The following is a 114,400-nucleotide window of genomic DNA, read 5'->3' as shown; positions in this document are numbered from 1 at the left end:
CCGGAAATACGCGCCCGCCTGACGGAGCTCGGCCTGCAACCCTACGATTGCTTGTCTCCAGCCCTCATGGATGCAATCGCGACGCATATCGCCAAACAGACCGGCGCACTGCCGGCCTGACAAAGAGCTGAACGCCTCCTCCCTCGGACCCCGCCCGTTTGCCTCCCTCCAGGAGGCGCCCCCAACGGGCGGGGACTGAGGCGTTTACGACCAGCGCCCAGCCTTTGATACCCCCTCTGCCCTGCCGGGCAGAGGGGGTGAGTAATCCGCCGGCGAAAGAACGGCAACTGATTCAGGCCTGGCAGGCCGATGCTTTCCATTTTATGGCACAGCCTATGGAAGGCTGTTGTTCCGACGGGCCTTTGCCAAACAATGCGACCATGACCATGGCCTCGTAAAGGTCGCGCCTCAGGTCGGCAGGGCCGATCTCCTTGCGCGAGGCGTCCAGTCGCCCGCGATATTGCAGCTTCATGTCCTTGTTGAAGCCGAAGAAGTCGGGCGTGCAGACGGCGCCATAGGCTTTGGCGACGGACTGGTCCTCGTCGTAGAGATAGGGAAAGGGCAGGGCGTTTTGCGAAGCGAAACGCTTCATGTTGTCGAACGAGTCCTGCGGATAGGCCTCTGCATCATTGGCGCTGATCGCCACGAAGCCGATGCCGTGAGCTTTCAGGCCGATCGCGTCCCGAACGATCCGCGCGATGACCGCTTTGACATAGGGGCAGTGATTGCAGATGAAGGCCACGACCAGCCCCTTCGGCCCGGCCTGATCGAATATGGAGCAGGCGAGACCGTCGACGCCGGGGAGTCTCGCGTCGACCGCCGGCCAGCCGAAGTCACAGACGGGAGGGGCGGCGGCCATGGCTCACGCAGCTTTCTTCATGGCGCCGTCGGAGGCCGCGCGGATCGCCGCGATGTTTCTCGCGTAGGCCTCCTCGCTGCCGCCCTTGAACACCGCCGAGCCGGCGACCAGCACGTCCGCGCCGGCTGCGGCAACGAGCGGCGCCGTTTCCGGCGTAACGCCGCCGTCGATCTCGATGTGGATCGGACGGCTGCCGATCATGGACTTCACGCGTCGCACCTTCTCGACGACGGATGGAATAAAGGCTTGGCCGCCGAAACCTGGATTGACCGTCATCAGGAGGATGAGGTCGAGCCGGTCCAGCACGTATTCGACAACGCTCTCCGGCGTCGAGGGATTGAGCGACACGCCGGCCTTGCAGCCGAGGTCGCGGATCGCCTGCAGCGACCGGTCGAGGTGGGTGGTTGCTTCCGCATGCACGGTGATGATGTCAGAGCCCGCATCGGCGAAGGCACCAAGAAACGGGTCGGCCGGCGCGATCATCAGGTGGCAGTCGAACACCTTGTCCGTTCGGCTCCGGATCGCTTTGACGACCGGCGGGCCGAAGGTGATGTTTGGCACGAAATGGCCGTCCATCACGTCAAGGTGGATCCAGTCGGCACCCGCCCGGCAGACGGTCTCGACCTCTTCGCCGAGTCTTGCAAAATCGGCCGACAGAACCGAAGGGGCTATGATGGTCTTCTCGCTCATGACGATGTCTCCGGATGATTGGGTTCACCCATGCTGAACACGCGGCTTGCGGAAATGTCCCGAGCCGTGATGGTTGAGAGCTGCTCGGCGTCGACGGGGCCGACGGTTTCCTCGAACAGTCGGTTCGCCTGCCGCAGCCGCGCCCGGTCCAGCGCGTTGCGGATCGAGCGGGCATTGGCGAAATGCGGCTGGCGTCGACGCCGGGCGATGTAGTCGCCCATCACCGCTGTCGCCTTAGCGTCGAAGCGATAGCCCTGACGGCTAAGCATGCTCTCGGCGATCGACAGCAGCTCCCCGTCGTCGTAATCGGGAAAATCGATATGGTGGGCAATGCGCGAGCGGAAGCCCGGGTTGCTCTCGAAAAATCGATCCATGCGGTCGGCGTAGCCGGCGAGAATGACGACCAGATCGTCGCGGTTGTTCTCCATCACCTGCAGCAGGATCTCGATCGCTTCCTGGCCGTAATCGCGCTCGTTGTCCGGACGGTAGAGGTAATAGGCCTCATCGATGAACAGCACACCACCCATTGCCTTCTTCAGGATCTCCTTGGTCTTGGGCGCCGTATGGCCGATATATTGCCCGACCAGGTCGTCGCGCGTCACCGACACCAGATGCCCCTTGCGGATATAGCCGAGCCGGTGCAGCAGATTGGCCATGCGCAAGGCGACCGTTGTCTTGCCAGTACCGGGATTGCCCGTGAAGCTCATGTGCAGCGACGGTGCCTCGTGGGTCAGGCCCATCGCCCGGCGGGCCCGCTCGACGAGCAGCAGGGCTGCCGTCTCGCGGATCCGCCGCTTCACTGGTTTCAATCCAACGAGTTCTCGATCCAGTTCGTCGAGGACTTCGGCGACGCCGGAGGCCCTGTATTCCTCGGCGAGATCGACCGATGTCGGCAGGCTTTCGGTGCTCGATTGGGCTTGCGGCATCGCCATCTGCCTGCTCCTTCTACCGTTGCGTTTCCCAGGCATAGCGCTGGTTGCGACCGCGGCTTTCCGTCCGGCTCATCCTGAGGTTCGGCTCGTTGTCGGGACGGTTGACGATGAAGGACATCGTCACGGTCTCGAGGCCGCGGCTGGAATCGAAGGCATTCAGGCGGATGTAATCCTGTGGATAAGCCTTGCGGCAATCCTCCAACTCCATCATGACGCCCTTGGCATCCTTCAGGTCGAACATCGGATTGCCCCACATTTCCCAATAGGTATTGCGGGGGTGCGGGTCATCGGTATGCTCGACGCCGATCGCCCATCCCTTGCCGAGACAATACTCCACCTGTGCAGTTATCTGTTCGTCTGTCAGGTCCGGCAGGAACGAGAAGCATCCTTGGGTGATACGCATGTGGATTCTCCTTCTCTTTGCGTTCCGTCAGGCGACGCTTACGCTCGGCACGAAATCCGAGGTGTCCGTCGGGGTGTAGTTGAAGCTGATGTTGCCCCAGGTATCGAGGGCCGCTTCGAGCGGCTTGCACCACTTGGCCGCTGCCCTGAGGATCTCGGGACCTTCGTGCGCGATGTCGCGGCCTTCGTTGCGGGCCAGCACCATGGCTTCCAGCGCGACGCGATTGGCGGTGGCTCCTGCCTGGATGCCCATCGGATGACCGATCGTGCCGCCGCCGAATTGCAACACGACGTCATCGCCGAAAAGATCGAGCAACTGGTGCATCTGGCCGGCGTGAATGCCGCCCGACGCCACCGGCATAACCTTTTTGAGGTCGGCCCAGTCCTGCTCGAAGAAGATGCCGCGCTGCAGGTCGACTTCGTTTTTCATCTCGCGGCAGACATTGTAATAGCCCTGAACGGTCATCGGGTCGCCCTCAAGCTTGCCGACGGCAGTGCCCGCATGCAGGTGGTCGACGCCGGCGAGCCGTAACCACTTGGCGATGACGCGGAACGAGATGCCGTGGTTCTTCTGCCGCGTGTAGGTGCCGTGGCCGGCGCGGTGCATGTGCAGGATCATGTCGTTCTGCCGGCACCATTCCGAGATCGACTGAATTGCCGTCCAGCCGATGATGAGGTCCACCATGACGATGACGGAGCCGAGTTCCTTGGCGAATTCGGCGCGACGGTACATCTCTTCCATCGTGCCGGCGGTAATGTTGAGATAGTGCCCCTTGACCTCGCCGGTGACGGCGGATGCGTGGTTGACCGCCTCCATGCAGTAAAGATAGCGGTCGCGCCAATGCATGAAGGGCTGCGAGTTGATGTTCTCGTCGTCTTTCATGAAGTCGAGACCACCTTTCAGGCCCTCATAGACGACACGGCCATAGTTCTTGCCTGAGAGTCCGAGCTTCGGCTTGGTGGTGGCGCCGAGCAGGGGCTTGCCGAACTTGTCCAGCCGTTCGCGTTCCACGACTATGCCGGTCGGTGGGCCCCTGAAGGTCTTCACGTAGGCGACGGGGAAGCGCATGTCCTCGAGCCTTGCCGCCTTCAGCGGCTTGAACGAGAAGACGTTGCCGATGATCGACGCCGTGAGATTGGCGATTGATCCTTCCTCGAACAGGATGAGGTCGTAGGCGACATAGCAGAAATATTGCCCAGGCGTTCCGGGGACCGGGTCGACGCGGTAGGCCTTCGCCCGGTACTGGTCACAGGCCGTCAGGCGATCGGTCCAGACGACCGTCCAGGTGGCCGTCGAGCTTTCGCCGGCAACGGCGGCAGCGGCTTCGATCGGATCAACCCCTTCCTGCGGCGTGATCCGGAACAGTGCGATCAGATCGGTGTCCTTCGGCTCGTAGTCGCCGTTCCAATAGCCCATCTGCGCATATTTGAGCACGCCGGCCTTGTAGCGTTCCTTGCCCTTGATCTCTGTCTTTGCGTCGGCGTTCATGACACAGTCCTTTCCTCTGGATATGGTCAGGCGGCTTGCGACCGCGCCGTCTGGGGTTTGAGCGATCCGCTCGCGTAGCGGCGGGCCATGTCCGACATCGGCACGACCTTGATGCGGGAGGCGTTGCCCGCGGTTCCGAAGGCCTCGAAACGGGCCTTGCAGACGGCCGACATGGCGTCCATGGCGGGCTTCAGGAACTTGCGTGGATCGAATTCTGTGCGGCTCGTGTCGGCGACGCGGCGAAAGGCAGCGGCGGCCGCCAGGCGCAGATCGGTATCGATATTCACCTTCCTCACGCCGAAACGGATACCCCGCACGATCTCCTCGACCGGCACGCCGTAGGTCTCGCGCATTTCGCCGCCATGGGCATTGAAGACATCCTGCCACTCCTGCGGCACCGAGGAGGAGCCGTGCATGACGATATGGGTGTCCGGCAGCCGGTGATGGATCTTCTCGATCACGTCCATGGCGAGCACTTCTCCGGTCGGCTTGCGGCTGAATTTGTAGGCGCCGTGCGAGGTGCCGATGGCGACTGCCAGCGCATCGACCCCGGTCTCGGCGACAAAACGGGCGGCCTCGTCCGAATCGGTCAAGAGCTGCGAACGATCGAGCGCGCCTTCGAAACCGTGGCCGTCCTCGGCTTCGCCATGGCCGGTTTCGAGCGAGCCGAGGCAGCCGAGTTCGCCCTCGACCGAAGCGCCGACCATATGGGCGAGGCGGCTGACTTCCGCAGTGATCGCGACGTTATAGGCGTAGTCGGCGGGGGTCTTCGCGTCCTCCCGCAGCGACCCGTCCATCATCACCGAGGTGAAGCCATGCTGGATTGCGGTCAGGCAGGTCGCGACATTGTTGCCATGGTCCTGGTGGATGCAGAGCGGGATGTCGGGATACATCTGTTCGAGTGCTTCCATCATCTTGGCGAGCATGATGTCGTTGGCGTAGGAGCGGGCGCCGCGCGAGACCTGGAGGATGACGGGAGCATCGCAGGCGCGCGCCGCTTCCATGATCGCCAGTCCCTGTTCCATGTTGTTGATGTTGAAAGCCGGTACGCCATAGGCGCGTTCGGCGGCGTGATCGAGCAACTGGCGGAGCGTGATACGAGCCATGGTCAAGCCTCCTTCGATGATCTGGCGAGGTCTTTGCCCGCCTGCGGGCCTGTCACGGCAGCCATGAGCGGCGACCCCGCGAAATCCCGGCCGACAAGGTTCAAGGCTTCGGCGACGATGTGGTCGGCGGTGATGCCGAAATGGCGGTAGAGGTCTCCGGCCGGCGCCGAGGCACCGAAGCCGAGCATACCGACGAAGGCCCCATCAGGGCCCATCCAGCGGTCCCAGCCGAGGCGGCCGGCCGCTTCGACGGCAATGCGCGGGGCATCGCCGAGGACCTGCCTCTGATAGGCTGCGCCCTGTGCCTCGAACTTCTCCCAGCAAGGCATGGAGACCACCGCCGCTTCGATACCTTCCTCGGCCTGCAGGCGTTCCGCCGCAACGACGGCGATCTCGACCTCGGACCCGGTGGCAAGGAGCGTGACGTCGCGGGGGCCGCGCGCTTCCTTCAGCACATAAGCCCCGCGCGCCGACAAGTTTTCATCCCCATCCGTCTGGCGCAGCATGGGCAGAGCCTGTCGCGAGAGGGCAAGGACGCTCGGCGTCTTCTTCTCGCCAAGCGCAATCTCCCAGCATTCGGCAGTTTCGATGATGTCGGCGGGCCGGAAGACATTGAGGTTGGGAGTGGCCCGCAGCATCGCCAGATGTTCGACCGGCTGGTGGGTCGGCCCGTCCTCGCCGAGCCCGATGGAATCATGGGTCAGCACATAGATGACGGGCAGCCCCATCAGTGCCGAGAGACGGATCGCGCCGCGCGCATAGTCGGAAAACACAAGGAAGGTACCGCCATAGGGGATGAAGCCGCCATGAAGCGCGATGCCGTTCATGGCGGCCGCCATGCCGTGCTCGCGGATGCCGTAATGCAGGTAGCGGCCCTTGAAGTTGCCGGGCACAATGGGTTGAGTCTGGGACGTCATCGTCAGGTTCGAGCCGGTCAGGTCGGCGGAGCCACCAACCGTCAAGCCGGTCGCGCCATTGACGACTTCCAGCGTCATCTGCGAGGCCTGCCGTGTGGCGACCTTGGAGCCTCTCTTGCGGTGCGCGACTCGGAATTTTGCCAGCAGATCCGCTACACCCCCGCCCAGGTCCCGAGCGATGGTCTGTTCGTAGCGCCTCTTCGAGCGCGAAGCGTCCAGCCGGATTTCCCATGCCTCGCGGGCCACCCGACCTCTGACCGCCACCCTTTGCCAGGCGGACTTGATCTCGGGCGGCACGAAGAAGGGCGGGTGCGGCCAGGCGAGCTTCTCCCGCGTTGCGGCGATTTCCTTGTCGCCGAGCGCGGCTCCATGGGTCTTGTGCGAGCCTTCCATGCTGGCTGCGCCCTTGCCGATCCGGGTGCGGCAGGCAATCAGCGATGGCTTGCGGGTCCGGTGCGCTCGCTCGATCGCCTTCGCCACCGCGTCGGGATCATGGCCGTCGACGCTCTGCGCGTCCCAGCCGGCGGCGCGGAAACGCGCAAGCTGGTTCATGGAGGTGGAGAGTTCGGTCGACCCGTCGATCGATATCCGGTTGTCGTCCCAGAGCACGATGAGCTTGCGCAGCCTCAGATGTCCGGCAAGGTCGATCGCCTCGTGGCTGATGCCCTCCTGCAGGCAGCCGTCGCCGGCCACGACATAGGTGAAGTGGTTGCAGAGCGAACTCGCAAAGCGGGCGGCCATCATCTGTTCGGCAATCGCCATGCCCACGGCTGTGGCAATTCCCTGGCCGAGCGGACCGGTGGTGGTCTCGATCCCGAGGGCATGGCCGTATTCGGGATGGCCGGCCGTTTTCGAGCCGAGCTGGCGGAAGGCCGAGAGCTCGGCCATCGGCATGTCGGCAAAGCCGAGCAGGTGATGGATGGCATAAAGGAGCATCGACCCATGGCCGGCCGAAAGCACGAAACGATCGCGATCCGGCCAGTCGGGCAGGGAGGGATCGATCTTGATGTAGCGATTGAAGAGGACGGTCACCGCGTCGGCCATGCCCATCGGCATCCCGGGGTGGCCGGAGTTGGCTTTCTGAACGGCATCCATGGCGAGAAACCGGATGGCATCGGCCATGTTGCGTTCCGATGCGGCGGCTCGGGTTTCGATCTGCTGCGAAACATTCATGATGTCCTCCTCACGACATGCGGTGCTTGCGCTCGAGCAGCTTGTGGATGAGCGGAGTGAAGATCAGCTGCATGGCGAGATCGAGCTTGTCGCCCGGCACCACGATGGAATTGGCGCGTGACATGAAGCTGTTGTTGAGCATCGACAGCAGGTAGGGGAAATCGATGCTTTGCGGTCTGGCGAAGCGGATGACCAGGATGGATTCGGCGTGCGTCGGTATCCAGCGGGCGATGAAGGGGTTGGACGTGTCGACGATCGGCACGCGCTGGAAATTGATATCTGTCAGGGAAAACTGCGGGCAGATGTAGTGCACGTAGTCGGGCATGCGCCGCAGGATCGTGTCGGTCACGGCCTCGGTGGAGTACCCGCGCGTCGCCTTGTCGCGATGGATCTTCTGAATCCATTCGAGGTTGATCACCGGAACGACGCCAATCTTCAGATCGCAATGCTGGGCCAGATTGACCGTGTCGGTGACCGCACAGCCATGCAATCCCTCGTAGAAAAGGAGATCGCTGTCGCCAAACTCTTCCCAGTTCGTGAATGTACCGGGTTCCGCCCCGTATTTCACGGCCTCGCCTTCGTCATGCACGTAGTGACGGGTGCGCCCGACGCCGCGCCGGCCATAGTCGGCAAAGACGCTTTCCAGGATTTCCAGCTCGTTCGCCTCGGCGGAGAAATGGGTGAAATCGACACCTCGCGCTTTCTCGTCCGCTATCTTGCGGCGCATGGTTTCGCGGTCGTAGCGGTGAAAAGCATCACCTTCGATGAAGGACGCCGAGATGTTCTCGCGCTTGAAGATCTTCTCGAAGGTGTCTTTTACCGTCGTGGTGCCGGCGCCGGAGGAGCCGGTAATCGATATGATTGGGTATTTGGCTGACATACCGGTCTCCTTTAGGCCCGAAACAGACCGCGCTTGCCGAAAAGCGGTGCGCGTTCGCCGATCATGTTCGGGTCGACGTGATAGCGGGCGACCCGCTCCACTTCGCGGCGCGAGCCGAAAGCCAGCGGTACGCGCTGGTGCAGGCTTTTCGGAACGAGATCGAGAACGCGCGTGATCGAGTTTGTGGCCGCGCCGCCGGCATTCTCGATGATGAAGGCGATCGGGTTGGCCTCGTAAACCAGCCGCAGCCGGCCCTGGCCGTAGCCTTTTCGGCCGTCGGCGGGGTACAGGAATATCCCGCCGCAGACCAGGATCCGATAGGCCTCGGCGAGCAGCGAGGCGATCCACCGCATGTTGAAGTCCCGCTCGCGCGGGCCTTCCGAGCCTGCCAGGCAATCGTCGACATAGAGCCGGATCGCTTCTTCCCAGTGCCGATAGTTCGACATGTTGATGGCGAATTCGCTGGTGCGCTCCGGGATGTCGACCGACTTGTAGGCCTCTACGAAGCATCCGAGCCGGTTGGAGAAGATGAAAATCTCCGTGCCCTTGCCAAGTGACAGTACAAGCGTGGTTTGTGGTCCGTAGACGAAGAAGCCGGCCGCCAGTTGCTGGTTTCCGGGCTGCAGAAAGGACTGCGTGGGGTCCAAGTCTGGTCCCTTGAGAGCGGGCAGCACGGAGAAAACCGTGCCGATGGAGACGTTGTTGTCGATGTTCGACGAGCCGTCGAGCGGATCGATGGCAACCGCGAGGCGCGCCGTCGGATCGAGCGCGACAGGCTTTTCCAGCTCTTCCGAGGCGTAGTATGCGACCGGTGCGCCCTGCAGGCACGACAGGAAGAGCTCGTTGCACAGGACATCCAGATTCCTCTGCAGGTCGCCGTCGGGATTGCTGTCGCCGCGGCTACCGTTGAACGCGGTGTCGAGCGCCCCCTGATTGATGATTTTACGGACGACGAGGGCGGCCGTTGCCAGCCTCTGGATCACTGCGGCCACGTCCGGCGCCAGATCGTCGCCGTTCGCCGTACGTGAGGCGAGATAAGCCTCGAGAGTTGCACCTGACATGATCTCTCCTCCCACGATGTCCAGGAAAGGATGGCGCAAAAGGACGATTTGTAAAATTTATTCGATTGACTATCGAAGTTAGCTTTACTTACTCTATCATCTCATGCGCAACGTGACCCTTCGCCAACTCCGCATCGTCGAGGCCATTTGCAGGCTGGGCAGGATCAACCTCGCGGCGGAGGCCTTGCGTGTGACCGGACCGGCACTCACCCTGCAAATTCAGCAGCTGGAACGGGACGCCGGCGTCCCGCTGTTCGACAGAACGCGCAACGGCATGGTTCCGACTGCTTACGGTATTGCTTTCCTGGAGGCGGCGCGGGCGGTTGAGGACAGCCTCGTCGGGCTCGAGGATTCGATCAGTGCCATCAAGGGGCTCAGAACCGGGCGGTTGCGTCTCGGTGTCGTGTCGACCGGAAAATACTTCGCGCCGCAACTGATTGCCGCCTTTCGCGATCAGGTTCCGGGCATCGAGATCAACCTCTTCATCGGCAACCGCGCCGAGATCATCGCCAAGTTGAGGGATCACGAAATCGATATCGCCCTCATGGGGCGGCCACCGCGTGACGTCGAGGTGCGCGCTGAGGTGTTCGGCGACCACCCGCTGGTCTTCATCGCCTCCGCCGGTCACGCGCTCGCGGGCGTCCTGGAAATTTCGCGGGAGCGGATTGCCCAGGAGCAGTTCCTGGTGCGTGAGAAGGGTTCGGGGACCCGCATCTCGCTTGAGATCTTTCTGAGCGACACGCCGCACAAGCTGGAGGAACTCGGCACGGAGATCGCCTCGAACGAGACAATCAAGCAGGCTGTCATCGCTGGTCTGGGAATTGCCTTTATCTCGGCTCATACTATCGAGCAGGAGGTGAGGCTCGGCCGGTTGGTCATACTCGACGTGGTCGAGACGCCGATCCGCCGGCAGTGGTTCAGCGTATCACGCTCGGACCGCGTCACGACCCCGGCGATGCAGGCCTTCGAGCGGTTCCTGCTGGCGCAGGGTGCGCGATATCTGCCGGTGGTCAGCAAGCCCTATCCGGCGAACGCGTTCCGTTGAGCCGGGCGGCGACGGAAGGTCGCAAAGCTGGCGCTCCCGTCGCAGGAAAACGTGGTGTCGACCGCCACCTTGGTCTTAATTGTGAGGCCCCTGAACGATTGATACCATTCAACATTGAGGGTGGAGGACCCTCGCACGAGATCACCGATTGTGGTCGCCGTCAGGTTCCGTCTACGGCGATAGCGGTTTCAAAACCCGGCGGTGGCGACGCCGGGAATGCCGGTGCGGCGGCAGGCCGTTCCGGTTCTTCACCCAAGCGGCGCTCGTCAAGAGCGAAGCTTGTTTCGTGTTCGGCCCGGTTGCGAGGCGCCGGCAATCCAGGGCGACACACCATCTGGACGAATGGAGGAGACATGTCCTGGCATAAACCGAAATTCATTGAAGTCAGCTGCGCGATGGAAATCACCCGCTACGCTCCTGCGGACGGGGATGAACCGATCCTGTTCTAGATCGCGATGGTTCCGGTCGGCTCGACGCAAAATCGCGACCGTGATCCATTCCAAGAAATTAGAGCGGGATGCCGGCAGAAGAGCGACGCATTTCATCCCGCTCTAAGACACGGCCATAGGAGGATCGGGTTAATCCGGTGAAGAAATCGTCCGATCTTCGCATCATTGTTCTGGGGGCGGCCGCCGGCGGCGGTCTTCCACAATGGAATTGCGGGTGCCTGAACTGCACGATGGCGCGCGATCCGGGCTCCGCCGTCAGGCCGCAAAGCCAATCATCCCTTGCTGTCAGCCTCGATGGCGAAGCCTGGGCTGTCTTCAACGCCTCGCCGGACATCCGCCAGCAGATTGAGGACAATCGTCTCCTGCAGCCGCGCCGCCTGCGTCACACGCCGATCAAAAGCGTGGTGCTGACCAACGGCGACATCGATCATCTGGCCGGGCTTCTCGTTCTGCGGGAGAAACAGCCGTTGACGGTGTTTTCCACCAGCTCGGTCGGCGAGATCATCGCCGACAATCCGGTCTTCGGCGTCCTCGATCCGGACCTGGTTGCAAGGAGGAGCGTCGTGATCGAGGAAGCCTTCTCTCCACTTCCCGACCTCGAGGCGCGGCTCTTCGCCGTTCCGGGCAAGGTTCCGCTGTTTCTCGAAGAAGGCGAACCGGATCTGAACGTCGAGGGCGAAAACACGGTCGGGATCGAGCTCAGGGCCGGGAACGAACGCGTCTATTACATTCCGGGCTGCGCCATGATCAATGATGCCCTGGCTGCGCGCCTCCGGGATGCCGACGCGCTGTTCTTCGACGGCACGCTCTTTACCGACCGTGAGATGATCGCGACCGGTACGGGGCGCAAGACGGGCCGCCGCATGGGCCACATGCCGATCAGCGGCGACGGCGGCAGCCTAGACGCACTCGAGGGCCTCAACATTCGCCGAAAGGTCTATATTCACATCAACAACACGAACCCGATCTGGCGGGCTGGTCCCGAGCGCGCCGCGGTGGAAAACCGCGGCTTTGAAGTCGGATTCGACGGCATGGAGATCCGGCTGTGACGACGGCAAGCGACAGGCAAGATTTTCACGCGCGCCTTCTGGCTATCGGCAAGGAACGCTATCACGATAAGCATCCCTTCCATGCGATGCTCCACGGCGGCCGCGCAACGATGACGCAGGTCCGGGCATGGGTCATCAACCGCTACTACTACCAGAGCCGCATTCCGATGAAGGACGCGGCCTTCCTGTCGCGTTGCGACGACCCGGACCTGCGTCGTGCCTGGCGCTCGCGGATCGAAGACCATGACGGCAGCGTCGACGAGGGCGGCGGCATCCGCCGCTGGCTGCGTCTCGCGGAAGCGGTAGGCCTCGATCCCGCTTATGTCGCTTCGACCAGAGGCGTCCTGCCTGCGACCCGATTTGCTGTCGACGCCTATGTGTCGTTCGTGCGCGAGAAGCCGCTCATCGAAGCGGTGGCCTCCTCGCTGACCGAGCTTTTTGCGCCCAAGATCCATTCGGAGCGCATCGCCGGGCTGCTTGAGCACTATGCGTTCGCGGACGATGCGGCACTCGCCTACTTTCGGCAAAGACTGACGGAGGCGCCGCACGACGTCGAATTCGGCCTGGCCTATGTGCTCGACCACGCCGATACGGCCGAAAAACAGGATGCCGCCGCCGCGGCGCTCACCTTCAAGACGGATGTTCTGTGGTCGCAGCTCGACGCACTTTACTCCGCTTATGTGATGCCTGGCCGGATTCCGCCGGGCGGCTGGGACGGCGAGCAAGGTGTCGTCGGCGATCCGACGGCGAAGGAGGCGGCGGAATGAGCGCCGACACGCCGGCGATTTCTGGGGCGAGCGTCGTCAAGTTGGCACGCGGCGTGCGGATGCACGAGGATCCGGTTCGCGGCCAGATGGTCCTGTTGGCGCCGGAGCGGGCGATGGCGCTCGACGATATTGCCGTCGCAATCGTGCAAGCGCTTGACGGCAAGCGGAGCCTCGACCGGATCGCCGAAGACTTTGCCGCCAAGTTCGACGCCCCCGCCGCGGAGATCGCCGGCGACGTCAGGGCTTTCGCCCAGGAGCTTGCCATCCGCCGTCTGCTGGAGATCGTCGAATGAGCAGCACCATCATCTCAACCGCCCGTTCCGCCGCGCCTGTTCAGCGCGTGCCGCCGCCGATGGCGATGCTGGCGGAGCTGACGCATCGCTGTCCGCTGGCCTGCCCCTATTGCTCCAACCCGACCGCCCTGACGCCGGGGAACGAGGAGCTGTCGACCGAAGAATGGATCGGCGTCTTCAGCCAGGCGGCCGACCTCGGCGTGCTGCATCTGCACTTGTCCGGCGGGGAGCCGGCGGCGCGACGGGATCTTGTCGAACTGACGCGGGCGGCGGTTTCGCTGGGGCTTTACACCAATCTGATCACATCGGGCGTGGGTTTGACGGAGACCAGGATCAACGATCTGGCCGAGGCCGGTCTCGACCACATCCAGTTGTCGATCCAGGGTGTTTCGCCCGAAAGCGCCGACCGGATCGGTGGCTACAAGGGTGGCCATGAACGAAAGATGGCGGTCGCAAACTGGGTGGCGGGCGCCGGCATCCCGTTGACGGTCAACGCTGTCTGCCACAGGCAGAACATGGGCGAGATCGACGCCATGATCGAGCTTGCGATCCGGCTTGGCGCGCGGCGGGTGGAGATCGCGACGGTGCAGTTTCACGGCTGGGCCGAGCGCAACAAGGCGGCTCTCATGCCGACGCGCGAACAAGTCGAGCACGCCACGCGAACCGTCGCCGCGGCACGGGAAAAATATCAGGGTATCCTGGTGATCGACTATGTGCCGGCCGACTATTATTCCAAATATCCGAAGGCGTGCATGGGCGGCTGGGGCCGTGTCGGCCTGAACGTCACGCCGTCCGGCCGGGTGCTTCCGTGCCACGCGGCCGAAACGATCCCGACCCTCACCTTCAAGACCGTCCGCGAAGACACACTCTCCGGGATCTGGTACGAGAGCGACGCCTTCAACGCCTATCGCGGCGAGGACTGGATGCCGGAACTTTGCCGCAGCTGCGAGCGCAAGCAAATCGACTTCGGCGGCTGCCGTTGCCAGGCGATGGCGCTTGCCGGCGACGCGAGCACAACGGATCCGGTGTGCATCCGATCGCCGCTGCGCGAGCGTTTGACGCGGGAGACGGAACGGCTTTCGGCGATGTCGCCGGCCACTTTGACCTACCGCGGACGGTAGAGCTCGTTCAGCTCTCGAATGGCCACATAATTTGCCGCTGCTGGCCAATGTCCGGAAGGCCGGCCAATCCGTAGGCTGCGGGCTCGCTCGCTTGTTTGTGATGCCTGAATGTGGTGCACTGCCCTGGGGCGAAGTTGACCTTTGCCACAAGCGCTCACCTTCACGGGAATGGTTGCATGCGCAAGCTGGCCGCGGTTCTCTGCATTGATGTCGCCGGATACAGCAAGCTGATGGGGCGCGACGAGGCTGGCACACTTGCCCGCGTCAAGGCAGCTTTTGCTGCATTCGGTCCCGCCCTGGAACGACACCATGGTCGCGTGGTCAAGCTGATGGGCGACGGCGCGCTGATCGAGTTCGCAAGCGCAGTTGATGCGGCGGTGTGCGCCATTGCGCTGCAAGGCGTTGCCTCAGCAACCGACCCGACGCTTCGCTTCCGTATGGGCCTCAACCTGGGAGATGTGATCGTCGACGAGGGAGATCTCTACGGGGAAGGGGTCAACATCGCAGCACGGCTGCAGGCCCTCGCCCAGCCGGGCGGTATCATACTCTCCGAGACGGTGCGCGAGCACGTAGCCGGAAAATTGAACGTTGCCCTCGAAGACCTCGGGCCGATGTCGCTGAAGAACATCGAGCGCCCTATCCGTGCCTTCGCCGTCCAGGGTGAGGCACCGACGGAAGCAGGAGCCGGCCGCGAGCCGGTCGGAGTCTGCGTCTTGCCCTTCGCCAATATCAGCGGCGATCCGGAGCAGGACTATTTCAGCGCGGGCGTTACCGAGGACATCATCATCGATCTGAGCAAGCTGTCTTCTCTGACCGTCGTTTCCCGCGCGACATCCTTTGGCATGAAGGGCCAGGGTGCCCGGGCCATCGCCCAGCAGCTCAACGTGGCCTATGTACTGGAAGGCAACGTACGCAAGGCCGGTGAACGAATGCGCCTTTCTGCGAAGCTGATCGACGGGACAAACGACGCGACCGTCTGGGCTGAGCGTTTCGACCGAGACATCAAGGACGTGCTGGCGCTGCAGTCGGACCTGGCAAAAGCCGTCGTCGAGGCGCTTCGACTTCGACTGCTGCCTTCGGAACGCCAGGCGCTGGAGCGTTACGCGCCGACTGATCCCGAGGCATACAAACTGTTCCTTCTGGCACGGGAATACAACATCACGGGGTCGGAGCGGCACTTGCCACTGATCATCCGGCTCTGCCGCCGCGTGACCGACCTGGAACCGGGCCACGCGCGTGCCTGGGCCCTGCTTGGCGAAACGCTCCATCGCCTCCGACGCAGCGTCGGCGGTGCCGATACGGGCGAAGCCGAAATTGATCGCGCCCTCGAACTCGATGCCTGCATTGCCAGCGCCCATGCCGCGAAGGCGTTGCAGTTTCTTTACAGGGGTGAGTTCGAGGAGGCCGAGCGTCACTGCGGGATCGCGCTCGAGCTCGAGCCGGACGACTACGCCGCCAACCTGGCCGCCGGGCGGACCTTCCTCATGCAGCGTCGGTTCGACGAAGCCATCCGCCACTTTGAGCGGGCCGCAGAGCTGGCGCCGGGAGACTACAATGCTGCCGCCATGGTCATCCAATGCTACCAGGGCAAGGGCGACGAGCAGGCCGCGCTCGACGCCTGCCGCCGTGCGCTGGTACGCATCGAGCGCATCGTGGCTGCCGAACCCGATCATAGCGGCGCGATCGGACATGGCGCCGGTATCCTTGCGCTTCTCGGCGATCATGAGCGGGCCCGCGAATGGGCGTCACGGGCCAGTCTGCTCGAGCCCGATAACATTCAGCTCCAGGTAAACCTTGTTTGTGCCTGGGCGATCAGCGGTGATACCGCCGCCGCATTGGACGCCCTCGATCGCATCGTCCCCAAGATGAGTCCTGAACTGCTGGTGTGGATGGAAAACGACAATGACCTGGACAGCTTGCGCTCGCTGTCACGGTTCGGTCAAATCATGCTTGCCGCAAGAGCCCGCTTCCAAGATGCAGCTACGGCTGTCGGTGATTAATGCACATGGCCAAGGTTGCAGAGAGCCGATCGGCGCGATGCCGCTCAGGGACCGGGAGGTTAGGTCAACGTTCAGGCTCTAGATCATTTCAATGTTTCATCGAAACAGTGAAATGATCTAACTCTTTGAAACTACGTAATTCCGGACGGACAACCGTTACACACTTTTTCTGGAATTGCTCTAGTGCCGCTTGTTCCTTCAACAGTCGGCTGTCGGGTGTTGCTGTCAGGAGCTCCTGCCGTTCGAAGCCAGGCGCATGCCGGCAGCGCGTCCGCCGCTCGGCACCACGACGATCTGCTTGACCTTGCCTTGTTTGAAGGCAGTGAGGAAACGCGGGTAGTCCCTGAAGGCGACGCAGCCATGCGATTCCGCCCGATTGCCGCGCAGCAGGTAGCTGTGCGTCAGGAAGCCGTCGCGGCCATGCTTGTTCTTTCCGTCGACCGGCAGCATGCGGATTGCCTCGACGCCATGGAAGCGTGTTTCGCGCATCCTGAGATTGTAGGTATGCGGTGGCGTCGGTCCGGTCATCTTGACATTCACGTAACGCGGATTGTCGGCCATCTTGCCGATACCGGAATGGGCCTCGAGCACGCTGCCGTCGGGCATATATACCTTGGCGGCCGTGATATCGTAGACGGCGACGCCATCTCCGGCCCTGGCTCCGCTGCCAAAGATGTTGCGCAGGGCCTGTCCGAAGCCGCTGCCGGAACTGCTTTCCGCCGGATCGTCCGGCCGCGCATAGGCGAGCTTCTGCTTTCTTGGCGTTTCGCGTTCGTCGGCTTTCCCGGTCTCCTCGGCCTTTGGTTCTGCTCCGTCCTCGGTCTGCCCGGTCTCGGGTTTCTCCGTTTCGACTGCAGGCTTTTGGGCCTGATCGCCACGCGGACGGAACTGCGGCAGCGGGCCGGAGGAGGGCGTATCCTCATAGCCTGGCAGGGCGTCATCCTCGGCCATGTCGGGATCCTGCGAAGCTGCGAGGTTGTCCTCCAGCAACGCCGAGAAGGCAGCGCCGGTCGTTCCGCTCTGCGTGTGAGCGGCATAGGCCAGCAAGGGCAGGGGCTTGTCGGTCGACTTGGCGGGCAATGGCCCGATTGGGCCCGAAGCAGGTGCGTCAACCTTTGCAGGTGGGCGGGGCGACCCGGCGGATCCGGGGCGCTCGAAATGACCGGCGAGTTTCCCAGATGCCAATGCGGCCTGCTTCAGCAAGGCATCGAAAAGCGCCGTTTTGCCGCGGCTCTCGGCATCTTCCGGAACATCCGGACTGCGGGCGGATCGGCTGATGGTAAGGCTTGCGAACACGACGGGCTGCGCCGCCGCGGCGACGAGCCGCGTCGCCTGGCTGATCCTGGCGTGCTTGTCCCATGCGCGCTCCTTTGTCCTCTCCGCCAAATAAAGCTGCGGCTTTGGCAGGTGGTGGCCTGAACCATGAGCGAAGGGACTGCCCATAGCGGCCAGGCTGACGGCGGACCACACAGCCGCGCCGGCAAGGGCGGTGCCGCAGCAGGTGATCAACAGTGGGCGCAACAGACGGTGCAAAGACTGTGGGCGAACGATCTTACTCAACAACGCAAATCAAGCCAAAAAATCACGCAAAAGGCCCTCAGGCCGGCGAGCGACCACCGCTGCGCGACTTCCGGATTGTCCCCTCATGACGACTGATGGAGATAAGATGGACAACTATGGTTAAATTTTGCTTTCCAGAAACCCAGATTGATCCGAACCGGCATTCTTGTGAGCGCTCACCTCGGGGTGCCCGGTATCGGCATTATTTTGGTCCGGCGCGTCCTGCGTCCAGTCAGAGCTACCGGGACGTGCCGAAGCCGCGCTGCCGGAATGCCGCCGAGCCGCCCTTTCGGAGGGGAGCCTGCAAGTCGTCGAGCGGCGTTTTTCTAGCGGCGAACGCGCTCCAGCACGCCTTCGAGGGCGCCGATCAATGCTTGGCTCCCGCCGCTACGATGGAAGTCTTCGAACATCTGCTCGTTCAAACCGCCCGGCGTCGAAAACTCGCGTCTGAGAATGTCGAGCGGCGTTTGACCGGTCCTGACAGCTGTCTGCGCGAGATTGGCAAAGAGCGGCGCCAGATAGGCACGTGCCTTCTCGCTCGCCATGCCCTTTTCCGCCATCCAGGTGGTCGCCCGGTCGAGGATCCCGAAATAGGTGCCCATCAGCGCGCTGGCGACGGCGAGCAGGTCGTATTCCTCTTTCGTCTCGCATTCGACGGCGCTGCCGAGCGCGGCGAAGATTTGGGCGATCTCGGGGTGGGGCGGGTAGATTGCGGTCACGCCTTCCCGTTCGGCCACGAAGGGCAGCGGGATCGCCTGCGTGAGGTTCACGTCCTCCTTGATCCAGCTCAGGAGCGTGGAACGATCCGTCGCCGCGACGACGCTGACGACCGCCTGGCCCTTCCGGAATGCGAGCCCGCCGATCACCTCTTCCGCGATCTGCGGCCGAATCGCGAGAAACAGGATGTTCGCCGCATCGACCACTTCCTGATTGTCCGTGGCGATCCGCACCGAAGGAAACCGGCTCGCGAGCCGGGCGGCAATCTCCCGATTGCGAGGCGAGACGTGGATCTCCGTGATACCGAGCCCGGCGCCGACGATGCCTGTCACCATCGCCTCGGTAATCGCACCTGTGCCGACGAAACCGATACGCATCTATTCTGCTGCCTTCCGCCGCCCGAGCGATACATCCGTCGTGTAGTTCTCGCGCATGAAATTGATGAAGTTCTGCTGGAACTGGCGCGTGTGGGCATGTGCCAGCTCGTCTGCGAGATCGACATTCTTCGCCCGGATCGCCTCGAGCATCAGATTGTGCTCGTCCGTCAACAGGTAACCTTCGTGCGTCCGCTCCAGATACTCGAAATGGAGATGGAGCATTCGCTGGCCCTGGTTGAGGAGCCGTTCGTAGAAGGACGCGAGATACGGATTCTTGCCGGCCCTGGCGATCGCCATATGGAACTGCTTGTTCGCCTCGGACATCTGAAGGTGATTTCCGGTTTTCACGGCCGCCTCGAATTCCTTCTGACGCTTGGCGATGGCCTTCAGGTCGATATCGGTCCTGAGCTCCGCCGCAAGACGGGTGTTCATGCGCTGCGCGATGTCGAGCGCCTCCACATATTTCGGAAACGTTGCGACCTCGATCGGGGCCACGATCGTGCTGCGGTTCGATAGTGTGACCACCAGTTCCTCGCCCGCGAGCCTGATCAAGGCTTCACGGACGGGTGAGCGGGACATATCGAACCGTTCGGCCAGCGTATTCTCGTCAAGAAGCTGGCCGGGGGGGAGTGTGAGCGCCAGGATCTCGTTTCTCAACGTCTCGTAGACGCTTTTCCAGCCCGTCCCTTTGGCTCGCTTGGTTTCTGCTTCGTCAGACACTTAGGTCCCTTTCCGTCGTCCGGACGCATAAGGCCAGATTGCTCCTGCGCTGACAATGTAATTTTTCCGCTTGACTTTGTCGACACGAAGACGACATTAATTGTCGTGTCGACACGAAGACGACACAAAAGCGAAGATCGGCTGAAGCCGACGAGAGGAACCGCGCGTTACGCGCACGTCAAACAGAGGAACTGACGATGCTGTCGAAGATGCTTTCGCCCGTGCTGCGGGCGCTGCCTGCGCTTGCCCTAATCACTGGTCTTTCAACCACCGCTGCTTCCGCCCAAACGGCCGATGGCTATTGGCAAGGCGTGCAGAATGCAGGTGTCCTTCGTTGCGGCGCGGCCGTCGCCCCGCCCTATGTCATGCGTGACCCGGCAACGGGCGAATATTCGGGCTTCTTCGCCGACCTGTGCCGCGAATTCGCCGACGCCCTCAAGGTCAAGCCGGAATTCGTCGATACGACCTGGGACAACATAGTCGCCGGTCTGCAGGCGGGAAAATGGGATGTCTCGCTCGCGCTGAACAGGACACCGGCCCGCGCCATGGCCGTGCAGTTCTCCGTTCCGGCAATGGAGTACCAGATCTCGCTTGCCTACAATAAGGAGAACCCGAAGGTTCCGGGCGGCGCGACCTCGGTCGCCGACATCGACAAGAAAGACGTAACGCTGGCGGTCATGTCCGGCACCGCCCAGGACAAGGCGATCACCGCCGCCGTGAAAAACGCAACCATCCTGCGTTTGCCGGGCAATGACGAAACGCGCCTCGCCGTCGTATCGCGACGCGCCGACATTCTCGTCGATGCCTCCGACACCAACCAGCTCTTCACGCAATCGAACCCTGACTGGGCGGTCGCGCTCAATCCGAAGCCGGCGCTGGCGAAGCAGGGCGTCGCCTTCGGTCTGCCACATCAGTTGTCAGGCGCTGATATCGAGGTGGTGAACATCTTCCTCGAGGAGAAGGTCGCGACCGGTCACGTGGACGAACTGATCCGCAAGGCTGTCGATCAGGTGCTGAAGAGCACGCAGTGACGACACGGCGTGTCTCTCCTTAGCTCGTAGCCGACTTAAGGAAAAATATGCAGCAATTCAAAGTGCTACAGCGACCTTTGCGCGTCGAGTGAAACACGCGGCGCTGTAGGGGCCGGGCGCGGCCACCGTTTGCCCGGCCACTCTCATCCCTTCTTTTGACCAGTGAGATCGGCAATGACCATGTCCTTCAGTGCCCCCCTTGTCAAAATCCAGTCCCTTCACAAGAGCTATGGACCGCATATCCAGGTTCTCAAGGGTCTCGACATCGAAATGAAGCCCGGTGAAAGGGTCGTCGTCATCGGCCCGAGCGGCGGCGGCAAAAGCACGCTGCTGCGGGTCATGATGGGACTCGAGAAAATCGACAGCGGCTCGATCAGCTTCGGCGGCAAGCCCTATATCTCGTCCGCGGGAACCGACAGGAAAACGGTGATCGACACCGAGGTACGGCGCTCGATCGGCATGGTGTTTCAGCACTACACGCTATTTCCGCATCTCAACGTCGTCCAGAACCTGATCCTCGCACCGTGCAAGGTCAGGGGTGAAAACAAGGCGAGTGCCACCAAACGTGCCCAGGCGCTGCTCGAGCGTTTCGGTCTTGGTGCGAAAGCGGGCGCTTACCCGGCGCAGCTTTCCGGCGGGCAGAAACAGCGCGTGGCGATCGCCCGCGCACTGATGCTCGATCCGAAGCTGATGCTGTTCGACGAGGTGACCTCGGCTCTCGATCCCGAGCTCGTGGCCGAAGTCGAGCAGGTCATCCTGCAGCTTGCCGCGCAGGACATGCCGATGATGATTGTCACCCACGACATGTGGTTTGCGAAGAACATCGCCTCACGCGTCATCTTCTGCGCCGGCGGTGTCGTCGTCGAAGACGGCCCACCGGAGCAGGTTCTCGGCTCGCCCAAGGAAGAGCGGACGAAAGAATTCATCGATCGCGTCTTCCATATCCGGCACTAGGAGGGTGAGATGGGTTACTCCTTCGATTTCCAGTCCATCGCCTTCGGACCGCTCTGGGATGGACTGATCGTCACCCTTGAGCTGACGGTCGCCGCCAATCTAATCGGCGTGGTGCTCGGCTTTCCGCTGGCGCTCCTTATCATGAGCCGTTTCGCCCCGATCCGGCTGCCGGCGATGCTCTTCGTCGAATTCTTCCGCTGCACGCCGGCGATCGTGCAGATCGTCTGGTTCTTCTACTGCGTGCCGATGCTGTTCAACGTCTTTCTCGGCTCGATGACGATGGGCATCCTGGCGCTCGGCCTCAACCTGATGGCGTTCAACGCCGAGGCCTATCGTGCAGCGATCCAGGCCGTTCCGCGCGAACAGCTCGACGCCGGTATCGCGCTCGGTCTCAATCCGCTGCAGCGCACCCTTTATATCGTCCTGCCGACCGCGGTTCGGGCGTCGATACCGGTCCTGCTCACCAATGGCATCGGCATCTTCCAGCAAACCGCCCTGGTCGCCATCGTCGCCGTGCAGGACCTCATGTACCAGGCGAAGACGCTTGCGACCGAGACCTATCGGCCGATCGAGACCTTCACCATCGTCGCGCTCGTCTACTTCGCCGTCTCGTTCCCTGTCTCGCAGATCGTCGGCTACCTCGAACGTCGCCGCCAACTGATGATGAGCTGAGGAGAAGACCCATGGCTCTCGACTTCTCCATTGTCCTTCGTTTCCAGGAAGCGCTCGCGCTCGGTCTCTGGATGACGATCAAGCTGACGCTGATCTGTGTCGTTCTCGGCTGCAGCCTCGGTTTTTTCATCGGCCTTGCCCGCACATCGCGCAGCGCCATCCTGCGCGCGGTCTCCAGTATCTATGTCGAGTTCTTCCGCGGCACGCCGGTGCTCGTCCAGCTCTTCTGGATCTTCTTCTGCCTGCCGCTGATCCTCGGCGTCGAACTCTCCAATCTCACCTCCGGTGTGATCGCACTGACGCTCTACATGGGCGCGATCACCAGCGAGACCTTTCGGGCCTCGCTGAAATCAATCGGGCCGGAGCAACTCGACGCCTGCGTCGCGCTCGGTCTTTCGCGCCGCGTCCAGGTGACGAGCGTCATCCTGCCCCAGGCGGTGCTCCGCGCCGTTCCGACGCTGCTGTCGAACTGCGTCAGCCTGTTCAAGGAAAGCGCGCTCGTCTCCGCCGTCGGCATGGCCGACCTAATGTTCGTCGGCCAGAACATTTCCAACAATACGGCGCGGCCTATCGAGGTGCTGACCGTCGTCGCTCTCATCTACTTCGTGATCGCGTTTCCGCTGACCCGTGCCGTCACGCTCGTCGAGCGGCGCGTGCTCGCCAAACTCGCGATCTGAACCGAATTCTTTCGAAAGGAGATACTTCATGAAACTCTCTGGCGTCATGCCCGCCCTCATCACCCCGTTCGACGCGAACAACAGGATAGACTTCAAGGCTTTCGAAAAGCTTCTGGCACATCTGCGTGATGCCGGCGTTACCGGCTGGGTTCCGAACGGATCGACCGGCGAGTATTTCAGCCAGTCCACGGAAGAGCGCCGCGACGTGCTGCAATTCGTCAAGGACTTTGCCAAACCGGGCGAAATTCTGATCGCCGGCACCAATGCGCCCGCCACCCGCGAGGTTATCGAGCAGACGGCGATCGCCAAGGAGATCGGCTACGACACTGTGCTGCTCGCGCCACCGTTCTACACTCGCCCCACGCAAGCAGAACTGATCCGGCATTATGAAACCGTGCTCGATGCCGTGGACGTGAACTTGGTCCTCTATTCCTATCCGGCCAAGGATGGCTCGGACATCGGTTTCGAGCTGATGGACCACTTCGCCGACAATCCGCGCGTGATCGGCATCAAGGAAAGCTCGGGGGTCTTGCAGCGCGCAATCGACATCGCCAGCCGCTACGACGGCCGCATTCAACTGGTTTCCGGCTCGGATGATATCGCACTCGACTTCATGTTCTGGGGCGCAGAGAGCTGGATCTGCGGGCCGGCGAACTGCATGGCCAAGGCGTGCTGCGATCTCGACCGAACATTCAAATCCGGTGATCTCGACAAGGCGCGTGCCCAGATGAAAACGCTCTACCGCGCGATGAACATCCTCGAAAGCGGCAAGTTCGTGCAGAAGATCAAGTATGGCTGCGAGCTTCAGGGCCTGCCCATGGGTGAGTGCCGCGCGCCGCTCGGACCGCTGACTGACGATGAAAAGGCCGAATTCCGCACGGCTATGGAGCCGATCCTGAACTGGTAATCCCTTGCCAAGGCGCCGGGTCCCGGCCGTTCGGCATTCAGGGAAGCGGCGCCTCGACAACTGTGCAAGGCCAAGGAGCTAGAGAGATGCGCTTCAGCAAAGTCCTTTCTGTCGTTGACTGCCATGCCGAAGGCGAAAGCGGCAAGGTCATCGTCGGCGGCGTCGGTCAGGTTCCCGGCGAGACCATGTTCGACAAGCGGGTTCATCTCGAAACACACATGGACGCCATCCGCAAGATGGTGCTGTTCGAGCCGCGCGGGGCTGTCTGGCACAATGCCAATATCGTGCTCCCGTCCAACCACCGCGAAGCCGACATGGGCTATGTGATCCTGGAGACCACCGAATACCCGGCGATGTCGGGTTCGAACACGATGTGCGTAGCGACGGCGCTGCTCGAGACCGGGATCCTGCCGATGCACGAGCCGGTCACCGAGTTGACGCTCGAGTCTCCCGCAGGCCTGATCAAGGTGCGTTGCGAATGCGCCGATGGCAAGGTGACGAGCGTCCGGCTCGTGAACCAGCCGGCCTTCTGCTACCACCTCGACGCCAAGATCGAGGTTCCCGGTTTGGGCGCCGTCCGGATCGACGTCGTCTATGGCGGGATGACCTACACGATGGTCAACGCCGCCGATCTCGGCTTCTCGATCGACCCCTCGGAAGCCCGCGAGCTCTGCGAAATCGGGCAGAAGCTCAAATTCGCGGCCGCCGAGCAGTTGGCTGTCGAGCATCCGGAGAACCCGGCCATATCGGGCATCACCAACACACAGTTCATGGGGCCGCTTCGGCGGGAGGATGGCCAGCTCATCTCGAAGAACTGCGTCGTCGTCTCGCCGGGGCGTTGCGATCGCTCGCCCTGTGGCACCGGCTCGTCGGCGAGGCTGGCGCTCCTTCACGCCAAGGGGCTGATCCAGCCCGGCGAAACACTCATCCATGAATCGATCACCGGCAGCCGCTTCACCTGCACGATCGACGGCCTGACGACTGTCGGGAGGTACGACGCCGTCATACCGGCGATCGCCGGCCAGGCCTGGATCACCGGGCTCTGCCAGATGGGCATGGACCCGACCGATCCGTATCCCCAGGGCTTCACGGTGGCCGACACCTGGATGACCACAGTATGACGACCGCACCAGTCCGAGAGCAGAAAACATGACGAGCAATAACGAGGGTCCTGTCGTCGTCGTAGGTGCCGGTATCATCGGCACGACGATCGCCCATGAACTTCGACGCCGCGGAAAAGACGTCGTTCTCATCGAGCGAGATTTCGATGGCAAGGGCGCCTCCTACGGCAACATGGCATCGATCGCGGTCACCGAGTTCATGCCCGCCTCCCGCCCTTCGGTCTGGGCGCAGATGCCGAAATGGCTGATCGATCCGGAGGGGCCGGTGCGGGTCCGTCCCTTCTATGTGCCGAAGCTCGCCCCGTGGTTTCTCCGGTTTCTGGAAGCGAGCCGTCCGTCGCGGGTGAAGGAACTGGAGGCTGCAGGCGCAGTACTTTGTCGTCGTGTCTACGAAGACCTGACGCCTCTGCTGCAGACGACCGGCCTATCCGACATGCTGACCGAGGAAGGGTGCCTGAGCCTCTATGCGGATGAGGCCGAGTTCAGGGCGGACAGGGAGCATATCGAGGTGCTCGAACGTTTCGGCTTGCGCCATGAAGTCCTCGACGGCAACGCCATCCGCGACCTCGAACCGGCGCTGACGTCGAAGATCGCGAAGGCGATCCTCTTTCCCGATAACCGTTCGATCCGCGACCCGCATCGGCTTCTCCTGAAACTGAGGGAGGCGTTCCGGGCGCTCGGCGGCAGGATCGAGCAAGACGAGGTCGTCGGCTTCGATCACGGTGATGGCGTCAAGGCCGTTCGCCTGAAGGATAGTCGCTCGATCGCCGCGTCTCAAATCGTGCTTTGCGCCGGCGCCTATACCGGCAGGCTGGCGCGGCTTCTCGGCGAACCGATCCCGCTCGAGACCGAGCGCGGCTATCACACCCAGATCATGGCGCCCGGCATTTCGATGCGTCACTCGATCATCTGGCCGGCGCGCGCCTTCATGGTCACGCCGACCGCCGGCGGCATCCGAGTCGGCGGCACGGTGGAAATGGCCGGGCTCGACGCCGCGCCGGACTACCGGCGGGCGAAGGTGCTGGTCAAGCGGGCGCAGGAGGCCCTGCCGGGTCTCCGGGCGGAGAAAACCACGGAGTGGATGGGCCATCGCCCGGCACTTCCCGATACGGTGCCGATCATCGGCGCTTCCGCGAAACATCGCGGCCTCTTCTACGCGACCGGCCACGGGCATCTGGGCCTCACCTATGCGGCGACGACCGGGAGGCTCATCGCCGATCTTGTGACGGGCGTCCAACCCCCGATCGATCTCAAACCATACCGCGTCGACCGATTCTGACGGCCCGCGTGGGAATCAATGGAGCGAACAATGCGCAGCAAACTCTACATCGACGGAAAATGGATGGCGGCCGCAAACGGCAGGACGTTCGACGTCGTCAATCCGGCGACAGAAGAAGTGATCCACAAGGTCGCCGCGGCAACGGCGAAGGACGTCGATGTTGCCGTGAAGGCGGCACGCCGCGCCTTCGACAAGGATGGCTGGCCGAAGCTGTCCGGTGCACAAAGAGCCAAATACCTGCGCGCCATCGCCGACGGTATCCGCGCCCGTCAGGCGGAAATCGCCCGTCTCGAAGTGATCGATAACGGCAAGCCGTTTGCGGAGGCGGACTGGGATATCGCCGATGCGGCCGGTTGCTTCGACTTCTATGCGGGGCTCGCCGATGAGCTCGACAACAATCCGGAAGAGCCGATCACGTTGCCTGATGCCCGGTTCACGTCGAAGGCGGTCAAGGAGCCGATCGGCGTCGCCGGTGCGATCATCCCGTGGAACTACCCGCTTCTCATGGCGGCCTGGAAGGTTGCGCCTGCGCTTGCCGCCGGCTGCACGGTCGTGCTGAAGCCGGCGGAAGTCACCTCGTTGACGGCGCTCGAACTCGCAGCGATCGCCGACGAGGCAGGCCTGCCGCCCGGCGTCCTCAACGTCGTCACCGGGGCCGGCTCGGTCGCCGGGCAGGCGATCATCGACCACAGGCAAGTCGACAAGCTCGCCTTCACCGGCTCCGGTGCGGTCGGCTCGAAGATCATGGCGGCGGCGGCCCGCGACATCAAGCGTGTCAGCCTCGAACTCGGCGGCAAGTCGCCCTTCGTCGTATTCGACGACGCAGACATCGATGAGGCGGTCGAATGGATCATGTTCGGTATCTTCTGGAACCAGGGTCAGGTCTGCTCCGCGACGTCGCGGGTCCTCGTCCACGAAGGGATCTATGACCGCCTGCTGGCACGGCTCGTCGAGGAAACGAAGAAGATCAGGATCGGCAACGGTCTTGAAGAGGGCGTGCTTCTCGGGCCACTCGTCTCGGGACGCCACTACGAACAAGTTCTCGCGGCGATCGAGGCGGCAAAAGCTGCCGGTGCGACGGTCGCCTGCGGCGGCAACCGTCCGGAGGGTTTCGACAAGGGCTATTATCTTGAGCCGACGATCCTGACCGACGTGGCCTTGGACAGCGACGCCTGGCGCGAGGAGATCTTTGGACCCGTCGTCTGCATCCGGCCCTTCTCGACGGAAGAAGAGGCAATCGCGCTTGCGAACGACTCCCGCTTCGGGCTCGCCGCGGCGGTGATGTCGAAGGACGATGTCCGCGCCGAGCGGATTGCCGCCGGCTTCCGCGCCGGCATCGTCTGGATCAACTGCTCGCAGCCGACCTTCACCGAGGCGCCCTGGGGCGGCTACAAGGAGTCGGGCATCGGCCGCGAACTCGGCCGCTGGGGCCTCGAGAACTATCTTGAGACCAAGCAGATCACCCGCTTTGCCACCGGCGAGAAATGGCGATGGTACATCAAATGAAGGGGCCCATCTCCATGAACTGGGACCGTTCGCTTGACCTGCTATTGGTCCATTGCCAGGGCGAGATCGGCAAGGTGATTGTCGGCGGCGCGCCGGAAATCTCCGGCGCGACCATGCTCGACAAGATGAACTACATCAACACCGTCGACGACAGTCTCCGCCGCTTCGTCACCTTCGAGCCGCGCGCGAGCGTCGCCATGTCGGTCAACCTCGTCGTCGCGCCGACAAGGCCCGGCGCCGATGCCGGCTTCATCGTGCTGCAGGCGGACCGTGCCCATCCGATGTCCGGAAGCAATTGCATCTGTGTCGTCACCGCGCTGCTTGAGGGTGGCAGGGTTGCTATGCGGGAGCCGGAAACGATCGTCCGGCTCGACACGCCCGCGGGGCTGATCGTCGCGCGGGCCATCTGCCGGGAGGGGCGTTGCCTTTCCGTCAGTCTGGACAATGTGCCGAGTTTCGCCGAGGCGCTGGACCGCGTGATCGAGACGCCGCGCTGGGGCCGCATCAAGGCTGATATCGCCTTCGGCGGCGTCTATTACGCAATCGTCGACGTCGATCAGATCGGCGTCGAAATCGCGCCCGCCAATGCACGCTATCTGGCCGAAGCGGGGATCGAGCTGAAGTCGCTTCTGGCGGACCAGGTCGCCGTCAGACATCCGCAGCTGACCGGTGTCGACGAGATTGCCTATGTGATGTTCCGGGGCAGCGAGCCGGATGGCGCCGTGCGCACCTGCACGACGCTGAAGCCGGGCCGGGTCGACCGGTCGCCGTGTGGAACCGGAAGCTCGGCGAACCTCGCGACGCTGTTTGCGCGCAACCAGGTCTCAGCCGGAGACCGGCGGGTGTCGCGCTCGATCATTGGCGGCGAGTTCATAGCGGAAGCCATAGGTGAGACCGAGGTTTGCGGCAGGCCCGCCCTGTTGCCACGGATTACCGGGCGCGGCTGGATCTATGGCCGCGAACAGCTTCGGCTTTCGAATGACGATCCATTCAGGAATGGCTTTGCGCTCTCCGACAGTTGGGGGCCGCGGGTCGATCAGCTGGGATGAGAAAGGAGAAAGCGATGCCGATGAAACCTCTCGCTGGGCAGAATGTACTGGTCACCGGTGCGTCGGGCGGTATTGGTGCGGCCATCGTGACGGGTCTCGCGGAGGCCGGCGCACGTCCCATCATCCACTTCGGCCGGGACAGGACCGGCGCCGAAGCCCTGCTTGCTCGGATCTCCGGCGAAGGATTCCTGGTACAGGCGGACCTTTCTGAGCCAGGCGGTGCATTCCAGCTCTGGCGGCAGGCCGAGACGCTGGCGGGGCGGATCCACGCGGTGGTCAATAACGCCGGCATCCGCACAGAGGTCACGATCGATGCGGATCCGCAAGCCTGGGTCGATGCGTGGAAGAAGGAGTTCCAGGTGAATTTCTTTGCGGCGGCCGACCTTTGCAAGGAGGCGATTAGGCATTTCAAGGCGCACGGCGGCGGCCGCGTCATCAACATGGCGAGCCGCGCCGGGCAGCGTGGTTACGCCGCCGATGCCTTGCCCTACGGAGCAACCAAGGCGGCGCTCATCAATCTTACGAAGTCCATCGCGCGCAGCTTCGCCGGCGACGGCGTCGTGGCGATCGCGATTGCCCCAGGCTGGGTTCAGACGGACATGGCAGACAACTTCGTTGAGAAATTCGGCAAGCAGGCCGCCGTCGCCGACATTCCGCTCGGCGAGATGGCCCAACCTTCGGAAATCGCCGAACTCGTCGCCTTCGCATTGCGTCCGTCGCAGCGCTCGCTGAACGGCGCGACGCTCGACGTGAATGGCGGCAGCTACATTCGATAAACCAGAGGAGGGATCATGAAGAGATTCGACGGCAAGGTTGCAGTTGTGACGGGCGGCGGCGGCGGTATTGGTTCCGCCATATCGCGGCGGCTGGCGGACGAGGGCGCGCTTGTCGTCGTTTCCGACGGAAATGGTGAGGCGGCCAACATAGTGGCGTCCGAAATCGAGGCCGCCGGCGGTTCGGCCGTCGCGATCGCCGCTGACATTTCGCAGAAGGAGGCCTGCTTTCGGCTTGTTTCCGAGGCCTTCGCCCTTCGTCGGCGTATCGACGTCCTCGTCAACAATGCCGGCGTCAATCGACGGGGCAATCTGCTGTCGTTGACCGACGACGAGTGGCAGGTGAGCTTCGCCGTCAACCTCGACTCCATGTTCCACCTCTGCCGTGCCGCGTTGCCGCACATGATCGAGGCGGGCGGCGGCGCGATCGTCAACACCGCATCGCAATGGGGTCTTCATCCCGCTCCGAACCACATTGCCTACAATACGACCAAGGCTGCAGTTGCCGCCTTCACGCAGAATCTTGCGCGCGACTACGCCCCCCAGAAAGTCCGCGTGAATGCTGTCTGCCCCGGCGAGATCCATACGCCCATGCTGGAGGCGGGCGTGAAGCGCTCGGGTCGCACGATCGCGGATCTCGACGAGCTGGTGCCATTTGGGCGCATCGGAAAACCCGAGGAAGTGGCCGCCCTCGTCGCGTTCCTCGCCTCGGATGAGGCCGCCTTCATGTGCGGCAGCCTGGTCGAGATTACCGGTGCTCAGGCGGTGGCGTAACGCTGCGGTGCGAGCGCTCTGGATGATGCAGGCTGACGGATTCCGTCCGACGCTACCGCAGGCGGGAGGCCGGGAGAACCCGCCCCTTCATCATGATGACTTCTGGCTTGATGCGCCCGGCTTTCGAACATCCTGAGCGCGTTGAGCGGCGGGAACTTGTCCCGGGCTCTTTCCATCAGCCATCCAACAGTTTTCCTACAGGCTCGTGCGTGTATTTCTATTTAGTTGCCGCGCAGCGTTTATGTCAAAATTCGCGGGACTCTTGAACGAACTTCATGAAAGGAAATGACATGGCTACAGAAAAGGTCGCGCTGGTTACGGCAGGTGGGAGCGGCATGGGAGCGGAGGCGGCACGCAGGCTCGCGGCCGATGGCTACAAGGTTGCCATCCTTTCTTCCTCGGGGAAGGGCGAAGCGCTGGCAAAGGAGCTCGGCGGGCTGGGGGTCACGGGCTCGAACCAGTCGAATGAGGACCTGAAACGGCTTGTCGACCTCGCTTTTAGCACGTGGGGCCGCATCGACGTGCTGGTCAACAGCGCCGGTCATGGCCCGCGCGCTCCGGTCCTCGAAATCACCGACGAAGACTGGCACCGCGGGATGGACACGTATCTTCTGAACGTAATCCGGCCGACCCGCCTCGTCATGCCGGTGATGCAGAAGCAGAAGTCCGGAGCGATCATCAATATTTCCACCGCATGGGCGTTCGAACCGAGCGCCATGTTCCCGACGTCAGCGGTGTTCCGTGCCGGGCTCGCCGCCTACACCAAGATTTTCGCGGACACCTATGCGGGTGAGAATATCCGGATGAACAACGTTCTGCCCGGCTGGATCGACAGCCTGCCTGCGACCGAGGAGCGTCGCGACAGCGTGCCCATGAAGCGCTACGGAACGAGCGCGGAGATTGCCGCGACCGTTGCGTTCCTTGCCTCCGAGGGCGCGGCCTATATCACCGGACAGAACATCCGCGTCGACGGCGGCCTCACGCGCTCAGTCTAGACCGGGCCGGATCATGTGGCCGCGAGAATTGGAGAGTGGGTGTGACACCCCCCTCTGCCCTGCCGGGCATCTCCCCCACAAGGGGGGAGATTGGCCAGAAGCAAGGCCCCCTGGCCGACAGCGAAATCGCAAATGCCGATGTGACCCAATTCAATGCCACCTGCACAGGGGCATTGAACGCCCCCGCAGACAGTCGTGAGCGCATCGGCCCGAAAATCGCAATCGATTTTCGGAAAGCACGATGCGCAGATTCAAAGACCTACAGCGTCCTTTGTGCGGCCCGCTTGCCATTCCCCTTGTGGGGGAGATGCCCGGCAGGGCAGAGGGGGGTGCTGCCCTGGCAGCTCAGGGGCAACTCTGTCATCCGTGGTCCCCCGACTGCGATTCCCTCGGATCATGTCTTGCGCAAGTCGAGGCCTTCCAGTTCTTGAAACGGCGCAGCGGTTTTAGCGCATGCAGTGCCGCTTTACCTGGGCACACGGCGGACTCCCGCGTGTTCCGCGAAAAGTCCGCGGCTCACCTGCCGCCAAGATGGCCGCAAACAGGCGCCGTATCATGGCAAACTCTTCCCCTCTGGCGACGCGGAATAGAACTCCGTTGCTATAATTCACAAAAATTATAGATTTAGACGATGACATCTGAAACGGCTTCGACGGAGGTCTACGATGCCGGATAAAAGAGTGGTCGGAATCTCGGGAAACATTACGCGCCCGTCCAAAACAAGGACTTTCGTAGATCATATCGTTCATCGGCTTGCGCTGAGTGTCGGAGCCTCGGCACAGACATTCGACATAGAAGACTTCGGCCATTCTCTGCCACATGCAAGGCGGTTGGACGATCTCGCTCCGGAAGCGCGATACATCGTCAACCAGGCGATCACGGCCGACGTGCTGGTCGTTGGCTCTCCGACGTTCAAAGGCAGCTATACCGGACTGTTCAAGCACTGCTTCGACCTCTTCGATCCCTCGTCGCTACGCGGCAAGCCGGTCATCCTTGCGGCAACCGGCGGCGGCGAGCGTCATTCGCTGATCGTCGAGCACCAGCTGCGCCCGCTGTTCGGCTTCTTTGAAGCACTGGCAATGCCGACGGCAATCTACGCGTCGGACAAGGATTTCGAGGAGGGCGCCCTGATCTCGGAAGCGATCCATGCGCGGGTCGGGCTGGCGGTCGACGAAACAACGCGCGTGCTGGGACGCTCCGACCGGCGGAGCATCGCCGCTTAGCGCGCCGCGCTGGACACAGGACATCGTGAATCAAAACGCCATTCATGGCCGATCGGCTGAAAACCCTCGGAGGGCTCAATGACCAGAAAGATCAAACTCGGCGCCTTTCTGCCCGGCGGCGGCCAGCATATCGCCGCCTGGAGACACCCGGAGGCTCCGGCTGACGGGGCGACAAGTTTCGAGTTCCACAAGAAGCTCGCGCAGACGACCGAACGTGGCCTGTTCGACGCCTATTTTCTAGCGGACAATCTCTCCGTCGGGCTCGGGGGGCGTGAAGGCGGGAACGCCAAGATTGCGGGGTTCGAGCCGGTCACGCTGTTTGCCGCACTCGCACCGTTCACGACGCATCTCGGCTTCATCGCGACCGCGTCGACAACCTACGAGGAGCCCTATACGCTCGCCCGCAAATTCGCGTCTCTCGACCTTCTCTCCAACGGCCGGGCGGGGTGGAACGTGGTGACTTCGGCGGGTGATGAGACGGCTCGCAACTTCAACAGGGAAACGCAACCGACCCATGCCGAGCGCTATGAGCGCGCCCATGAGCATGTCGAAACGGTGAAAGCCCTCTGGGACAGCTGGGAGGACGACGCCTTCATCCGTGACAAGGCGACCGGCCGCTTCTTCGACGCCGGACGTGTCCACGATATCAATCACAGGGGCAAGCATTTCTCGGTGAAGGGGCCGCTCAACGCACCTCGCCCGATACAAGGACACCCCGTCGTCGTCCAGGCGGGACAATCCGAAGACGGACGCGGGCTCGCGGCTGCGACGGCGGAAGTGATCTTCACCGCCCATCAGAATCTCACTTCCGCCCAGGAGTTCTACCGGGACATCAAGGCGCGTGTCCGACGCGCAGGACGCAACCCCGAGTACGTGCTGATCATGCCAGGGGTCGCACCCTTCGTCGGCCGCACGGAGGAAGAGGCGCGCAGCAAGTACGAGCGGCTGAACGAGCTCATCGTTCCAGAGGACGGCGTCGCCCTGCTCAATGGGTTGACCGGCGGAACGCTCGACCTGACGGGATATCCGCTCGACGGTCCGCTGCCCGTCAGCCAGGAGACCGAAGGCATGAAGAGCCGCCAGGCGCTGATCCGCAAGATTGCCGACGAGCACGGCTTCACGATCCGGCAGCTCTACCAGTGGATCGCGACGGCGAGAGGTCACTACACCGTCGTCGGCAGCGCCGAGCAGGTCGCCGACCAACTCGAGGAATGGTTCCGCAACGAAGCGGCGGACGGGTTCAACATCCTGCCGCCGTGGCTTCCCGGGGCGCTTGACGACTTTGTCGACCTGGTGATCCCCGAACTGCAGCGCCGGGGGCTGTTCCGGACCGCATACGAGGGCCGCACGCTTCGCGAAAACCTCGGCCTCCCCAGACCGGAGAATCCATGGACGCAATCGCGCGGAGCCGTTCAGGCCGCGGAATAAAACGCCAAAGGAGGGCAGGCAGATGAGCTTGCAGGACGTCGACAGATCAATCCTCGCCAACCGCGGCGCCGGTGGCGTCAAAGCGGAAGAATATCTCCAGCGGGCCAGCGTAAAACTTCGAAACTGGCTGTCGCGCTACGGACTTCTGGCTGCCTTTCTCGTCTTCTGGCAAGCCGCCAGCAGCAGCGGTTGGATCAATCCGGCCGTTTTCCCGCCGATCGACGCGATCCTTTCTGCCATGTGGAGAGGCGTCTTCGGCGGAGCCCTGCTCGACGATATCGCCATCAGCCTTCAACGATCCGGCCTGGCATTCGTTGCTGCCGTCGCGGTGGCGATACCGCTCGGCCTGTTCATGGGGCAGGTGCGCCCGATCGAACAGGCGCTCGATCCGATCCTTCAGCTCTTCAGGCAGACATCGGCGCTGGCGCTTTATCCGGTGTTCATCCTGCTGCTCGGGCTCGGCGAGGCATCCAAGGTTTTCGTGATCTTCTGGGCGACATTGTTCCCGCTGCTCTTGAACACGATCAGCGGGGTCAAGGAAGTCGATTCGAAGCTGATCGAAATGGCGCGTGTCTACGGAGCGTCCCGTCCGACCGTCTTCCGGCGGGTCGTCCTGCCCGGAGCCATTCCCGCCATCTTCGTCGGCCTGCGGCTGAGCGCCACCACCGCGCTGCTGTTGCTGATCGCCTCAGAGATGATCGGCGCCAACAAGGGCGTCGGCTTCCAGGTCATGAACGCTCAGTACAACTTCCAGATACCGCTGATGTTCGCGGCGATCTTCATCCTCGCCGGGCTCGGGCTCATCGCCAACTACGCGCTTGTCTTCGCGCAGCGCCGCCTCTGCCGCTGGAGTGATGTTTCGATCTAGCGGAGTGCTCGACATAAACTCTCCAACCAGGAAAGACGAACAAATGACCATCTCCATTCGCTCTCTCGGGCTTGGCACCCTGTTTGCCATCGGTCTCTCCGGATCTGCGACGGCGCAGTCGCCCGACCAAGTGACCTTGCGCTACCTTGCCAGCCATGGCAGCATATCGGCGCACGAGCTCGCAGCCGAACTTGGCTACTTCGACGGCACGGGCATCAAGCTCGAGAACGTCGGCTATGCGAGCGGCGGTCCGGAGTCGCTCTTCGGGCTCGCATCCGGCAGCGTCGACATAGGCTCCGCGGCGACCGCGGCCGTCATCAACTCGATCGCCAGCGGCAATGATTTTGTCGCCGCCTATCCGACCAACGGCATCAACGAACAGGTCAAGAGCATCTTCTACGTGCTCGAAGACAGCCCGATCAGATCCATCGAGGATATCGCCGGCAAGACCATTGCGGTGAACACGCTCGGCGCCCACCTCGACTACGCGGTACGGGAAGCGCTGCACAGCAAGGGCTTGCCGCAGAATGCCGCCAACCTCGTCGCCGTGCCGGGACCGCAACTGGAGCAGACGCTACGCTCGAAGCAGGTGGACATCGCTGCGGTCGGATACTGGCAGGCAACGTTCAACGGCCAGATCGTCGACAATGGCGGCGTACGCGCAATCTTCGACGATACTGACGTCCTTGGCGAGATTGCCGGTGGCTTCGCCGTTCTTCGTCGCGACTTTGTCGAAGAACACCCGGAAGCGGCCAGGAGCTTTGTCGACCAGTCTGCACGTGCGGCCGACTGGTCGAGAGAGAATCCGGAAGAAGCCCGGGCGCTGCTTGCAAAAATTCTTGAAAAACGCGGTGAGAATGGCGCACTCGCCAAGCACTGGACCGGCTTCGGGTTGCGGCCGGGCGCGCGTGCGACCGAACGAGATCTCGATTTCTGGATTGGCGTTCTCGAGCGCGAGGGCAGCCTGCCCCAGGGCAAGTACAAGGCGTCCGATCTTCTGCTCCAGACCACCGCCAGCGCTGCGGCAAACTGAGGTCCAGCCATGGGAGATGTCCAGACTTTGAAAAAAGGGGAGATCGCGCTGCGCGATCTCTCGAAATCCTTCCAGATCGGTGGACGTTCGCTCAGGGTTCTCAGGAACGTCAACCTGGATATCCGCTCGGGCGAATGCCTCGCAATCGTCGGGGCCAGCGGATCGGGCAAGACCACATTGCTGCGCATCCTGGCGGGCGTCGAGGCCGCGGACGCCGGCAAGGTGCTGATCGACAACAAGCCGATCGCGGGCGTTGGCAGCGAACGCGCCGTCATCTTCCAGGAGCCACGCCTGCTTCCCTGGCAGACGGTTCTCGAGAACGTCGCGTTCGGGCTGGAGGTCAGGGGTGGCCATGCGCGTCACGCCACGGAGCGCGCGCGCCATTACATCTCCCTGGTGGGACTGGCCGAATTTGCGGATGCCTATCCCAAGCAGCTCTCGGGCGGGATGGCGCAAAGGGTCGGTATCGCGCGAGCGCTGACGGTCCGGCCGGAGATCCTGCTGCTTGACGAGCCATTTGGCGCGCTCGATGCGATGACCAAGCTGACGATGCAGGAGGAGCTGGAGCGAATATGGCGGGATGAGAACGTGACGATGGTTCTCGTCACCCACGATCTTGAGGAAGCGGTCTACCTCGCAGATCGCGTCCTGGTTCTTCCGAAGAGCAAGGACAGCAACCCGAAGATCATCGAGATCGATCTCGCCCGGCCACGTGATCGCAGCGAGCCGGGTTTTGTCCGGTACCGCAAGGATCTGCTCCGCGAGTTCGGGCTACACTGAGCGGGCTACTGCATGTTTCGTTAAATCATAGCCGATCTAAGGATAAAAACATGCGGCAATTCAAAGTGCTGCAGCGTCCTTTGCGCGTCTGATAAGACGCGCGGCGCTGTAGTCTTATGCGGCCCCTTCCACAGGGCATGGGGACGTCCATACCAGGAGCGTTTCACAGTCCGTTGGAATTGTGAAACGCTCTAACTCTTTGAAGCGGCGCTATCTGGGACGGAATGCCGAAGCCGATTCGACGTTCAAGACGTCATCGACCCTCGCGGGCTGTGTGTTCATGAATGTGGAAGTCGGTGATCCGTCACGAGACCGAGCGCCCCATGACGGATGTGAGGGCGATGAATACGGCCTAGTAGGGGATTCGAATGCTACCCGTCTCGCTCGCGGCAAATTCAGGCTCGGGATAGGCGCCCTGCCATTGAGCATAGGTCGTGTTGACGTCACCTGTACCGGTGCTTGCACATCCAGAAAGTGCCAAGAGCGCTATCGCTGCAATCAGAAACTTAAGAGGCATGGTATTCTCCTTTCGCCGGAGATCGCCCAGGCCTCAAGGGCCAGCTCTAAAATGTTCCCTCAAATCATCTTCGATGGCAAGCGGTCCTGCACACCTGCAAGCAGTCTTACCGATTGTTTTTTCAGCTTTTCCAAGCGGCAGGGTGGCCACGATGGCAGGCCAACCGGAAAGGTGCTGGCGACGGGCGCCTGAGGACGTGCAAAGCCCTTCGTCAAACTCGGTGGAACTGGCATCCGCCGCTCTATTTCGGCGGTTCGTCCGACGGTCGGGCAGCAGGTGGCGGCGCAGCATTGACAAATACCTGGCATGGGGAGAGCCTCCCGAGGGCGTGGCGAAGAAGATCGCCGGGGTGCCCTTGCCGAAGCGGAGGGACGCGAGGTGACTTTCGTAAGCGGGGGGTGCCCCACGGTCGGTGTGATTGGCGGCGGTTTTACCGGAGCGGTCGTCGCGGCAACTCTCGCACGCGACAAGAGCATGGAAGGATGGCAGATCGCCGTCTTCGAGCCGCGCGAACGTCTCGGTTGCGGTCTTGCTTATGACACAGATGATCCGGCGCATCGCGTCAATGTGCCGGCCGGGCGCATGAGTCTCGATCCGGACGACGCCGACCATTTCATCCGCTGGATGGAGCTTCGCGGCGAGCCGCGCGACGACAGGGATGCACAGGCGGCGGACGGCTATCTCTATCCGCGCCGCGGCCTTTTCGGCCGCTATGTCGCGGATGCCGTGGCGCCGCACCTCGGCAACGGCCGCATCGTCCACCACCGGCAGAGGGTTATCAGCGTTGAGCGGCGTGGTGGAGATTGGGAAATCCGGGGTGACGCCGGCACCACGCTTCGCGCCGACATACTGGTGATCGCAACCACCCATCCCGCCCCTGCGGCACCGGCGGGCATCGACAGCGTGTTGCAGGGGCACCCACGCTATGTGGCGGATACCACGGCGCCTGGGGCTCTGGCGGCCATCCGCCCTGACGACCACGTCCTGATCATCGGTACCGGCCTCACGGCGGCGGATGTCATCGCTTCCTTGCGCACCACCGGGCGGACCGGGCCGATCACCGCCTTTTCCCGGCGCGGCCTCCGCTCGGCCGGGCACGCGGCCCAAGCCCAGGAGCCCTATGGAGACTTCACTGGGGCGCCATCGCGAACGGCGACAGACCTGCTGGTGCGCGTACGGCGGGCTGTTGCCGACGCCGAGGCTGACGGCTTTTCGTGGCATGCGGTCTTCGATGCACTGCGCAGCCAAGGCGGAGAGATCTGGCGCGGCCTGCCACTCACGGAACGGCGGCGGCTGATACGCCATCTGCGCCCCTTCTGGGACGTTCATCGCTTTCGCATCGCGCCGCAGATCGATGCTATCGTCAGAGCAGGACTGCAGTCGGGCGGCATCCGCATTCTGGCGGGCCGGATCGATCGGCTCGAGAGAAACGGCGACGAGATCGCCGCGACGTTCCGGCGGCGCCACGGAGCCGGGATCGAGCACTGGAGTGTCGATGCCGTTGTGATCACGACGGGGCCGGCACACAAATCCGTCTTGAAGAGCCAGCCCTGGCTCGAAACGCTTTCAGCCGACGGCTACCTGCAGCCGGATGCCGTCGGGCTTGGCGTTGCATGCAGCGAGACAAGCCGGGCGCTCGACAGTGAGGGCCGGGAGATGGAGACGCTTTTCATCGCCGGACCGCTCGCCCGCGGCACCTTCGGGGAACTGATGGGGCTGCCACAGGTCAACGACCACGCCATCTTCGTGGCGGAACAGGTGGCCGCACTTGCTCGCGGGCAGGGAGCCGCGAAGGCCGCTCCTTCGCGAGACGACGGATTAGAGGCATCGCGGGCTGCGTCGACAAGTTAGATCATTTCACTGATTCATTGAAACAGTGAAATGATCTAACTCTTTGAAACTACGCAATTCCGGACGGAAAACCGTTACACACTTTTCCTGGAATTGCTCTAGGCTCCAGACTCAATTGGTCCACCAGATGATGATAGCGGCGATGTGGACGGCAGCCTGGAAGTTTGTGGCGAGCTTGTCGTAGCGGGTGGCGATCCGCCGCCAATCCTTGAGACGGCAGAACATCCGCTCGATGACGTTGCGCTGGCGATAGGCCGTTGCATCGAAGGGATGGCGGCGCTTTCTGGTCGGGTTGTTGGGAATGACCGGAATGGTGCCGCGTGCGGTCAGATACTGGCGCAGGGCATCGCTGTCGTAAGCGGTGTCGGCGGCGAGGAAATAGGCGGGTGGCAGGTGCTGGAGTAACGGCACGGCGGCGCGCACATCGCCCATCTGCCCCGGCGAGATCTGCAGGCCGAGCGGCCGGCCGCGCCCGTCTACGACGGCGTGGATTTTCGTCGTCCGGCCGCCGCGGGAGCGACCAATCGCCTGCGTCTGCGCCCCCCTTTTCCACCAGCGGCGGAGCGATGGACCTTCGCGGTGGTACTGTCGATCATCTGCATATCGCATGGACTGGCCGCGACCAGGGCCGAAAACAGCTTCTGCCACAGGCCGCGGCCGGCCCAGCGATGAAAGCGGTTGTAAATCGTGGTTGGCGGGCCATAGACGGCCGGGCAATCCTGCCAACGGCAGCCGACACGCAACACATGGACAATGCCGCTGATGACGCGGCGGTCATCGACCCGGCGCGCACCGGGCCGGTTCTTCGGCAGCAGCGGTTCGATCACGGACCATTGCTGATCACTTAGCCAGAATTCGCTTCCCATGCCTCACCTCCGTCATTTCGGAATAGAATCATGGAAATCAAACGCCATCAATAGGCTGATTGAGTTTTAACCCTAGACCAGGATGCAAGCGGAAGACCGCGCACAATTTTCCTCACCCCCTGAGCGTTTGATCGCTGCCTTGATGCCGAAAGCATGGGGCAAGCGCGGCCGGCTGCAGTCATTGCCTGCGGCGGAGCCAGCGGGTATTCCGATTGTCGGAGAGAGAATCGACGCGCCGGCCGCCGGCAGCGCGAAGGGAACGAACCGTTGAATGCAACGATTTACCGGTCCGCCATCAATATCGCCGCGCTGGCCGGCCTCTATCTGTCGATCGCGATGCTCATTCCCGCATTTGTGGATCTCGTCTATGGCCATCCGGACTGGAAGGTGTTCGCCGTCTCGGCCTTTCTGACGGGCGGCCTGTGTCTGTTGACGGTTGCCGCCACCCGCGCCGGGCCTCCGCCGTTCAACAGGAAGATGGGTTTTCTTCTCGTCAATCTGCTGTGGTTCGTGGCTTCGCTGGTCGGAACGGTGCCGTTCTGGCTTTCCTCGCTCGATCTCGATTTCGCCGAGGCGCTGTTCGAGGGGGTTTCGGCAATCACGACCACCGGGTCGACCGTCATCGTTGGCCTCGACAACGCGCCGCCGGGCATTCTCGTCTGGCGCTCGCTGTTGCATTGGCTGGGCGGGATCGGGATCGTCGCGCTCGGCCTCTTCGTAATGCCTTATCTCAGGGTCGGCGGCATGTCCTTCTTCAAGATGGAATCCTCCGACACGACCGACAAGCCGTTTGCGCGCATCGTCACCTTTACCCGTGCCTTCGTCTTCGTCTACGTGCTTTTTACGCTCGTCTGCGCCGTCACCTACGGCGCGCTCGGCATGAACCGCTTCGACGCGATCAATCATGCCATGTCGACGATCGCGACCGGCGGTTTTTCCACCCATGACGCATCCTTCGGCCATTACAACAGCCTGCCGCTGTTGTGGGCAGCATCCTTCTTCATGACGATCAGCAGCCTGCCGTTTTCGATCATGATTGTCCTTGTCGTCCGAGGCCGGCTGGACACGCTCAGGGACCCCCAGATCATCGTCTTCCTGTCCTATTTATCTGCCTTCGCCATTGCCGCGACCCTCTATCAGCGGCTGGTCAACGGCACCGACATGTACGCTGCGCTCGCGCATTCGTTCTTCACGGTCTCGTCGATCCTGTCGACGACCGGCTTTGCCAGCGACGATTACATGCTGTGGGGAGAGTTCATCGTGGCGCTGGCCTTCGCCGCCACGTTCATGGGCGGCTGTTCCGGCTCGACCGCCGGCGGCATGAAGGCCTATCGCTTCATCATCATCTTCAAATCCATCCGAGCCGGCCTTTACGGGCTCCTGTATCCGAACGCGGTATACTCGGTGCGTTATGGCACGACGGTCGTCGACGCGGACCTGCAGCGCGCCGTCTTCCTCTTCTTCTCGACCTTCATGGTGATATGGGCTGCCGGCAGCCTGGTGATGGGAGCCTTGGGCTATGACATGGTGACAGCGGCATCGGCCGTGGCCACGGCGCTTGCCAATGTCGGAGCGGGGTTGGGGCCGATCATCGGGCCGGCGGGCAATTTTTCAACGCTGTCGGATCCGGCGCTTTACCTGCTCTCGCTGATGATGTTGCTCGGGCGTCTTGAGGTGTTGACCCTGCTCGTCATTCTGACGCCGGTCTTCTGGAAGAATTGAAGCGCGATCGGATGGCGTCAGCCACCTAGCTGCTCGATGCAGAAGCGCAGCGTCGCCGCGGAGGTGGCGACGGCCTTGTCGGCATCGAGGGCGTAGTCTTCGTTCTCGATGCTAATCACGTCATCATAGCCGACTTCCCGCAGCGCCGTAAGGATCTCCAGCCAGCCCCGGACCGGCGTGCCGTGGCCGAGCGAGGCGAAATTCCACGACCGGCCGTGAGCTGGCACCACGTGCTTCGGATCGAGCAGGCCGTCGATGCGGGCCCGCGGCTCGATGCGCGTGTCCTTGCCGTGGACATGGTAGATGCAGTCGTCGAGTGCGCGGATCGCCGAAACCGGATCGCCGCCCATCCAGATCAGGTGGCTCGGATCGAAATTGACGCCGACGGCCGGGCCGACGGCGTCGCGCAACCGAAAGAAGCTCTCGACATTGTAGACGGCCTGCCGGCCATGCAGCTCGACGCACAGGCGGAGCCCCTTCCTCTCCGCCGCTGCCGCAAAATCCTTCCAGAAGGGAATGACGCGCTCGGACCACTGCCATTCGAGCATCGCCATCGCTTCCGGCGGCCAGGACGAGGTGATCCAGTTCGGACAGGCGTCACCGGGCCCGCCCTCTGGCAGTCCGGACATCATGACGATGCGCCGGACTCCGAGCAGCGGCGCGAGATCCAGCGCGTCATAGACGAGCTTCATGTCTTTCGCCCCGCTCTCGCCCGGATGCAACTGGTTCCCGGAACAGTTGAGCGCGGAGATTTCGAGATTGCGGTCGCGCAGCATGCCGAGAAGCCGGTCGCGGGCCGTGGCATTCGCAAGCAATTCGGCAATGTCGACATGCGGCGCGCTCGACCAGCCGCCGAGACCGTATTCGACACAGGCGAACCCGAGTTCCACGGCGCGGTCCAGGCATGCTTCCAGCGAAAGCGCAGCGAAGCCGTCGGTGTTCAGGCCGATTTTCATCTGTTCCTCCCGCCGACGCGATCGCCGTCAATCGGCGTGCGAAACCTTCGCCGGCGTGCCGGAATTCGCGGCGAATTGGATGGCGTCGAGGATCTGCGCGGCGCGCAGGCCGTCGAGCGTCGATCCGTTCTGCATGGGACGGTTTGCGGCGATCGCTTCGAGAAATTCGTGGATCATGAACCCGAATACCTCCGCATAGCCGATCGCCACGCCGTCATGGGGAACGGGCAGCAATTCCGCATAGGGAAGGGCGGGATTATTCGCGACCAGCGCAAAGGGCGATTGTCCGCTGCCGTCGAAGCGCGCGATTTCGTAATGGGCCGGCGTGCGGGAATTGTAACGCAGGGCACCCCTCGTGCCGGTGACCGAAAAGGAAAGCGTATTGCCCGCGCCGACCGCCACCCGGCTGGCAAGAAACATGCCCTGGCAGCCGTTGTCGAACCGAAGCAGGGCGGACATCACATCGTCGTTGTCGACGGCTCTGCTTTCGCGGCTGAGGGCAACCTTGTCGTGGCCGATGCCGGCGGCTGCCGGCAGAAAGCGCTCCTTGACGGAAATCGTGCCGATGGCGCCGGCGATCTCGGAGACTTCTCCACAGAGAAAGCGGGCCGTGTCGATGGCATGAGTCCCGACGTCGAGCAAGGCACCGGCACCGGCGCGGCTCTTCTCGTACCGCCAGCTGTGCGGCAGGTCGGGATCGGCGGCATATTCGCTTTCGTACTGGACGAGAAGGTTGACGAGATCGCCGATTCCCCCGGCCGCGATGATGTCTCGTATCGCCGCAACGGCCGGAATGCGCCGGTAGTTGAAGACCGTTGCGGAGACGGCCGGCGACGCGATCGCGGCGCGATGGATGCGCAACGCCTCCTCGGCATTGAGGGCGAGCGGCTTCTCGCAGAGAACGTGCTTTCCCGCGGCAATCGCCGCGAGCGTCACCTCCGCATGCAGCGCATTCGGCAGGCAGACACTGACGATGCCGATTTCGGGATCGGCAATAACCGCGTTGAGGTCGGTTGCCGTCTTCTCGAAGCCCCAGGTCGCGGCGAGGCGGCCGGCGAGCGCCTCGTTGCCATCGCAGGCCGTAGCAAGCCGAAGGCCGGCGATGCGGTCCTTGAAACGCGGCAGGTTCGTTCGGTAGCCGAATGCGTGCGCGGCACCGATCATGCCGGCACCGATGACGGCGATGGCGTTCCCCTTCATGGTCTCCTCCCGAGAAGAGATGTAGCAGAACCGCACGATCAGCGTATGAGAGCGCCCCGACCACGTCAATCGACGTCGTTTCAGGGCTGCTTTAGAGGAGAGCATGCCGGAAAGGGACTGTGCCAGACTGTCCAGGAGACTCGTTACCTCGACCCTGCGACGAACCAAAGGTAGTACGGGTTGTTCGGGTCGACGCGCAGCAACAGTTCCATGTCGCGTGCCCACTCCGCGCGATAGCCGGAATAGGCGTTGAGCGACGCCTGATAAAAAAGCAGCAAGCGGTTTTGCGATTCCATGATCGCTTCGGCGAGTGACGAATCGGCGCCGAGAACGGGCGGCGCGGTTCTGAGTTCGATGAGTGCGGGAAGCGTGCGTTGCAATTCGTCCGGGCGGACCCAGGCGGCATATTCGATCCGTGGCCGGTCATCTGTCACCGGCAGGGCGGTCGCCGCATAGCGCTCGAGGCCCGCGCGGTCGGTTATCCAGGTGGCAAGGAGATCGGCCGGTCCCGCAATACCGACTTCGCGTAGTGCAGCAGCGACTGGGGGTTGCTCCATGCGCGCAGAGATTCGTGCCGCGTCGAGCTTCTGGGGTTCGACCGTACCCACAAGCAGCATCTCGTGAAGTTCGGTCGACCAGAGCGAAGCATGCGGAAAGGCGTCGAGGAAGCTGCGCACCAGCGCGCGCGTATCCTCATCATTCTGCGTCGCCAGCGGCAGCCATTGTGCAACGATGCCATTTGACGCGAGGCGCGCCCGCGCCAGCCGGTAGAAATCCGAGGAGTAGAGATTGACGACGCCGGCGGCCGAAGGTGGCGGCGGCTCGAGCGTGATGAGATCGTAGGATTCCTGACTGCTCAAGAGTTCGCGCCGGCCATCGCGCAGGCGGATGTCCAGCCGGCTGTCGTTTGCCGCATCGTTGTTGCCCGTGAAGAGGCTCGCGGCGCGCACCACCGAGGGCAGGAGTTCGGCGGCCACACGCCGTTCCAGGCCCGGGTAGGAAAGCAGCGATCCGGCAGTGATCCCGGTGCCGAGGCCGATGACGAGCGCCGACTTCGGTTCGCCCTGGTGGATGATCAAGGGGAGGAGTGCCTGCAGCCGCATGTAACGGAGCGACGGCATGGCGTCGCCGGTGTTGGAAACGCCCTGGATGTAGAGGCGGCGGAACCGCTTTTCCGGCTGCCCCTGTTCGATTACCGCGATGGTGGCGCCGAGGCCTTCCTCATAGGAGACGATCGAGCCCCGCGCGGTCGTCAGCAGCGTCGCCAGCCGGTCCGACGGCACGGTAGCGGCTGTGATGAGCGCGATCGCGCCGAGCGCGACGGCCGCTGCGCGCGGGCCCACCGCTGCAGGCGGGCGTCCGCGCCAGATGGCCACGACGCCGATTGCCGCCGCGAGGAGTGCCAGGACCGAGAAGCTGCGGATGATACCAAGATTGGGGATCAGCAGGAAACCGGTTCCGATGGTGCCGACGATGCCGCCGAGCGTGTTGACGGCGATCACTCGGCCCGTGTCGCGCCCGACATGCGCCGGGTCGACCGCAAGCCGCAGGGCGACGGGAAAGGCGGCTCCAAGCAGCAGGGTCGGCACGAATATGATCGTGACGGCAGCGACCAGGAAGCGGGCGCACATGCCGGCGAAGATACTGCCCGTCAGGCCTGCGACCGCCCCTTCCGGCGCCGCCTGCCAGACAACGAGCCAGGGGCCGAGAACGGCAAGTTCCGCGAGTGCGACAACACCGGCCGAGGTGATCAGGAGAGCGAAGGTGGCCCACGGATCGGTGAGCCGGTCGGTGCGGCTTGCGAAAAGAGCGGAGCCGAGGGCGAGGCCTGCGAGATAGGTCGCGAGCACGACCGAAAAGGCGAAGCTGCGGGTGGAGATGAACTGCACGATCGCCTGCGACCAGGCAACCTCATAACCGAGAGCGATGCCGCCCGCCACCCCATAAAGCACAAGAGCCAGGCGAGACCCGCCTCCAGTGGATTTGGCGGCCCCGACGGCGGACCGCTCGGGCGCGCCGAACAATCGTCCGCTGACGAGCGCGATCGCGGATGCGAACAGGCTGAGACTGGCTGCGGCCACCGCGGTGCCCCGGATACCCAAGGCCGGAACAAGAAGGAATGATACCGCCAGACAGCCTGCGATGGCCCCGAGCGTATTGGCTGCATAAAGCCGACCGCCCTTCGAGCCGACGCCATCCCGGGCGGGCTCAAGCACGCGCAGCAGCACCGGCAGCGTTCCGCCCATCAGCATCGCGGGTGCCGCCACGAGCAGCGTCAGCAGCAGCCAGGCGACGGGAGCGCTTCGATCTTCGAGGAAGACGAAAAGAGGTGCGACACGCGCAAGGGCGAAGGTAACCACAAGCCCGAGAAGCGCCACGCCCGCTTCGAGCAACGCATAGAGGATGAGCGGCCGCGCTACGCGGTCGCCGAGTCGACCGATGAGGAAGCTGCCGAGCGCCAGGCCGAGGAAGAAGGCGCTGACACCGGTGCTGACGGCATAGACGTCGATGCCGGTGACGAGCGAAAGCTCCTTGATCCACAGCACCTGGAAGATCAGAGCAGCGGCGCCGGAAAGAAAAAGCATCAAGCCGGCGACGATCGTAGCCTGCATGCGTGCCCGCTCCCGAATGCCGTCCTCTCGCTTCCGGGTCGTGGCATCGATCGCCTGCGCGGCGGGGATGTTCTTCATCGTCGCTCCGGCCGTTCGTGAACTCCTGCATGTTTCCTTAAGTCGTATCCGTTTTAAGGATAAAGACATGCCGCAATTCAAAGAAGTGCTACCGCATCCTTTCGCGCGTCTGAATAGACGCGCGGCGCTGTAGTGACGGCGCCCCGTATGGTTCGGCGCGCCGGTACTCTTCGATTATTGAGCCGGCTGTGCCTTGCTCATGATCTCATCGATCTTCTTGTGAACATCTGCCTCCACCTGGTCGATCGAGAAACTGGCCGGTCGCTGGCTCGGCGGATACTCGACGAAAGTTTCGAGGAAGGTAGCGGCCTTGATGGTTGCGTCGGCAAAGAGATAGGCATTTTTCGTCCGCCAATCATTGTACTGATCCGAAACGATGTCGGCACGCTCGTAGGGATCCATGCGCAGGTTGAAGATCTTTGGAACGCGCAGGCACGTGAACGGCTCCTGCCAAACATCGAAGCCGCCGGGCTTTTGCATTTCGCAGAACACGGCCTTCCAGTTATCCCAGCGCATGCCCACAAGCTTGGCGTCGTCGTTGAAGTAGAAGAACTCGCCGCGGGCGCTCTTTGGCTGTTCACCGAGCAGATAAGGGAGTTGGTTGTAGCCGTCGAGATGGACCTTGAAGGTTTTGCCGCCGACGTCAGCGCCCTTCAACAGCCGCTCCTTGATGGAGGTGTCCCCGGCAGCGGCAAGCAGCGTCGGGAACCAGTCGAGACCCGAGAACATCTCGTTGCTGATGGTGCCCGGCTTGATCTTGCCCGGCCAACGGATCATCGCCGGCACGCGGAAGGCGCCTTCCCAGTTGGAATCTTTCTCGCTGCGGAAGGGCGTCGTCGCCGCATCCGGCCAGGAGAACTGGTTGGGGCCGTTGTCGGTCGTGTAGACCACGATCGTGTTGTCGGCGATCTTCAATTCGTCAAGCAGGTTCAGGAGCTTGCCGACATCGTTGTCATGCTCGATCATGCCGTCGGCATAGTCGTTGCCCGGCATGCCGCTCTGGCCCTGATATTCCGGCCGCACATGGGTGAAGAGGTGCATGCGCGTCGTGTTCATCCAGGTGAAGAAGGGCTTTTTCTCCTGCACCTGCTTCTTGATGTACTCCATCGCGGCGGACGTCGTCTCATCGTCGATGGTTTCCATGCGCTTCGTGTTGAGTGCACCGGTGTCCTGGACTTTGCCGTCGGCGAAAGAATGCAGGACGCCGCGTGGCGAATAGCTTTTAAGGAAGGTCGGATCGTCCTTCGGCCAATAGGGCCTCTCTGGCTCCTCCTCGGCGTTGAGGTGGTAGAGGTTGCCGAAGAACTCGTCGAAGCCATGGGCGGTCGGCAGGAAGCGGTCCTGGTCGCCCAGATGGTTCTTGCCGAACTGACCGGTCGCATAACCCAGCGGTTTGAGCGCCTGGGCAATGGTGATGTCGCGGTCCTGGATGCCGACGGGTGCGCCCGGCACGCCGACCTTCGACATGCCGGTCCTGAGCACCGTCTGACCGGTAATGAAGGTCGAGCGCCCGGCCGTGCAGCTGTTCTCCGCGTAGTAATCCGTGAACATCATGCCTTCCCTGGCGATGCGGTCGATGTTCGGTGTCTTGTAACCCGTGACGCCGAACGAGTAGGCGCTGATGTTCGTCTGACCGATGTCGTCGCCGAAGATGACGAGAATATTTGGCTTCGCGGCGTCCTGCGCGAGGGCGGGGGCCACCGACATCGAAATCGTCGACGCCAGCACCGTCCCGGCAAGCGCGAGCGCTTTCGGCTTTAGTGCCGTGGCTGCGGGAGCGGCCAGCAGGCTGCGCATAGTCTTCAAATTGATTGTCATTACGTGTCTCCCCTGAGACCAACGTGGTTCGCCCGAAGGACAAACGCAGTTTCAGTATTGGCCGGGGAAATGTGCGCGCGAACGCCTGCGGCGGTAAGTACGTAACGGTTACGAAGACCGTCACGACGTGTCTAGCTCTGCAATGGCGAGGGTTTTCGGGTCAGGCGAAGTCCGGGTTCAGCGGAGGCAGCGCCGCGGGTCTAACGGTCGCGCTCGGGCCGGAGCGCAACCAGTTCCGGCGGGCGGTCCTCAGCCCGCTTCGCAGCGCCCCGAAATCAATCCTCGTCCGATCGCCGGACGGCTTGCCGTAGAGTGCCCTTTGGTGTTCGGCGAAGAGGCGCTGCGTCGCCGCATCCGCGAAGCGGTCGAGCCAGCGTGAAAGCGGGATGTTGCCGGACTTTCGTGACCAGGCGTCGAGCGTTTGGCTGAGGCGTGTGAGATCGTGGTCCCGGCAAGTCTGTTCGATGTGGCGGAAATATTCCGGTTCCGAGTCGAGCCGGCGGCGATGCCAGGCCTCGCCCCAGGACTCCGCGCGGCTGAGCAGGCGCGCGGCGAGCCAGATGATTGCGGCGGCAACAACCGCCGCGGCGCCGACGCCTGCCCACAAGCGCCAATCGAACGGGGGCTTCTGCGGCACCGGTGCCGGCGGGCCAAGCCCCGTGTCGACCGGCGGCGCGGCGGCGACGGTCACCGCGACCATCGGCGCTTCCGCCTGCTCGATGTTTCTCGTCTGAGGATCGAACCACTCGATGTCGATCGCCGGGAGCCGATAGGATCCGGCTTGCGCGAAGACATAGGTTGCGGCGTCCTTGCGAACACCGGCCACGGGCTCGCCCCGGGGCGTTCGTTCCTCCGAAAGCGCCGGGTCCTGGACATAGACCCGAGCGCCCGCCGGCGATCCGAAGTTCGGTTCCGGAATCATCATGGCATCGAGCCCCTCGGCGCGGACGGTGATCGTTCTCACCAGCGCATCGCCCGCATGCAGGCCGCTCGCATCACGGTCGAGCGCCTGGTCGACCGTGACCTTCACGGCGGTCACGCCGGCCCCTCCTTCGGCGGTGCCAGGCGCGGCCTCGACGGTAAACTTGAGCGGCGGGAGCGTGACCTTGCCTTCGGTGAGCCGGCCTGGCACGGCGGCATAACCGAAGGGAATTTCGGCCGGCGGCAAGGTGTAGTCGCCGGCGGTCTGAGGCGTCACGACATAGCTCTTGCGGATGCCCGAAACGCTCTCGCCGTTCACGGTTTCGTTGAGGTTTACGCCGCTTCCGTCAGGGATCGTAACCACGGCGCCGGAAAGATCGAACAGGGGAAATCGCGGCGGGGTCATGAAGTAGTTCGGAACGAAGACATCGACGTCGATATGAACTTCCTGGCCGGTATAGAGCGTACCTTTCGTCGCAAGCGTCGCGCGGGCGAAGGGATCGGCGGCGGAGGCAAGACTCGCGGGCACCAGCCAGTAGGCGAGCAGGACGAGCGCTAAAGCGAAGAAGCCTGTCACCGGCCGGATCATGGCACGTCCTCCCTGGCCTCGATCGCGAACTTTCGAGCAAGCAGATCGGCTGGCGACACCTGGATGTTGCGCATCCACATGTCAGCGGTCTGCTCTCCAGCCTGAACGGTGCCTTCCTTGCCTTTCTCGCCCTTTTCGTCGATCTGGACCTGATCGGGAGGAAGGTCAGCGCCCTGTTCCTGCTGCTCCTCCTCTTCCTGCTTCTCCTTTGCCTTGTTCCGCTTTTCGGCGAGTGCCAGATTTGCCTTAGCCTCCGGCCAATCGGGGCGCAGCTTCAGGGCCTGCCCATAGGCAACGACAGCCTCTTTCGGCTTGTCGAGATGCATCAGCGCATTGCCCTGATTGTAATAGCTTTCGGCCGTGTCCTCCTGCGCAAAGGCGTCGATCGCATCCTGGAAGCGCCCGGCGCGATAGAGCGCGATGCCGCGCCAAGCAGGATCGGCGAAGTGCGCAGCAGCATCCTGGAAGTCTCCGCGTTCGAAGGCGCGGCGGCCCTGTTGGTCCCGCGTGAACCACAGGTCGCTGAAGTCGGCGGCTTCCGCCTTGCCGCCGGCAAGCGCCATGCCTGCGACGAGCAGGAAGCCGGCCCAGCGTACCGTCCAGCCGCGCCGGAACCAGAGCGCTGCGAAAAGGGCGATCGGGATCGTCAGCCACCAGCCGGCGTCGCGCCAGCGGGTGTGTCCTTCCACCACTTTCTGTGCGAAGGCAGACTGAATGCGCCGGGCGATCCAGCGGACATCGCTGTCGTCGAGCGTTACCGTCGCAACCTGGGCTTTCGAGCCGTTCTGCAGCGCCTTGAGTGCATCGATATCGAGGCGCGCGTGGACGCGCGCGCCGGACGCATCGGTGAGGTAGCCGCCGTCGGCGATCTTGACCGGCCCGCCTTCCGCCGTGCCGATCCCGAGCACCATCAGATCGTTGCGGCCCTTGTATTGCTCGAAAGCGGGAAACGCCTTGCGTTCAACGCCGTCGGTCAAAAAGAGGATGGTGCCCGGAACGGCTTCGTTGGCGAGGCCGACTTCGACGGCTTGAAGCGCCTTCGCCGTATCCTTGCCGTCAACGGGCATGATGCCTGGGGAAAGCGCAGCAAGGTAGGTTCTGACAAGCGCGGCGTCGTCGGTCAAAGGCAGCACCATGTGAGCCGAACCCGCATAGGCGAAGAGCGCCGTGCGCGCGCCCTTTCTGAGGTCGAGAATGTCCCGCACTTTCAGCTTGGCGCGTTCAAGCCGGGTCGGCGACACATCCGTCGCGTTCATCGTTGCGGTAAGATCGATGGCGATGGCAAGCGGCGCGGTATCCTCGAGGAAAGGCGGGCGTTCGCGCTCCCAGGTCGGGCCGGCCGCCGCAATTGCTGCAACGGCGATCAGCGCGGCGGTCAGGTGTACGGGGCGAAAGCGATGCGAGCCGCCGCGGTCGATCAACAGGTGGCCGAGCAGGTGCGGCGCAATCATGCCTTCCCAGCGCGAGCGGATATCGGTGCGGCGGCCGATCAGCCGGACGAGGAGCGGCGCCGCAAGCAGGGCGAGAAGCCACCAGGGTCTGAGGAAATGGAAGTCCGCGATCATCTGCCGACCTCGCTTTCCCGGCGCGTTGCACCTCTCGACGAAAGCAGCCACATGATGGCGTGATAGGCGACGACGATGAGGAGTGACGCGCCCAGCGGATAGTAGAACAGTTCGATGCGCGGCCGCCAGGAAAGCGTCTTCTGGTTTGCCGGCGTCAGTTGGTCCAGCAGCCCGTATATGGTTTCGAGCCCGACCTGATCCTGTCCGAAGAAGTAGTGGCCGCCCGTCTTCGTCGCGATTTGCTGGAGCACGCCGGTGTCTAGCTTCTGCTCTCCCTCCGCATTGGGATCGCCGATTCCGACCGCATGGATGGTGATGCGGCGCTCGCCGGCGATGTCGGCCGCCTTGTCCGGCGGCATCTTGCTGGCGGTGTCGTTGCCATCGGTCAAGAGGATGAGAACCTTGTCGGGCGCTTCGCTCCGGTCGAACATCTTGATGGCGAGGCCGATGGCGTCGCCGAGCGCCGTGCGGGGGCCGGCCATCCCGGGCAGCGAATCGGCGAGTATCGCCCTTACTGTCTGATGATCGAGCGTGAAGGGCACGAGCGGATAGGGGGCATCGCCAAAGGCGATGAGGCCAAGGCGATCGCTCGGCCTGCGGCCGATGAAGTCGGCGACCACCTTGTGAACCGCATCGACACGGGCCTCAAGGTTTCCGTCGGGATCGCGGAAATCGCGCGTGTCCATCGACTGGGAGAGGTCGATGGCAAGCATCAGATCGCGCTGCGGCTCGGTCTTCTCGATCGGCGGTTCGATGAATTGCGGGCGTGCCAGCGCCAGCACGATCAACCCCCAGCAAACCGGTGCGATAAGCTTCTGCCCGAGATTGGATCGCGGCACCACCGAACCTTCCGTCGCGCCGACACCAGCCGCATCGGTGATATCCTTGAAAAAGGGGATGCGGACGGCCGGCGTGTGCTCACGATAGGGCGGGAGAAGCCACCAGACGAGGAACGGCAGCGCTAGAAGAAAAAGCAGCCAGGGATGGTCAAGCACGTACATCGTGGCCCTCGATCCATTGCCGGGCCGCGGCCGCGTAGGCTCTCGCCCTCTTCTCATCGGTCAGCCCCAACGCGTCCTCGCCGCGATACTCCGCCTCCTCGAAGAATCGGGTGAATTCGGGCGAAAGGCGCGCTCCGCCCGAGCGCGCCGCGAGAAAACCGACCCAGAGCGGTCCATTCAGATCCGCGACGGTTTCGCGCGGCCAGGCGGCGAGCGCCACGCGTTTCAAAAGCGGAGGCAGCTGGGCAAGCGCCATGCCGCGCGTCGCTGGGTCAGCAAGATACTGTTCGATCCCGGCAAGCTCGGAAAGCGCCTCGCGGCGATAGCGATTGGTGGCGCGACGGCGCAGCCACAGCCATAACGCCGCGGCGACAGCCGCGAGAATGATGGCGCCAAGCACCGCCCAACCCCATGTCTGCGGCAGCATCGAGACCGGCGCCGGCAGCGCGACATCCGCCAAGTCCCGCAACGTTGCTGCCAGGGCAGGATCGGTTGTAGCGGGGGCGGCCGGTTCCATCGCTACCGCCTCCTTTGCCGCCACCCGAGCTGGCCCAGAAGACGGCGGAGCTGCGGCGCGACTTCCTCGGCGGCCGAGAGCGGCAGCATCGGCAGGCCCATTTCCCGCTGCCAGGCGCGGAGCGCCCGACCGCGCTTGCGGGCGAAGCTGTCGATCGCTTCGCGCACGTTTCCGCGCCCGAGCTGCAGCTCTGCCTGAAGCGCGCCCCCGCTGACGACGAGGTCTCCCTGGCGCGGCAGTTCGAGCAGGAACGGATCGTAGATCAGAATGACGACGACATCGTTGTGCATCGACAGATTGAGCAGCGTCTCGCGCGTGTCGAGGCCATAGCCGTCGAAGTCGCTGATCACGATGATAAGGTGATCGTGCTTGGCAATGGCGGCGACGGTCGAAAGCACGAGATCGAGCTGGTCCGCTCCCCGGGCAGTTTCGGACGCAGCGTGAAGCGACGTGTTGTGCCTGGCGATCGCGTTCGCAAAGCGGATGACAGTCTCGCGGCTCCGATGCGGGCGGACCTCGTCGACCGCTTCGTCGCCGAACACGAAGCCACCGACGCGGTCGCCGAGCGCCATGACGCGCCAGGCGCAAAGCGCCGCGGTCTGTGCCGCCGCCACGGATTTCATCGCGCGGCGACTGCCGAAAAACATGTTCATTCGCTGGTCTACGACGATCAGCGCCGGCCGGTCTTTCTCCTCGTCGTAGACACGGACGGCTGGCCTGCCGGTGCGCGCCGTCACACGCCAGTCGATCATGCGGATGTCGTCGCCGGGCAGATAGTCGCGCAACTCCTCGAAAGAGAGACCGCGCCCGCGCATGCGCGATTCATGGCGCCCGGCGAGCAGGCGGCGGACAGGTGCCTTGCGCAGGAACGCCAGATCGCAGGCTGTCGCTTCCAGTCCGATGAGTTCTTCGACAGAGGTATAGACGCCCGAACCCGCTTCGCTGCGCGTCCGCGTGATGCCTTTCGATCGGGCAAAGGCCGGTATGGATATGCCCATCGCAAGTCTCCATCCTGGATCACGTTAAGTCAGAGCGGGATGCGCCGAAAACCGCACACACTTTTCCTCATCCCGGTCTACAGCGCCGTGCGTCCATCAGGACGCACAAAGGACGCTGTAAGTCTTTGAATCTACGCATCGAGCTTTCCGAAAATCGATTCCGATTTTCGGGCCGATGCGCTAGGCCACCGCCACCTGCTCAACGATCCTGTCGATGACCTGGTTGGCGGAAATGCCGCCGGCATGCGCCTCGTAGGAAAGCACGAGGCGGTGCCGGAAGACGTCGTGGACGGTGGCCTGCACATCGTCCGGCGTAACGAAGTCGCGTCCCTTCAGCCAGGCATGCGCGCGTGACACCTTGTCGAGGCCGATGACGCCGCGCGGGCTGACGCCGACCTGGATCCATTTGCCAAGCTCGTTGTCGAGCTTGTCCGGATAGCGCGTCGCCATCACCAGGGCGACGATGTAGTTTTCGATCGCCCCCGACACGGTGACGGCGGAAATCTCTTCGCGGGCGGCGAAGACGGCGTCCTGTGCCAGCTTCTCAGTCGCGTGGCCGTTGGCCCTCGTCGGGGTCTCCTCGGAACGCACGAGCCGCATGATGTCGGCTTCCGACTTCGCGTCCGGATAGTCGACCTGCACATGCATCAGAAAGCGGTCGAGTTGCGCTTCGGGGAGGGGATAGGTCCCCTCCTGCTCGATCGGGTTCTGGGTCGCCATCACCAGGAAGAGATCGGGAAGGCCGTGGCTCTTGCCGCCGACGGTGACCTGACGCTCCTCCATCGCCTCGAGCAGCGCCGACTGCACCTTCGCCGGCGCGCGATTCACCTCGTCGGCAAGCACCAGGTTGGCGAAGACCGGCCCCTCCTGGAAGCGGAACTCGCCTTTCCCGCCTTCGGTGAAATAGATTTCGGAGCCGGTGATGTCGGCCGGCAAAAGGTCGGGTGTGAACTGGATGCGCGACAGCCTCGCGTCGAGGTTCTTGGCCATGCTCTTGATGGCGCGTGTCTTGGCAAGACCCGGCAGTCCTTCGACGAGCAGGTGGCCGTTGCTGATGAGGCCGAGCAGCAGGCGTTCGATCATGCCCTGCTGGCCGACGATCGCCGCGCCGATCCGCTTGCCGAGCTGCTCGATATCGTCGCGCGCACCCATCAGACTATGCCCCTTCGTCCAATTGCGACCGGTTTTGCTTTCATTATCATAGAGCTTAGCGAGCCGGGAACGGATCGGAAGAACGTAACAGTAACGAAGGCCGGGGGAAGGTTCAATTTTGGGCGTTTGCTCAGTCGCTCGTGACCTTCGTAACCGTAAAGTACTTGGAGCGCCGGCGATCGCGCCTAGAGTAGGTTGGCGAGATCGGATTATCTACCGCAAGGTCGATGAGGTGACACATGAACATTCCGCTCGATCGATCGGCGGGCGATGAATCGCCGATGGCGATCTCCGCCCGCGAACAGGTCTGGATCGAAGGCGGTACCTTCGTCATGGGATCGGACCGTCACTATCCTGAGGAAGCGCCCGCGCATCCAGCGAAAGTGGACGGGTTCTGGATCGACGTCGCGCCGGTTACCAACCGGCAGTTCGCGGAGTTCGTCGCGGCGACCGGCTATGTGACGCTCGCCGAAAGCCCGTCCGATCCAAAGGACTATCCGGGCGCACCGGCGCATATGATGAAAGCCGGATCGGTCGTTTTCGATCCGCCAAAGCGGATAACAAGCCGTGACCCCGCGCAATGGTGGAATTTCAAGTTCGGCGCGAACTGGCGCCGGCCCTATGGGGGCCTGAGCAATCTGCGCGGAAAGCTCGACCACCCGGTCCTCCAGATCGCCTATGCCGACGCCAAGGCCTATGCGGCCTGGGCGGGCAAGGATCTGCCGACCGAGGCCGAATGGGAGTTCGCCGCCAAGGGCGGCCTCGAAAGCGCGGAATTCGCCTGGGGTGATGAACTTGTTCCGGACGGCCGGTTCATGGCCAACACCTGGCACGGCGTGTTTCCGATCGAAAATCTCAAGCCTGATGGCTTCGAGCGAACGTCGCCGGTCGGCAGCTTTCCGCCGAACGGCTACGGGCTTTACGACATGATCGGCAACGTCTGGGAATGGACGAATGACTACTGGTCATCTGCTCATCCGGCACCGGCGCAAAGGGCCTGCTGCATTCCCGCCAATCCGCGCGGAGGCAGCGCCGAAGAAAGCTTCGACCCGACGCAACCGCAGATCCGTATCGCCAGGCGGGTGGTCAAGGGCGGATCGCATCTCTGTGCGCCCAACTATTGCCGGCGCTACCGGCCGGCGGCGCGCCATGCACAGGAAGAGAACTCGGCGACGACCCATATCGGCTTCCGTTGCGTCCGACGGCCATAACGCCCCGGAACGTCCACTCGAGGAGGGACCATCATGGTCGCAGATGCCAGAGCGGGAATGTCGGCTGTTGCAACTGTCCGCATCGGTGATCGCGGGGCACCGCTTCTCGCGACCTTCTTCGCACTGCTGGCGCTGGTCCTTGCCATGCCGGCGGCGTTCGCGGCGGATGCACAGTCAGCCGACCTGCCCTCGTGGAACGACGGCGACGCGAAGTCGGCGATCGTCGATTTCGTCACGCGCGTAACGACGGAGGGCGGGCGCGATTATGTCGCCGTGCCTGACCGCATCGCCGTCTTCGACAATGACGGCACGCTCTGGACGGAGCAGCCCAACTACTTCCAGGCGTTGTTCATCAACGATCGCGTCAAGGCGCTCGCGCCGGAGCACCCGGAATGGAAGGACAAGGAGCCCTTCGCATCGCTGTTGAAGGGCGACATGGCCGGCGTGGCCGCCTCGGGCGAGAAGGGCATTGTTGAACTCGGCATGGCCACCCATGCGGGCATGACGACGGAGGCGTTCAACAAGATCGTCACGGACTGGTTTGCGACGGCAAGGCACCCGCGGTTCGACCGGCCGTACAACGAGATCACTTTTCTGCCGATGCGGGAGCTTCTCGATTACCTCAGGGCGAACGGGTTCCGGACCTATATCGTTTCCGGCGGCGGCATCGAGTTCATGCGGCCGATGACAGAGGAGATGTACGGGATTCCGCCCGAGCAGGTGATCGGCAGCAGCATCACCACCAGATACCAGCTTGAAGGCGACACACCGGTCTTGATGCGTGAACCGACGGTCGACTTCATCGACGACGGTCCGGGCAAGCCTGTCGGGATCAACAAGTTCATCGGCCGCCGTCCGATCTTCGTCGCCGGTAATTCCGACGGTGACTACGAAATGCTTCGCTGGGTGACGTCGGGCCCCGGAGCCCGCTTCGGCCTCATCGTGCATCACACCGACGGCGAGCGCGAATGGGCCTATGACCGCCAGTCGCATATCGGCAAGCTGGACAAGGCCTTGACCGAGGCTCCTGAGCGCGGCTGGCAACTGGTCGACATGAAAGCCGACTGGAACCGCATATACGCCTTCGAGAAATAGCAGGGCTGCGCGCCTTTCCAATCCCGATCGGGTTCCATTTCGACGATGCGTGTATTGCGGGTGGCGGCGATCGGCTGAGCCCGCCGCGTGAGGCGTCCTGGCCAGAACAGTTCGTATCCGTGTTACCGTTACGTACTTCCATGCGGACCGTTGCATCGGCCATCATTTGTCTCAGGGAAACATTTGGCAATGGTGGTGTGTCGGCGTCCCTCGATCCACACGGCCTTCTGGCAACCGGTGCGGTGCGCTGCACTCGCCAGACCGCCATGCAGCGTATGCCAGGGAAATGGCTCAGGACGACCCAAACGCAGCGCAGATTGGTGGATGCCAATGTCCGGCGAACACAGGCAGCGAGGATTGCTGAAGCTGATGCTGAAGTTGCCCGCGCTCCGGGGCAAGCTTCAGTTGCTGAGCGCAAGGGATCCGTCGCTTCAAAGTCTTTTCGAGGCCTATGACGAAGCGACCTCGATGCTCGACAGACAGCGCAGCAGCCAATTGCAGGACAGAGCCGTCCTTACGGAATACGAGCTGATCTGCCGTGAAATAGAAGAGGAGGTCATCGCGATCTGTCTCTTCAATGAAGATCAGGACATGCCCGGGTCCTGAAACACGATGCCCTCACGGCTGGAAGTCAGCTTCCCCGCACCCAGTGATCATCGGCTATTCAAGATGATGTGATCGCGATACGTCCTGATCTTTATCAAGAATCCGCTTCCCGTTCTGGTAGTAACGGTCTAATGTTCTTTCCGCAATTGCACTCCCTTGCCGTTTGCCAAACAACCGGATGAGAGCGATGGGCGCCGGAGAAGACAGCGAACACGTCGCGCAGTGCATGGTTGCCGAGAGCGACGTGCGTGTCGAGACTGAACGACTGCTGGACGACGCTCGCTTTCACGCGACGGAGCGCCACAGGAAGCTTCTGAAATACCTGGTCGACGAGTTCCTCGCGGGGCGCTCGGCGACGGTGAAGGCCTATTCCATCGCGGTTGATGTCTTCGGCCGGCCCAGTTCCTTCGATCCGAATGTCGACCCGATCGTTCGCGTCGAGGTCTCCCGCCTGCGCGCGGCGTTGGCTCGATATTATGAAACCGTGGGGCAACAGGCGCCGCTCAGGATCGAGCTTCCGCGAGGCAACTACAGACCGCAGTTCATAGCACTTTCGGATGCGCGGGAGCCTGTTCAACTAAAGGGTGTGCAGCCGTTCGAGTCCGGGACGCAGAATGAAGCGCAAGAGACGCCCGCGCAACCATCGCGGATCGTCCGCCTGGGCCTCTTCGCCGCCTGCGCCGGCCTCATGGTCACGGCTGTCGCCGCGCTCTATGGCATTGCCACGGGCCATTTCGGCTGGCCGCCTGCGCTTTCCGTGAAACCGACGATCATCGTCGATGTTCGGGGAGAGCCCACGGCTGCACCGGCTGTGTACCGGCTTGAAGAGTCGCTCGTGCATGCGCTGTCGCAATTCTCCACGGTCAGGACGTTCACGCAGCCGCGGCGGACGGATGTGGATACGGCAGCGGTCACGGGAGACATTTCGACCGTGCATCCGCTGCAGCCGAAGAGCAATGCCTACAGGCTTTCGGTGACGCATGGCGACGCGGCCGGTCACGAGGGTTTCTCCTGGCAGGTCATCGACATGCGGACCAACGAAACGCTGAGGTCAGGCGTCGCGGAAGCCGTGAGCGGAAACAGGAATACGTCCCGGGAACAACGGGATCTCGTCACCAAACTCGCCCGCGCGCTTGCCGGCGATCAGGGGATAGTCACCAGCCTCGAAGCCGCACGCCAGCTCGCAAATCCTTCCCTTGGCTATGGCTGCGTGCTTCTCGCCGATATTGCGCTCGCGCGCGCCGACAGCGAAAGCATAGTTGCCGCACACAGTTGCCTCGAGCGGTCGTTGACCTACCAGGAAAACGATGCCGAGGTCTTGGCAAGCCTTGCGACGGTTCTCGTTGCGGGGGCGATGGGCAATTCCTCGGTCGCCACCGAGAGGGCGCTGAAGCTCGCCGACAGAGCAACGGCACTCGCGCCGCAGTCCAGTCAGAGCTATGCGGCGCAGATGATGGCGCGCTTTGCCGCCGGCGAAACCGAGGCCGCATTTCTTTCCGGCCGACGCGCCGCGTCGCTGAACCCGCTGGACGACTCCGTCCTCGCCCGGCTCGGTTATCTGTTGTTCGTCAGCGGGCGATGGCAGGAAGGTGTGAAGCTTGCGCGCTCTGCCGGGCAGAACAACGAATATGTCCAGCGGGCCGCTGTGCTGACGCTGGCATTGGAAGACTACAGAAATGGCAACTACGGCGAGGCGTTGCGGCGGGCGCGCCAGCTGGCGAGCCCGTCGGATATTACGGTCAGCATTCTGAGGATCGCGGCCGCGGGGCAACTGGGCCTTCAGGAGGAGGCAACCAATGCCACGGAGGAATTGCGCAGCCACGTCGAAAGGTTCGAGCCCGTGTTGCGCCGGCAGATGTGGGCGCAGCATTTCTCTCCCGAGCTGGTAGGGCTGATCGAAGCCGGCTTGCGCAAGGCGGGCATACGCTTGTCGAGCGGCTCCTGAGACGACGCTTTGGCGACGGCCGGAGGCGATCGGACGCCTGCGCGGCCGCCGCTGTGAGCCAGCGGCATCGGGCGAACGCTGCGGCGCGACTTCCACGGCAGGTTGCGGAACGCCTTACCCTTTCGGCAGTTCTGGCCTATATTAGAGGGCGATCAAATTTAAGCATTTGGATCGCTTCGGCGCAAAAAAATCATCGCGGTCCGAAGGAACTCAGAGGTTGTGGCGGCGAATGTCCCGAATCCTGATCCTGCTCATGGTATTGATACCGGCGTTCGCGTTTCCTGCCCCGTCGGCATCCGGCGCCGAGCGCCTGGCGATGGTCTTGCATGTGAACGGCGCGATCAGCCCGGCGACTGCGGAATATGTGACGCGCGGCCTTGAACGGGCTGATGCGCGTGGCGTCTCCCTCGTCATATTGCAGATGGACACGCCCGGCGGGCTCGACACGTCGATGCGCGACATCATCCGCGCCATTCTCGATTCGTCCGTGCCGGTTGCCAGTTTCGTGGCGCCGAGCGGAGCGAGGGCGGCGAGCGCCGGTACCTATATTCTCTACGCCAGCCATGTCGCGGCGATGGCCCCGGGTACCAATCTGGGTGCCGCGACACCGATCGCAATCGGCGGCGGTCTGTTCGGCGGCGGCGACGAGGGCGACAAGGGCGGTCCGGGCGAGGCTCACAAGCAGAGTGGCGCAAAGCAGCCGGCCAATGCTGGTGAAGCGAAGATGATCAACGATGCGGTCGCTTATATCCGCGGGCTCGCCGAACTGCGCAACCGCAACGCCGATTGGGGTGAGCGCGCCGTGCGCGAGGCTGCAAGCCTCTCGTCGACGGCAGCCGTCCGCGAGAAGGTCGTTGATTTCACCGCCGTCAACATCGAGGACCTGCTGAAGCAGGCGCATGGCCGCACGGTTCGTGTCGGCCAGGCGGACATCCGCCTCGACACGGCGGGGCTCGCCGTCGAGGAGGCTCTGCCCGATTGGCGAACCCGCCTCCTGTCCGTGATCACCGATCCGAATGTCGCCCTGCTTCTGATGATCGTCGGCATCTATGGATTGATCTTCGAATTTCTGACACCCGGAACGGTGCTGCCCGGCACGATCGGCGGCATAAGCCTTCTGCTCGGGCTCTACGCACTCGCGGTGCTGCCGGTGAGTTATGCCGGCATCGGACTGATCATCCTTGGCGTGGGGCTGCTGGTGGCCGAGGCCCATGCGCCGTCGTTCGGGGCGCTTGGGCTCGGCGGCGGGGTCGCGCTGGTGCTGGGCGCCGCCATACTGTTCGACACGGACGTACCGGGCCTGCAGGTCTCCTGGCCGGTCCTCGGCGGCGTCGCCATCGCAAGCCTCGCCTTCAGCGCTCTCGTTGCCCGGCTTGCCTACATCTCGCGCCGGCACAAGGTTGTCACCGGTGGGGAGCAGATGATCGGCATTTCCGGCACCGTCGATAGCTGGACGGGCGGCACGGGCTACGTCATCGCCCGCGGCGAACGCTGGAAGGCGGTCAGCGGCGAGTCGCTCGCAGTCGGGGAAGACGTGACGGTCATAGACCGCAACGGATTGACGCTGAAAGTCGCGCGCAGCGCGGCGCAAACCTAGGGCGATTTCAGGAAAGCGGCAGGGAGAAGGTCATGGACATAGTCGGAAGTCTCGCCCCGTTCATCGCGGCGCTTGTGGTACTGCTCATCGTCATTGCCTACGCGATCAGGATCCTGCGCGAATACGAACGCGGCGTCATCTTCACACTGGGCCGGTTCACCGGGGTGAAGGGGCCGGGGCTGATCCTGCTCGTTCCCTATGTCCAGCAGATGGTGAGGGTTGATCTGAGGACGCGGGTGCTCGATGTGCCGAGCCAGGATGTCATCTCCCATGACAACGTTTCGGTCCGCGTCAGCGCGGTCATTTATTTCCGCGTGATCGACGCGGAAAAATCGACGATCCAGGTCGAGGACTTCATGGCGGCGACGAGCCAGCTCGCCCAGACGACGCTGCGCTCCGTGCTCGGCAAGCACGACCTCGACGAGATGCTGGCCGAGCGCGACAAGCTCAACGACGATATCCAGAAGATACTGGACGTCCAGACGGACGCCTGGGGCATCAAGGTCGCGACCGTCGAGATCAAGCATGTCGACATCAATGAATCGATGATACGGGCAATCGCACGCCAGGCGGAAGCAGAACGCGAACGGCGGGCCAAGGTCATCAACGCCGAGGGCGAACACCAGGCGGCGGCGAAACTGCTCGAAGCGGCGGAAATTCTCGCCCGGCAGCCGCAGGCCATGCAATTGCGCTATCTCAGCACTCTGAACGTGATCGCCGCCGAAAAGAGCTCAACGATCATCTTTCCGTTCCCGATGGATCTGGCGAACATCCTTGCGGCCAAGGCGGGCGGTTCTTCGCAGTAAAGCAGTACGCTGCTCTGGTCCTAATCTCTCGGCAGACCCGCCGGCCGCAACTGTTTCTTGAGCGCGGCGATGCGGAAGATGGCATTGGCGGCGCCGTAGCCACGATAACCGCGTCGCTCCACGATCTCGAAGAAGAAACCCTCGCCATAGGTCGGGCTGTAGAGCTGGAAGTACTCCCCGTGCTCGTCGCGGTCGTAGAGAATATTGGCCTCCTTCAAGCGCTCGATCAGGTCCGGCTCGAGGGCGAAGCGGGCTTCGATGTCGTCATAGTAATTCGGCGAGATCGGTAGCGCGTGAAAGCCGTTTGCCCGCAAGGCCTCGGCGGCAGCGAAGATATCGCCCGTGGCAAAGGCGAGATGCTGGACGCCGGAGCCGAAGGTCTCGGCGATGAAGTGTCCGGCGAGCGTGTTGCGGTTTTCGGCGCCGTTCAGCGTGACACGCAAGGAACCTGCGTCATTCTCCACCACCTGGCTGCGCACCAGTCCGGCCGGGTCGATGATGTCCACCATCGGCGTCTTATGCACGTCGAGCAACGAGCCATAGAAGAGAAGCCAGGTCAGCATTTCCTCATATCTGACGGTTTGGGCCACGTGGTCGACGGAGGTCAGGCCGGCCGGCATCGTTGATCGGTCATCCGCCACCGGCTCGAATTCGATCTCCCAGATGCGCGCGAGCTCGGACTTTTCATCGAGGAAATAGATGATGCCGCCGCCAACGCCACGGATCGCCGGCACCGAGAGCTCACCGGGGCCGACGGCCTGTGCGAAGGGTTCAGCGCCGAGCGCCTTTGCGCGCTCGACCGTCGCCGCGGCGTCACCGACCATCAGCCCGAAGGCGTAGGCCGACGTACCGTGGACCAGGTAGGAGGCGTTGGCGAACCCCTCGCGCTCCGTATTGATGACCAGATTGATTGCGCCCTGGCGATAAAGCGCGACGCGTTTGCTCTTGTGCTTCGCCGTCTTCTCGAAGCCGAGCGTTCTGACCAGTACCTCCAGTTCGGCCGCCTGTTCCTCCTCGGCGGCGAATTCGATGAAGGCGACGCCCTTGACCTCCGCAGGCGCCGGCATCGCAGGTACCGACAAGGCTGTGTCCGGTTCGGCGCGCTTGACCTGGTCGCCGAGATAGATCAGCGAGCGGCGGCCGTCGACCGCGATGGCCCCGGCATTGCCGCCGCGGAACTGGTCGTTGAAAATTTCCAGCGACAGATAGCCGTCATAGCCGGTCGCGGCGACGGCGCGCATGAAGTCGATGACCGGAAGATCACCTTCGCCGGGCATGTTGCGGAAATGCCGGCTCCAGTAGAGCAGGTCCATGTTGATAAGCGGCGCATCTGCGAGCTGGATGATGAAGATTTTTTCCTTCGGGATCGACCGGATCGAATTGACTTCGATCTTGCGGGAAAGCGTGTGGAAACTGTCGAGGATGAGGCCGACATTGGGGTGATCGGCACGCCGGACGATCTCCCAGGCGTCGCGATGATCGTTGATGTGGCGGCCCCAGGCCAGCGCCTCATAACCGACCCTGAGGTTCCGCTTCGCCGCCCGCTCGCCGAGCTCGCGGAAATCGGCCGCCGCACGGTCGAGGCCCCCTTGGGCCGCCGGCGAAACGTTAGAGCAGACGAGCACGAGATCCGTGCGAAGCTCCTGCATCACGTCGAACTTGCGTTCGGCACGGTCGAAGGTTCGCGTGCGAAGCGGTTCCGGCATGCCCTCGAAATCCCGGAACGGCTGGAACAGGGTGATATCGAGGCCGAAGTCGCGCGCCATGCGACCCACTTCCCGCGGGCTTTCGTCGAAGGCAAGGAAATCGTTCTCGAAGATTTCCACACCGTCGAAGCCGGCTTTGGCGATCGCCTGCAGCTTGTCCTTGAGATCGCCGCTCAGAGAAACGGTGGCTATCGAGGTCTTCATCATCCTGTCCTCGCTTCTAGATTGCGTTGGCCAAAATCAGGACTGCGTGTGTTGGTACCCCCCTCTGCCCTGCCGGGCATCTCCCCCACAAGGGGGGAGATCGGCAAGCAGCGGGCTCCCCGTTTTCTATCATCGACCGTGCCGGCCTCGCTGCGGGAGGTGGCAGTGGTGCCGTCGGTGCATCCCTGATCTCCCCCCTTGTGGGGGAGATGCCCGGCAGGGCAGAGGGGGGTGCCGCCATGCTGAGCCATGAGATCGTCATCCAGTCATCGACCTAAAATGCATGAGCATCCGTGCCGCATCCGGCTCGAGCCCAGTGAACAGGCGAAAGGCGCCGACTGCCTGGAACACGGCCATGCCGCCGCCGTCGAGCGTGCGGCAGCCGCGCCGACGCGCCTCCTTCAGGAGCGCCGTTTCCAGCGGGAAGTAGACGATCTCGGCGACCCAGTGCCGTTCGTCGAGGAGCTCAGGGTCGAGTGGCAGCCCCGGATATTTCGTCATCCCGGTCGGAGTGGCGTGGATAAGACCCGATGCGTCCCGCATCGCGGTGGCAAGATCCGTGCCGGCCACAATGTCGGCCTTGGGAAAGATGGGCGAAAGCATCTCGGCAAGCGATTGCGCGCGCTCCGCCTCGCGGTCGAAGACGGTAAGCCGCCGCAAGCCGAGCGAAAGGGCGGCGTAGGCCGTCGCCACGCCCGCGCCGCCGGCGCCGAGCTGCACGGCCGCGCCGAGGTCCGCATCCGGCAGGCCGCGCCGGAAGCCTTCGGCGAAACCCCACCAGTCTGTATTGTGGCCGTAGCGCCGGCCGCCCTTGAGCACGACGGTATTGACCGCGCCGAGCCGCCGGGCGTCGGGGGCGAGCTCATCGAGAAAGGAAATGATTGCCTGTTTGCAGGGATGGGTGATGTTGAGTCCAGCAAGGCCGCGCCGCTCGGCATCGGCGATGAGACGCGGCAAGTCATCTTCCGTTGCGCCGAGCGCATTGAGATCGATCAGCTCGTATTCGTAGCGGAGCCCCTGCGCCACGCCCTCCGCCATGTGCATCGCCGGTGTCAGCGAGGCCTGGATGCCGGAGCCGATCAAGCCGGCCTTCAAGGATCTTACGAGCGTATCGGTCATGGTTTCCCGTTCCATGTGTTTTCCGCGCCGACAACGTTGCGGCGCTCATGAAGCCGGCCCGCCTTCTGCATCAGACGGGCCGGCGGCTTTCTCCCGTTACTGGCCGCGCACGGCGCCGATTTCCTTGAAGAGGGCCTGCACCGTCTCCTGGCCGATGTCGGCACTGAACTTGTCGATCATCGGCTTGACGGCGTCGCGCAGGCGCTGCGTTTCCTCGGGGCTGAGTTCGCTGACCTCCATGCCGGTCTTGCGGATTTCCTCGAGTGCGCCGGCATCCTGCTCGCGCGAGACCTTGCGCTGGAAGTCGCGTGCTTCGACCGCCGCCTGCTTCAGGACAGCCTTCTCCTCGTCATTGAGGCCGTCCCAGAACTTCTTCGAGATCAGCACGATCTGCGGGTTGTACTGGTGGCGGGTCAGCGTCATGTATTTCTGCACCTCGTAAAACTTCGCATTGAGGATGTTGGCGGCCGGGTTTTCCTGACCGTCGACGGTTCCCGTTTCGAGCGCGGTGTAGAGCTCTGTGTAGGGGAGCGGCACGGCGTTGGCGCCGAGGGAGTTGAAGAGCTCGACCGGGATCGGCGACTGGATCGTGCGGATCTTCAGCCCCTTGATGTCCTCGAGCTTGGTTACCGGATGGCGGTTGTTGGTGAGATTGCGGAAGCCGAGCTCCCAATAGGCGAGGCCGACGAGGCCGGTGTCGGACAGGCGCTCCATAAGGCCCGTGCCAAACGGCCCGTCCATGACCTTGTCGGCCTCCTCGCCGCTGTTGAACAGGAAGGGCAGGTCGACGGCGCCGAACTCCTTGGCGTTGCTTGCGAGAATGCCGGCATTAAGCACCGTCATCTCGATCACACCGCCCTGCAGCGCCGAGACGGTCTGGACGTCGCCGCCGAGCGTGCCGCCGGGGAAGAGCTTCACATTGATCTTGCCGCCGCTCTTCTCGTTGACGAGTTCGGCGAACTTCTCCATGCCGGTCACCTGCGGGTGGCCCTTGTTGTTCGCCGAGGCAAATTTGATCGTCTGGTCGCGGATCTCGGCCTCTGCCGGTCCGCTCGCCAGCAGCGCCAGGGGCAGGGCCAGACCCAGTGCCAGTTTCGTCATTCTGTTCAACATGTTTTCCTCCCGGGTTGGGCCGGTGTTCAGGCCGGCCTTGTTGACAATGAGTAGAGCCAGCCCGTCAGTGCCCGAACCAGGCGACCGGGACGGTCACCAGTTGAGGAAACAGGACGAGCAGGAAAAGGACGATCAGTTCGGCGATCATGAACGGCATGACGCCCTTCATCAGGTCTTCCATCGACAGCTTCGAGACGCCGCAGATGACGTTCAGGACCGTGCCGACAGGTGGAGTGATGAGGCCGATCGAATTGTTGATGATGAAGAGCACACCGAAATAGACCGGGTCGATGCCGGCCTGCTTGATGATCGGCATGAGCACCGGCGTCATCACCAGGATAGTGGGCGTCATGTCCATGGCGGTGCCGACGACGACGATCAGAACCATGATGGCGACGAGGAGCGCCGTCTGGTTGTCCATGAGCGGCTCGACGAGCGCGGCAAGCGCGCCGGGCACGTCGGCGACGGTGATCAACCAGGCCGAGACCGCCGCGCAGGCGACCAGGAACATGACGACGGCGGTGATTTTCGCTGCCGCGACGAAGACGTGGAAGAGTTGCGACGGCGGCAGTTCGCGATAGATCACCATCGAGACGAAGAGTGAGTAGACGGCCGCCACCACCCCCGCTTCCGTCGGCGTGAAGACGCCGAACTTCAGCCCGACGATAATGATCACCGGCAGCATGAGCGCCCAGAAACTGTCGACGAAGGCCTTGAGGCGCACGGCGCCGCTCTCTTTCGGCGGCAGTTCGAACTGCTCCTTGCGCGCAACGATGAGCCACGTGACGCAGAGCGCGGCGGCGATCATCAGCCCGGGGAAGATGCCGGCAAGGAAGAGCTTGGTGATCGACACGCCGCCGACCACGCCGTAAAGGATGAAGCCGATCGACGGCGGGATGATCGGCCCGATGATCGAGGCGGACGCCAGCAGCCCGCCGGCGCGCGCCGGATCATGGCCGCTTTTCAGCATCATCGGCAGGAGGAGGGCGCCAAGCGCCGCCGCATCCGCGACCGCCGAGCCCGAAAGGCTCGAAAGGATGCAGGCCGCGAAGATCGCGACGAAGCCGAGGCCGCCGCGGATATGGCCGACCATCGCCATTGCCAGCGCGACGATGCGGCGGGAAAGGCCGCCGGTGTTCATGACCTCGCCGGCGAGCAGGAAGAAGGGAACCGCCATCAGCGGGAAGCTGTCGGCGCCGTTCAGGACGTTCTGGGCGACGATCTGGGCGTCGAACAGCCCGAGGTAGAGCATCAGCGCCACGCCGCTCAGGATGAGGGCGAAGGCGATCGGTACGCCGAGTGCCATGGGTCCGAGAAGCGCGCCAAGAAAGATGGTGACCGTCATCGCCGCCTCCTCAATGCTTCGGCGAGAGCTGGCCGAGCACGGGCTCGGGCAGCTCGCCGAGGGCTGCCTCATCCTCGCTCTCGCGCACGAGATCGGCCGTCGTCACGTCGATGCGGCCGGTCGCGATCGCGAAGGCGTCGGAAAGGAGGATCAGGAAGGCAGGGATGCCGAAGGCGAGACCGGCGCCATAGAAGACGGCCATTGGGATGCCGGTCGCCGGCGCGCCGACATGGAGGTTGATCAGCGTCTGCGTCCAGCTGCCGCTGATCACCAGCCAAGTGGCATAGAGCATCAGCGCATGGCCGCAAAGCACGGCCGCCTTTGCGGCAAACGGCGGCAAGCGCTTGATGAGGGAGTCGACGCCAAGATGACCATGCTCACGCATGGCAACGACGGCGCCGAGAAAGGTGAGCCAGACGAAGAACATCCGCGACAGCTCCTCGGAAACCGTGATCCCCTGGTTGAAGGCGTAGCGCAGGACGACGTTGCCGAAGACAAGCACGACCATGCCGGCGAGCAGCAGCGCGATCGTCACCTTCAGCGCGAAGAAATAGAAATCGATGATGCGGGCCATTCGCTCCTCCCAAAGCGATAGGGCATACCGGCGGCACGTCGCGAGGACGCGTCAGTGGCAGGCCTCCTCCTTCCAACGCGCGGCCGTTCGCCGGCGGCCGGCCGCGCTCCTCAGCGCGGTTCGGCAGTGGATTTATAAAATGTACTAACTAGTTCGAATGTCAAGCGGCGTGCTATTGAAAGAGGATGATAACGTGAATATGACTTGAGGCATTGCTCTTGCGGGGCACAGCTTCGGGTCGAAAATCGGCAGATGATTTTCGACCAGGCAGGCAGTCTCGGATCGCGAGACGAGGCGTTTCGGGCATTCATCGAGGCGCGTGGAAACCGCAGGAAATAGGCATGATGATTCAATGGCCTGTCGGGCCGGGAAGCAGTGCGGAAATGGCGGAGCGGCAGGGGAACGGCAGAAAGAACGACCCGCAGAGAACGCAGGAGGATATCCTTGCGGTAGCGACGGAAGAATTTTCGACGCACGGGCTGGCCGGCGCGCGGGTGGATGCGATTGCCGAGCGCACGCGCACCTCGAAGCGGATGATCTACTACTACTTCGGCAGCAAGGAAGGGCTCTATCTCGCCGTGCTCGAGCGCTCCTACCGCAGGATCCGCACGCTCGAGGCCGATCTCGAACTCGCCAACCTGCCGCCGGAAAAGGCGCTCCGAACTTTGATCGAGACCACCTTCGATCACGACGAAACCAACCCGGATTTCGTTCGCCTGGTCAGCATCGAGAACATTCACCACGCGGCGCACATGCTGCGGTCGGAAGCGATCCGCGAGCTCAATGTCTCGGTCATCCAGATGATAGAGGCCATCATCACGCGCGGTCTCGCCGACGGCACCTTTCGCCGCGAGGCCGATCCGATTGACGTCCACATGCTGATCAGCGCCTTCTGCTTCTTCCGCGTCTCGAACCGCTACACCTTCGGCACGATCTTCCGCCGTGATCTCTCGGAAGAGGCGACGATCGAACGGCACCGCACGATGATTGCCGATGCAGTCATCAGCTACCTGAAATCGCCGGAAGGTGGCTCTGCGTCCACGTAACTACAGCGAAATCCGATCTCGTTGGACGTCGTGAGAATGGTGCGGGCCGCATCTCCGAGCTGCTCGGGACGGCACCCCCCAATGCTTTCCGATGCGTTGCAATCTGATCGGATCCTGCTCTAGCTAAGGAACGAGGACGGCCGCTCCGCTGAGCCTCCCGGCGCGAAGGTCGGCAAGGGCACGGTTGGCTTCATCAAGGGGATAGACAAGGGTGTGCGTCTTGACGCCTGCTTCCGCAGCGATTGCGAAAAACTCGCGGCCATCCCGGCGGGTGAGGTTGGCGACGGAAACCAGCTCGCGTTCACCCCAAAGTACAGCGTAGGGCATGGCGGGAATATCGCTCATGTGGATGCCGCCGCAGACCACGCGACCGCCCTTGCGCACTGCTTTCAGAGCAGACGGAACGAGGTTTCCGACCGGCGCGAAGATGATCGCAGCGTCGAGCGGCTCCGGCGGCGGCTCGTCCGAACCGCCGGCCCAATGCGCACCGAGATCGAGGGCGAAGCGCTGTGCCGCCTTATCGCCCGGTCGGGTGAAGGCGCAGACCTGCCGGCCCTGCCAGACGCAGATCTGGGCGATGATATGCGCGGCTGCGCCGAAGCCGTAGATCCCGATCTTTCTGCCATCGCCGGTCCGCTTCAGCGAGCGCCAGCCGATGAGCCCCGCGCAGAGAAGGGGCGCAAGCGCGACCGGATCACCGTCGGGATCGAGATCGAAAGCATAGTCCGCATCCGCGATGACATCGGTGGCAAAGCCGCCGTCGCGGGTATAACCGGTGAACAGCGGATCGTCGCAAAGGTTTTCGGCGCCCGACCGGCAATAGAAGCAATGCTGGCAGGTATGGCCGAGCCACGGAACCCCGACGCGCCGACCAATGCGCGGATCGACGCCGCGCCCGACCGCTTCGATGATGCCGACGATCTCGTGCCCCGGAACAAGCGGCAGCTTCGGCCGCGGCAGGTCGCCGTCGACCACGTGCAGATCGGTGCGGCAGACGGCGCAGGCCTCGACGCGCAGCCGGATCTCGCCGGCAAGCGGCTCCGGGAGCGGCAGATCCACCGCTTTCAACGGTTCCCCGATCCTCTCAAGGACCATCGCGCGCATCGGCTCCAGTCTCCTTGTAGCTCGCTCGGTTCGAAATGCGGCCCGGCAATGATATCCTCTCAGACTAGCCACGGGATAGTCTGCTGCCGTTGCATCGGAATGCGCCTATACGCCATCGACCCCGGAAAGATCGCAAATGCCGAAAAGAAGCGCAGGCATCCTGCTCTACAAATACGACAACGAGGCACTCTTCGTCTTGCTCGTTCACCCTGGCGGTCCCTTCTGGAGCAACAGGGACCTTGGCGCCTGGTCCATTCCAAAGGGCGAATATGGCCCCGACGAGCAGCCCGAAGCGGCGGCGCGACGCGAGTTCCTTGAGGAGACCGGCATTGCAGTGAATGGCGCCGTCGCGTCTCTGGGCGAGCTTCGTCAGAAAAGCGGCAAGCTGGTCACCGCCTATGCCAGCGAGAGCGACCTCGACATCAGCAAGATCCGCAGCAATCTGTTCGAGATGGAATGGCCGCCGCACAGCGGCAAGACACAGGCTTTTCCGGAGGTCGATCGTGCCGGATGGTTCAGCCTGCCGGACGCGCGGGAGAAGATAAACGTGTCCCAACGGCCATTTCTCGATCGCCTCGAAGCCTCGTTGTCGCCCGAATGACCTTCAACGATTGGCGATGTGCGCGGCCCGTGTCGCGGCTGCAACGGTCAGGCCGGCCGCAATATGGACATTGGCGAGCCCGTCGACTTTGGCCAGCCCCTCGGTTTCAGGGCGATAGCGTTCGGCCTGCACCCCCGGCACCATCTCGACGGGAATGCCTTCGCTTTCCAGTCGTTGGATTTCCCTGCGCATCGCGACCGAGTGGGTGGGGTCACCGGATTTGAGGCGCACTACGCGCTTACCCGCCAGGACCAGCTCAACCACGGCATCGTGGATACTGCCGGCGCCATCGGCGGCGAGGCCGTCCGGCGGACCGACGAACTGGCGTTTCGCTTCGCGGCGGGAAAGTTCGAGCACGTCGTTCGAGATCGGTTCGTCGAAGAAAATGACGTCGGCCGCCTGCAAGGCACGAATAGCCCTCAGCGTCAGAAGTTCGGCATCGCCCGGGCCCGCGCCGACGATCGAGACGCGGCCGATGGCGGCGCGGGTCGCGGAAAGGCAATCCAGCTCCTCCATCAGCCGCGTCTCGACACCCTCCCCCGGTGTCTCCAGAAAGGCGCGATCGACGAACCGCTCCCAGAAGGTGCGGCGCGCCGCGCCGGGATTGAGCCGCGCGTTGACCCTTTCGCGGATCGCCTGCGCGATCGCTGCCCAACCCTTGATTGCCGGCGGCAGCAGGGCCTCGATCCGACGGCGGATCGCTTGCGCCAGGATCGGCGCCGCGCCGTCGGTCGAGATCGATACGACGATCGGCGAGCGATTGACGATGGAGCCGAATTGGAGCTGGCTGAAGGCCGGCTTGTCGATGACATTGACGGGAACGCCGGCGGCACGTGCCGCATTGGAGAAGCCCTCCGCTTCCGCGTCGTCGTCGCAGTCGGCGATCGCAAGCGCGGCCCCGAAAAAGACGCCGGGGTGCCAGATCTCGTCGTGATGGACGAGGCGGCCGTTGTCGTGGGCGGCGCCGCGTTTCATGAGAGCGAGAAAGACGTCGCTCAGCTCGGCGCGGGGCGCGTGAACATGAACCTCCGCGCCGCAAGCCGCCAGCAATTCGGCCTTCCAGGCGGCGGCGTCGCTGCCGCCGGCGACCACGACGCGCTTGTTCTTCAAGGTCCAGAACAGCGGCAAGCTGGCAAGCGGAGCGACGCGTTGCGGCGATGGCCTTGCGGGCCGGTCATTCAGCGGCAGCGGCAAGGCATCCATCGATGATCCCCCTGATCTCTGCGCGGCAGGAGCCGCAATTGGTGCCGGCGCTAAGTCTTTCGCCGATCGCCTGGACACTGTGACAGCCGTCCCGGATGGCGGCCGTGATCTGATTGAGCCCGACGCTGAAGCAGGAGCAGACGGTGGCGCCCGGGTCTTCTCTGCCGGCGTCGGGGCGACCTGCCGCCACAGCGAAGCGCGTGCCGAGGTCTTTATGCGAGGCACGAAGCTGCGAGACCGCCCAGTTGCGGGCGACCGCCACGGGGCGGGATGCGAGGAACAGGGCGGCAAGCAGCCGGTCGCCGTCGAAAAAGGCGAGGCGGAGCTCGCTGGACCGGCGATCGGTGTAGCCGATCGGTTCGATTCCGGCCGGGATCGAAAAGGCCTCGCGACACCAGCCGATCCAGTCCGCTTGTGGCCCGGCGAAGGCAAGCTCCAGGCGCCAGCCGCCCTCGGCCTTGGCCATCGCCCAGTAGGCAGCATCGATGCCCTGGGGTTTTTCGGCGGAGACTGCGAAACCATAGGCCCGGGCGTCGAAGCGGGCAGCCCTGACGGCCACGTTCTTCGACGCCGGTTGCCCGGAAACGGGGTCCGTGATCGGCGGCACCAGCGCGTCGATACGACCCTTCGAGGCGAACTGGTCGTTCCAGTGCATTGGTACGAACAGGCTTCCCTCCGCCTGGCGCTCGGTGAGGAGCGCGCGGACAACTGTTTGTCCGTATGGGCTCTCGATTTTCACCAGATCGGCGTCCGCGACGGCAAGCTTCTCGGCATCACGCGGATGAATTTCGGCGAACGGTTCGGCGATATGGGCGGAGAGCCGGGCGCTCTTCCCGGTCCTGGTCATCGTGTGCCAATGGTCGCGCACCCGCCCGGTGTTGAGCGTGCAGGGATAGGCATCGTTTGCCGGCTTGGGGACAGAGGCATCGACGGCGACGAAACTGGCGCGTCCGCCCGCATGATAGAACCCACCCTCGGCGAAAAACCGCCTCTCCCGGGGCTGCGTGCCTTTAGGCTGCGGCCACTGGAAGGGCTTCAGATCGTCATAAGCCGCCTTGTCAATTGCTGCGTGAGCGCCGATGTCGAAATCGCGGCGGCCATCGTTTTCGAAGCCGGAAAGGGCGGAGTGTTCGGCGAAGACCTCGGCAGCGGAAGCATGGTCGAAGCCTTGCGAAAAGCCCATGCGACGGCCGACCTCAGCCAGTTGCCACCAGTCGGCGCGCGCCTCGCCGGGAGCAGCGAGGAAGGCGCGCTGGCGGGAGATGCGCCGCTCGGAATTGGTGACGGTGCCGTCTTTCTCGCCCCAGCCGAGCGAGGGCAGCAGCACGTGGGCATGGCGGACGGTATCGGTCTCGCGAAGGATGTCGGAGACGACGACGAAGGGACAGGTCTTGATCGCGGCCTCTACCGTGTCCGCATCGGGCATAGAGACAACCGGGTTGGTCGCCATGATCCAGAGCGCCTTGATCCGCCCGTCGGCGACGGCGCGGAACATGTCTACCGCCTTGAGGCCCGGTTTGCTCGCGACCGCGGGCGCGCCCCAAAAGCGCTGGACGAGATCACGGTGCACGGATTTTTCGATATCGAGATGGGCCGCGAGCATGTTGGCGAGCCCGCCGACCTCGCGTCCGCCCATGGCGTTGGGCTGGCCTGTCAGCGAGAAGGGGCCCATGCCCGGCCGGCCGATCCGCCCGGTCGCGAGATGGCAGTTGATGATGGCGTTGACCTTGTCGGTACCGGAAGCCGACTGGTTGACGCCCTGGCTGTAACAGGTGACGACCTTTTCGGTCGTCTCGAACAGGCGGAAGAAATCGAGCAATTGCGTCTGCGACAGTCCTGTCAGGGCCGAGAGTTCCGGGAGATCAAGCGCGGAAGCGGCCGCAAACGCCTCGGCGAAGCCCTTTGTGTGCGCCGAGATATAGTTTTGATCGATGGCGCCGCTCGCCGCCAGATGGGCAAACAGGCCGTTGAAAAGCGCGACGTCGCTGTCCGGCGCGAGCGCCAGATGCATGTCGGCGATGTCGGCGGTCATCGTGCGGCGTGGATCGATGACGACAACCTTCATCGCGGGGCGGTTCGCCTTGGCGGCAGCAAGGCGCTGGTAAAGCACCGGGTGGCACCAGGCGAGATTGGAGCCGGTTAGCACGACGAGATCGGCAAGCTCGAGGTCTTCATAGGCACCCGGAACCGTGTCGGACCCGAAGGCGCGGCGGTGACCGGCAACCGAGGACGACATGCACAGGCGTGAGTTCGTGTCGATGTTCGCCGAACCGATAAAACCCTTCATCAGCTTGTTGGCGACGTAATAGTCCTCCGTCAGCAATTGGCCGGAGACATAGAAGGCGATCGAATCCGGGCCATGCACGGCAATGGTTTCCGCGAAGCGGCTGGCGACGAGATTGAGCGCTTCGTCCCAGCCGGCGCGGCGGCCGCCGATCTCCGGATGGAGCAGGCGGCCGTCGAGATCGAGGGTTTCGGCAAGCGCCGAGCCCTTGGAGCAGAGCCGGCCGAAATTGGCCGGGTGCTCTGGATCCCCCTTGACGCTGACGGCTCCATCATCGTCCATGCGGCCGATGACGCCGCAGCCGACGCCGCAATAGGGGCAGGTGGTTTTGACCTCGCAAGCCATGCCTATTCCGCCGCTGCCAGTGCCAGGCTCTCGAGCGCAATGAAGAGCGCACCGTTGTCGTTCTTCACCGGGATCGTGCGGACCTCGCCCTCGTCGGCGCCGAGTGCCTTGCCGGTTTCGAGCGAGATCACCCAGTTGTGCAGCGGGCAGGTCACGGCAGTGCCGTGGACGATGCCCTGCGAGAGCGGCCCGCCCTTGTGGGGGCAGTGATCCTCTATCGCGAAGACGTCGTTCTCCGCAGTCCGGAAGACGGCGATCTTGCCCTGCGGCGTCCGCACGCAGCGCGCGCCGCGCAGAGGGATATCGGAAACATTGCCGATTGCGATCCAGTTCATCTCCATCACCTCACTCCGCTGCCTGATTGAAGCCGACCGTCGCCATCGGCCGAAACTCGTGCTTATCCTTTCCGGAGACACGCTCCGACCAGGGATCGACCTGGGCGAATTTCTGGCTGAACACGAAGCGGTCGAAATAGGCCTGGCGCTTCTCCGCATCGTCCATGATCTGGCGGCGGATCTCGTCGAGGCCGATGCGATTTGCCCATTTGTAGATGCGTTCGAGGTAGCGGGCCTGCTCGCGATACATCTGCGTCAGGGCAACGATGTGCTCCAGCGCCTCGTCCTCGGTCCTGACGAGGGCGAGGACCTCGGTGCCCTTGATGTCGAGTCCTGCCGCGCCGGCGAAATGGATCTCGTAGCCGGAATCGACGCAGATGACGCCGACGTCCTTGCAGGTCGCTTCGGCGCAATTGCGTGGACAGCCGGAAACGGCCATCTTCAACTTGGCGGGAGTCCACGAGCCCCACATGAACTTCTCGATGCGGATGCCGAGCCCGGTCGAATCCTGCGTACCGAAGCGGCACCAATCGGAGCCAACGCAGGTCTTCACGGTCCTCAAGCCCTTGGCATAGGCCTGGCCCGAGACGAAGCCAGCCTTGCCGAGGTCGGCCCAGACAGCGGGCAGGTCTTCCTTCTCGATGCCGAGCAGGTCGATGCGCTGGCCGCCGGTGACCTTGACGAGCGGGACGTCGAACTTGTCGACGACGTCAGCGATGGCCCGCAATTCCTTCGAATTGGTCACCCCGCCCCACATGCGCGGCACCACCGAATAGGTGCCGTCCTTCTGGATGTTGGCGTGGACGCGTTCGTTGATGAAGCGCGACTGGTAGTCGTCGGCATATTCGTCCGGCCAATCGCAGACGAGGTAATAATTGAGCGCCGGCCGGCATTTCGCGCAGCCGCAGGAGGTCTTCCACTCCAGCTCCTGCATGACGGCGGGGATGGTCTTCAGCTTCTTCGCCTTGATGAGGCGGCGCACGTCGTCATGGCCGAGATCCGTGCAGCCGCACATCGGCTGCACGGCGGCCGGATTGTAAGCGTCGCCGAGGGTGAGCGACATCAGCTGCTCGACCAGCCCGGTGCACGAACCGCAGGAGGCCGAAGCCTTGGTGTGGGCACGCACGTCGTCGAGCGACGTCAGGCCTTTTCCGGTGATCGTCGAGACGATCTTGCCCTTGCAGACGCCGTTGCAGCCGCAGATCTCCGCATCATCCGGCAAGGCTGCAACGGCCGCCATAGGGTCCAGCGGGGACCCTCCCTGATAGGCTTGGCCGAAAATCAGGGTGTCGCGCATTTCGGTAATGTCGGTGCCGCGCTTCAACAGATCGTTGAACCAGGCGCCATCCCCGGTTTCACCGTAGAGCACCGTGCCGATGATGCGGTTGTCCTTGAGCACCAGCCGCTTGTAGATGCCGGCGGTGGCATCGCGCAGCACGATCTCCTCGCGGCCGTCGCCATCGGCGAAATCGCCGACTGAATAGAGGTTGATGCCGGTCACCTTCAGTTTTGTCGGCGTATCGGAATGGACGAAGGCGGCGCTACGATCACCGGCAAGGTGGCGCGCGGCGACCCGCGCCATCTCGTAGAGCGGCGCCACCAGGCCGTAGACCATGCCGTCGACTTCGGCGCATTCGCCGAGCGCCATGATGTCTCCGTCAGAGGTCTGCATACCGGCGTCAACGACGATACCACGGTTGACGGCGAGCCCCGCCTCCTTGGCGAGGCCGGCATTCGGCCTGATGCCGACCGCCATCACCACCAGCGTCGCGGGGATGATGCGGCCATCGTCAAGCTCGATGCCCTCTACCTTCTCCTCGCCGACGACCCGTTTGGTGTTTGCCTTGGTGATGACCTTGATGCCGCGCTCCTCGACTGCCTTCTGCAAGAGGTAACCGGCGGCCGGGTCGAGCTGGCGCTCCATCAGTGTCGGCATGACGTGCAGCACGGTGACATCCATGCCGCGCGCCTTTAGGCCGGCAGCTGCTTCCAGGCCGAGCAGACCGCCGCCGATGACGACAGCCTTTTCACGGGACTGCGCCGCAAGCAGCATCGCCTGCACGTCGTCGAGATCGCGGTAGGTGATGACGCCGCGCAGATCCTTCCCTGGTACGGGGATGATGAAGGGCACGGAACCGGTGGCGATCACCAGCTTGTCGTAGCTTTCCGTCACACCATGGTCGGAGGTGACCGTCTTGGCATTGCGGTCGATCGCGATGATCTTGTGGCCCTTGTAAAGGGTGATGCCGTGCTTGATGTACCATCCGTCGCCGTGGATGATAATCTCCTCGTATTCCTTCTCGCCGGATAGTACCGGCGAGAGCATGATGCGGTCGTAATTGACGCGCGGCTCGGCGTTGAAGATCGTTACTTCGTAGCGCCCGGGCGCCTTCTCGAAGAGCTCTTCCAGCATGCGGCCCGGCGCCATGCCGTTGCCAACGATCACCAGTTTCTCGGTCATTCCATTACTCCGCGGCTTGTTTCTTGAGGGTCTGGGCGGACAACATCGTTCGGGCGGCGCGCTTCGCCCGGATCGCTTCGAGATGCTCGGGAGCGGGGCTGGCGCCGCCTTCGTAGGCCTCGAGGAAGTCCAGGAGTTCCTCGCGGTAGGCGTAGTAGTCGGGATGCGACAGGAGTTCCTTGCGCGAGCGAGGCCGCGGCAGGTTCACCTCCATGATGTTGCCGATCCGCGCGTTCGGGCCGTTCGACATCATCACCACCCGATCCGCGAGCAGGATCGCCTCGTCGACGTCGTGCGTGACGCAGATCGCCGTCACCTGCGTCCGCTTCCACACGTCCATCAGCACTTCCTGCAGTTCCCAGCGCGTGAGGCTGTCGAGCATGCCGAAAGGTTCGTCGAGGAGGAGCAGCTTGGGCGACAGCGCGAAAGCCCTGGCGATGCCGACGCGCTGCTTCATGCCGTTCGACAGATCCGCGGCAAGCCGATGCATCGCATCGCCGAGGCCGACGCGCTGCAGGTAATATTCGACGACGTCGCGGCGCTCCGCCGGCGTCGCGTCGGGATAGACCCGGTCGACGCCGAGCGCGACGTTTTCGCGGGCGGTCAGCCAGGGAAGCAGGGAGGGCGCCTGGAAAACCACCGCGCGATCCGGGCCGGCGCCGGAAATTTCCCGTCCGTCGAGGATGATGCCGCCGGAAGAGATCGGGTTGAGGCCCGCCATCATCGACAGGACGGTCGACTTGCCGCATCCCGAATGGCCGATGATCGAGATGAATTCGCCCCTGTTCATTTTGAGGCTGAAGCCGTCGACCACCGTCAGCGGACCTTTCGGCGTCGGATAGACCTTTCGGACCTCGAAAAACTCGACGTAGCTCTTCTCGATCGCGGAACGCGCCTTTCGGGCATAGGCATCCGGCAGCTTGGCGGCGGTAAGCTTCTGCGTGATCGGCACGACGTTGGGCAAGATGACGGCGCCGCTTTCCGCCGTCGTTCGTTCGGCGCCCAGATCCATCAGATATTCGGTGACGGCGCCGCGAAGACGGATGAACTCGGCATTCGAGTTCATTTCCGCCCGGTCGCGCGGGCGCGGCAGGTTCACCTCGAAGCTCGGCCCGAGCGAAGCATTCGGACCGGGCGTCAATGGAACGATCCTGTCGGCAAGCAGGATCGCCTCGTCGACGTCGTTGGTGATGAGGATGATGGTCTTCTTTTCCTTCGCCGAGATCTCGGCGAACTCGTCCTGCAGCTTCGAGCGGGTGAGCGCGTCGAGTGCCGAGAGCGGCTCGTCGAGCAGCAGCACGTCGGGCTGCATTGCCAGCGCCCTCGCCACGGCGACGCGCTGGCGCATGCCACCCGAGAGCTCCGCAGGCCGGCGCTCCGTCGCGTGGGCGAGACCGACCATCTCGATATAGTACTGAACGATGCTCGCCCTTTCGGCTTTGGTCTTGCCGGAATGCACTGCATCGACGGCAAGCGCGACATTGGCGCGGACCGAGAGCCAGGGCATCAGCGAATAGGATTGGAAGACGACGCCGCGCTCCGGTCCTGGACCTGACACTTCCTTGTCGCGAAAGAGCACCGCGCCGCGATCCGGCATCGTCAGGCCGGCGAGGAGGGAAATCAGCGTCGATTTTCCCGAGCCGGAAAAACCGACGATGGCAATGAACTCGCCTTCCTCGACCTTGAGGTTTACGGCCGACAGGACGTCGTTGCGCGACTTCCCCTCGCCGAAGGATTTCGAGACATCGCTCAGTTGAAGAATTGCCACGCGCGCCTCCTACCGGTTCGACGAGAAGGTGAAGGCGGACTGGAGGGCGTACATGACCCGGTCCAGAACGAAGCCGATGATGCCGATCGTGAGCACCGCGACCATGATGCGGGCGAGCGAGTCGGAGGAACCGTTCTGGAACTCGTCCCAGACGAACTTTCCGAGGCCGGGATTCTGCGCGAGCATCTCGGCCGCGATCAGCACCATCCAGCCCACGCCGAGCGAAAGCCTGAGCCCGGTGAAGATCAACGGAAGGGCGGAAGGCAGAACCAGCTTGCGGATCGTCGTCGCTGTCGAAAGCTGCAGGACCTTGCCGACATTCACCAGATCCTTGTCGATCGAGGCGACGCCGAGGGCCGTATTGATCAGCATCGGCCACAGCGAACAGAGGGTGACGGTAACGGCCGAGATCACCAGCGACTTCGGCAGCAGGCTCGACGGATCGGCGTAAAGTGCCGAGACGACCATGGTGACGATGGGCAGCCAGGCCAGCGGCGAGACCGGCTTGAAGATCTGGATCAGCGGGTTGATGGCGCCATTGATCGTCTTGGAGAGACCCGAGGCTATCCCGAGCGGCACGGCGACCAGCGTCGCAATCACGAAGCCGAGTCCAACCGTCATCAGCGATGTCGTGATCTGGTCGATATAGGTCGGCTTGCCGGTGAACACGCGATGCTTCACCTGATCGGCCTTGCCGTCGGCAACGAGCTTGGCGTTGCGTTCGTCCTGCCGGGCATAGAAAGCCGTTGCCTTGCTCCGTTCCGCGAAATGATCCTGCAGAAGCACGTTCGCCTGGCCGAAGACGGCGGCCGGGCCGGGAATGGCGCCAAGCGAGGTTTGAACCTTCGGGGCAAGAATGCCCCAGAGGGCGAGGAAGCACAGGATGCCGGCGAGCGGCACCAGCAAAACCCTGCGAATCTCGGACATCTGTTCGGCGACATTGTCGCCAGCCGCCATGCGCAGGATCGGGGTCACCCAGCCGAGGCCAAGCACATTGAGCCAGCCGGCGGCTTTATTGATCCGCTGAAACAGACGCTCTCGTCGCGCGCGTTTCAGGTCAGCCATGGTGATCGCTTGAGTCATGGATTTGTCTCATCTGTTGGAATTGTGGTCGAGGAGCCGGCGGCTTCGGGTTCCGCACCGCCGGCCCGACGTTCAGCCGCCGACGACGTCCGATCCGGAAATCGTCTGTCCGTTCTTGAGCCCGATCTTGAGCGCGTCGATGTAGGCGTTCGGCGCCTTGGCATCGAAAGTGACGCCGTCGATGAAGTCGGAGGTCGGCGCCCTGTAACCGTCGGTACCGAAGGGGAAGTCCCCCGTTTCGGCCTTTCCCTCTTCGACCAGCATCCCCGCCGCTTTCATGTAGATGTCAGGCAGATAGACGGATTTTGCTGTTTCCGCGTACCAGGCATCGTCCTTGTGCTCGGCGATCTGACCCCAGCGGCGCATCTGCGTCAGGTACCAGATGGCATCGGAGTAAAACGGATAGGTGGCGTTGTGGCGGAAGAAGACGTTGAAGTCGGGAACGTCGCGCTTGTCGCCCCGCTCGTATTCGAAGGTGCCGGTCATCGAGTTTGCGATGACGGCCGCGTCGGCGCCGACATATTCGCTGCGCGACAGGATTTCGACGGCCTCGGCCCTGTTGGCGTTGTTGTTCTCATCCAGCCATTTGGCAGCGCGGATGAGCGCCTTTGTCAGCGCAACCGTTGTGTTCGGGTACTTCTCGGTGAATTCCTTGGTCAGACCGAAGACTTTTTCCGGATTATTCTTCCAGATTTCGTAGTCGGTCACGACCGGAACGCCGATACCCTTGAAGACCGCAGCCTGGTTCCAGGGCTCGCCGACGCTGTAGCCGACGATCGTGCCGGCTTCGAGCGTGGAGGGCATCTGCGGCGGCGGCGTCACGGACAGGAGCGCGTCCGCTCTGATCTGTCCGGTGACGTTTTCCGGCGAATAGAACCCCGGATGGATGCCGCCGGCAGCGAGCCAATAGCGAAGCTCGTAGTTGTGGGTGGAAACCGGAAACACCATGCCGAGATTGAACGGCTTGCCCTCGGCCTTGAACGCGTCCACGACAGGCTTCAGGGCGTCGGCCTTGATGGGGTGGACCGGTTTGCCGTTGTCGCCGAGCGGAATATTCTCCTTCATCATCGCCCAGACCTCGTTCGAGACGGTGATGCCGTTGCCGTTCAGGTCCATGGAGAAGGGCGTCACGATATGCGCCTTGGTGCCGAAGCCGATCGTGGCGGCGAGTGGCTGACCGGCGAGCATGTGCGCTCCATCCAGTTCGCCGGTTATCACGCGATCGAGCAGTACCTTCCAGTTGGCCTGCGGTTCGAGCGTGACGAACAGCCCTTCCTCCTCGAAGAAGCCTTTCTCGTAGGCGATCGCCAGAGGCGCCATGTCGGTAAGTTTTATGAAGCCGAGCTTGAGTTCGTCCTTCTCGGGCACCAGCATTTCGGCGGACGCGAAAGAGCCGACGCCGAAATAGAGTGCAGCAGCCAAGGCGGCGAGCGAACACTTCGCGAATTTTCCGGTAGAAGGCGTGTGCATGATTTTCTCCTGTGTGCCGGCGATGGGAGGTTCGCCTGCGGTTGCGACGTTCGGGGCAAATAAAAAGGCTGCCAAACCGCAGTCCGACGCTCTGCCTCGTTCAGAGCGCGTTCCCGGTTTGGCAGCCTTGCCTTCTGCGCCCTTCATTGGACGCCGACTATTTCCAGCAGACCATCAATGGCCCTACGTTCTCCTCAAAGCAGGAACCGTGCCAGTTCGGAGGATGCGCGGATTCTCATGATTTTTCAGTGATGAACCCAAAGGGCAGTGCGCTGGTGAGAGGCGACTAAGCTGTTGCTTGAATAAATTTTGCGCAGTGCACAATAATCGAGCAACGCTCGGGTGCACTCAGCGCTGGCTCGCCAGGTAGGCGTCGAGCCGGTCCGGGTCGAAGATCCGGCCGTCGAAAAAGCCGTCGGGGCCCAGAACGAGCCCTCTTTCCGAAGCGCCAACCGGCGCCGCCACGGTCAAGGCGCCTTCGACCTTCATATTGGCGCCGGGCATCGGCGCGGCGATCGGCTTCAGCGCCTGTCGGTAGATGTCGGGCCGGTAGGTGTCGCGTGCACGCTCAGCAAGCGCGGCCGAATGCGGCGTGTGTCCCCACCGCACCATCTGGCTGTAGAACCAGAGGGCGTGGCTCTGCCAGGGAAAGGTCGCACCCTTGGCGTGCGGGACAAAGAACTCTGGAATGTCGCCTGTCGCGCCATCGCCGAGCATCAGCCGGCCGGTAAGAATCGGCATCAGCATCTTGCGTGGCAGGTCGAGATAGGCAGGGCTGCTCATCAGCGCCGCGAGTTCTTCGTGATTTGCGCTTTCGCCGCACCACATCGAACTTCGGTAGAGCGCACGCAGCAGAGCGTCCAGCGCGGGGCGGTTTTCGGCGGCGAACCGGGCCGAAACGCCGAGCACCTTTTCCGGGCTCAACCGCCAGATCGACGCCTTGGCAGTAGCAATATGCCCGGCATGCCTTGCGACCGCGACGCTGTTCCACGGTTCGCCGACGCAGAAACCGTCGATGGCGCCAGCCGAAAGCGCATCGACCATCAGCGGCGGGGGAACCACGACAATCTCCACGTGGCTTTCCGGATCGATGCCGCAGCCCGCGAGCCAATAGCGCAGTTCGTAGTTGTGGCCGGAGAAGGGGTGGACGACGGCAAAACGCAGTGGCGGCGCGCCCGCGTCGCGGCGGCGTGCGACGACCCGCCTCAGCGCTGCGCCATTGGCGCTCGGGTCGGTGCCGGGGCCGGCATCTTCGGCGACCATGCGTTCCCAAAGGTCGCGCGAGACCGTCACCGCGTTGCCGCCAAGTCCGAGCGCAAAGGGCGCCACGAGGTCCAGCGACAGCGGCGTGAGGCCGAGATTGGATGCGATCGGCATCGGAGCCAGCATGTGGGCGGCCTGGAAATGGCCGACGGCGATCCGATCGCGGATATTGGCCCAGGAGGTTTCCCGGACGAGTTGCACCGACAGGCCCTCGTCGGTGATGAAGCCTTTTTCGCTGGCGGCGACCAGCACGGCGCTGTCGAAGAGCGGCAGGAAGCCAAGAGTGATGTCGGCGGTGGCAGCCATTTACAGGTCCTCCAGCAATCCCGCCGCCAGCACCAGGCTTTGTGCGATTTCGGCTAACTTGCGGTTCTGGTTCATCGCGGTCGTGCGCAGTAGCTTGTAGGCCTCTTCCTCGCCGATGCCGCGCGACTTCATCAGGATGCCCTTGGCACGGTCGATCACCTTGCGGTCCGCAAGCTCGCTGCGTGCCTCCGCCAGTTCGCGCTCCATGCGCGAAAAGGCGTTGAAACGGCTGATCGCCATGTCGAGGATCGGTTTCACGCGCTCCTGCCGCAGTCCGTCGACGACATAGGCCGAGACGCCAGCATCGATCGCCGCCTCGATCATGCTGCTGTCGGACCGATCAACGAACATGGCGATCGGCCGCTTAACCGAGCGAGAGAGCTGGAACATGCTCTCCAGCAAATCGCGGTTGGGATTTTCGAGATCAATGACGATCACATCCGGTTGCAACCGTTCGATCACCCGTCCGACACCATGGACATCGTGCACGATGCTCACGCGGTTGTGGCCGGCATCGCGCAAGCCTTCCTCGATGATCGAGGCGCGGATGGCGTTCTCGTCAATCACAAGAATGGTCAGGTCGCGGCGGGTCATGCGTCGATCATGATGCAGTGCAGCAAATTTCGCAATATATTTGCCTAAAAAATTTGCGGACTAGCTGATTGCATTAATTTGAGGCGACTGGAGCGCGGAGTGGCTCTGAATCAGTCGAGGCTTGAACCGGTCTGCAGGCCCCTCCATCTATTTTGAACAACAGTACCAAATTGTTTCGGTCCGTTGGTTCGGCGGCGATAGTCGCCGCCGTTTGAGGATCAGATCATGGGTTTCATCGACAAGGAAATAGCGCCCGTCGACGACGGCGCGCTGACGGATGCCTATTCGCATGCAATTGCCGGCGCAGTCGACGTGGTCGGCCCGGCGGTCAGCCGCATCGAGCGGGTGGGCGGCAGGGCCGGTCATGGCTCGGGCTTCGCCGTTTCTTCCGACGGGCTGGTCGTGACGAACAATCACGTCGTTGGGGATTCCAGGGCCGTTCGCATCACGACACCGGATGGCTTCGTGACGGAAGGTCGTGTGCTTGGTCGCGACGTCGACACCGACATCGCACTCATACGAGCGAACTCGGGCGTCGGCGCCTGGGCGCGGCTGGCGGATTCGAAGCGGCTACGGCGAGGCCACATTGCCATCGCCATCGGCAATCCGCTGGGCTTCGAGTGGACCGTCACGGCGGGAATCGTCTCGGCGCTTGGTCGCTCCATGCGGGCGGCGAACGGACGCCTGATGGACGACGTGATCCAGACGGATGCCGCCCTCAATCCCGGAAATTCGGGAGGGCCGCTGGTCTCGTCGGGCGGCGAAGTGATCGGGGTCAACACCGCCGTGATCCAGGGCGCGCAGAGCATCGCCTTTGCGGTCGCCTCGAACACGGCGAATTTCGTGATTTCCGAGATCCTGAGATACGGCCACGTCAGGCGGGCCTATATCGGCATCGCCGGCGATACCATCGAACTGCCGCGCAGGATCGCCCTGGCGGCGGGAACCGACCGCACCACATCGGTCCGGTTGAGAAGGCTGGAACCCGGGGGCCCGGCCGAGCGCGGCGGTCTTCGGGAAGGCGATTATATCCTGTCGATCGACGGCAAGCCCGTCGGCGGCGTGGACGACGTCGTCAGGCTGATGGACGGCGAGAGGATCGGTCAGGCGACCGAATTCCTGATCTTTTCAGTGGCGGGCAAGCTCGAAAAGAGGACATTGGTCCCGGTCGCTCGATCGTGAGCGGCCCGCGCCGATTGCCAACGAGTCCGAGGAGCTGGAGCGGATCCCAGTGGAAGCCGCTCCAGCTCCTCGCCCCTCTAAAGATCATTTCATTGTTTCATTGAAACAGTGAACGATCTAACTCTCTGAACCTGCGTAGCTTCGCCCTATGCCGCCGTTGAGTGCTGCCTGCTCTCGGGCAAGCATGCGTTGGTTAGCAGCGGCCCAAGCTGCCCAGAGCCATCAGATCGACCGTCGGAAGAACGTTCTTGTCGCTGATGTATTCGACTTCCTGGAGCAGGGAGGCCAAGGCCAATTCCAGGCAATATTGCACGCCTTCGACGTTCAATGTCTTGGCGGAGTCTCGCGCGTAGCTGACGAGGCGGGCAAGGGCCAGAAGTTCCTTCTCCTTGTCTTCCACGTCGATAGGTAGCTTGATGGATTGCTGCATGATTTTCCCCAGTGCCACTCGGGGGTCACTGCGACCCGCTTTCGCCAGCGAATATAGCGTGACTTCGGCGCCGTGGGCGTGACACGAGCGTGACACACGCTGAATGGGAAATGCAACCGATCCTACGTCTCAGGTTGATTAAGCAAAACCTTCCACATACTTGTCGATTTGAAAGCCCAGCCGGGTCTCTCGCCGCGCCGTTCGGCCGGCTGAGTCCGTACCGCGTCGAAAAGCGCGAGGGCGTCGGCGCGCTTCTGGTCGACCATCTCCTGCTGCAGCCTAGCGGCCAAGGCGGCGCGATCGCAAGCCGCCCGAAGTTCTGCACCGGCAATGATCGCAGCCCATGTGCGCCGCTTGTAGAATATCTGCCCGGCTGCCGCCTCGATCTGCGCCGCATCCGCAGCCGTAACCGAGCCGCCTTGCCTGAGGCGCGCGAGCGTTGCGCGCACATTTACCAGCGGGACCGTCAGGGGCGCATAGCCGAGCTCGGCGGGAGCGTGAAGCAGGGCCACATCCGAGTCGTCCGTGAGCTCGCCTGCGGCATACTGGCGATATATTTCTCCGATCCCTACCATTCCGAAGGGCGCACATTCAGCGGCGCGCAAGGCACCCATGCTCGCCGCGCCAAAGACCCGTACGCCTTGCGAAAGAGCGAACAGGATCTCCTTGTGCCAGACCGGCGCCACATGTTCGAAATTTCCGTCGACAAGACCGATGACCGTCGCGCCGGCGCGTGCGGCGCGCAGGATATCGCCCTGCATCGCCGGTGGATCGACCGCGAAAGCCGCACCGGCGAGTTCGCGCGCATCGGGGACGGTCGGACCGACGAAGACGATCTTCATGCCACCTCCAATGCCCAGGAAAGCGCCCGTGTGCCGAAGCGGCGCTTGCGCTCGCCGTCCGGGTTTTCCAGGTCCGGCGCGAACACTTTCACAACCGCAAAGGGCAGGCCATCGCCGAGCAAGGGCACGGAAATGACGGTCCCGATGCCAGCCTCCCGCAGCCGCTGCAGGACGAAAGACAACAGCGCGTCTGGTCCCCCCGTCGGGGTGGCATCGACGCGCGTCGGCGCTTGCGGCACAGCCTCGAACAGTTTTTGCGTCAGCTGCGGCAAAGGACGAACGAAGGTCTCCGGATAGACATCGTCGCGCGCGCCGCTGATATAGGTGAGCCTCGATTGGGCCGCTTCGGTCACCGCGCGGATGGCCGCTCTGACCGCATTCGGATGTGCCCCGTGTCCGACCGTGACATGGTGGAAAAGCGGCGCCTTCGCCGTGAGGATGTCTTTCCCGGCCACGACCGCGGTGAAGCTCGGTATGCCGACATCGCTGGTGATGTCGAAAAGGCGCAGTTCGAGTTCGGCTGCGGCAAACCTCACGGCCATCGCATCGAGCACCGGATCGCCGAGCGCCTGCGGTGCGACGCAGCGTCGAAGCCTCGTTGCCAACGGCGTGAGGCGCCACAGCACCTCCGCGTCCCGTTCGATCCGTTCCAAGAGCCCATGCAGCGTCGCTTCCGTCTCGGTGTTGCCGGAGGCGAGGCCATCGGACGATTGCCAGAACCGGCAGTTCTCGACCGTCCTGTCGAGCAGGGCGGCCTCCAGCGGAACCCATGTCGGCGCACCTCCGTCAAGGTTGCGCCCGAGAACCCACCGGATCGGCTCGTCGTCGCCAAGATCGGCTCGCGCGCTGGCGATCAGCCCCGGCAGAGACAGGGCCTGATCGCCTTCGGCCAACAGATCCCCGCGGCGCGCAACCCTCGTCGGTACGCGCGGCGCGCATGCGACGGCGCGCTCGAGCGCCTCCATGGCGGCCGAGACCTTTGCGTCGATGTCGGTTATACCCTTGCCCTGATTGATAACCAGCGACGTCGAATTCGGGGACACGGCATTCCAGACCGGTATGCCGATGCAATCCAGCCCGGTCAGCCGCGCGAGCCGCGTGATGCCGAACTCCGGCAAAAGCGGCTCGATCCGGCCGAAGGTTGTTTCGGCGGCGCAGATCCGATCGGAATAGCGGATTGACTCGGACATGGCTTTGAAGAGACGCGTTGGCGACAGCCCTTTGGCCCGCTGCCCGTCGCGCATGGCCGGCGGCTAGCCGTCCATGAAACCTCCGAAAACGGCGTCGGCAGAACTTGCCGCTGCTGCCAGATTGACGGTTTTGACGACCGTGGACCCGGCCTTACGCAATGCGTCGGCGTCCGCCAGCGCGCCCTGCTTGGGCGGGTCGATCCTGGTGACGGTCCCCGCCTTGAGATCCGCGAGCCACAAATGATCCTCTCCGGCAACGCCGAAAACAACAACTTCAGCCATCTATTACCCCCTCTTGCTCTCGCGCGGAATTGCGCCTCAAAAACCCGCCTTCTTCAAACCCTCGCGATAATGTTCCTTCTGCCATTCCTCGCGGAAGGGCACGATCGCCATCCACCTGCCGAGATCGAAATCCGGATGGACATCGAATGTCTTGCGCACGAACTGGCGTGCCTTTCTGCGGTCGCCCAGCATGCCCCAACTCGCGGCCGACAGCCGGTCGGCTGGTGTGCGATCCCGCATCCGGTCGATGTAGGCGAGAGCCTGTTCGTAGCGGCGAAGAGAGTAACTGGCACCGGCGGCGGTCCAGAAATATTCGTCCGGAGCGATCGGGTTGAGGTCGATCGCCGCCTCGATTTTCTGCAGGCCCTCTCCGGGCCTTGAGGCCTGCACGAGGGTATCGGCGTAGCTGGCGATGACATTGGCATAGTGCGGGCTGAGCTCTTCCGCCCGGTCGTGGAACTCTACGCTTTCGTCGAATTCGCGGAGGTAGAGCTTGACGACGCCGAGCTCCCTGTACCCGGAAGCAAGCGTTTCGTCCGCGGCCACGGCCTCGCGCGCATGGCTCTCGGCGAGCATCAACAACTCGCGATCGTTGCGCGCCGTCAGCAGCCATTCGACGAAATAGCTCCGAGCGAGCCCGCTCATGGCTGGAGCGAAGTCCCTCTGGCCGCCAAGTGCTTCGCGGAAGCTCTTGCGCGCCCGGCGGATCTCGGGGAGGTTGAGGTGCTTGAGATAGCGCTGGCCGAGAAGATAGCTGCGATAGGACTCGCCGTTGCGCTCGTAGGCGTGCCGGGCGGCTTCGTTCTGCTCGACCTGGCTTGCGATCGCCGAGGCGATCTGGTGCGCGATACCTCTGCGCGACCGCATCAGCCCATCGCCGACGAGATTGAACCGGTCGGCCCAGATGACTTCGTCGTTCGCAAAAAAGATCAGTTGCGCAAAGAGGCTCTGGCGGTCACCCTCATCGGTCAATCGCGTGTCGAGGATATAGCTGATGGTGTGCCGCTCGTAGGTGTTGGCCTTGTCGGCCTGAAGGCCGATCTGCGCCGCGGTATAGGGCGCGATGACACTGACCGACCGAAGGGCGCAAAGGCCGATTGTCACGTCCTCGATGAGCGAGCTTGCAAAGATCGCCGCGGCGCTATCTGCGCGCTCGGCGTTTGGCGGTAGCAGCACGAGGCGCGGCGGCTTTCTCTGGTGTTGGTCGTCCCTGACGAGGACCTCGACGGGCGCGGAGGGCTGGTTGCTGGCGATAGGCACTGACAGGCTAACGCTGTCGAAGATGACCTGCGCGTCATGGTGCCGCCCTTCCGATTCCAGCGCGCTCTTCAAGATCGCCCGGACTTCCTCGTCCGACGGGCTGCGTTCGAGCAGTCGCATTGCCGCCGACTTGAGAAGTTCGCGATGTTTGCCCGCGGCGGCGGGCGCCGCGGCAAGCAGGCTTTCCCTGAGCAGCGACATATGCCTCTCGCGCTGGCGGTTGATCCAGGCATCGAGCGCCCTGCCGTGCGATCTTGCATCCTTCAGGAAATCGTCGCGCAGCACAGTGGCAATGCGGCAGAAGCGAGCCAAAGTGTCGCCGCCTTCATCGTTCACGGCATCCAGATCGCTCGTCAAGCTGCCGGCATTGACTAGGATCGACGACTGCGAAAAGGTCAGAAAGGTTCGCCCGAGTTCCGTCTGCTGCGCGGTGATGCGGGAAATTGTCTTGCGCAGGTTGACATAGGCCTGACTGGGCTCGACTCCGTCCCAGAGCAGCCTCGCAGTTTCCGCCCGGGATTGCTCGCGATGGCCGTTGGCAATCGCAAGACACAGTATGAGCAGACCCTTCTCGGGGAAGGCGACTTCGCGGCCCGCTTCGTTAAGCAGGCGCAATCGTCCCAGAGTCTGCAACCTGTAGGTCATGCGGCCCCTCGCTGACGGTAAGGCTATTTAGTATCTAGTCTAGCCGTGCAGAGGCTCTGTGCGACGCGCTCCAGAGGTGACGCTCGTCGACGACTCCGTATCCGGTGCCTGCGCCATGGCGGCAACGAGCGAGATGATCTTCTTCCGCAACACCGGATCGGCAATCTTCAGGAACGCCCTGTTGAGCGCAATGCCTTCCTTCGACGCGACGAAGGAAGAAATCTCGTTCGATTCATGCATGTCGCCGGCACTGTCTCGTCCTGACGCCTTGTCATCTTCGCGTTGGAAAAAGAAGCTCGGGTGGACACCCAAAATATCCGCAATCGCCTGCAGACGGCTCGCGCCGATGCGGTTTGTGCCCTTTTCGTACTTCTGTACCTGCTGGAACGTGATGCCCAGGCCATCGGCCAGCTTCTCCTGGCTCAGCCCCACCATCAGCCTGCGCATTCTGACGCGAGAACCGACGAAGGTATCAATCGGGTTTGGATCCTTCTTATTCATCGCAGTGATTCTCCTCGGAACGGTTCGATCTCATCCATATAAGTTTGCTCGAATAAATGGTGTGATGCAATCAGGACGCGCCAGAATCCATGGACTGAAACACATTTTGTGATTGTGTTTGGGTTTCTATTGTGTCGCGCACAAGGCGTCAGACAAACCGTGTCGCGCTCGATGCGAGCGCGGTTATGCCGAATGCGATCAGCAGAAGCCCGGAAATGCGCGACACCCAAGCGGCGAAACTATCCGGGAGCCGTCTCTTGGCGAGCGCGACGCCGCCGCTCAAGAAGAACCACCAGGCGAGCGAACCGAGAAAGACGCCCGAGACGACAATCGCGCCCTTTATCCCTTGGCCCACCGTCGAAAGCCCGAGCCCGGCGAAGATGGCGGCGAAGGACAGGATCGTCGTGGGGTTGGCGATCGTCAGGAAGAAGGTCGCGGTCGTCGTATGAATGAGATCGCGCGCGTCGATCTCGGCGGCCGTAGCAACCGGTTTCGGCGCCAGTCCGCGCCAGCCGAGCCATATCATGAACAGGCCTCCCACCAGGCCGAGCGGTGTCGCGATTGCGGAAAGCGCAGCAGCGAATGCCGCAAAGCCGACCGCCGCGAGCATCGCGTAGGCCGCGTCGGCGAGCGCGGTTCCAAGGCCGCCCGCGACGCCGGCCCAAAAGCCGCGCGTCAGCGTACGGCTGATGCAAAGCGCGCCGATCGGCCCGACCGGGGCGGCAATGGCGAGGCCGAGCAGGAGGCCTTTTCCGAAAAGCAGTACGGACATGTCTATCGGACCTCCGGTCCAGTGAAGAGGTTATCGGCAACGGTCGAAAGCGCGATGACGGTCTCGCTGCGGGCGAGGTATCGCCGTGCTTTCAGCTCGGAGAGAAACGGCTCGATATCGCTGAGCGTCGGCATGCGGACCTTGACGCAATAGGACCATGCGCCAGTGACGTGATGGCATTCGGCGACAACCGGGTGTGCCGCCATGAACGCGCGGAATTCGGTTTCATCGGCATCGGCCGAAAGGGCGATCCAGACAAAGGCGAGAACGTCGAGGCCAAGGGCGCGATGATCCACGTCGAGCGTAAAACGGCGGATCGTGCCACCGGCAACGAGCCGGCGGATGCGCTCGTTGACGGCGGAGGGCGAGAGGTCGACCGCCGCACCGATGTCGGTCAACGACGTTCGGGCATCCTCTGCAAGAATTCCAATGATTTTTCTGTCTGTAGCGTCCATTTCAGAAAAATACGTGGAGATTTATAAAAATTCAACGGCTTTTTCTGTCATCGTCCCTTTCGAATAGAAAGCCAGCGGTCAGCGGATGCTTCAGCGGCCGGCCATGGCGCTTGCCCACCAACAGCGCGGAAGCTATGAGCGGAAGCGTAATCGCTTGCCCGCAGACAAGGATGCCAGGTTCAGGATGATGACCGACAAGAAACACCGACCCGCGGCGCCGGCGCACCGATTTCCAGGCTCGCTCGTCGTGATGGGCGTGTCGGGAAGCGGAAAATCGTCTGTGGGCGAGCGCATCGCAAAAGCCTATGGCTATCCCTTCATCGAGGGGGACGCGCTGCATCCGCCCGAGAACATCAAGAAGATGTCCGACGGCGTTCCACTAACGGACGATGACCGCTGGCCATGGCTGGCGGCGATCGGCCGGAAGCTCGCGGAAAGCTCCGGCCCGGCCGTCGTTGCCTGCTCGGCGCTCAAACTCAGCTATCGGCAGAAGCTGCGTGAAAGCGCGCCGGAGGAACTGGCTTTCGTCTATCTCCATGGAACCGAGGCGGTGTTGGCGGAGCGGATGCAGCATCGCACCGGCCACTTCATGCCGCCGTCGTTGTTAGAGACCCAGCTCGCGACGTTGGAAGATCCGACCGGCGAGGCGAACACCGTAGCGATCGATATCGACCAACCGCTGGCTGCAATCGTCGATGAAGCGCTTGCCGCTCTCGGCAAGATGTAGCCGCACGCGCTCATCGACCGTCTCGAATCGCGGTTGCCGATTGAACGAGGGCACGCCAAGCGCGAAGCATCGATCTGCCGCATGTGAGCCTTCCCCTTTCCAAATCGTGCTGCGCCGCCCGGCTCTTTGGAAGGAAATTAGCCAAGCGCGATGTTATCGTTCGCGACAAGGGCCGTGCGGCGTTACGATGCGGTGAACTAATGCGACCTTTGCGCGTCAGGATAGACGCGCGGCGCTGTCAGCGACCGTGCATCGAGGAGGATGCCCGCGAGGCCTGTTTCTGCCGGCGATGAGGAGATCGCTGCCGGGGACATGCGGAGGAGAAAAAGACATGTATCATGGTGGACTGAGTTTCGCCCTTGGCGATGACATCGACGCGTTGCGCGACAGCCTTCGCCGGTTTGCGAGCGAGCGGATCGCGCCGCTTGCGGAAGAGACGGACCGGAGCAATGCCTTTCCCGCGCCCCTCTGGCGGGAGATGGGAGAGCTCGGCGTGCTCGGCATCACCGCCGACGAGGCCTATGGCGGCGCCGGCATGGGATACCTCGCCCATTGCATCGCGATGGAGGAAATCAGCCGCGCCTCCGCCTCGGTGGGCCTAAGCTACGGTGCCCATTCCAACCTCTGCGTCAACCAGATCAACCGCAACGGCAGCCCCGCACAAAAGGCCAAGTATCTGCCGACGCTGATTTCCGGCGAACATGTCGGCGCGCTCGCCATGTCCGAACCGGGTGCGGGCTCAGACGTGGTCTCGATGACGCTGAGGGCTGACAAGCGTGGCGACCGCTACGTGCTGAACGGCAACAAGATGTGGATCACCAATGGTCCGGACGCCGACGTGCTGGTGGTCTATGCCAAGACCGATCCGGCTGCCGGCCCGCGTGGCATCACCGCCTTCCTCGTCGAAAAGGGTTTCGCCGGCTTCTCGACCGGCCAGAAGCTCGACAAGCTCGGCATGCGCGGCTCCAACACCTGCGAACTCATTTTCAGAGACTGTGAGGTGCCGGAAGAAAATGTGCTCGGCGCGGACGGTCGCGGTGTCAACGTGCTGATGTCCGGCCTCGACTACGAGCGCGTCGTGCTCTCGGCCGGGCCGCTCGGCATCATGGCGGCTTGCCTCGATGTCGTCGTCCCCTATCTCCATGAGCGCAAGCAGTTCGGCCAGCCGATCGGCGAGTTCCAGTTGATGCAGGGAAAGCTTGCCGACATGTATGTGACGATGAATGCGGCGCGCGCCTATGTCTATGCGGTGGCGGCTGCCTGCGACCGGGGCGAAACCGCGCGCAAGGACGCCGCCGGCTGCATTCTCTATGCGGCCGAAAAGGCGACCGCATTGGCGCTCGAGGCAATCCAGGCGCTCGGCGGCAACGGCTACACCAACGACTATCCGGCCGGCCGCCTGCTGCGTGACGCCAAGCTCTACGAGATCGGCGCCGGCACGAGCGAGATCCGCCGGATCCTGATCGGGCGCGAACTGTTCGCGGAAACAAAATAGACGAACGGCGGCTGCCGTTCTTCGCGCATCTTGGTCAAATCCCGTGCCTGGGGGCTTCATGACAATTTTGAGATCGCATATCTCGGCATCCTCGGACCTCTACAAGAGCAACCGTGCGGCGATGACGGAGGCCATCGCGACAGTCGAGGAAGCGGTGCGGATGGCTGTCAACGGCGGCGGCGAAACGGCGCGGGAGCGCCATGTCAGCCGCGGGAAGCTGCTGCCGCGCGACCGGGTTGCTTCCCTGATCGATCCGGGCACGCCCTTCCTGGAGGTCGGCGCCACCGCGGCGCACGGCATGTACAATGGCGACGCGCCGGGCGCCGGGCTGGTTACCGGAATTGGCCGGATTGCCGGGCGCGAATGCATGATCGTCTGCAACGATCCGACCGTCAAAGGCGGCACCTACTACCCGATAACAGTCAAGAAGCATCTGAGGGCACAGGAAATTGCCGCCGAAAACCGGCTCCCCTGCGTCTACCTGGTCGATTCCGGGGGCGCCAACCTGCCCAACCAGGACGAGGTTTTTCCAGATCGCGAGCATTTCGGCCGGATCTTCTACAACCAGGCCAACATGTCGGCTGCCGGCATCCCGCAGATCGCCGTCGTCATGGGATCCTGCACGGCGGGCGGCGCCTATGTGCCGGCCATGTCCGACGAGGCGATCATCGTCGAGGGGCAGGGCACGATCTTCCTGGCCGGCCCTCCGCTGGTGCGGGCGGCGACCGGCGAAGTGGTCTCGGCCGAGGATCTCGGCGGCGCCGACGTCCACACGCGGGTGTCGGGCGTTGCCGATCATCTGGCGCGTGACGATGCGCATGCGCTGGCCCTGGCGCGGCGCGCCGTATCAGCCTTGAACCGCGAAAAACCTTCGTCGGTGGAACTTCGTACGCCGGAGCCGCCGCTCTACGATCCAGAAGAGATCGCCGGGATCGTGCCGGCCGACCTCAGAACGCCCTATGAGATCCGCGAGGTGATTGCCCGGATCGTCGACGGTTCCCGTTTCGACGAATTCAAGGCCCGTTTCGGAACCACGCTCGTCTGCGGCTTCGCCCATATTCATGGGATCCCGGTCGGCATCGTCGCGAATAACGGCGTGCTGTTTTCGGAATCGGCGCTGAAGGGGAGCCATTTCGTCGAGCTCTGTGCCCAGCGCAAGATCCCGCTTGTTTTCCTGCAGAACATCACGGGCTTCATGGTCGGCCGCAAATACGAAACCGAAGGCATCGCCAAGCATGGCGCCAAGCTGGTGACGGCGGTCGCCACGGCAAAAGTGCCCAAGGTCACCATGCTGGTCGGCGGATCTTTCGGGGCCGGCAATTACGGCATGTGCGGGCGTGCATTTTCACCGCGCTTTCTTTGGACCTGGCCGAACAGCCGCATTTCCGTGATGGGTGGCGAACAGGCTGCCGGCGTTCTCTCGACGGTGCGCGGCGAAGCGTTGAGACGGGCCGGCACGCCGTGGAGCGAGGAGGAGGAGGCGCGCTTCCGCCAGCCGGTGCTCGATCTTTTCGAGCGGCAAAGCCATCCGCTCTATGCCTCGGCACGCCTTTGGGACGACGGCGTCGTCGATCCGCGAAAAAGCCGCGACGTGCTCGCACTGTCGCTGTCGGCCGCGCTCAACGCGCCGATCGCGGATACACGTTTCGGATTGTTCAGGATGTAGGGGAGGTGGGCCATGAAACGCGACAACATCAATGCGATCAACGCACCGCAGCCGCGTGGCGGCTACTCGCAGGCCGTCAGCATCGAGAATATTCAACGACTGCTCTTCGTCAGCGGCCAGATACCCATGACCTCCGATGACGTCTTGCCTGAGGGTTTTGAGGCGCAGGCAGGCCAGGTCTGGCTGAATATCGACGCCCAGCTCAAGGCTGCCGGCATGACCAAGGCCAACATCGTCAAGGTGACGACCTACCTCGCCGACAGGAACCACACCCTTGCGAACCGTGAGATCCGCAGCGACTATCTCGGTGCGCTGGCACCGGCGATGACGCTGGTGATTGCCGGGATCTTCGATTCCGGCTGGCTCCTGGAAGTCGAAGTGGTGGCGGCAGAATAGAAGCGGAACCGAGGGGCATGTTTTCCAAACTCCTGATTGCCAATCGCGGCGAGATCGCTTGCCGCATCATTCGCACCGCCAGGCGGCTGGGCATCCGCACCGTTGCCGTCTATTCGGATGCGGACGGCGACGCGCTTCATGTGACGCTCGCCGACCAGGCGGTGCGGATCGGCCCCGCGAACGCCGCCGAAAGCTACCTTTCGATCGACCGCGTCATAGAAGCCGCGAGGGCCGTGGGCGCTGACGCCATCCATCCGGGCTATGGCTTCCTGTCCGAAAACGCTGATTTTGCCGAAGCCGTCGAGGCCGCCGGCATCGTTTTCGTGGGCCCGCCACCGGAAGCGATCCGGGCGATGGGCCTCAAGGATGCGGCCAAGGCGCTGATGGAGCAGTCCGGTGTGCCCGTCGTGCCGGGCTATCACGGCGAACAGCAGGATCCTGAGTTCCTGGCGGCCAGGGCGGCGGAAATCGGCTATCCGTTGCTGATCAAGGCGCGCGCCGGCGGCGGCGGAAAGGGCATGCGGCGCGTCGAGCGACGAGAGGATTTCGGTTCGGCGCTGGAAGCCGCGCAGCGGGAAGCTCAAGGATCCTTCGGCGACGCCGGCGTTCTGATCGAGAAGTATCTGACCCGCCCTCGCCACATCGAGGTCCAGATTTTCGGAGACCGGCATGGCAACATCGTTCATCTTTTCGAGCGCGACTGCTCGTTGCAGCGGCGGCACCAGAAGGTGATTGAGGAGGCGCCGGCGCCGGGCATGACCGCGGAAGTGCGCCGCGCCATGGGGGACGCCGCCGTCAGGGCGGCGCATGCGATCGGCTATGTCGGCGCCGGCACCGTCGAGTTCATCGCCGACGTGACCAATGGCCTCTGGCCGGACCAGTTCTATTTCATGGAGATGAACACGCGATTGCAGGTAGAGCATCCGGTGACCGAGGCCGTCACCGGAATCGATCTTGTCGAATGGCAGCTGCGCGTCGCAGACGGCGAGCCGCTGCCGAAAAAGCAGGGCGAGATCGGTATAGACGGCTGGTCCTTCGAGGCGCGCATCTACGCCGAGGATCCGACCCGCGGCTTCCTGCCGGCGACCGGGCGGCTGGCGCACTTGAGTTTTCCGGACAGCAACGTGCGCATTGACTCCGGCGTGACACAGGGGGACGCGATAACCCCCTTTTACGATCCGCTGATCGCCAAGCTGATCGTGCATGCCGGAACACGCTCGGCGGCGCTTGCGCGGCTGCAGGCGGCCCTGAAGGAAGTCCGGATCGGCGGAACGGTTACCAATCTCGATTTCCTCATCAAGCTGACGGACGAGCAGGATTTCCGCGCCGGCAGGCCGGACACGGGGCTTATCGACCGAGCGGTCGAGCGGCTGGCGGCACCGAACGATCCGGACGACGAAGCATTGGCGCTGGCGGCAATTGTCTCCACGGGCGTCCTCCAGCCGATGACGTCCGCCGATCCCTGGGCCTCGCTCGGCTACTGGCAGATCTGGGGCGATGCCCATCGGACGATTTCCATCGATCACGCGAGCGGGCGCGCGGCCGTCACGCTCGCGTCGCGCGGACGCGATCAGTTCGCCGTTCGTGCCGGTACGAGCACCCTGCCGGTACTCGTGCTCGAACGCTTCGAAAACGGTGCGCGGCTGGAAGTGGCCGGGCAGAGGCGAACGCTTCGCTTCCTTCGGCAGGGCGAGACGCTGACATTGTTTCTCGATGGCCGGAACCTGGTGTTTCACCTGCCGGATGGGTTGGCCGGCGGACATGGCGGGGAAATTGCTGACGACGAGCTCGTCGCACCGATGCCGGGGCTCGTCAAGATGGTCCGTGTCGGCGCGGGCGAGGCCGTTGCCAAGGGCCAGCCGCTGGTGGTGATGGAGGCGATGAAGATGGAGCTGACGCTTTCGGCCTCGCGAGAGGGGACGGTCGCGAGCGTGCACGTGGCCGAGGGCACGCAGGTCAGCGAGGGTACTGTCCTCGTAACGCTCAGTGAGGAGGCCGCACAGTGACATCGTCGGCAAGCGAGCACGTCACGATCGTCGAGATGGCGCCGCGCGACGGCCTCCAGAACGAATCCCGGCTTGTCGATACCGATGACAAGATCCGGCTCGTCGACCTGCTCTCCGATTGCGGTTTCGAGCGCATCGAGGTGACCAGCTTCGTCAGCCCGAAATGGGTGCCGCAGATGGCCGATGCCCCGGCGGTGATGGCCGGCATCGCGCGGCGCCCGGGCATTCGCTACGCGGCGTTGACGCCGAACATCCGGGGCTTCGAGGCTGCCCGCGCCGCGAGCGCCGACGAGGTGGCGATTTTCGCCTCGGCCTCCGAAAGCTTCTCTCAGAAGAACATCAACTGCTCGATTGCCGAGAGCATCGAGCGCTTCCGTCCTGTCGCGGAGGCAAGCCGGCACCATGGAATTCCGATGCGCGGCTACGTCAGCTGTGTCGTCGAGTGCCCTTACGAGGGACCGATCGCGCCGGAGGCCGCCGCCCGCGTCGCACGCCTTCTTTCCGAACTCGGCTGTTACGAGATCAGTCTCGGCGACACGATCGGGCGCGGCACGCCGGAAGCCGTTGATACCATGCTGGCGACGGTGCTCGGCGACATCCCCGCGACAAAACTTGCGGGTCATTTCCACGACACGTCCGGCCGGGCGCTGGAAAATATAGCTGTCGGCCTCGACCGGGGGCTGCGGGTGTTCGACGCCTCGACCGGAGGGCTCGGCGGTTGCCCCTACGCGCCGGGCGCCGCCGGTAACGTCGATACGCTTGCGGTGAATGCGTTCCTGCAGACGAAAGGATTTTCGACCGGGCTTGACGCCGAAAAGCTCGATCGCGCCGCGGCCTTCGCCCGATCCCTGAGGAGTGCTGCATGACTGAGCAAACGATCCGGTGCACGGTCGACAAGCGGGGCATCGCCCGCCTGACACTGGCCCGTCCACAAAAGCACAACGCGTTTTCCGCCGCGATGATCGGCGAACTCACTGATGCGGCGGTCCGGCTTGGCGATGACAAGGCGGTCCGTGTCGTCATTCTCGACGGCGAGGGGAAGAGCTTTTGTGCCGGCGCGGATCTCGATTGGATGCGCCAGCAGTTTGACGCGGACCGGCAGGAGCGGATCGCCGAAGCGACGCGTCTGGCGATGATGTTCAAGGCGCTGAACGAGATGCCGAAGCCGCTGATCGCGCGGGTGCATGGCAACACTTTTGGTGGTGGTGTCGGGCTGATGAGCGTGTGCGACGCCGTCGTCGCGGCGGCGGGCGCAAAGTTCGGCCTGACGGAGGCGAGGCTTGGACTGATCCCGGCGACGATCAGTCCCTATGTCGTTGCCAGGATCGGCGAGGGAAGGGCGCGGCCGCTGTTCATGTCGGCACGGATCTTCGGTGCCGAAGAAGCGCTTGCCGCCGGTCTTGCGACGGTCGTGGTCGACGATGGACGCCTGGACGCCGCTGTCGATGCGGAAATCGCACCCTATCTTGCCGCCGCGCCACAAGCCGCCGGACGGGCCAAACGGCTGGCGCGATCGCTTGGCATGCCGATTACGGATGCAGTCATCGCGGCGACGATCGAGCAGCTTGCAGACACCTGGGAAACGGAGGAAGCCCGGGAAGGAGTCTCGGCTTTCTTCGATCGACGGACGCCCTCCTGGCAGTAATGAGCAAATGCTGCGCTTGAAATGATCGCGGATTGAGCTTACTTTATCTGTGTATTGATCAAATCAAGATCGAGTTTTGCCATGGTCGCCCTCAACCTGGAAATTCCCGCCGCCCGCTTCGGGGAGGATCACTCCCCGTTTCTGTCGGCGCGTCTCGTCGCCGACCGTCTGGGCGTAACGCTTGCCGAACTCGCCAAGCTGATTGGCGTCGCGCGGAACACGCTGACGGCCAAGACGGGTGCCCGCAAGGTCGATAGCGCATTGAGCAAGGTCGTCCGCATCCTCGCCATGGCTTCCGAAATGGCGGGTGACGAGGCCCGTGCCGTCATCTGGTTCAAGCACCAGCCGATTCCCGGCTGGGCCGGAAAGACGGCGTTCGATCTCGTCGGCGAAGGCAAGGCCGACAAGGTTCTCGCTTACCTGGAAGCTGTTCGCGCCGGCGTCTACGCCTAGAGCGGGATGAGGAAAAGTGTGAGCGGTTTTCCGTCCGCATCCCGCTCCAACTTAGAGCCGCCTGCCGAGCCGATGCCGCTCTGGCGCGCCTTCGTGCCGCGGTGGGCCCATGTCCCGCTTTCCGGCGAAGGCGCGGCGCGCTTCGGCGGCAGATGGAATCCGGTGGGCATGCCGACGATCTATGCCGCGCGCGAACTTTCGACGGCCTGGGCGGAATACAATCAGGGTTTCGTGCAGCATCCGGCGCTGATCGTGCGGCTCGAGCTTTACGATGCGCTGCTTGCCGATCTCACGGACGCCAATGTTCTTGCGGAGCTTGGCCTGACGGATGCCATCCATCGATGCGAATGGCGAGACGGCCTCGACAGGGGCGTGGTGCCGCAAACCCACGAGGTGCAGGCGGATCTCTCGGCCCGGGAGTTTCATGGCGTGATCTACCCGTCTTACATGTCGCCCGGCGGCACCTGCGTCGCGCTCTGGCGCTGGAACGGCGCGGGTGGGCCACGCCTTGAGGTCATAGATCCGGAAGGCAGGCTGCCGAAATCGCCGGCCTCCTGGCTCTAGAGCGGGATGACGAAAATATGCGCGGTTTTCCGTGCGCATCCCGGTCTGCGCAACGCCTATTTGGAGGACGGTTCCGCGGTCTTGTTGAGGCGATATTTGAAGTCGCAATGGGATGCGCCCTGCATCACCGTCTGGGTGCGCTCCAGCTTGATGCGCGGATCGTAGCCCGTGCAGAATACGCCGTCCCGGTTACAGGACAGAAGATGCCCGATATGCCCGAGACCCATTTCCCGATAGGTCTCGGCGTAGCGACAGCGCAGCACATTGTAATGGAACTCCTCGTCCGTCGCGCGGACGACCTCGATCGTCAGCGCGTCGTCCTGGGTCCAGAGATCCTGCAACTCCTGAAACGTCCGCAGACTGGTTCCGCCGGGCGTTTTTGCGGCAAAGGCCTTGCCGGCGTCGATGGCAGCGCGGGTGATCGCGGTATCGATGATGGATTGGGCGAGCGCCTCACCGATCTTCTCGCGCATGACCTCATAGATCGGCGCGATGATCCCCGCCTCGATCTTGCGTCTGGCAAGAATGCCGAGCTCTCCGTCCATTGCCGATCTGGAGTCGCTTTGTTCGTCGGTCATGTGCCGGTCCTTTCACTGGTGCAGGCGCCGCCTCTTTGCGTTAGCGCAGCACTTTGCCGGGATTGAGGATGCCGTTCGGGTCGAGGGCATGCTTGATACGGCGCATGACGTCCAACTCGGCCTCGCTGCGGGAGTGGTCGAGGAAGTCGCGCTTCAAGGTGCCGATCCCGTGTTCGGCAGAGATCGATCCGTCGTAGGCGGCGACAAGCGGGTAGACGATCGCATCGACCTGATGCGCGGTCTCCTGAGCCGCGTCCGGAACGGAAAAGGCGATATGGAGATTGCTGTCGCCGACGTGGCCGAAGAAGGAGACATGTGCCGGGGGGAACCGGGCGGAAAGCGCCCTGCCGCATTCCTCGGCAAAGCGGCCGATATCGCCGATCGGCAAACTGAGATCGAGATTGACGAGGGAAGGCAGCAGCCTGTCCATGGCATGGCCTTCACGCACGCGCCAGAAGGCCTGGGCCTCCTTCTCCGACTGGGCGACCAGCGCATCGCCGATCAAGCCGTCTTCAAGGGCCTGTCCGAGGAAGGCCTCAAATTGCTCGCGTTCGCCGTCCTGTCCGCGGCTGTCCTGTTCGATGATCGCGGCGAAGGCCGGAGAGGTTTCGAAAAATTGCCGTCCTTCCGCCTCGCAATTGAAGCGGAAGTAGCTCTCCCACATGGCTTCGAACGCGGAGAGACCGGAAAGCGCCCGCTGAGCGCGCTTCAGCAAGGCGACGACGTCCGCGTAGCTGTCGAGCGCACAAAGTGCCGTCAGCCGTCCGGCCGGCAACGGGCGCAGGCGCAGCACGGCGCGGGTGATGATGCCGAGCGTGCCCTCCGAACCGATGAAAAATTGCCGGAGGTCGTAGCCGGTATTGTTCTTGATCATCTTGTTGAGCGAAGAGACCACCGTGCCGTCGGCAAGCACGACCTCGATGCCCAGCACATTGTCACGGGCGACACCGTTGCGGATGACGCGGATACCGCCGGCATTGGTGGCGAGATTGCCGCCGATCTGGCACGAGCCGCGTGCGCCGAGATCTATCGGGAGCAGGAAACCCGCATCTTCGGCCGCGCGTTGCGCGACTTCAAGCGGTGTGCCGGCAAGTACGGTCATCGTCGCGGCCGCCGCGTCGATCTCCTCGATGCCGGAAAGCCGCTCCATCGATATGACGATGTCGCAGGCGGCGGGGTTGGCGCCGCCGGCGAGTCCTGTCATGCCGCCTTGCGGCACCACGCTTTGACGATGGCCGTCGCAAATCCTGAGTGCTGCGGCAACCTCCGCCACGCTTGCGGGGCGAAGGACGGCCTTGGGCAGGCTGCGTCCGGTAAGGCTGGCGTCGCTGCGATGGCGTTCCGCGATCCGGTCGCCGGTCAGCACGACCGCCTCGCCGAGCGATCGCGTCAGATCTTCGATAACCGACATTACGTGCCCGTGCGCGCCAGTTCGCCGGTGGGAATTTCGACCCTCGGCTTGACTTCCGGCAGCGCTTCGTCCTTGCGGAAGAGCTTCCATTTGGTCGGCCTGAAGGCGATGCGGGCGTGATCGGCCGCGGTCGCGCGCTCCGGCGGCAGCTCGATCTCCACGGCCGGGTGCGTACGGCCGAGATCGAGTTCGAGATGGCGCGTTCCGGCCACGCGGCGGCTGCCTGTCACGAGGCCAGCCAGACAGCCGCCGCAGCCATCGATGAGCTCGATGTCATGCGGGCGGAAGTAGAGGGTGGCCGAACCGTCGGGTTCGCTCGCTGCGCGCAATCCGATCGGTCGGTCTTCAAACCAGATTTCGCCACTGGAAAGCGTCACGTTGAGGCAATTGGACTGGCCGATGAAGCCGTAGACGAAAGGCGAGACCGGATAGTCGTAGATTTCGTCGGGGGTTCCGACCTGTTCGATCGCGCCATTGCTCATCACGACGATGCGGTCGGCAAGCTCCAGGGCTTCCTCCTGGTCGTGGGTGACGAAGATCGTGGTGTGGCCGGTTCGGTCGTGGATCTCCCTGAGCCAGCGTCTCAACTCCTTGCGCACCTGGGCGTCGAGCGCTCCGAAGGGCTCGTCGAGCAGCAGCACGTTGGGCTCGACCGCCATGGCGCGCGCGAGTGCCACGCGCTGGCGCTGGCCGCCGGAAAGCTGGGCCGGATAGCGCTTTTCGAGGCCGGAGAGCTGCACGAGATCGAGCAGATCGAGGGCCCGGCGGCGGATTTCGGCGGCCGGCGGCCGACGGTTGGCAGGCCGTACCTTCAGCCCGAAGGCGACGTTGTCAAGCACCGTCATGTGCCGGAAGAGGGCATAGTGCTGGAAGACGAAACCGATGTTTCGCTCCTGTACGCTCTTCTTCGATGCATCCTCGTCGCCGAAGAAGATCATGCCTCCGGTCGGGCTCTCGAGTCCGGCGACGAGCCGCAGCAATGTGGTCTTTCCCGAGCCGGACGGGCCAAGCAACGCGATTAGTTCGCCGGACCGAATATCGAGCGACACGTCGTCGAGCGCCGGGAAGCGGCCGAATTCCTTGCGTATGTTCTGGACGCGGACTTCCATGGATGTCTGGACCTTTCAATGCCTGCGGCTGGCAGCGATCTCGTCGCTGTATCGAAGTTCAAGTGCCGTCTTCAGGACGAGCGTTACCAGCGCCAGGAGCGCAAGGAGCGCCGCCACTGCAAAGGCGGCGACGAAATTGTACTCATTATAGAGGATTTCCACCTGCAACGGCATGGTGTTCGTTTGGCCGCGAATATGGCCGGAAACGACGGAGACGGCACCGAACTCACCCATGGCGCGGGCGTTGCAGAGAAGTACGCCGTAAAGCAGGCCCCATTTGATGTTGGGCAGCGTCACATGCCAGAAGGTTTGCCAGCCGGTGGCGCCGAGCGACAATGCCGCTTCCTCGTCGCTGGTACCCTGTTCCTGCATCAGCGGGATGAGTTCGCGCGCGACGAAGGGGAAGGTGACGAAGACAGTTGCAAGCACCAGCGCAGGCACGGCAAAGAGGATCTGGATGCCATAGCGTTGCAGGATAGGGCCGAGCAGGCTGTGCGACCCGAAGAGCAGCACGAAGACAAGGCCCGAAATCACGGGCGACACCGAGAAGGGCAGGTCGATCAAGGTCGTCAGGAACGCCTTGCCCTTGAACTCGAACTTGGCGATCGCCCAGGCGGCCGCCACCCCGAAGACGAGATTGAGCGGCACGGCGATCGCGGCAACCAGCAACGTCAGGCGAATGGCGGAAAAGGTCTCCGCGTCACGCAGCGCCGAGAGGAACTCCGCCGGTCCCTTGCGGAACGCCTCGATAAACACGGTGGCAAGCGGCAGCAGCAGGAAAAGCGCGACGAAACCGAGAGCAACCACGATCAGCGTCATGCGTGCGAACCGCGTCTCCGAGGTCGCCGCCCTCACCAGATTTGATGGCGCCGCAATCGACGCGGAACCGACATCATGCGCCATAACCGTATCTCCGTCTGCTCCAGGACTGGATCGTGTTGATGACCAGCAGCATGATGAAAGAAAGGAGCAGCATCACCGCGGCGATCGCGGTTGCCGCCGGATAGTTGAACTCCTCAAGGCGAATGATGATCAGGAGCGGCGCGATCTCCGAGACGTAAGGCAGGTTGCCGGCGATGAAGATGACGGAGCCGTATTCGCCGACGCCACGTGCAAAGGCGAGCGCGAAGCCCGTCAGCCCGGCCGGAAGAAGGCCCGGCAGCAGAACGCGGCTGATCGTCTGAAAGCGGCTGGCGCCAAGCGTTGCGGCCGCTTCCTCCACCTCCTTGTCGATTTCCTCCATGATCGGCTGAACCGTTCTGACCACGAAGGGCAGGCCGACGAAGACGAGGGCCACGACGATGCCGGCGGGCGTGAAGGCGATCTTGATGCCGAGGGGTGCAAGAAGCGAACCGATCCAGCCGTTCGGTGCATAGAGCGCCGTTAGCGCAATGCCGGCAACCGCGGTCGGCAGCGCGAACGGCAGATCGACCATGGCGTCGATGACGCGCTTTCCGGGAAACCGATAGCGAACGAGCACCCAGGCAAGCACGACGCCGAAAAAGAGGTTGATTACCGCGGCCACGAAAGCAGTGCCGAAGCTGATCGTCAAAGCGTTGACGGTCCGCTGGTCAGATGCCAGGGCGAAGAACTTCGACCAGCCAAGGCCGCTCGAGCGCCAGATGAGCCCGGAAAGCGGAATGAGTACGATGAGGGTGAGCCATGTCAGCGTGACGCCGAGCGCCAATCCGAAACCCGGAATGACGCTCGGCTGCCGAAACTGCCATCGCCTGCTGCTGCGAAAGGCCATGAAATATTATTGTCCCGGCTTGTAGATCTGGTCGAAAATTCCGCCGTCGGCGAAGAACTTCGGCTGAGCTTCCTTCCAACCGCCGAATTCGTCAATAGTGACCAGCTTCACATCCGCAAAGCGCGCCGTGTCCTTGGGGTCCGCGAGCTCCGGCTTGAAGGGCCGATAGTAGTGCTTGGCGGCCAGCTTCTGGCCGACATCGCTGTAGAGGTAATTCAGGTAGGCTTCGGCCACTTTTCTCGTGCCCTTGCTGTCGACGTTGCCGTCCACAAGTGCGACCGGCGGCTCGGCCTTGATCGAGATCGATGGCGTCACGATCTCGAAATTGTCTGGTCCAAGTTCTTCAAGCGAGAGGTAGGCTTCATTTTCCCAGGCGAGCAGCACGTCGCCGAGGCCCCGCTGGACGAAGGTTGTCGTCGCGCCGCGTGCGCCCGTGTCGAGAACCGGCACGTGCTTGAACAACTGCGCCACATACTCCTGCGCCTTGGCATCGTCGCCGCCATTGGCGGCCCGTGCCCAGGCCCAGGCTGCAAGGAAGTTCCAGCGCGCACCACCCGAGGTCTTCGGGTTGGGGGTGATCACCTGGATGTCTTCCTTGACGAGATCGCCCCAATCCTTGATGCCTTTGGGATTGCCCTTGCGAACGAGGAAAACGATGGTCGAGGTGTAGGGAGAGCTGTTGTTTGCGAAGCGGGTCTTCCAGTCGGCCGGAATTTTCCCGCTCTCCTTGGCGATCGCGTCGATATCGGCTTCAAGCGCCAGCGTCACGACGTCTGCCTCGAGGCCGTCGATCACCGACCGCGCCTGTTTGCCGGAGCCGCCATGAGAGGTCTGGATCGTCACCGTCTCGCCGGTATCGGCCTTCCATTTTTCGGCGAAGGCCGCATTGACTTCCTTGTAGAGCTCCCGAGTGGGATCATAGGAAACGTTCAGGATCGTTGTATCCGCTTGAGCGAGGCCAATGGAGCCAAGCTGCAGGCTGCCGACCACAAGCGCTAGTTTCATCATTCCGGTAAGTCTATTCGAGCCCATATCGCCCTCCATCCTTTGCCAGATAAAACTATCAATTTAATCGACTACTACAACGCAAACTTATGATGCTCCGCACGCCGTTTGTGAAATGTTCTGTCGCCAATGTGGCGTTTGCGGAAATTCTTTGCTCGCTTGGTTCTCCTGTCCGGGTCTCCGGGGCCGCAAGATAGCACGACATTTTAGAGCGGCGCCATATATCGCGGCCGTCGGCTTCCGTCCTTATTGTAGGGGGGTGGAATGTCAGGCCACTTCCGGTTGCGGCAAATGTTCCGATCCGATGAGGGCGCCGGGCTGCTCTATGACGCGTGCGGCGACCTTTGCGGCGAACGCCCCGGCGTCCCGAGTGGGCTGTCCCCGCAGATGCATCGCCAGGAAGGCCCCGTTGAAGCTGTCGCCGGCGCTGGTCGTGTCCCTGACCGGGTCGGCGGGATGGGCGGGTACATCGATGTGTGATCCGGTATCGCCGATCGTTATGCCGTTCGCGCCGTCCTTGACCACGACAAGCTCCGCGCCGAGTTCGCGGTAACGGCTCACCGTCGCTTGACGATCAGCGTCGCCGAAATAGCTGCGCTCGTCGTCGAAGCTCGGGAAGACCATCGTCGCCACGCGCGCGCCGTCCGAAACCACGGCGCACATCGTCTCGGTGTCTTGCCACAGCCGTGGCCGCAGGTTCGGATCGAACGCGACGATCTTTCCCAATTCGCGTGCCCGGCCGATTTCGTCCAGCAGGCGGGCCCGATCGTCGGGCGAGAGGATCGCGAGCGTGATGCCGGAGAAATAGATGAGTTCGGCGCTGTCGATCGCCGCGCGCAGCCAGTCGCGATCTTCGGCCAGAAGTCTCGCCGCAGATGTTTCCCGCCAATATTGGAAGCTGCGCTCGCCGTCCTTCAGGTGGATCATGTACATGCCGGGATTGCGCCCCTCGATGCGGCGCACGTGATCGCTGGCGATGCCGGCGCCGCTCATGAAGGCGAGCATTTCGTCGGAAAGCCTGTCCGTTCCGAGTGCCGTGAAGTAGCTTACCCGCCAGTCGTCGCCGAGAAAGGCGCGGGCATACCACGCCGTATTGAAGCTATCGCCCGCGAAACCCTTCTTGAGATGGCCGTCGCCGGCCTGTGAAAGTTCGATCATGCATTCGCCGATCGAGAGAAATGTCTTTGGCATCGGGTAATCCCATGAGTGAAGGGGAGGCGTCGAGAAGAGAAGGTACGAAGCGGCCCTCGTCCACGTATCCTAGAAAAGATTTCGGGTGCAAATCTAGATGTGAATCGAAGAGATTTGCCATTCGTACCCCCATGGCCGCTTTGGGCGCGCTCGGCCGAGGCGGGGGCGCTCAAACCTACGTCACACAGACATCTCTCGTCTGCCTCCGGCGGCAAGAGCGTGATACGCTGGTTCGAGCTTCAACAGTCCGAGGCGTCACCCGCCCGAAGGGAGATCATGTCCGGTTCCGATGGCAGTATTCTCGATTATCTCGGGATATTGGCCGTGTTTCTGCTTGTCGGCGCGAATGGCTTTTTCGTCGCCGCCGAGTTTTCGCTCGTTTCAGTCCGCCGCAGCCGCGTGGCGGAACTGGTCGCGCAAAAGCGCATGAACGCGAGCGCGCTCCAACATGCCGTCGATAATCTCGATGCCAACCTGGCGGCCACCCAGCTTGGGATCACGATATCGTCCCTGGCGCTAGGATGGGTCGGCGAACCCGCGCTCGCCCATCTGATCGCGCCGTTGCTGACGGTCTTGCCTGCGGCCTGGGCATCGGTCGGATCGCACGCGATCGCCGTCGCGGTCTCCTTCATCATAATCACGGCGCTGCATATCGTGCTGGGCGAACTGGCACCGAAGAGCCTGGCATTGCAGCGCAGCGAGGGCACGGCGCTGGCCGTCGTCCGTCCGCTCGCGCTGTTCCTGTTTCTGCTGCGCCCGGCGATCCTCTCCCTTAACGGCCTCGGCAATCTCGTGCTTCGATTGGTCGGTCTGCGCCCAGGTGCCGGCGAGGCATCGCTGCATTCCCCGACCGAGCTGAAGCTTTTGGTGGCCGAAAGCCAGGAAGCCGGGCTTCTCGATGCCGCCCAGCAGGAACTGGTGGAGCGGATCTTCAGCATCGGCGATCGGAGGATTTCCGACTTCATGACGCCCCGGATCGAGATCGACTGGATCGACGCAGACGACAGCCAGGAGGAGATCCTCAGGACGATCAGGGAATGTCACCACGAGCAGCTTCTGATCGGCAGGGGCAACATCGACTATCCGCTGGGTATGGTGCTCAAGAAGGACCTGCTCGACCAATTGCTCGACCATCGGCCACTGGACGTCCTTGGTGTTATTCGGGAGCCGCTGATCCTGCACGAATCGACGGCCGTCTTCCGCGTGCTCGAGAAATTCAAGAGTGCCCCCGTGCGCCTGGCCGCCATCATCGACGAGTACGGCAGCCTCGAGGGGATCGTCACCCAGACAGACCTGTTGGAGGCAATTGCGGGCGACCTGCCGGATACGGAAACCGTCGAGCCCGACATCGTGGTGCGCGAGGACGGCAGCATGCTGATCGAGGGCATGATGGCCGCGCACGATGCCTTCGAGAGGCTGGGCTTCCACGATCGCCCGGAGGGCGACTTCCACACGATCGCTGGCTTCGCACTGCAGGTCCTTGGCCATCTCCCGCATGTGGGCGAGAGCTTCGATTTCGAGGGCTGGCGCTTCGAAATCGTAGACATGGACGGCATGCGCATCGACAAGCTCCTGGCGTTGCGGATTGGCTGACATTCCCGTTTTGCCGTGTCCGGACGTCGCTGTTCGCGCCGATAGGCGGACGCTCTTCAAGGCTCGGATGTTCATGCGGTTGCGTAATGTGTATCTGATTTTTTGATATAAAACAAAAATGTTGATTTGAAAAATCATACAGATTAGCTTCGGGCAAAATCGAATTCAACCAACGAGGAAGCCCATGCGAGCGAAAGCCACACTCAACCGGGAATACACGATCTCGACCGTCGACAAGCGCGTCTATGGTTCCTTCCTGGAGCACATGGGCCGGGCGGTTTACACGGGCATCTACGAACCCGGTCATGAGCAGGCCGATGCGGATGGCTTTCGCCGTGATGTCCTCGAAATGGTGCGCGATCTCGACATGCCGATCGTGCGTTATCCGGGCGGCAATTTCGTTTCCGCCTACCGGTGGGAGGATGGTATCGGCCCGCGCGAGGAGCGCCCGGTTCGGCTGGATCTCGCGTGGCGCACGCGCGAAACCAACCAGGTCGGCGTCAATGAATTCGCCGACTGGGCAAAGCTGGCCGGCACCGAGATGATGCTGGCGATGAACCTTGGCTCGCGCGGCCTGGATGATGCCCGCAACTTCCTCGAATATTGCAACCATCCCGGCGGGACCTATTGGAGCGATCTGCGCGCCAAGCACGGATACAAGGAACCGCACAATGTGCGGATCTGGTGCCTCGGCAACGAGATCGACGGACCCTGGCAAGTCGGGCACAAGAGCGCGGCCGAGTATGGCCATCTCGCCAATGAAGTAAGCAAGGCCTTCAAATATTTCGACAAGACGCTGGAGACGGTGGTTTGCGGCTCGTCGAACGACAAGATGAAGACCTATCCGGAGTGGGAGGCAACGGTGCTCGACGCCAGCTATGACAGCGTCGACTACATCTCGCTTCACAAATATTTCGGAAACGAAGAGCAGGACACGCTCAACTACTACGCCAAGGCGATCGATCTCGACCGTTACATTGTCACCATCGGCGGCGTCATCGACTACATCAAGGCGAAGAAGCGCTCGAAGCGCGATGTGAAGATCTGCTTTGACGAGTGGAATGTCTGGTACCATGACCGCAAGCAAGATGGCGAACGCATCGCGAGCTGGGATTGGCCGGAAGCGCCGCCGCTTCTCGAAGAGCTGTACAATCTCGAGGACGCGATCTTCGTCGGTTCGCTTCTCAACGTCTTCATTCGGCGGTCCGACCGGGTGAAGATCGCGTGCATGGCGCAGCTCGTCAACGTGATTGCGCCGATCCTGACCAAGGCCGGCGGACCGGCCTGGCGGCAGTCGATCTATTATCCGCTGCAATACGCCTCGAAATACGGACGCGGGACGGCGTTGAATGTTGCCGCGTCCGGCCCGACCTACGACTGCGACGTGGCGCAGGAAGTGCCCTATCTCGATCTTTCGGCGGTCCTCCAGGAGGATGGCAGGTCGCTTGCGATCTTCGCCATAAACCGCAGCCTCGACGAACCGCTCGACCTGACAGTCAATCTGCAGGGCTTCAAGCAAGCCAAGGTCGTTCAGCACCAGATGCTGGATGGCGACGACCTCAAAGCGCGCAACTCGGTCGACGATCAAAGCCGCATCGTACCCAAGGCGGGGAAAGCACTCGCCGTCGACGATGCCGGCACGCTCGTCGGTACGCTGCCGCCGAGATCCTATCACTTCGTTCTGCTTTCCGTTGCGTCGGCGTGAATCGGCCGCTGGTCCGGGCGGCCGGGGAGGTCGCCCGTATCATGAACGGGATCGATTCCAATGCGGTAGCGGGAGGCACAATGTCCGGAATCAAGTTGACGGGCGTCAGCAAGTCGTTCGGCGCCATGAAGGTGATCCACGATGTCGACATCGAGATCGAGCAGGGGGAGTTCGCCGTTTTCGTCGGCCCTTCCGGCTGTGGGAAATCCACTCTTCTGCGCATGATCGCCGGTCTCGAGGAAACGACCGGTGGCGAGATCAGGATCGAAGCCGAGGACGTCACACGCAAGGAGGCGTCGAAGCGCGGTGTGGCGATGGTCTTCCAATCCTATGCCCTCTATCCGCATTTATCCGTCTTCGACAACATGGCCTTCAGCCTTTCCATCGCGCGCCGGCCGAAGGCCGAGATTGAAACGAAGGTAAAGGCGGCGGCGGAAATCCTGCGTCTGACCGACTACCTGAGCCACAAGCCAAGCCAGCTTTCCGGCGGACAGCGCCAGCGCGTGGCGATCGGCCGGGCCATCGTCCGCGAGCCACGTGTCTTTCTCTTCGATGAGCCGCTTTCGAACCTGGACGCGGAACTGCGGGTGAAGATGCGCATGGAGATTGCCCGCCTGCATCGCCAGATCGGCGCGACGATGATTTACGTCACCCACGACCAGGTGGAGGCGATGACGCTCGCCGACAAGATCGTGGTGTTGAAGAGTGGTGTGGTTCAACAGGTCGGCGCTCCCCTCGAGCTCTATCGCAACCCGGACAACATGTTCGTCGCAGGTTTCATCGGCTCACCGGGAATGAACTTCCTCAAGGGGCGGGTTACGGGGAGCGACGCAACGCGGCTCGCCGTCGAACTCAACGACGCCCCGGGAGCCGCCTTCGACATCAATTCAACCGCGAGGGTCCCTGTCGGTAGCCAGATCTTTGTCGGCGTGCGACCGGAGCATGTCACCCTTGGCGATCGGGAGGGAGGAGTGCCGCTTAAAGCGCGGGCCGAGTTCATCGAGGAACTGGGGGGAACCGGCTACCTGCACGTGCTGACGGCGACGGGTGGGGAGATGACGGTCGAATGCCGCGGCGAGGAGCGGCCGCACCCCAAGCAGGAAGTGAGGCTCAGCCTGGATCTCGGCAGCTTGTTTGCCTTCGACGAACAGGGCAGGCGACTGCGTTGATATCTCAAATACGGATATGAAGCGAAAATGTGGATTGCGAGCTGAAGGTGCTCGCAAGCCGGATGCGAAAAACATCCGGACAAGGAGGCAGTGCGGCGCAATCACATCCGCCGATTCAATGAAGCATCATGGTTGTATCGAGGAGGAGACAGACGTGAAGAAGCTTTTGAAACTAGTCCTTGCGGGTGCGCTGGCGGTCCTGCCTTCGGCAACCGCCTTTGCGCAGACCGACATTACCTGGTGGGACTTCCTGAGCGGCGGCGACGGCGTGCGCATGAAAGCGCTGATCAAGGAGTTCAACGAGACCCATCCGGACATCAAGATCAATGCGACGACGCTCGAGTGGGGTGTCCCCTTCTACACCAAGGTGCAGACGTCGACGGCTGTCGGCCAGCAGCCGGATATCATGACCTATCACCTGTCGCGCTTCCCGCTGGCAATTCCGTCGGGAATCCTTCGGCCGCTGGCGCCGGAGGAACTCGCGGAAGCGGGTATCAAGAAGGAGAATTATGTCGATGCGAGCTGGAACTCGGCCTCCGCCGACGGCAAGGTCTACGGCATCCCCTTCGACGTCCACTCCATCGTCCTCTACTATAACAAGAATATCCTCAAGGAGGCGGGGTTGCTCGGCGATGACGGCCTGCCGAAGGGCCTCGACGGACTGGATAATTTCAATGCCGCCCTCGACAAGATCAAGGCAACCGGCAAGGTCCAGTATCCGCTCTCGCTGCACACCGATGAGGGCGGCTCCATGTGGCGCGTGTTCTACACGCTGCTTTCCCAACAGGGGGGCAAGTTCATCGACGGCGATGAAATTCTTCCCGGCGACGCCGGCGTGAAAGCGCTGACGACGATGGCGAACTGGGTTTCGTCCGGCTATTCGCCGCAACTGATTTCCTACGAAGCCTCGATTGCGCTCTTCACGTCGGGCAAGGCGGCGATGCACATCAACGGCGTCTGGGAGGTGCCGACGATGACGGATCTCGCGAAAAACGGCAATCTCGGCTTCGAATGGGGCGCCATCCAGATTCCGGTGCTGATGGGCCAACCGGCTACCTGGGCGGACTCCCACGCCTTCGCCGTGCCGAACAGCGACGCCAAGCCGATCACGCCGGAGAAGCTGAAGGCGGTGCTCCAGATCATCGCATGGATGAATGAGCACAGCCTTTCATGGGCCGACGCAGGGCATATCCCCGCCTTCAGGCCCGTGACCGAGAGTGCGGAGTTCAAGGCAATGCAGCCGAATGCAACTTACGCGAAGCTCGCGGATACCGCCGTCTTCGATCCCGTTTCGCCGCTCGCCGGCGTCGCTGGGCCGATCTACGAGGCAACGCAGAACTTCATCGTGCCGGCCCTGAACGGCCAGCTCGATCCCGGGGAAGCGATCGAGCAGATGCGGGAGGAGCTGAAGGGCCAGATGTAAGACGACGACGGACCAGCCAGCCTGTCGCCGGCTGGTCCCACCGGGAACAATGGAAACGGAGGACAATTGCAGTGAGGACGAGCGGGGGACGGAGCAAGAGGCTCACAGTCATTTTGATGATCGCGCCATTCGTGATCACCTACCTGACGGTTTTCGCCTATCCCGTCTACAAGATGTTCGCCTTGAGCTTCACGAATGCGCCGCTGATCGGCGAAGGCGAGTGGGTCGGTTTCGACAATTACATCAAATTGCTAAATCAGAAGCTCTTCTATACGTCGGTATGGAACACCGGCTATTTCGTGGTGCTTACTGTTGTACCGAACACGCTGATCGGGCTCGGCCTCGCGCTCATGGTGGTGCGTCTGAGAGGCTGGTTGCAGAGCCTGGTGCTGGTCCTGTTCTTCCTGCCCTACATCCTGCCGGTATCGGTCGTGACGCAGATCTGGCAATGGGTGCTGGATCAGCAATTCGGCGTTGCTCAATACGTAATCGAATTTTTCACCGGCAAGCGCATCAGCGTTTTTCGTGATCCGCTATGGGCGATGCCGATGGTGGCGCTGGTCACGGTATGGTGGACCAACGGCTTCAATCTCCTGCTCTTTATTGCCGGCCTGCGTAACATCCCCGCCGATTACTACGAGGCGGCGATGCTTGACGGCGCGACGCGCTGGCAATGTTTTTGCCGGATTACCTGGCCGCTGATCTGGCCCGTCACCGCGCTTGTGCTGACG

General features: G+C 63.0%; 104 protein-coding genes (2 of these 104 only partly in view). 50 read left to right on the top strand and 54 right to left on the bottom strand.

What is annotated here, in order from left to right; genetic code table 11:
- A protein-coding gene (gene gfa, locus FKV68_RS32440; protein ID WP_180942989.1) for an S-(hydroxymethyl)glutathione synthase crosses the window boundary here: on the top strand, positions 1-120 show its 3' portion. It extends 450 nt beyond the left edge of the window; the window shows 120 of its 570 coding nt (coding positions 451-570); the start codon falls outside the window, past its left edge; it ends in the stop codon at positions 118-120.
- A 172-nt stretch (positions 121-292) separates the two neighbouring features.
- Here the strand turns inward: gfa and FKV68_RS32435 are convergent, their stop codons facing one another.
- The 9 genes from FKV68_RS32435 to FKV68_RS32395 are packed head-to-tail and all read right to left on the bottom strand — an operon-like array spanning position 293 to position 9,509.
- Entirely contained in the window at positions 293-859 is a 567-nt protein-coding gene (locus tag FKV68_RS32435) for a thioredoxin family protein (RefSeq protein ID WP_180942988.1), read from the bottom strand.
- Positions 860-862: 3 nt separating this feature from the next.
- Positions 863-1,549: a ribulose-phosphate 3-epimerase gene (gene rpe / locus FKV68_RS32430; protein WP_180942987.1), complete on the bottom strand. Its 687-nt coding sequence runs from the start codon at positions 1,547-1,549 to the stop codon at positions 863-865.
- Positions 1,546-2,481, bottom strand: a complete 936-nt coding sequence (gene cbbX / locus FKV68_RS32425) for a CbbX protein (RefSeq protein WP_180942986.1) — start codon at positions 2,479-2,481, stop codon at positions 1,546-1,548. The genes rpe and cbbX overlap by 4 nt, the downstream gene beginning before the upstream one ends.
- 13 nt (positions 2,482-2,494) lie before the next feature.
- Positions 2,495-2,884 carry a ribulose bisphosphate carboxylase small subunit gene (locus FKV68_RS32420; protein WP_180942985.1) on the bottom strand — a complete coding sequence of 130 codons (390 nt, stop codon included), beginning with the start codon at positions 2,882-2,884 and terminating at the stop codon, positions 2,495-2,497.
- Positions 2,885-2,911: 27 nt separating this feature from the next.
- Entirely contained in the window at positions 2,912-4,372 is a 1,461-nt protein-coding gene (locus FKV68_RS32415; protein WP_180942984.1) for a form I ribulose bisphosphate carboxylase large subunit, read from the bottom strand.
- A gap of 26 nt (positions 4,373-4,398) precedes the next feature.
- The gene (fba, locus tag FKV68_RS32410) at positions 4,399-5,478 is read right to left on the bottom strand and encodes a class II fructose-bisphosphate aldolase (RefSeq protein ID WP_180942983.1); all 1,080 of its coding nucleotides are present in this window, start codon (positions 5,476-5,478) and stop codon (positions 4,399-4,401) included.
- Positions 5,479-5,480: 2 nt separating this feature from the next.
- Positions 5,481-7,568 carry a transketolase gene (tkt, locus tag FKV68_RS32405; protein WP_180942982.1) on the bottom strand — a complete coding sequence of 696 codons (2,088 nt, stop codon included), beginning with the start codon at positions 7,566-7,568 and terminating at the stop codon, positions 5,481-5,483.
- A gap of 10 nt (positions 7,569-7,578) precedes the next feature.
- A complete protein-coding gene (locus FKV68_RS32400) occupies positions 7,579-8,448 on the bottom strand; it encodes a phosphoribulokinase (RefSeq protein ID WP_180942981.1) in 870 nt (289 codons plus the stop codon).
- Positions 8,449-8,459: 11 nt separating this feature from the next.
- Positions 8,460-9,509 (bottom strand): class 1 fructose-bisphosphatase, encoded by a 1,050-nt coding sequence (locus FKV68_RS32395; RefSeq protein ID WP_180942980.1) that lies wholly within the window; start codon positions 9,507-9,509, stop codon positions 8,460-8,462.
- 103 nt (positions 9,510-9,612) lie between these two features.
- Between FKV68_RS32395 and FKV68_RS32390 the strand changes: the two genes are divergently transcribed.
- The 7 genes from FKV68_RS32390 (at position 9,613) to FKV68_RS32360 (ending at position 16,233) form a co-directional block, all read left to right on the top strand.
- Entirely contained in the window at positions 9,613-10,554 is a 942-nt protein-coding gene (locus FKV68_RS32390) for a LysR family transcriptional regulator (protein ID WP_180942979.1), read from the top strand.
- Positions 10,555-10,907: 353 nt separating this feature from the next.
- Complete coding sequence (gene pqqA, locus FKV68_RS32385) at positions 10,908-11,003, top strand: pyrroloquinoline quinone precursor peptide PqqA (RefSeq protein ID WP_026187092.1); 96 nt, start codon at positions 10,908-10,910, stop codon at positions 11,001-11,003.
- A gap of 137 nt (positions 11,004-11,140) precedes the next feature.
- Positions 11,141-12,052, top strand: coding sequence for a pyrroloquinoline quinone biosynthesis protein PqqB (gene pqqB, locus FKV68_RS32380; protein WP_180942978.1), 912 nt, complete (start codon positions 11,141-11,143; stop codon positions 12,050-12,052).
- Entirely contained in the window at positions 12,049-12,819 is a 771-nt protein-coding gene (gene pqqC, locus FKV68_RS32375; protein WP_180942977.1) for a pyrroloquinoline-quinone synthase PqqC, read from the top strand. Before pqqB ends, pqqC begins: the two co-directional genes overlap by 4 nt.
- Positions 12,816-13,112, top strand: coding sequence for a pyrroloquinoline quinone biosynthesis peptide chaperone PqqD (gene pqqD / locus FKV68_RS32370; RefSeq protein ID WP_180942976.1), 297 nt, complete (start codon positions 12,816-12,818; stop codon positions 13,110-13,112). The genes pqqC and pqqD overlap by 4 nt, the downstream gene beginning before the upstream one ends.
- Complete coding sequence (pqqE, locus tag FKV68_RS32365) at positions 13,109-14,233, top strand: pyrroloquinoline quinone biosynthesis protein PqqE (RefSeq protein WP_180942975.1); 1,125 nt, start codon at positions 13,109-13,111, stop codon at positions 14,231-14,233. Before pqqD ends, pqqE begins: the two co-directional genes overlap by 4 nt.
- 176 nt (positions 14,234-14,409) lie before the next feature.
- Positions 14,410-16,233 (top strand): tetratricopeptide repeat protein, encoded by a 1,824-nt coding sequence (locus FKV68_RS32360; protein WP_180942974.1) that lies wholly within the window; start codon positions 14,410-14,412, stop codon positions 16,231-16,233.
- Positions 16,234-16,458: 225 nt separating this feature from the next.
- Here FKV68_RS32360 and FKV68_RS32355 read toward each other — a convergent pair whose 3' ends face one another.
- The 3 genes from FKV68_RS32355 to FKV68_RS32345 all read right to left on the bottom strand — a co-directional run bounded on the left by FKV68_RS32355 (position 16,459) and on the right by FKV68_RS32345 (position 19,607).
- Entirely contained in the window at positions 16,459-17,754 is a 1,296-nt protein-coding gene (locus tag FKV68_RS32355) for a DUF2778 domain-containing protein (RefSeq protein WP_245182008.1), read from the bottom strand.
- A gap of 365 nt (positions 17,755-18,119) precedes the next feature.
- Positions 18,120-18,887, bottom strand: coding sequence for a pyrroline-5-carboxylate reductase (locus tag FKV68_RS32350; RefSeq protein WP_180942973.1), 768 nt, complete (start codon positions 18,885-18,887; stop codon positions 18,120-18,122).
- Complete coding sequence (locus FKV68_RS32345) at positions 18,888-19,607, bottom strand: GntR family transcriptional regulator (RefSeq protein ID WP_180942972.1); 720 nt, start codon at positions 19,605-19,607, stop codon at positions 18,888-18,890.
- Between the two features lie 197 nt (positions 19,608-19,804).
- Between FKV68_RS32345 and FKV68_RS32340 the strand changes: the two genes are divergently transcribed.
- From FKV68_RS32340 to FKV68_RS32260, 17 genes are all read left to right on the top strand, one after another.
- Positions 19,805-20,638: a substrate-binding periplasmic protein gene (locus tag FKV68_RS32340; protein WP_180942971.1), complete on the top strand. Its 834-nt coding sequence runs from the start codon at positions 19,805-19,807 to the stop codon at positions 20,636-20,638.
- 174 nt (positions 20,639-20,812) lie between these two features.
- On the top strand, positions 20,813-21,592 hold the full coding sequence (locus FKV68_RS32335) for an amino acid ABC transporter ATP-binding protein (RefSeq protein WP_180942970.1): 780 nt from the start codon (positions 20,813-20,815) through the stop codon (positions 21,590-21,592).
- Positions 21,593-21,601: 9 nt separating this feature from the next.
- Entirely contained in the window at positions 21,602-22,264 is a 663-nt protein-coding gene (locus FKV68_RS32330) for an amino acid ABC transporter permease (RefSeq protein ID WP_180942969.1), read from the top strand.
- Between the two features lie 11 nt (positions 22,265-22,275).
- Positions 22,276-22,941: an amino acid ABC transporter permease gene (locus FKV68_RS32325; RefSeq protein WP_180942968.1), complete on the top strand. Its 666-nt coding sequence runs from the start codon at positions 22,276-22,278 to the stop codon at positions 22,939-22,941.
- Between the two features lie 28 nt (positions 22,942-22,969).
- The gene (locus FKV68_RS32320) at positions 22,970-23,848 is read left to right on the top strand and encodes a dihydrodipicolinate synthase family protein (RefSeq protein WP_180942967.1); all 879 of its coding nucleotides are present in this window, start codon (positions 22,970-22,972) and stop codon (positions 23,846-23,848) included.
- An 86-nt stretch (positions 23,849-23,934) separates the two neighbouring features.
- Positions 23,935-24,969: a proline racemase family protein gene (locus FKV68_RS32315; RefSeq protein WP_180942966.1), complete on the top strand. Its 1,035-nt coding sequence runs from the start codon at positions 23,935-23,937 to the stop codon at positions 24,967-24,969.
- A 28-nt stretch (positions 24,970-24,997) separates the two neighbouring features.
- A complete protein-coding gene (locus FKV68_RS32310; RefSeq protein ID WP_180942965.1) occupies positions 24,998-26,248 on the top strand; it encodes an NAD(P)/FAD-dependent oxidoreductase in 1,251 nt (416 codons plus the stop codon).
- Positions 26,249-26,278: 30 nt separating this feature from the next.
- On the top strand, positions 26,279-27,754 hold the full coding sequence (locus FKV68_RS32305; protein ID WP_180942964.1) for an aldehyde dehydrogenase family protein: 1,476 nt from the start codon (positions 26,279-26,281) through the stop codon (positions 27,752-27,754).
- A gap of 14 nt (positions 27,755-27,768) precedes the next feature.
- Complete coding sequence (locus tag FKV68_RS32300) at positions 27,769-28,803, top strand: proline racemase family protein (protein ID WP_180942963.1); 1,035 nt, start codon at positions 27,769-27,771, stop codon at positions 28,801-28,803.
- Positions 28,804-28,817: 14 nt separating this feature from the next.
- Positions 28,818-29,579 (top strand): SDR family NAD(P)-dependent oxidoreductase, encoded by a 762-nt coding sequence (locus FKV68_RS32295; protein WP_180942962.1) that lies wholly within the window; start codon positions 28,818-28,820, stop codon positions 29,577-29,579.
- Between the two features lie 15 nt (positions 29,580-29,594).
- Positions 29,595-30,350 carry an SDR family NAD(P)-dependent oxidoreductase gene (locus FKV68_RS32290; protein WP_180942961.1) on the top strand — a complete coding sequence of 252 codons (756 nt, stop codon included), beginning with the start codon at positions 29,595-29,597 and terminating at the stop codon, positions 30,348-30,350.
- A gap of 290 nt (positions 30,351-30,640) precedes the next feature.
- Positions 30,641-31,345, top strand: coding sequence for an SDR family oxidoreductase (locus FKV68_RS32285; RefSeq protein WP_180942960.1), 705 nt, complete (start codon positions 30,641-30,643; stop codon positions 31,343-31,345).
- Between the two features lie 665 nt (positions 31,346-32,010).
- Positions 32,011-32,568 (top strand): FMN reductase, encoded by a 558-nt coding sequence (msuE, locus tag FKV68_RS32280; protein ID WP_180942959.1) that lies wholly within the window; start codon positions 32,011-32,013, stop codon positions 32,566-32,568.
- A 78-nt stretch (positions 32,569-32,646) separates the two neighbouring features.
- Positions 32,647-33,996: an LLM class flavin-dependent oxidoreductase gene (locus FKV68_RS32275; protein WP_180942958.1), complete on the top strand. Its 1,350-nt coding sequence runs from the start codon at positions 32,647-32,649 to the stop codon at positions 33,994-33,996.
- A 22-nt stretch (positions 33,997-34,018) separates the two neighbouring features.
- Complete coding sequence (locus tag FKV68_RS32270; protein ID WP_180942957.1) at positions 34,019-34,864, top strand: ABC transporter permease; 846 nt, start codon at positions 34,019-34,021, stop codon at positions 34,862-34,864.
- Positions 34,865-34,907: 43 nt separating this feature from the next.
- A complete protein-coding gene (locus FKV68_RS32265) occupies positions 34,908-35,897 on the top strand; it encodes an ABC transporter substrate-binding protein (protein ID WP_180942956.1) in 990 nt (329 codons plus the stop codon).
- Between the two features lie 9 nt (positions 35,898-35,906).
- On the top strand, positions 35,907-36,677 hold the full coding sequence (locus FKV68_RS32260) for an ABC transporter ATP-binding protein (protein ID WP_180942955.1): 771 nt from the start codon (positions 35,907-35,909) through the stop codon (positions 36,675-36,677).
- A 352-nt stretch (positions 36,678-37,029) separates the two neighbouring features.
- On the opposite strand, the gene FKV68_RS32255 is transcribed toward FKV68_RS32260, so the two are convergent.
- Positions 37,030-37,194, bottom strand: coding sequence for a hypothetical protein (locus FKV68_RS32255; protein WP_180942954.1), 165 nt, complete (start codon positions 37,192-37,194; stop codon positions 37,030-37,032).
- 306 nt (positions 37,195-37,500) lie between these two features.
- On the opposite strand from FKV68_RS32255, the gene FKV68_RS32250 reads away from it, so the two are divergent.
- Complete coding sequence (locus FKV68_RS32250; protein ID WP_180942953.1) at positions 37,501-39,045, top strand: FAD/NAD(P)-binding protein; 1,545 nt, start codon at positions 37,501-37,503, stop codon at positions 39,043-39,045.
- A gap of 111 nt (positions 39,046-39,156) precedes the next feature.
- Here the strand turns inward: FKV68_RS32250 and FKV68_RS32245 are convergent.
- A protein-coding gene (locus FKV68_RS32245) for an IS5 family transposase (RefSeq protein WP_180938120.1) occupies positions 39,157-39,911 on the bottom strand; the annotation gives its coding sequence in 2 pieces (ribosomal slippage) (positions 39,157-39,581 and positions 39,581-39,911; 756 coding nt in all).
- A 267-nt stretch (positions 39,912-40,178) separates the two neighbouring features.
- On the opposite strand from FKV68_RS32245, the gene FKV68_RS32240 reads away from it, so the two are divergent.
- On the top strand, positions 40,179-41,633 hold the full coding sequence (locus FKV68_RS32240) for a TrkH family potassium uptake protein (RefSeq protein ID WP_180942952.1): 1,455 nt from the start codon (positions 40,179-40,181) through the stop codon (positions 41,631-41,633).
- A 17-nt stretch (positions 41,634-41,650) separates the two neighbouring features.
- On the opposite strand, the gene FKV68_RS32235 is transcribed toward FKV68_RS32240, so the two are convergent.
- From FKV68_RS32235 to FKV68_RS32190, 10 genes are all read right to left on the bottom strand, one after another.
- Positions 41,651-42,589: a sugar phosphate isomerase/epimerase family protein gene (locus FKV68_RS32235; protein ID WP_180942951.1), complete on the bottom strand. Its 939-nt coding sequence runs from the start codon at positions 42,587-42,589 to the stop codon at positions 41,651-41,653.
- 27 nt (positions 42,590-42,616) lie between these two features.
- Positions 42,617-43,789 carry a Gfo/Idh/MocA family protein gene (locus FKV68_RS32230; protein WP_180942950.1) on the bottom strand — a complete coding sequence of 391 codons (1,173 nt, stop codon included), beginning with the start codon at positions 43,787-43,789 and terminating at the stop codon, positions 42,617-42,619.
- Between the two features lie 143 nt (positions 43,790-43,932).
- Positions 43,933-46,479 carry a fused MFS/spermidine synthase gene (locus tag FKV68_RS32225; protein WP_245181814.1) on the bottom strand — a complete coding sequence of 849 codons (2,547 nt, stop codon included), beginning with the start codon at positions 46,477-46,479 and terminating at the stop codon, positions 43,933-43,935.
- Between the two features lie 174 nt (positions 46,480-46,653).
- Positions 46,654-48,186, bottom strand: coding sequence for an arylsulfatase (locus tag FKV68_RS32220; RefSeq protein ID WP_245181839.1), 1,533 nt, complete (start codon positions 48,184-48,186; stop codon positions 46,654-46,656).
- A 271-nt stretch (positions 48,187-48,457) separates the two neighbouring features.
- The gene (locus FKV68_RS32215; RefSeq protein WP_180942949.1) at positions 48,458-49,807 is read right to left on the bottom strand and encodes a BatD family protein; all 1,350 of its coding nucleotides are present in this window, start codon (positions 49,805-49,807) and stop codon (positions 48,458-48,460) included.
- A complete protein-coding gene (locus FKV68_RS32210) occupies positions 49,804-51,372 on the bottom strand; it encodes a VWA domain-containing protein (RefSeq protein ID WP_180942948.1) in 1,569 nt (522 codons plus the stop codon). The genes FKV68_RS32215 and FKV68_RS32210 overlap by 4 nt, the downstream gene beginning before the upstream one ends.
- Positions 51,369-52,373 (bottom strand): vWA domain-containing protein, encoded by a 1,005-nt coding sequence (locus FKV68_RS32205; RefSeq protein WP_180942947.1) that lies wholly within the window; start codon positions 52,371-52,373, stop codon positions 51,369-51,371. Before FKV68_RS32205 ends, FKV68_RS32210 begins: the two co-directional genes overlap by 4 nt.
- On the bottom strand, positions 52,360-52,890 hold the full coding sequence (locus FKV68_RS32200; protein ID WP_180942946.1) for a DUF4381 domain-containing protein: 531 nt from the start codon (positions 52,888-52,890) through the stop codon (positions 52,360-52,362). The genes FKV68_RS32205 and FKV68_RS32200 overlap by 14 nt, the downstream gene beginning before the upstream one ends.
- 2 nt (positions 52,891-52,892) lie before the next feature.
- A complete protein-coding gene (locus tag FKV68_RS32195) occupies positions 52,893-53,888 on the bottom strand; it encodes a DUF58 domain-containing protein (protein WP_180942945.1) in 996 nt (331 codons plus the stop codon).
- Positions 53,889-54,068: 180 nt separating this feature from the next.
- Positions 54,069-55,040, bottom strand: coding sequence for an AAA family ATPase (locus tag FKV68_RS32190; RefSeq protein ID WP_180942944.1), 972 nt, complete (start codon positions 55,038-55,040; stop codon positions 54,069-54,071).
- 281 nt (positions 55,041-55,321) lie between these two features.
- On the opposite strand from FKV68_RS32190, the gene FKV68_RS32185 reads away from it, so the two are divergent.
- The 6 genes from FKV68_RS32185 to FKV68_RS32160 all read left to right on the top strand — a co-directional run bounded on the left by FKV68_RS32185 (position 55,322) and on the right by FKV68_RS32160 (position 62,300).
- Positions 55,322-56,251: a formylglycine-generating enzyme family protein gene (locus FKV68_RS32185; RefSeq protein WP_180943995.1), complete on the top strand. Its 930-nt coding sequence runs from the start codon at positions 55,322-55,324 to the stop codon at positions 56,249-56,251.
- 144 nt (positions 56,252-56,395) lie between these two features.
- Positions 56,396-57,346, top strand: a complete 951-nt coding sequence (locus FKV68_RS32180) for an HAD family hydrolase (RefSeq protein WP_180943994.1) — start codon at positions 56,396-56,398, stop codon at positions 57,344-57,346.
- Between the two features lie 330 nt (positions 57,347-57,676).
- Positions 57,677-57,952: a hypothetical protein gene (locus FKV68_RS32175; RefSeq protein ID WP_246452730.1), complete on the top strand. Its 276-nt coding sequence runs from the start codon at positions 57,677-57,679 to the stop codon at positions 57,950-57,952.
- A 187-nt stretch (positions 57,953-58,139) separates the two neighbouring features.
- Positions 58,140-59,897 (top strand): tetratricopeptide repeat protein, encoded by a 1,758-nt coding sequence (locus FKV68_RS32170; RefSeq protein ID WP_180942942.1) that lies wholly within the window; start codon positions 58,140-58,142, stop codon positions 59,895-59,897.
- Between the two features lie 229 nt (positions 59,898-60,126).
- Entirely contained in the window at positions 60,127-61,494 is a 1,368-nt protein-coding gene (locus FKV68_RS32165; protein WP_180942941.1) for an NfeD family protein, read from the top strand.
- A 32-nt stretch (positions 61,495-61,526) separates the two neighbouring features.
- Positions 61,527-62,300 (top strand): slipin family protein, encoded by a 774-nt coding sequence (locus FKV68_RS32160; protein ID WP_180942940.1) that lies wholly within the window; start codon positions 61,527-61,529, stop codon positions 62,298-62,300.
- Positions 62,301-62,320: 20 nt separating this feature from the next.
- Here the strand turns inward: FKV68_RS32160 and FKV68_RS32155 are convergent, their stop codons facing one another.
- From FKV68_RS32155 to FKV68_RS32135, 5 genes are all read right to left on the bottom strand, one after another.
- Positions 62,321-64,210 (bottom strand): bifunctional sugar phosphate isomerase/epimerase/4-hydroxyphenylpyruvate dioxygenase family protein, encoded by a 1,890-nt coding sequence (locus FKV68_RS32155; RefSeq protein WP_180942939.1) that lies wholly within the window; start codon positions 64,208-64,210, stop codon positions 62,321-62,323.
- 258 nt (positions 64,211-64,468) lie between these two features.
- Positions 64,469-65,329, bottom strand: a complete 861-nt coding sequence (locus FKV68_RS32150) for a shikimate dehydrogenase (protein ID WP_180943993.1) — start codon at positions 65,327-65,329, stop codon at positions 64,469-64,471.
- A 96-nt stretch (positions 65,330-65,425) separates the two neighbouring features.
- A complete protein-coding gene (locus FKV68_RS32145; protein ID WP_180942938.1) occupies positions 65,426-66,442 on the bottom strand; it encodes a TRAP transporter substrate-binding protein in 1,017 nt (338 codons plus the stop codon).
- A 64-nt stretch (positions 66,443-66,506) separates the two neighbouring features.
- Positions 66,507-67,787: a TRAP transporter large permease gene (locus tag FKV68_RS32140; RefSeq protein WP_180942937.1), complete on the bottom strand. Its 1,281-nt coding sequence runs from the start codon at positions 67,785-67,787 to the stop codon at positions 66,507-66,509.
- Between the two features lie 10 nt (positions 67,788-67,797).
- Positions 67,798-68,361 carry a TRAP transporter small permease gene (locus FKV68_RS32135; protein ID WP_180942936.1) on the bottom strand — a complete coding sequence of 188 codons (564 nt, stop codon included), beginning with the start codon at positions 68,359-68,361 and terminating at the stop codon, positions 67,798-67,800.
- A 383-nt stretch (positions 68,362-68,744) separates the two neighbouring features.
- Here FKV68_RS32135 and FKV68_RS32130 point away from each other — a divergent pair, with 383 nt between their 5' ends.
- Positions 68,745-69,407, top strand: a complete 663-nt coding sequence (locus tag FKV68_RS32130) for a TetR/AcrR family transcriptional regulator (protein WP_180943992.1) — start codon at positions 68,745-68,747, stop codon at positions 69,405-69,407.
- Between the two features lie 123 nt (positions 69,408-69,530).
- On the opposite strand, the gene FKV68_RS32125 is transcribed toward FKV68_RS32130, so the two are convergent.
- Entirely contained in the window at positions 69,531-70,511 is a 981-nt protein-coding gene (locus FKV68_RS32125) for a zinc-dependent alcohol dehydrogenase family protein (protein WP_180942935.1), read from the bottom strand.
- A 136-nt stretch (positions 70,512-70,647) separates the two neighbouring features.
- Between FKV68_RS32125 and FKV68_RS32120 the strand changes: the two genes are divergently transcribed.
- On the top strand, positions 70,648-71,112 hold the full coding sequence (locus tag FKV68_RS32120; protein ID WP_180942934.1) for an NUDIX hydrolase: 465 nt from the start codon (positions 70,648-70,650) through the stop codon (positions 71,110-71,112).
- A 3-nt stretch (positions 71,113-71,115) separates the two neighbouring features.
- Here FKV68_RS32120 and FKV68_RS32115 read toward each other — a convergent pair whose 3' ends face one another.
- The 9 genes from FKV68_RS32115 to FKV68_RS32075 form a co-directional block, all read right to left on the bottom strand.
- Positions 71,116-72,315, bottom strand: a complete 1,200-nt coding sequence (locus tag FKV68_RS32115; RefSeq protein WP_180942933.1) for a siroheme synthase family protein — start codon at positions 72,313-72,315, stop codon at positions 71,116-71,118.
- Positions 72,287-74,944, bottom strand: a complete 2,658-nt coding sequence (locus FKV68_RS32110; protein ID WP_180942932.1) for a nitrate reductase — start codon at positions 74,942-74,944, stop codon at positions 72,287-72,289. The genes FKV68_RS32115 and FKV68_RS32110 overlap by 29 nt, the downstream gene beginning before the upstream one ends.
- A 2-nt stretch (positions 74,945-74,946) precedes the next feature.
- Positions 74,947-75,285: a nitrite reductase small subunit NirD gene (nirD, locus tag FKV68_RS32105; protein WP_180942931.1), complete on the bottom strand. Its 339-nt coding sequence runs from the start codon at positions 75,283-75,285 to the stop codon at positions 74,947-74,949.
- Positions 75,286-75,289: 4 nt separating this feature from the next.
- Positions 75,290-77,740, bottom strand: a complete 2,451-nt coding sequence (gene nirB / locus FKV68_RS32100; protein WP_180942930.1) for a nitrite reductase large subunit NirB — start codon at positions 77,738-77,740, stop codon at positions 75,290-75,292.
- Between the two features lie 4 nt (positions 77,741-77,744).
- A complete protein-coding gene (locus FKV68_RS32095) occupies positions 77,745-79,508 on the bottom strand; it encodes an ABC transporter ATP-binding protein (RefSeq protein WP_180942929.1) in 1,764 nt (587 codons plus the stop codon).
- Between the two features lie 9 nt (positions 79,509-79,517).
- Entirely contained in the window at positions 79,518-80,591 is a 1,074-nt protein-coding gene (locus FKV68_RS32090; protein WP_180942928.1) for an ABC transporter permease, read from the bottom strand.
- A 72-nt stretch (positions 80,592-80,663) separates the two neighbouring features.
- Complete coding sequence (locus FKV68_RS32085) at positions 80,664-82,061, bottom strand: CmpA/NrtA family ABC transporter substrate-binding protein (protein ID WP_180942927.1); 1,398 nt, start codon at positions 82,059-82,061, stop codon at positions 80,664-80,666.
- 348 nt (positions 82,062-82,409) lie between these two features.
- Positions 82,410-83,630 (bottom strand): CmpA/NrtA family ABC transporter substrate-binding protein, encoded by a 1,221-nt coding sequence (locus FKV68_RS32080; protein ID WP_180942926.1) that lies wholly within the window; start codon positions 83,628-83,630, stop codon positions 82,410-82,412.
- On the bottom strand, positions 83,631-84,224 hold the full coding sequence (locus FKV68_RS32075; protein ID WP_180942925.1) for an ANTAR domain-containing response regulator: 594 nt from the start codon (positions 84,222-84,224) through the stop codon (positions 83,631-83,633).
- A gap of 225 nt (positions 84,225-84,449) precedes the next feature.
- Between FKV68_RS32075 and FKV68_RS32070 the strand changes: the two genes are divergently transcribed.
- Entirely contained in the window at positions 84,450-85,406 is a 957-nt protein-coding gene (locus FKV68_RS32070; RefSeq protein WP_180942924.1) for a S1C family serine protease, read from the top strand.
- A 193-nt stretch (positions 85,407-85,599) separates the two neighbouring features.
- On the opposite strand, the gene FKV68_RS32065 is transcribed toward FKV68_RS32070, so the two are convergent.
- The 8 genes from FKV68_RS32065 to FKV68_RS32030 form a co-directional block, all read right to left on the bottom strand.
- Positions 85,600-85,836, bottom strand: a complete 237-nt coding sequence (locus FKV68_RS32065) for a hypothetical protein (RefSeq protein ID WP_180942923.1) — start codon at positions 85,834-85,836, stop codon at positions 85,600-85,602.
- A 122-nt stretch (positions 85,837-85,958) separates the two neighbouring features.
- Positions 85,959-86,678: a TfuA-like protein gene (locus FKV68_RS32060; RefSeq protein WP_180942922.1), complete on the bottom strand. Its 720-nt coding sequence runs from the start codon at positions 86,676-86,678 to the stop codon at positions 85,959-85,961.
- Positions 86,675-87,868, bottom strand: coding sequence for a YcaO-like family protein (locus tag FKV68_RS32055; protein WP_180942921.1), 1,194 nt, complete (start codon positions 87,866-87,868; stop codon positions 86,675-86,677). The genes FKV68_RS32060 and FKV68_RS32055 overlap by 4 nt, the downstream gene beginning before the upstream one ends.
- Before the next feature lie 63 nt (positions 87,869-87,931).
- Entirely contained in the window at positions 87,932-88,150 is a 219-nt protein-coding gene (locus FKV68_RS32050) for a hypothetical protein (RefSeq protein ID WP_180942920.1), read from the bottom strand.
- 36 nt (positions 88,151-88,186) lie between these two features.
- Positions 88,187-90,055, bottom strand: coding sequence for an AfsR/SARP family transcriptional regulator (locus FKV68_RS32045; RefSeq protein ID WP_180942919.1), 1,869 nt, complete (start codon positions 90,053-90,055; stop codon positions 88,187-88,189).
- 39 nt (positions 90,056-90,094) lie between these two features.
- Positions 90,095-90,556: a helix-turn-helix domain-containing protein gene (locus FKV68_RS32040; RefSeq protein WP_180942918.1), complete on the bottom strand. Its 462-nt coding sequence runs from the start codon at positions 90,554-90,556 to the stop codon at positions 90,095-90,097.
- Between the two features lie 148 nt (positions 90,557-90,704).
- A complete protein-coding gene (locus FKV68_RS32035; protein ID WP_180942917.1) occupies positions 90,705-91,328 on the bottom strand; it encodes a LysE family translocator in 624 nt (207 codons plus the stop codon).
- A 2-nt stretch (positions 91,329-91,330) separates the two neighbouring features.
- The gene (locus FKV68_RS32030; RefSeq protein ID WP_180942916.1) at positions 91,331-91,783 is read right to left on the bottom strand and encodes an Lrp/AsnC family transcriptional regulator; all 453 of its coding nucleotides are present in this window, start codon (positions 91,781-91,783) and stop codon (positions 91,331-91,333) included.
- Between the two features lie 187 nt (positions 91,784-91,970).
- On the opposite strand from FKV68_RS32030, the gene FKV68_RS32025 reads away from it, so the two are divergent.
- From FKV68_RS32025 to FKV68_RS31985, 9 genes are all read left to right on the top strand, one after another.
- Positions 91,971-92,510: a gluconokinase gene (locus FKV68_RS32025; protein WP_180942915.1), complete on the top strand. Its 540-nt coding sequence runs from the start codon at positions 91,971-91,973 to the stop codon at positions 92,508-92,510.
- A gap of 331 nt (positions 92,511-92,841) precedes the next feature.
- Complete coding sequence (locus tag FKV68_RS32020; RefSeq protein WP_180942914.1) at positions 92,842-94,005, top strand: isovaleryl-CoA dehydrogenase; 1,164 nt, start codon at positions 92,842-92,844, stop codon at positions 94,003-94,005.
- 58 nt (positions 94,006-94,063) lie between these two features.
- The gene (locus FKV68_RS32015; protein WP_180942913.1) at positions 94,064-95,671 is read left to right on the top strand and encodes a carboxyl transferase domain-containing protein; all 1,608 of its coding nucleotides are present in this window, start codon (positions 94,064-94,066) and stop codon (positions 95,669-95,671) included.
- Between the two features lie 12 nt (positions 95,672-95,683).
- The gene (locus FKV68_RS32010; RefSeq protein ID WP_180942912.1) at positions 95,684-96,067 is read left to right on the top strand and encodes a RidA family protein; all 384 of its coding nucleotides are present in this window, start codon (positions 95,684-95,686) and stop codon (positions 96,065-96,067) included.
- A gap of 17 nt (positions 96,068-96,084) precedes the next feature.
- The gene (locus tag FKV68_RS32005) at positions 96,085-98,073 is read left to right on the top strand and encodes an acetyl/propionyl/methylcrotonyl-CoA carboxylase subunit alpha (protein WP_180942911.1); all 1,989 of its coding nucleotides are present in this window, start codon (positions 96,085-96,087) and stop codon (positions 98,071-98,073) included.
- A complete protein-coding gene (locus FKV68_RS32000) occupies positions 98,070-98,939 on the top strand; it encodes a hydroxymethylglutaryl-CoA lyase (protein WP_180942910.1) in 870 nt (289 codons plus the stop codon). Before FKV68_RS32005 ends, FKV68_RS32000 begins: the two co-directional genes overlap by 4 nt.
- The gene (locus tag FKV68_RS31995; RefSeq protein ID WP_180942908.1) at positions 98,936-99,718 is read left to right on the top strand and encodes a crotonase/enoyl-CoA hydratase family protein; all 783 of its coding nucleotides are present in this window, start codon (positions 98,936-98,938) and stop codon (positions 99,716-99,718) included. Before FKV68_RS32000 ends, FKV68_RS31995 begins: the two co-directional genes overlap by 4 nt.
- Before the next feature lie 81 nt (positions 99,719-99,799).
- Positions 99,800-100,171 carry a DUF2384 domain-containing protein gene (locus tag FKV68_RS31990; RefSeq protein ID WP_180942906.1) on the top strand — a complete coding sequence of 124 codons (372 nt, stop codon included), beginning with the start codon at positions 99,800-99,802 and terminating at the stop codon, positions 100,169-100,171.
- A 6-nt stretch (positions 100,172-100,177) separates the two neighbouring features.
- Positions 100,178-100,735, top strand: a complete 558-nt coding sequence (locus tag FKV68_RS31985) for an RES family NAD+ phosphorylase (RefSeq protein ID WP_180942905.1) — start codon at positions 100,178-100,180, stop codon at positions 100,733-100,735.
- A gap of 56 nt (positions 100,736-100,791) precedes the next feature.
- On the opposite strand, the gene FKV68_RS31980 is transcribed toward FKV68_RS31985, so the two are convergent.
- The 7 genes from FKV68_RS31980 to FKV68_RS31950 form a co-directional block, all read right to left on the bottom strand.
- Positions 100,792-101,313 carry an L-2-amino-thiazoline-4-carboxylic acid hydrolase gene (locus tag FKV68_RS31980; RefSeq protein WP_180942904.1) on the bottom strand — a complete coding sequence of 174 codons (522 nt, stop codon included), beginning with the start codon at positions 101,311-101,313 and terminating at the stop codon, positions 100,792-100,794.
- A 40-nt stretch (positions 101,314-101,353) separates the two neighbouring features.
- A complete protein-coding gene (locus FKV68_RS31975; RefSeq protein WP_180942903.1) occupies positions 101,354-102,724 on the bottom strand; it encodes an FAD-binding oxidoreductase in 1,371 nt (456 codons plus the stop codon).
- The gene (locus FKV68_RS31970) at positions 102,724-103,833 is read right to left on the bottom strand and encodes a sulfate/molybdate ABC transporter ATP-binding protein (protein WP_180942902.1); all 1,110 of its coding nucleotides are present in this window, start codon (positions 103,831-103,833) and stop codon (positions 102,724-102,726) included. The genes FKV68_RS31975 and FKV68_RS31970 overlap by 1 nt, the downstream gene beginning before the upstream one ends.
- Before the next feature lie 15 nt (positions 103,834-103,848).
- Entirely contained in the window at positions 103,849-104,736 is an 888-nt protein-coding gene (cysW, locus tag FKV68_RS31965; RefSeq protein ID WP_180942901.1) for a sulfate ABC transporter permease subunit CysW, read from the bottom strand.
- Positions 104,726-105,583: a sulfate ABC transporter permease subunit CysT gene (gene cysT / locus FKV68_RS31960; protein WP_180942900.1), complete on the bottom strand. Its 858-nt coding sequence runs from the start codon at positions 105,581-105,583 to the stop codon at positions 104,726-104,728. The genes cysW and cysT overlap by 11 nt, the downstream gene beginning before the upstream one ends.
- A gap of 6 nt (positions 105,584-105,589) precedes the next feature.
- Entirely contained in the window at positions 105,590-106,615 is a 1,026-nt protein-coding gene (locus FKV68_RS31955; RefSeq protein WP_180941125.1) for a sulfate ABC transporter substrate-binding protein, read from the bottom strand.
- Between the two features lie 240 nt (positions 106,616-106,855).
- The gene (locus tag FKV68_RS31950; RefSeq protein ID WP_180942899.1) at positions 106,856-107,779 is read right to left on the bottom strand and encodes a sugar kinase; all 924 of its coding nucleotides are present in this window, start codon (positions 107,777-107,779) and stop codon (positions 106,856-106,858) included.
- 276 nt (positions 107,780-108,055) lie between these two features.
- On the opposite strand from FKV68_RS31950, the gene FKV68_RS31945 reads away from it, so the two are divergent.
- The 5 genes from FKV68_RS31945 to FKV68_RS31925 all read left to right on the top strand — a co-directional run.
- Positions 108,056-109,372: a hemolysin family protein gene (locus tag FKV68_RS31945; RefSeq protein WP_180942898.1), complete on the top strand. Its 1,317-nt coding sequence runs from the start codon at positions 108,056-108,058 to the stop codon at positions 109,370-109,372.
- Between the two features lie 184 nt (positions 109,373-109,556).
- Positions 109,557-111,077, top strand: coding sequence for an arabinosylfuranosidase ArfA (gene arfA / locus FKV68_RS31940; RefSeq protein ID WP_180942897.1), 1,521 nt, complete (start codon positions 109,557-109,559; stop codon positions 111,075-111,077).
- A gap of 80 nt (positions 111,078-111,157) precedes the next feature.
- The gene (locus FKV68_RS31935) at positions 111,158-112,246 is read left to right on the top strand and encodes an ABC transporter ATP-binding protein (protein WP_180942896.1); all 1,089 of its coding nucleotides are present in this window, start codon (positions 111,158-111,160) and stop codon (positions 112,244-112,246) included.
- Positions 112,247-112,400: 154 nt separating this feature from the next.
- Positions 112,401-113,669: an ABC transporter substrate-binding protein gene (locus FKV68_RS31930; protein ID WP_180942895.1), complete on the top strand. Its 1,269-nt coding sequence runs from the start codon at positions 112,401-112,403 to the stop codon at positions 113,667-113,669.
- 116 nt (positions 113,670-113,785) lie between these two features.
- A protein-coding gene (locus FKV68_RS31925) for a carbohydrate ABC transporter permease (protein ID WP_180943991.1) crosses the window boundary here: on the top strand, positions 113,786-114,400 show its 5' portion. The gene runs 219 nt beyond the window's last position; 615 of the gene's 834 nt are visible here — the first part of the coding sequence; its start codon is at positions 113,786-113,788; the stop codon falls past the right edge of the window.

The sequence above is a fragment of the Sinorhizobium mexicanum genome, assembly GCF_013488225.1.
GTDB classification, from domain to species: domain Bacteria; phylum Pseudomonadota; class Alphaproteobacteria; order Rhizobiales; family Rhizobiaceae; genus Sinorhizobium; species Sinorhizobium mexicanum.
The sequence above is the reverse complement of the archived record's forward strand: the minus strand, read 5'-3'. Positions and strand labels throughout refer to the sequence as shown.

Bases quoted from the DNA above. Each gene is read 5' to 3' on its own strand.
- FKV68_RS32035 (WP_180942917.1), bottom strand. From the start codon at position 91,328: ATGTCCGTACTGCTTTTCGGAAAAGGCCTCCTGCTCGGCCTCGCCATT.
- FKV68_RS32050 (WP_180942920.1), bottom strand. From the start codon at position 88,150: ATGGCTGAAGTTGTTGTTTTCGGCGTTGCCGGAGAGGATCATTTGTGG.
- FKV68_RS32115 (WP_180942933.1), bottom strand. From the start codon at position 72,315: ATGGATGCCTTGCCGCTGCCGCTGAATGACCGGCCCGCAAGGCCATCG.
- FKV68_RS32015 (WP_180942913.1), top strand. From the start codon at position 94,064: ATGACAATTTTGAGATCGCATATCTCGGCATCCTCGGACCTCTACAAG.
- FKV68_RS32135 (WP_180942936.1), bottom strand. From the start codon at position 68,361: ATGGCCCGCATCATCGATTTCTATTTCTTCGCGCTGAAGGTGACGATC.
- FKV68_RS32435 (WP_180942988.1), bottom strand. From the start codon at position 859: ATGGCCGCCGCCCCTCCCGTCTGTGACTTCGGCTGGCCGGCGGTCGAC.
- FKV68_RS32045 (WP_180942919.1), bottom strand. From the start codon at position 90,055: ATGACCTACAGGTTGCAGACTCTGGGACGATTGCGCCTGCTTAACGAA.
- FKV68_RS31990 (WP_180942906.1), top strand. From the start codon at position 99,800: ATGGTCGCCCTCAACCTGGAAATTCCCGCCGCCCGCTTCGGGGAGGAT.
- FKV68_RS32275 (WP_180942958.1), top strand. From the start codon at position 32,647: ATGACCAGAAAGATCAAACTCGGCGCCTTTCTGCCCGGCGGCGGCCAG.
- FKV68_RS32215 (WP_180942949.1), bottom strand. From the start codon at position 49,807: ATGATCCGGCCGGTGACAGGCTTCTTCGCTTTAGCGCTCGTCCTGCTC.
- FKV68_RS32120 (WP_180942934.1), top strand. From the start codon at position 70,648: ATGCCGAAAAGAAGCGCAGGCATCCTGCTCTACAAATACGACAACGAG.
- cysW (WP_180942901.1), bottom strand. From the start codon at position 104,736: ATGGCGCATGATGTCGGTTCCGCGTCGATTGCGGCGCCATCAAATCTG.
- FKV68_RS32300 (WP_180942963.1), top strand. From the start codon at position 27,769: ATGAACTGGGACCGTTCGCTTGACCTGCTATTGGTCCATTGCCAGGGC.
- pqqA (WP_026187092.1), top strand. From the start codon at position 10,908: ATGTCCTGGCATAAACCGAAATTCATTGAAGTCAGCTGCGCGATGGAA.
- FKV68_RS31995 (WP_180942908.1), top strand. From the start codon at position 98,936: ATGACTGAGCAAACGATCCGGTGCACGGTCGACAAGCGGGGCATCGCC.
- arfA (WP_180942897.1), top strand. From the start codon at position 109,557: ATGCGAGCGAAAGCCACACTCAACCGGGAATACACGATCTCGACCGTC.
- FKV68_RS32315 (WP_180942966.1), top strand. From the start codon at position 23,935: ATGCGCTTCAGCAAAGTCCTTTCTGTCGTTGACTGCCATGCCGAAGGC.
- FKV68_RS32030 (WP_180942916.1), bottom strand. From the start codon at position 91,783: ATGGACGCTACAGACAGAAAAATCATTGGAATTCTTGCAGAGGATGCC.
- FKV68_RS31985 (WP_180942905.1), top strand. From the start codon at position 100,178: ATGAGGAAAAGTGTGAGCGGTTTTCCGTCCGCATCCCGCTCCAACTTA.
- FKV68_RS32285 (WP_180942960.1), top strand. From the start codon at position 30,641: ATGGCTACAGAAAAGGTCGCGCTGGTTACGGCAGGTGGGAGCGGCATG.
- FKV68_RS32295 (WP_180942962.1), top strand. From the start codon at position 28,818: ATGCCGATGAAACCTCTCGCTGGGCAGAATGTACTGGTCACCGGTGCG.
- FKV68_RS32125 (WP_180942935.1), bottom strand. From the start codon at position 70,511: ATGCGCGCGATGGTCCTTGAGAGGATCGGGGAACCGTTGAAAGCGGTG.
- FKV68_RS32155 (WP_180942939.1), bottom strand. From the start codon at position 64,210: ATGAAGACCTCGATAGCCACCGTTTCTCTGAGCGGCGATCTCAAGGAC.
- FKV68_RS32065 (WP_180942923.1), bottom strand. From the start codon at position 85,836: ATGCAGCAATCCATCAAGCTACCTATCGACGTGGAAGACAAGGAGAAG.
- FKV68_RS32270 (WP_180942957.1), top strand. From the start codon at position 34,019: ATGAGCTTGCAGGACGTCGACAGATCAATCCTCGCCAACCGCGGCGCC.
- FKV68_RS32150 (WP_180943993.1), bottom strand. From the start codon at position 65,329: ATGACCGATACGCTCGTAAGATCCTTGAAGGCCGGCTTGATCGGCTCC.
- rpe (WP_180942987.1), bottom strand. From the start codon at position 1,549: ATGAGCGAGAAGACCATCATAGCCCCTTCGGTTCTGTCGGCCGATTTT.
- FKV68_RS32160 (WP_180942940.1), top strand. From the start codon at position 61,527: ATGGACATAGTCGGAAGTCTCGCCCCGTTCATCGCGGCGCTTGTGGTA.
- FKV68_RS32335 (WP_180942970.1), top strand. From the start codon at position 20,813: ATGACCATGTCCTTCAGTGCCCCCCTTGTCAAAATCCAGTCCCTTCAC.
- FKV68_RS32010 (WP_180942912.1), top strand. From the start codon at position 95,684: ATGAAACGCGACAACATCAATGCGATCAACGCACCGCAGCCGCGTGGC.
- FKV68_RS32230 (WP_180942950.1), bottom strand. From the start codon at position 43,789: ATGAAGGGGAACGCCATCGCCGTCATCGGTGCCGGCATGATCGGTGCC.
- FKV68_RS32265 (WP_180942956.1), top strand. From the start codon at position 34,908: ATGACCATCTCCATTCGCTCTCTCGGGCTTGGCACCCTGTTTGCCATC.
- FKV68_RS32165 (WP_180942941.1), top strand. From the start codon at position 60,127: ATGTCCCGAATCCTGATCCTGCTCATGGTATTGATACCGGCGTTCGCG.
- FKV68_RS31980 (WP_180942904.1), bottom strand. From the start codon at position 101,313: ATGACCGACGAACAAAGCGACTCCAGATCGGCAATGGACGGAGAGCTC.
- tkt (WP_180942982.1), bottom strand. From the start codon at position 7,568: ATGAATGTTTCGCAGCAGATCGAAACCCGAGCCGCCGCATCGGAACGC.
- FKV68_RS32340 (WP_180942971.1), top strand. From the start codon at position 19,805: ATGCTGTCGAAGATGCTTTCGCCCGTGCTGCGGGCGCTGCCTGCGCTT.
- FKV68_RS32225 (WP_245181814.1), bottom strand. From the start codon at position 46,479: ATGAAGAACATCCCCGCCGCGCAGGCGATCGATGCCACGACCCGGAAG.
- FKV68_RS31975 (WP_180942903.1), bottom strand. From the start codon at position 102,724: ATGTCGGTTATCGAAGATCTGACGCGATCGCTCGGCGAGGCGGTCGTG.
- FKV68_RS32395 (WP_180942980.1), bottom strand. From the start codon at position 9,509: ATGTCAGGTGCAACTCTCGAGGCTTATCTCGCCTCACGTACGGCGAAC.
- FKV68_RS31935 (WP_180942896.1), top strand. From the start codon at position 111,158: ATGTCCGGAATCAAGTTGACGGGCGTCAGCAAGTCGTTCGGCGCCATG.
- FKV68_RS31970 (WP_180942902.1), bottom strand. From the start codon at position 103,833: ATGGAAGTCCGCGTCCAGAACATACGCAAGGAATTCGGCCGCTTCCCG.
- FKV68_RS32080 (WP_180942926.1), bottom strand. From the start codon at position 83,630: ATGGCTGCCACCGCCGACATCACTCTTGGCTTCCTGCCGCTCTTCGAC.
- FKV68_RS31950 (WP_180942899.1), bottom strand. From the start codon at position 107,779: ATGCCAAAGACATTTCTCTCGATCGGCGAATGCATGATCGAACTTTCA.
- FKV68_RS32025 (WP_180942915.1), top strand. From the start codon at position 91,971: ATGACCGACAAGAAACACCGACCCGCGGCGCCGGCGCACCGATTTCCA.
- FKV68_RS32290 (WP_180942961.1), top strand. From the start codon at position 29,595: ATGAAGAGATTCGACGGCAAGGTTGCAGTTGTGACGGGCGGCGGCGGC.
- FKV68_RS32250 (WP_180942953.1), top strand. From the start codon at position 37,501: ATGGGGAGAGCCTCCCGAGGGCGTGGCGAAGAAGATCGCCGGGGTGCC.
- FKV68_RS32360 (WP_180942974.1), top strand. From the start codon at position 14,410: ATGCGCAAGCTGGCCGCGGTTCTCTGCATTGATGTCGCCGGATACAGC.
- FKV68_RS32140 (WP_180942937.1), bottom strand. From the start codon at position 67,787: ATGACGGTCACCATCTTTCTTGGCGCGCTTCTCGGACCCATGGCACTC.
- FKV68_RS32060 (WP_180942922.1), bottom strand. From the start codon at position 86,678: ATGAAGATCGTCTTCGTCGGTCCGACCGTCCCCGATGCGCGCGAACTC.
- FKV68_RS32110 (WP_180942932.1), bottom strand. From the start codon at position 74,944: ATGGCTTGCGAGGTCAAAACCACCTGCCCCTATTGCGGCGTCGGCTGC.
- nirD (WP_180942931.1), bottom strand. From the start codon at position 75,285: ATGGAGATGAACTGGATCGCAATCGGCAATGTTTCCGATATCCCTCTG.
- FKV68_RS32175 (WP_246452730.1), top strand. From the start codon at position 57,677: ATGTCCGGCGAACACAGGCAGCGAGGATTGCTGAAGCTGATGCTGAAG.
- FKV68_RS32190 (WP_180942944.1), bottom strand. From the start codon at position 55,040: ATGGGTGCGCGCGACGATATCGAGCAGCTCGGCAAGCGGATCGGCGCG.
- FKV68_RS32420 (WP_180942985.1), bottom strand. From the start codon at position 2,884: ATGCGTATCACCCAAGGATGCTTCTCGTTCCTGCCGGACCTGACAGAC.
- FKV68_RS31945 (WP_180942898.1), top strand. From the start codon at position 108,056: ATGTCCGGTTCCGATGGCAGTATTCTCGATTATCTCGGGATATTGGCC.
- FKV68_RS32255 (WP_180942954.1), bottom strand. From the start codon at position 37,194: ATGCCTCTTAAGTTTCTGATTGCAGCGATAGCGCTCTTGGCACTTTCT.
- pqqD (WP_180942976.1), top strand. From the start codon at position 12,816: ATGAGCGCCGACACGCCGGCGATTTCTGGGGCGAGCGTCGTCAAGTTG.
- msuE (WP_180942959.1), top strand. From the start codon at position 32,011: ATGCCGGATAAAAGAGTGGTCGGAATCTCGGGAAACATTACGCGCCCG.
- FKV68_RS32195 (WP_180942945.1), bottom strand. From the start codon at position 53,888: ATGGGCATATCCATACCGGCCTTTGCCCGATCGAAAGGCATCACGCGG.
- FKV68_RS32055 (WP_180942921.1), bottom strand. From the start codon at position 87,868: ATGTCCGAGTCAATCCGCTATTCCGATCGGATCTGCGCCGCCGAAACA.
- FKV68_RS32090 (WP_180942928.1), bottom strand. From the start codon at position 80,591: ATGACTCAAGCGATCACCATGGCTGACCTGAAACGCGCGCGACGAGAG.
- FKV68_RS32205 (WP_180942947.1), bottom strand. From the start codon at position 52,373: ATGTACGTGCTTGACCATCCCTGGCTGCTTTTTCTTCTAGCGCTGCCG.
- FKV68_RS32180 (WP_180943994.1), top strand. From the start codon at position 56,396: ATGCCGGCGGCGTTCGCGGCGGATGCACAGTCAGCCGACCTGCCCTCG.
- FKV68_RS32415 (WP_180942984.1), bottom strand. From the start codon at position 4,372: ATGAACGCCGACGCAAAGACAGAGATCAAGGGCAAGGAACGCTACAAG.
- FKV68_RS32330 (WP_180942969.1), top strand. From the start codon at position 21,602: ATGGGTTACTCCTTCGATTTCCAGTCCATCGCCTTCGGACCGCTCTGG.
- FKV68_RS32040 (WP_180942918.1), bottom strand. From the start codon at position 90,556: ATGAATAAGAAGGATCCAAACCCGATTGATACCTTCGTCGGTTCTCGC.
- FKV68_RS31955 (WP_180941125.1), bottom strand. From the start codon at position 106,615: ATGGGCTCGAATAGACTTACCGGAATGATGAAACTAGCGCTTGTGGTC.
- FKV68_RS32310 (WP_180942965.1), top strand. From the start codon at position 24,998: ATGACGAGCAATAACGAGGGTCCTGTCGTCGTCGTAGGTGCCGGTATC.
- nirB (WP_180942930.1), bottom strand. From the start codon at position 77,740: ATGACCGAGAAACTGGTGATCGTTGGCAACGGCATGGCGCCGGGCCGC.
- FKV68_RS32350 (WP_180942973.1), bottom strand. From the start codon at position 18,887: ATGCGTATCGGTTTCGTCGGCACAGGTGCGATTACCGAGGCGATGGTG.
- FKV68_RS32260 (WP_180942955.1), top strand. From the start codon at position 35,907: ATGGGAGATGTCCAGACTTTGAAAAAAGGGGAGATCGCGCTGCGCGAT.
- cysT (WP_180942900.1), bottom strand. From the start codon at position 105,583: ATGGCCTTTCGCAGCAGCAGGCGATGGCAGTTTCGGCAGCCGAGCGTC.
- FKV68_RS32085 (WP_180942927.1), bottom strand. From the start codon at position 82,061: ATGCACACGCCTTCTACCGGAAAATTCGCGAAGTGTTCGCTCGCCGCC.
- FKV68_RS32145 (WP_180942938.1), bottom strand. From the start codon at position 66,442: ATGTTGAACAGAATGACGAAACTGGCACTGGGTCTGGCCCTGCCCCTG.
- pqqE (WP_180942975.1), top strand. From the start codon at position 13,109: ATGAGCAGCACCATCATCTCAACCGCCCGTTCCGCCGCGCCTGTTCAG.
- FKV68_RS32210 (WP_180942948.1), bottom strand. From the start codon at position 51,372: ATGATCGCGGACTTCCATTTCCTCAGACCCTGGTGGCTTCTCGCCCTG.
- FKV68_RS32400 (WP_180942981.1), bottom strand. From the start codon at position 8,448: ATGTCAGCCAAATACCCAATCATATCGATTACCGGCTCCTCCGGCGCC.
- FKV68_RS32070 (WP_180942924.1), top strand. From the start codon at position 84,450: ATGGGTTTCATCGACAAGGAAATAGCGCCCGTCGACGACGGCGCGCTG.
- FKV68_RS32170 (WP_180942942.1), top strand. From the start codon at position 58,140: ATGGGCGCCGGAGAAGACAGCGAACACGTCGCGCAGTGCATGGTTGCC.
- FKV68_RS32220 (WP_245181839.1), bottom strand. From the start codon at position 48,186: ATGTCGGTGGCCCCCGCCCTCGCGCAGGACGCCGCGAAGCCAAATATT.
- FKV68_RS32390 (WP_180942979.1), top strand. From the start codon at position 9,613: ATGCGCAACGTGACCCTTCGCCAACTCCGCATCGTCGAGGCCATTTGC.
- cbbX (WP_180942986.1), bottom strand. From the start codon at position 2,481: ATGGCGATGCCGCAAGCCCAATCGAGCACCGAAAGCCTGCCGACATCG.
- FKV68_RS32200 (WP_180942946.1), bottom strand. From the start codon at position 52,890: ATGGAACCGGCCGCCCCCGCTACAACCGATCCTGCCCTGGCAGCAACG.
- FKV68_RS32235 (WP_180942951.1), bottom strand. From the start codon at position 42,589: ATGAAAATCGGCCTGAACACCGACGGCTTCGCTGCGCTTTCGCTGGAA.
- FKV68_RS32075 (WP_180942925.1), bottom strand. From the start codon at position 84,224: ATGACCCGCCGCGACCTGACCATTCTTGTGATTGACGAGAACGCCATC.
- FKV68_RS32325 (WP_180942968.1), top strand. From the start codon at position 22,276: ATGGCTCTCGACTTCTCCATTGTCCTTCGTTTCCAGGAAGCGCTCGCG.
- fba (WP_180942983.1), bottom strand. From the start codon at position 5,478: ATGGCTCGTATCACGCTCCGCCAGTTGCTCGATCACGCCGCCGAACGC.
- FKV68_RS32020 (WP_180942914.1), top strand. From the start codon at position 92,842: ATGTATCATGGTGGACTGAGTTTCGCCCTTGGCGATGACATCGACGCG.
- FKV68_RS32320 (WP_180942967.1), top strand. From the start codon at position 22,970: ATGAAACTCTCTGGCGTCATGCCCGCCCTCATCACCCCGTTCGACGCG.
- FKV68_RS32005 (WP_180942911.1), top strand. From the start codon at position 96,085: ATGTTTTCCAAACTCCTGATTGCCAATCGCGGCGAGATCGCTTGCCGC.
- FKV68_RS32185 (WP_180943995.1), top strand. From the start codon at position 55,322: ATGGCGATCTCCGCCCGCGAACAGGTCTGGATCGAAGGCGGTACCTTC.
- FKV68_RS32305 (WP_180942964.1), top strand. From the start codon at position 26,279: ATGCGCAGCAAACTCTACATCGACGGAAAATGGATGGCGGCCGCAAAC.
- FKV68_RS32130 (WP_180943992.1), top strand. From the start codon at position 68,745: ATGGCGGAGCGGCAGGGGAACGGCAGAAAGAACGACCCGCAGAGAACG.